General features: G+C 71.2%; 96 protein-coding genes and 3 tRNA genes (1 of these 99 running past the window's edge). 33 read left to right on the top strand and 66 right to left on the bottom strand.

What is annotated here, in order from left to right:
• Positions 1-1,715 carry the 5' portion of a bifunctional acetate--CoA ligase family protein/GNAT family N-acetyltransferase gene (locus ACRWK8_RS00495; RefSeq protein ID WP_378734979.1) on the bottom strand. Its footprint begins 1,006 nt before the window's first position, so the window shows 1,715 of its 2,721 coding nt (coding positions 1-1,715); its start codon is at positions 1,713-1,715; the stop codon falls past the left edge of the window.
• Between the two features lie 428 nt (positions 1,716-2,143).
• Here ACRWK8_RS00495 and ACRWK8_RS00490 point away from each other — a divergent pair, with 428 nt between their 5' ends.
• Positions 2,144-3,079 (top strand): carbohydrate kinase family protein, encoded by a 936-nt coding sequence (locus ACRWK8_RS00490; RefSeq protein ID WP_378735367.1) that lies wholly within the window; start codon positions 2,144-2,146, stop codon positions 3,077-3,079.
• Positions 3,080-3,273: 194 nt separating this feature from the next.
• Here ACRWK8_RS00490 and ACRWK8_RS00485 read toward each other — a convergent pair whose 3' ends face one another.
• Complete coding sequence (locus ACRWK8_RS00485) at positions 3,274-5,475, bottom strand: RecQ family ATP-dependent DNA helicase (RefSeq protein WP_431867588.1); 2,202 nt, start codon at positions 5,473-5,475, stop codon at positions 3,274-3,276.
• 603 nt (positions 5,476-6,078) lie between these two features.
• Here ACRWK8_RS00485 and ACRWK8_RS00480 point away from each other — a divergent pair.
• The 5 genes from ACRWK8_RS00480 to cds1 all read left to right on the top strand — a co-directional run bounded on the left by ACRWK8_RS00480 (position 6,079) and on the right by cds1 (position 13,947).
• Positions 6,079-8,421, top strand: a complete 2,343-nt coding sequence (locus ACRWK8_RS00480; protein ID WP_378734983.1) for a glycosyl hydrolase — start codon at positions 6,079-6,081, stop codon at positions 8,419-8,421.
• Positions 8,422-8,630: 209 nt separating this feature from the next.
• Complete coding sequence (locus ACRWK8_RS00475; RefSeq protein ID WP_431867587.1) at positions 8,631-11,126, top strand: DNA gyrase/topoisomerase IV subunit A; 2,496 nt, start codon at positions 8,631-8,633, stop codon at positions 11,124-11,126.
• Between the two features lie 84 nt (positions 11,127-11,210).
• Complete coding sequence (locus ACRWK8_RS00470) at positions 11,211-11,741, top strand: beta-class carbonic anhydrase (protein ID WP_378734987.1); 531 nt, start codon at positions 11,211-11,213, stop codon at positions 11,739-11,741.
• 208 nt (positions 11,742-11,949) lie between these two features.
• Positions 11,950-12,276, top strand: a complete 327-nt coding sequence (locus ACRWK8_RS00465; protein WP_378734990.1) for a tetratricopeptide repeat protein — start codon at positions 11,950-11,952, stop codon at positions 12,274-12,276.
• Between the two features lie 543 nt (positions 12,277-12,819).
• Positions 12,820-13,947, top strand: a complete 1,128-nt coding sequence (gene cds1 / locus ACRWK8_RS00460) for an L-cysteine desulfhydrase Cds1 (protein WP_378734992.1) — start codon at positions 12,820-12,822, stop codon at positions 13,945-13,947.
• Positions 13,948-14,028: 81 nt separating this feature from the next.
• Here the strand turns inward: cds1 and ACRWK8_RS00455 are convergent, their stop codons facing one another.
• On the bottom strand, positions 14,029-16,134 hold the full coding sequence (locus tag ACRWK8_RS00455; protein ID WP_378734994.1) for a DNA gyrase/topoisomerase IV subunit B: 2,106 nt from the start codon (positions 16,132-16,134) through the stop codon (positions 14,029-14,031).
• A gap of 492 nt (positions 16,135-16,626) precedes the next feature.
• Here ACRWK8_RS00455 and ACRWK8_RS00450 point away from each other — a divergent pair, with 492 nt between their 5' ends.
• Positions 16,627-16,851, top strand: coding sequence for a DUF7455 domain-containing protein (locus ACRWK8_RS00450; RefSeq protein ID WP_378734996.1), 225 nt, complete (start codon positions 16,627-16,629; stop codon positions 16,849-16,851).
• A gap of 287 nt (positions 16,852-17,138) precedes the next feature.
• Here ACRWK8_RS00450 and ACRWK8_RS00445 read toward each other — a convergent pair whose 3' ends face one another.
• Positions 17,139-17,831, bottom strand: coding sequence for a GNAT family N-acetyltransferase (locus ACRWK8_RS00445; protein WP_431867586.1), 693 nt, complete (start codon positions 17,829-17,831; stop codon positions 17,139-17,141).
• 102 nt (positions 17,832-17,933) lie between these two features.
• Here ACRWK8_RS00445 and yaaA point away from each other — a divergent pair, with 102 nt between their 5' ends.
• Entirely contained in the window at positions 17,934-18,728 is a 795-nt protein-coding gene (gene yaaA / locus ACRWK8_RS00440; RefSeq protein ID WP_378735000.1) for a peroxide stress protein YaaA, read from the top strand.
• A 295-nt stretch (positions 18,729-19,023) separates the two neighbouring features.
• On the opposite strand, the gene ACRWK8_RS00435 is transcribed toward yaaA, so the two are convergent.
• Both ACRWK8_RS00435 and ACRWK8_RS00430 read right to left on the bottom strand, forming a co-directional pair.
• The gene (locus tag ACRWK8_RS00435; protein ID WP_378735002.1) at positions 19,024-20,694 is read right to left on the bottom strand and encodes an RNA polymerase sigma factor; all 1,671 of its coding nucleotides are present in this window, start codon (positions 20,692-20,694) and stop codon (positions 19,024-19,026) included.
• Between the two features lie 196 nt (positions 20,695-20,890).
• Positions 20,891-22,948, bottom strand: coding sequence for a SpoIIE family protein phosphatase (locus tag ACRWK8_RS00430; protein ID WP_378735004.1), 2,058 nt, complete (start codon positions 22,946-22,948; stop codon positions 20,891-20,893).
• A 581-nt stretch (positions 22,949-23,529) separates the two neighbouring features.
• Here ACRWK8_RS00430 and ACRWK8_RS00425 point away from each other — a divergent pair.
• Both ACRWK8_RS00425 and ACRWK8_RS00420 read left to right on the top strand, forming a co-directional pair.
• Complete coding sequence (locus ACRWK8_RS00425; RefSeq protein WP_378735007.1) at positions 23,530-23,814, top strand: three-helix bundle dimerization domain-containing protein; 285 nt, start codon at positions 23,530-23,532, stop codon at positions 23,812-23,814.
• Between the two features lie 249 nt (positions 23,815-24,063).
• Complete coding sequence (locus tag ACRWK8_RS00420; protein ID WP_378735369.1) at positions 24,064-25,677, top strand: hypothetical protein; 1,614 nt, start codon at positions 24,064-24,066, stop codon at positions 25,675-25,677.
• A 69-nt stretch (positions 25,678-25,746) separates the two neighbouring features.
• Here the strand turns inward: ACRWK8_RS00420 and ACRWK8_RS00415 are convergent, their stop codons facing one another.
• The 4 genes from ACRWK8_RS00415 to rnhB all read right to left on the bottom strand — a co-directional run bounded on the left by ACRWK8_RS00415 (position 25,747) and on the right by rnhB (position 30,806).
• Entirely contained in the window at positions 25,747-26,544 is a 798-nt protein-coding gene (locus ACRWK8_RS00415) for a tyrosine-protein phosphatase (RefSeq protein ID WP_378735009.1), read from the bottom strand.
• 44 nt (positions 26,545-26,588) lie between these two features.
• Complete coding sequence (locus tag ACRWK8_RS00410) at positions 26,589-27,323, bottom strand: nucleotidyltransferase family protein (protein WP_378735011.1); 735 nt, start codon at positions 27,321-27,323, stop codon at positions 26,589-26,591.
• A 35-nt stretch (positions 27,324-27,358) separates the two neighbouring features.
• The gene (locus ACRWK8_RS00405) at positions 27,359-29,881 is read right to left on the bottom strand and encodes an AAA family ATPase (RefSeq protein ID WP_431867585.1); all 2,523 of its coding nucleotides are present in this window, start codon (positions 29,879-29,881) and stop codon (positions 27,359-27,361) included.
• Between the two features lie 205 nt (positions 29,882-30,086).
• On the bottom strand, positions 30,087-30,806 hold the full coding sequence (gene rnhB, locus ACRWK8_RS00400) for a ribonuclease HII (RefSeq protein WP_378735015.1): 720 nt from the start codon (positions 30,804-30,806) through the stop codon (positions 30,087-30,089).
• Between the two features lie 225 nt (positions 30,807-31,031).
• Here rnhB and ACRWK8_RS00395 point away from each other — a divergent pair, with 225 nt between their 5' ends.
• From ACRWK8_RS00395 to ACRWK8_RS00385, 3 genes are all read left to right on the top strand, one after another.
• On the top strand, positions 31,032-31,658 hold the full coding sequence (locus ACRWK8_RS00395) for a DoxX family protein (RefSeq protein ID WP_378735018.1): 627 nt from the start codon (positions 31,032-31,034) through the stop codon (positions 31,656-31,658).
• 75 nt (positions 31,659-31,733) lie between these two features.
• The gene (locus tag ACRWK8_RS00390; protein WP_378735019.1) at positions 31,734-32,390 is read left to right on the top strand and encodes a hypothetical protein; all 657 of its coding nucleotides are present in this window, start codon (positions 31,734-31,736) and stop codon (positions 32,388-32,390) included.
• A 141-nt stretch (positions 32,391-32,531) separates the two neighbouring features.
• Positions 32,532-32,720, top strand: coding sequence for a hypothetical protein (locus tag ACRWK8_RS00385; RefSeq protein ID WP_378735021.1), 189 nt, complete (start codon positions 32,532-32,534; stop codon positions 32,718-32,720).
• Positions 32,721-32,824: 104 nt separating this feature from the next.
• Here the strand turns inward: ACRWK8_RS00385 and ACRWK8_RS00380 are convergent, their stop codons facing one another.
• A complete protein-coding gene (locus ACRWK8_RS00380) occupies positions 32,825-34,285 on the bottom strand; it encodes an SPFH domain-containing protein (protein ID WP_378735023.1) in 1,461 nt (486 codons plus the stop codon).
• The gene (locus ACRWK8_RS00375) at positions 34,286-36,043 is read right to left on the bottom strand and encodes an SPFH domain-containing protein (RefSeq protein ID WP_378735025.1); all 1,758 of its coding nucleotides are present in this window, start codon (positions 36,041-36,043) and stop codon (positions 34,286-34,288) included. It abuts the gene before it with no gap.
• Between the two features lie 270 nt (positions 36,044-36,313).
• Between ACRWK8_RS00375 and ACRWK8_RS00370 the strand changes: the two genes are divergently transcribed.
• Entirely contained in the window at positions 36,314-36,619 is a 306-nt protein-coding gene (locus tag ACRWK8_RS00370; RefSeq protein ID WP_378735027.1) for a hypothetical protein, read from the top strand.
• On the opposite strand, the gene ACRWK8_RS00365 is transcribed toward ACRWK8_RS00370, so the two are convergent.
• The 3 genes from ACRWK8_RS00365 to nrdR all read right to left on the bottom strand — a co-directional run bounded on the left by ACRWK8_RS00365 (position 36,616) and on the right by nrdR (position 40,508).
• Positions 36,616-37,044: a CBS domain-containing protein gene (locus tag ACRWK8_RS00365; RefSeq protein WP_378735029.1), complete on the bottom strand. Its 429-nt coding sequence runs from the start codon at positions 37,042-37,044 to the stop codon at positions 36,616-36,618. The genes ACRWK8_RS00370 and ACRWK8_RS00365 overlap by 4 nt on opposite strands.
• Before the next feature lie 103 nt (positions 37,045-37,147).
• Complete coding sequence (locus ACRWK8_RS00360) at positions 37,148-39,895, bottom strand: vitamin B12-dependent ribonucleotide reductase (RefSeq protein WP_431867584.1); 2,748 nt, start codon at positions 39,893-39,895, stop codon at positions 37,148-37,150.
• Positions 39,896-40,025: 130 nt separating this feature from the next.
• Positions 40,026-40,508 (bottom strand): transcriptional regulator NrdR, encoded by a 483-nt coding sequence (gene nrdR / locus ACRWK8_RS00355; protein ID WP_378735034.1) that lies wholly within the window; start codon positions 40,506-40,508, stop codon positions 40,026-40,028.
• A 687-nt stretch (positions 40,509-41,195) separates the two neighbouring features.
• Here nrdR and lexA point away from each other — a divergent pair.
• Together lexA and ACRWK8_RS00345 are read left to right on the top strand one after the other, a co-directional pair.
• Positions 41,196-41,849, top strand: coding sequence for a transcriptional repressor LexA (gene lexA, locus ACRWK8_RS00350; protein ID WP_378735371.1), 654 nt, complete (start codon positions 41,196-41,198; stop codon positions 41,847-41,849).
• Between the two features lie 50 nt (positions 41,850-41,899).
• Positions 41,900-42,985 (top strand): alpha/beta hydrolase family protein, encoded by a 1,086-nt coding sequence (locus ACRWK8_RS00345; RefSeq protein WP_378735036.1) that lies wholly within the window; start codon positions 41,900-41,902, stop codon positions 42,983-42,985.
• A 179-nt stretch (positions 42,986-43,164) separates the two neighbouring features.
• On the opposite strand, the gene ACRWK8_RS00340 is transcribed toward ACRWK8_RS00345, so the two are convergent.
• The 3 genes from ACRWK8_RS00340 to leuS all read right to left on the bottom strand — a co-directional run bounded on the left by ACRWK8_RS00340 (position 43,165) and on the right by leuS (position 47,034).
• On the bottom strand, positions 43,165-43,842 hold the full coding sequence (locus tag ACRWK8_RS00340) for a hypothetical protein (RefSeq protein WP_378735038.1): 678 nt from the start codon (positions 43,840-43,842) through the stop codon (positions 43,165-43,167).
• Complete coding sequence (locus ACRWK8_RS00335; protein ID WP_431867583.1) at positions 43,839-44,420, bottom strand: hypothetical protein; 582 nt, start codon at positions 44,418-44,420, stop codon at positions 43,839-43,841. The genes ACRWK8_RS00340 and ACRWK8_RS00335 overlap by 4 nt, the downstream gene beginning before the upstream one ends.
• Before the next feature lie 118 nt (positions 44,421-44,538).
• Entirely contained in the window at positions 44,539-47,034 is a 2,496-nt protein-coding gene (gene leuS / locus ACRWK8_RS00330; RefSeq protein WP_431867582.1) for a leucine--tRNA ligase, read from the bottom strand.
• Between the two features lie 278 nt (positions 47,035-47,312).
• Between leuS and ACRWK8_RS00325 the strand changes: the two genes are divergently transcribed.
• Positions 47,313-48,893 (top strand): long-chain-fatty-acid--CoA ligase, encoded by a 1,581-nt coding sequence (locus ACRWK8_RS00325; RefSeq protein ID WP_431867581.1) that lies wholly within the window; start codon positions 47,313-47,315, stop codon positions 48,891-48,893.
• A 72-nt stretch (positions 48,894-48,965) separates the two neighbouring features.
• Here the strand turns inward: ACRWK8_RS00325 and ACRWK8_RS00320 are convergent, their stop codons facing one another.
• The 6 genes from ACRWK8_RS00320 to ACRWK8_RS00295 all read right to left on the bottom strand — a co-directional run bounded on the left by ACRWK8_RS00320 (position 48,966) and on the right by ACRWK8_RS00295 (position 55,805).
• Positions 48,966-49,862 (bottom strand): carbohydrate ABC transporter permease, encoded by an 897-nt coding sequence (locus ACRWK8_RS00320; protein ID WP_378735046.1) that lies wholly within the window; start codon positions 49,860-49,862, stop codon positions 48,966-48,968.
• Positions 49,863-49,891: 29 nt separating this feature from the next.
• Complete coding sequence (locus ACRWK8_RS00315; RefSeq protein ID WP_378735373.1) at positions 49,892-50,791, bottom strand: carbohydrate ABC transporter permease; 900 nt, start codon at positions 50,789-50,791, stop codon at positions 49,892-49,894.
• A 60-nt stretch (positions 50,792-50,851) separates the two neighbouring features.
• The gene (locus ACRWK8_RS00310; RefSeq protein ID WP_378735048.1) at positions 50,852-52,135 is read right to left on the bottom strand and encodes a sugar ABC transporter substrate-binding protein; all 1,284 of its coding nucleotides are present in this window, start codon (positions 52,133-52,135) and stop codon (positions 50,852-50,854) included.
• A 155-nt stretch (positions 52,136-52,290) separates the two neighbouring features.
• Complete coding sequence (locus ACRWK8_RS00305; RefSeq protein ID WP_431867580.1) at positions 52,291-52,776, bottom strand: hypothetical protein; 486 nt, start codon at positions 52,774-52,776, stop codon at positions 52,291-52,293.
• 180 nt (positions 52,777-52,956) lie between these two features.
• The gene (locus tag ACRWK8_RS00300; RefSeq protein ID WP_431867579.1) at positions 52,957-54,243 is read right to left on the bottom strand and encodes a class I SAM-dependent methyltransferase; all 1,287 of its coding nucleotides are present in this window, start codon (positions 54,241-54,243) and stop codon (positions 52,957-52,959) included.
• 77 nt (positions 54,244-54,320) lie between these two features.
• A complete protein-coding gene (locus ACRWK8_RS00295; RefSeq protein WP_431867578.1) occupies positions 54,321-55,805 on the bottom strand; it encodes an FAD-binding oxidoreductase in 1,485 nt (494 codons plus the stop codon).
• 269 nt (positions 55,806-56,074) lie between these two features.
• Here ACRWK8_RS00295 and ACRWK8_RS00290 point away from each other — a divergent pair, with 269 nt between their 5' ends.
• Positions 56,075-56,866, top strand: a complete 792-nt coding sequence (locus ACRWK8_RS00290) for a glutamate racemase (protein ID WP_378735056.1) — start codon at positions 56,075-56,077, stop codon at positions 56,864-56,866.
• 34 nt (positions 56,867-56,900) lie between these two features.
• On the opposite strand, the gene ACRWK8_RS00285 is transcribed toward ACRWK8_RS00290, so the two are convergent.
• Positions 56,901-58,649 carry a hypothetical protein gene (locus tag ACRWK8_RS00285; protein WP_378735058.1) on the bottom strand — a complete coding sequence of 583 codons (1,749 nt, stop codon included), beginning with the start codon at positions 58,647-58,649 and terminating at the stop codon, positions 56,901-56,903.
• A 186-nt stretch (positions 58,650-58,835) separates the two neighbouring features.
• On the opposite strand from ACRWK8_RS00285, the gene ACRWK8_RS00280 reads away from it, so the two are divergent.
• Entirely contained in the window at positions 58,836-59,183 is a 348-nt protein-coding gene (locus ACRWK8_RS00280) for a hypothetical protein (protein ID WP_378735060.1), read from the top strand.
• Between the two features lie 195 nt (positions 59,184-59,378).
• Entirely contained in the window at positions 59,379-59,903 is a 525-nt protein-coding gene (locus ACRWK8_RS00275) for a DUF6315 family protein (protein ID WP_378735062.1), read from the top strand.
• Between the two features lie 127 nt (positions 59,904-60,030).
• Here the strand turns inward: ACRWK8_RS00275 and ACRWK8_RS00270 are convergent, their stop codons facing one another.
• From ACRWK8_RS00270 to ACRWK8_RS00250, 5 genes are all read right to left on the bottom strand, one after another.
• A complete protein-coding gene (locus ACRWK8_RS00270; RefSeq protein WP_378735064.1) occupies positions 60,031-62,151 on the bottom strand; it encodes an ATP-dependent DNA helicase in 2,121 nt (706 codons plus the stop codon).
• 94 nt (positions 62,152-62,245) lie between these two features.
• Complete coding sequence (locus ACRWK8_RS00265; protein ID WP_431867577.1) at positions 62,246-62,719, bottom strand: SRPBCC family protein; 474 nt, start codon at positions 62,717-62,719, stop codon at positions 62,246-62,248.
• On the bottom strand, positions 62,712-63,062 hold the full coding sequence (locus tag ACRWK8_RS00260; RefSeq protein ID WP_431867576.1) for an ArsR/SmtB family transcription factor: 351 nt from the start codon (positions 63,060-63,062) through the stop codon (positions 62,712-62,714). Before ACRWK8_RS00260 ends, ACRWK8_RS00265 begins: the two co-directional genes overlap by 8 nt.
• An 86-nt stretch (positions 63,063-63,148) precedes the next feature.
• Complete coding sequence (gene glsA, locus ACRWK8_RS00255) at positions 63,149-64,369, bottom strand: glutaminase A (protein WP_378735068.1); 1,221 nt, start codon at positions 64,367-64,369, stop codon at positions 63,149-63,151.
• 342 nt (positions 64,370-64,711) lie between these two features.
• Positions 64,712-64,784 (bottom strand) — tRNA-Ala (locus ACRWK8_RS00250).
• A 210-nt stretch (positions 64,785-64,994) separates the two neighbouring features.
• On the opposite strand from ACRWK8_RS00250, the gene ACRWK8_RS00245 reads away from it, so the two are divergent.
• Together ACRWK8_RS00245 and ACRWK8_RS00240 are read left to right on the top strand one after the other, a co-directional pair.
• Positions 64,995-66,533 carry an endonuclease/exonuclease/phosphatase family protein gene (locus ACRWK8_RS00245; protein ID WP_431867575.1) on the top strand — a complete coding sequence of 513 codons (1,539 nt, stop codon included), beginning with the start codon at positions 64,995-64,997 and terminating at the stop codon, positions 66,531-66,533.
• 194 nt (positions 66,534-66,727) lie between these two features.
• Positions 66,728-66,961: a hypothetical protein gene (locus tag ACRWK8_RS00240; RefSeq protein WP_378735073.1), complete on the top strand. Its 234-nt coding sequence runs from the start codon at positions 66,728-66,730 to the stop codon at positions 66,959-66,961.
• Here ACRWK8_RS00240 and ACRWK8_RS00235 read toward each other — a convergent pair.
• Positions 66,933-67,250 carry an ArsR/SmtB family transcription factor gene (locus ACRWK8_RS00235; RefSeq protein WP_378735075.1) on the bottom strand — a complete coding sequence of 106 codons (318 nt, stop codon included), beginning with the start codon at positions 67,248-67,250 and terminating at the stop codon, positions 66,933-66,935. The two genes, ACRWK8_RS00240 and ACRWK8_RS00235, sit on opposite strands and share 29 nt — an antisense overlap.
• A gap of 6 nt (positions 67,251-67,256) precedes the next feature.
• Positions 67,257-68,114 (bottom strand): SRPBCC domain-containing protein, encoded by an 858-nt coding sequence (locus tag ACRWK8_RS00230; protein WP_378735077.1) that lies wholly within the window; start codon positions 68,112-68,114, stop codon positions 67,257-67,259.
• A 128-nt stretch (positions 68,115-68,242) separates the two neighbouring features.
• On the opposite strand from ACRWK8_RS00230, the gene ACRWK8_RS00225 reads away from it, so the two are divergent.
• Positions 68,243-68,842, top strand: a complete 600-nt coding sequence (locus tag ACRWK8_RS00225; RefSeq protein WP_431867574.1) for a DUF998 domain-containing protein — start codon at positions 68,243-68,245, stop codon at positions 68,840-68,842.
• On the opposite strand, the gene ACRWK8_RS00220 is transcribed toward ACRWK8_RS00225, so the two are convergent.
• Together ACRWK8_RS00220 and ACRWK8_RS00215 are read right to left on the bottom strand one after the other, a co-directional pair.
• Positions 68,835-69,683 (bottom strand): NAD(P)H-binding protein, encoded by an 849-nt coding sequence (locus ACRWK8_RS00220; protein ID WP_431867573.1) that lies wholly within the window; start codon positions 69,681-69,683, stop codon positions 68,835-68,837. The two genes, ACRWK8_RS00225 and ACRWK8_RS00220, sit on opposite strands and share 8 nt — an antisense overlap.
• A gap of 490 nt (positions 69,684-70,173) precedes the next feature.
• Positions 70,174-70,246, bottom strand: a tRNA-Ala gene (locus ACRWK8_RS00215).
• Between the two features lie 172 nt (positions 70,247-70,418).
• Between ACRWK8_RS00215 and ACRWK8_RS00210 the strand changes: the two genes are divergently transcribed.
• Positions 70,419-70,712, top strand: coding sequence for a GroES family chaperonin (locus ACRWK8_RS00210; RefSeq protein ID WP_017545236.1), 294 nt, complete (start codon positions 70,419-70,421; stop codon positions 70,710-70,712).
• A gap of 31 nt (positions 70,713-70,743) precedes the next feature.
• Here the strand turns inward: ACRWK8_RS00210 and ACRWK8_RS00205 are convergent, their stop codons facing one another.
• Complete coding sequence (locus tag ACRWK8_RS00205) at positions 70,744-71,331, bottom strand: TetR/AcrR family transcriptional regulator (protein ID WP_378735081.1); 588 nt, start codon at positions 71,329-71,331, stop codon at positions 70,744-70,746.
• 144 nt (positions 71,332-71,475) lie between these two features.
• On the opposite strand from ACRWK8_RS00205, the gene ACRWK8_RS00200 reads away from it, so the two are divergent.
• Both ACRWK8_RS00200 and ACRWK8_RS00195 read left to right on the top strand, forming a co-directional pair.
• Positions 71,476-73,221, top strand: coding sequence for an ABC transporter ATP-binding protein (locus tag ACRWK8_RS00200; RefSeq protein WP_431867809.1), 1,746 nt, complete (start codon positions 71,476-71,478; stop codon positions 73,219-73,221).
• A gap of 244 nt (positions 73,222-73,465) precedes the next feature.
• Positions 73,466-74,341 carry an alpha/beta fold hydrolase gene (locus tag ACRWK8_RS00195; protein WP_431867572.1) on the top strand — a complete coding sequence of 292 codons (876 nt, stop codon included), beginning with the start codon at positions 73,466-73,468 and terminating at the stop codon, positions 74,339-74,341.
• 129 nt (positions 74,342-74,470) lie between these two features.
• Here the strand turns inward: ACRWK8_RS00195 and ACRWK8_RS00190 are convergent.
• The 4 genes from ACRWK8_RS00190 to nadD all read right to left on the bottom strand — a co-directional run bounded on the left by ACRWK8_RS00190 (position 74,471) and on the right by nadD (position 76,342).
• Positions 74,471-74,543 (bottom strand) — tRNA-Ala (locus ACRWK8_RS00190).
• A 76-nt stretch (positions 74,544-74,619) separates the two neighbouring features.
• Positions 74,620-75,243 (bottom strand): histidine phosphatase family protein, encoded by a 624-nt coding sequence (locus tag ACRWK8_RS00185; protein ID WP_378735085.1) that lies wholly within the window; start codon positions 75,241-75,243, stop codon positions 74,620-74,622.
• 42 nt (positions 75,244-75,285) lie between these two features.
• On the bottom strand, positions 75,286-75,684 hold the full coding sequence (gene rsfS / locus ACRWK8_RS00180) for a ribosome silencing factor (RefSeq protein ID WP_378735087.1): 399 nt from the start codon (positions 75,682-75,684) through the stop codon (positions 75,286-75,288).
• A 49-nt stretch (positions 75,685-75,733) separates the two neighbouring features.
• Positions 75,734-76,342 (bottom strand): nicotinate-nucleotide adenylyltransferase, encoded by a 609-nt coding sequence (gene nadD / locus ACRWK8_RS00175; protein WP_304413744.1) that lies wholly within the window; start codon positions 76,340-76,342, stop codon positions 75,734-75,736.
• 256 nt (positions 76,343-76,598) lie between these two features.
• Here nadD and ACRWK8_RS00170 point away from each other — a divergent pair, with 256 nt between their 5' ends.
• The gene (locus ACRWK8_RS00170; protein ID WP_431867571.1) at positions 76,599-77,654 is read left to right on the top strand and encodes a M48 family metallopeptidase; all 1,056 of its coding nucleotides are present in this window, start codon (positions 76,599-76,601) and stop codon (positions 77,652-77,654) included.
• A gap of 70 nt (positions 77,655-77,724) precedes the next feature.
• Here the strand turns inward: ACRWK8_RS00170 and ACRWK8_RS00165 are convergent, their stop codons facing one another.
• From ACRWK8_RS00165 to ACRWK8_RS00150, 4 genes are all read right to left on the bottom strand, one after another.
• A complete protein-coding gene (locus ACRWK8_RS00165) occupies positions 77,725-78,450 on the bottom strand; it encodes an alpha/beta hydrolase family protein (RefSeq protein WP_431867570.1) in 726 nt (241 codons plus the stop codon).
• On the bottom strand, positions 78,447-80,882 hold the full coding sequence (locus tag ACRWK8_RS00160) for a bifunctional salicylyl-CoA 5-hydroxylase/oxidoreductase (protein ID WP_431867569.1): 2,436 nt from the start codon (positions 80,880-80,882) through the stop codon (positions 78,447-78,449). Before ACRWK8_RS00160 ends, ACRWK8_RS00165 begins: the two co-directional genes overlap by 4 nt.
• Positions 80,883-80,976: 94 nt before the next feature.
• Positions 80,977-82,686, bottom strand: coding sequence for an AMP-binding protein (locus ACRWK8_RS00155; protein WP_431867568.1), 1,710 nt, complete (start codon positions 82,684-82,686; stop codon positions 80,977-80,979).
• A gap of 37 nt (positions 82,687-82,723) precedes the next feature.
• Positions 82,724-83,872: an acyl-CoA dehydrogenase family protein gene (locus ACRWK8_RS00150; protein WP_431867567.1), complete on the bottom strand. Its 1,149-nt coding sequence runs from the start codon at positions 83,870-83,872 to the stop codon at positions 82,724-82,726.
• 168 nt (positions 83,873-84,040) lie between these two features.
• Between ACRWK8_RS00150 and ACRWK8_RS00145 the strand changes: the two genes are divergently transcribed.
• Positions 84,041-84,967, top strand: a complete 927-nt coding sequence (locus ACRWK8_RS00145) for a PaaX family transcriptional regulator (protein WP_431867566.1) — start codon at positions 84,041-84,043, stop codon at positions 84,965-84,967.
• Positions 84,968-84,990: 23 nt separating this feature from the next.
• On the opposite strand, the gene ACRWK8_RS00140 is transcribed toward ACRWK8_RS00145, so the two are convergent.
• The 7 genes from ACRWK8_RS00140 to ACRWK8_RS00110 form a co-directional block, all read right to left on the bottom strand.
• Complete coding sequence (locus tag ACRWK8_RS00140) at positions 84,991-85,422, bottom strand: RidA family protein (RefSeq protein ID WP_431867565.1); 432 nt, start codon at positions 85,420-85,422, stop codon at positions 84,991-84,993.
• 14 nt (positions 85,423-85,436) lie between these two features.
• Entirely contained in the window at positions 85,437-86,264 is an 828-nt protein-coding gene (locus ACRWK8_RS00135; protein ID WP_378735104.1) for an enoyl-CoA hydratase family protein, read from the bottom strand.
• Positions 86,261-87,025: an SDR family NAD(P)-dependent oxidoreductase gene (locus tag ACRWK8_RS00130; RefSeq protein WP_378735106.1), complete on the bottom strand. Its 765-nt coding sequence runs from the start codon at positions 87,023-87,025 to the stop codon at positions 86,261-86,263. Before ACRWK8_RS00130 ends, ACRWK8_RS00135 begins: the two co-directional genes overlap by 4 nt.
• A gap of 193 nt (positions 87,026-87,218) precedes the next feature.
• Complete coding sequence (locus tag ACRWK8_RS00125; protein ID WP_378735108.1) at positions 87,219-88,190, bottom strand: hypothetical protein; 972 nt, start codon at positions 88,188-88,190, stop codon at positions 87,219-87,221.
• A 295-nt stretch (positions 88,191-88,485) separates the two neighbouring features.
• A complete protein-coding gene (locus ACRWK8_RS00120; RefSeq protein WP_431867564.1) occupies positions 88,486-89,760 on the bottom strand; it encodes a glutamate-5-semialdehyde dehydrogenase in 1,275 nt (424 codons plus the stop codon).
• Positions 89,761-89,926: 166 nt separating this feature from the next.
• Complete coding sequence (locus ACRWK8_RS00115; RefSeq protein ID WP_378735112.1) at positions 89,927-90,460, bottom strand: type II toxin-antitoxin system PemK/MazF family toxin; 534 nt, start codon at positions 90,458-90,460, stop codon at positions 89,927-89,929.
• Positions 90,461-90,524: 64 nt separating this feature from the next.
• Positions 90,525-91,109, bottom strand: a complete 585-nt coding sequence (locus ACRWK8_RS00110; protein ID WP_431867563.1) for a TetR/AcrR family transcriptional regulator — start codon at positions 91,107-91,109, stop codon at positions 90,525-90,527.
• A 102-nt stretch (positions 91,110-91,211) separates the two neighbouring features.
• Between ACRWK8_RS00110 and ACRWK8_RS00105 the strand changes: the two genes are divergently transcribed.
• Together ACRWK8_RS00105 and ACRWK8_RS00100 are read left to right on the top strand one after the other, a co-directional pair.
• Positions 91,212-92,072, top strand: a complete 861-nt coding sequence (locus ACRWK8_RS00105; protein WP_378735117.1) for an SDR family NAD(P)-dependent oxidoreductase — start codon at positions 91,212-91,214, stop codon at positions 92,070-92,072.
• Positions 92,069-92,818, top strand: a complete 750-nt coding sequence (locus ACRWK8_RS00100) for an SDR family oxidoreductase (protein ID WP_431867562.1) — start codon at positions 92,069-92,071, stop codon at positions 92,816-92,818. Before ACRWK8_RS00105 ends, ACRWK8_RS00100 begins: the two co-directional genes overlap by 4 nt.
• 57 nt (positions 92,819-92,875) lie before the next feature.
• On the opposite strand, the gene ACRWK8_RS00095 is transcribed toward ACRWK8_RS00100, so the two are convergent.
• The 16 genes from ACRWK8_RS00095 to ACRWK8_RS00020 all read right to left on the bottom strand — a co-directional run bounded on the left by ACRWK8_RS00095 (position 92,876) and on the right by ACRWK8_RS00020 (position 112,627).
• A complete protein-coding gene (locus ACRWK8_RS00095) occupies positions 92,876-93,763 on the bottom strand; it encodes an alpha/beta hydrolase (RefSeq protein ID WP_378735121.1) in 888 nt (295 codons plus the stop codon).
• Between the two features lie 72 nt (positions 93,764-93,835).
• Complete coding sequence (gene proB / locus ACRWK8_RS00090) at positions 93,836-95,023, bottom strand: glutamate 5-kinase (protein WP_431867807.1); 1,188 nt, start codon at positions 95,021-95,023, stop codon at positions 93,836-93,838.
• A 99-nt stretch (positions 95,024-95,122) separates the two neighbouring features.
• The gene (gene obgE, locus ACRWK8_RS00085) at positions 95,123-96,487 is read right to left on the bottom strand and encodes a GTPase ObgE (RefSeq protein ID WP_378735123.1); all 1,365 of its coding nucleotides are present in this window, start codon (positions 96,485-96,487) and stop codon (positions 95,123-95,125) included.
• A gap of 134 nt (positions 96,488-96,621) precedes the next feature.
• Complete coding sequence (gene rpmA / locus ACRWK8_RS00080) at positions 96,622-96,882, bottom strand: 50S ribosomal protein L27 (RefSeq protein ID WP_378735125.1); 261 nt, start codon at positions 96,880-96,882, stop codon at positions 96,622-96,624.
• 13 nt (positions 96,883-96,895) lie between these two features.
• Entirely contained in the window at positions 96,896-97,207 is a 312-nt protein-coding gene (gene rplU / locus ACRWK8_RS00075; RefSeq protein ID WP_017545212.1) for a 50S ribosomal protein L21, read from the bottom strand.
• Between the two features lie 280 nt (positions 97,208-97,487).
• Positions 97,488-100,640, bottom strand: coding sequence for an Rne/Rng family ribonuclease (locus ACRWK8_RS00070; RefSeq protein ID WP_431867561.1), 3,153 nt, complete (start codon positions 100,638-100,640; stop codon positions 97,488-97,490).
• A 157-nt stretch (positions 100,641-100,797) separates the two neighbouring features.
• Positions 100,798-101,580, bottom strand: a complete 783-nt coding sequence (locus ACRWK8_RS00065) for a TIGR03936 family radical SAM-associated protein (protein ID WP_378735129.1) — start codon at positions 101,578-101,580, stop codon at positions 100,798-100,800.
• A 617-nt stretch (positions 101,581-102,197) separates the two neighbouring features.
• Positions 102,198-104,135: a TIGR03960 family B12-binding radical SAM protein gene (locus ACRWK8_RS00060; RefSeq protein WP_378735131.1), complete on the bottom strand. Its 1,938-nt coding sequence runs from the start codon at positions 104,133-104,135 to the stop codon at positions 102,198-102,200.
• Between the two features lie 110 nt (positions 104,136-104,245).
• Complete coding sequence (gene rodA, locus ACRWK8_RS00055) at positions 104,246-105,430, bottom strand: rod shape-determining protein RodA (RefSeq protein ID WP_378735133.1); 1,185 nt, start codon at positions 105,428-105,430, stop codon at positions 104,246-104,248.
• A complete protein-coding gene (gene mrdA / locus ACRWK8_RS00050) occupies positions 105,430-107,562 on the bottom strand; it encodes a penicillin-binding protein 2 (RefSeq protein ID WP_431867560.1) in 2,133 nt (710 codons plus the stop codon). The genes rodA and mrdA overlap by 1 nt, the downstream gene beginning before the upstream one ends.
• A 4-nt stretch (positions 107,563-107,566) precedes the next feature.
• Positions 107,567-108,121 carry a rod shape-determining protein MreD gene (gene mreD / locus ACRWK8_RS00045; protein WP_378735137.1) on the bottom strand — a complete coding sequence of 185 codons (555 nt, stop codon included), beginning with the start codon at positions 108,119-108,121 and terminating at the stop codon, positions 107,567-107,569.
• Entirely contained in the window at positions 108,118-109,017 is a 900-nt protein-coding gene (gene mreC / locus ACRWK8_RS00040) for a rod shape-determining protein MreC (protein ID WP_378735139.1), read from the bottom strand. Before mreC ends, mreD begins: the two co-directional genes overlap by 4 nt.
• Position 109,018: 1 nt before the next feature.
• Positions 109,019-110,053 (bottom strand): rod shape-determining protein, encoded by a 1,035-nt coding sequence (locus ACRWK8_RS00035; RefSeq protein ID WP_026129377.1) that lies wholly within the window; start codon positions 110,051-110,053, stop codon positions 109,019-109,021.
• A gap of 231 nt (positions 110,054-110,284) precedes the next feature.
• Complete coding sequence (gene ndk / locus ACRWK8_RS00030) at positions 110,285-110,689, bottom strand: nucleoside-diphosphate kinase (RefSeq protein WP_049565932.1); 405 nt, start codon at positions 110,687-110,689, stop codon at positions 110,285-110,287.
• A 202-nt stretch (positions 110,690-110,891) separates the two neighbouring features.
• The gene (locus ACRWK8_RS00025) at positions 110,892-111,227 is read right to left on the bottom strand and encodes a DUF4233 domain-containing protein (RefSeq protein WP_378735386.1); all 336 of its coding nucleotides are present in this window, start codon (positions 111,225-111,227) and stop codon (positions 110,892-110,894) included.
• A gap of 47 nt (positions 111,228-111,274) precedes the next feature.
• On the bottom strand, positions 111,275-112,627 hold the full coding sequence (locus ACRWK8_RS00020; protein ID WP_431867559.1) for a bifunctional folylpolyglutamate synthase/dihydrofolate synthase: 1,353 nt from the start codon (positions 112,625-112,627) through the stop codon (positions 111,275-111,277).
• Between the two features lie 97 nt (positions 112,628-112,724).
• Between ACRWK8_RS00020 and ACRWK8_RS00015 the strand changes: the two genes are divergently transcribed.
• From ACRWK8_RS00015 to ACRWK8_RS00005, 3 genes are all read left to right on the top strand, one after another.
• Complete coding sequence (locus ACRWK8_RS00015; RefSeq protein WP_431867558.1) at positions 112,725-113,978, top strand: folylpolyglutamate synthase/dihydrofolate synthase family protein; 1,254 nt, start codon at positions 112,725-112,727, stop codon at positions 113,976-113,978.
• Positions 113,979-114,084: 106 nt separating this feature from the next.
• Positions 114,085-114,993 (top strand): hypothetical protein, encoded by a 909-nt coding sequence (locus ACRWK8_RS00010; RefSeq protein ID WP_431867557.1) that lies wholly within the window; start codon positions 114,085-114,087, stop codon positions 114,991-114,993.
• Positions 114,994-115,079: 86 nt separating this feature from the next.
• Positions 115,080-115,343, top strand: coding sequence for a hypothetical protein (locus ACRWK8_RS00005; protein WP_431867556.1), 264 nt, complete (start codon positions 115,080-115,082; stop codon positions 115,341-115,343).

Raw genomic sequence — 115,343 nt, 5'->3', positions numbered from 1 at the left:
TTGTCCGAGTCCAGGGAGCGGGCACGCAGGACACGGGCGACGTCGTCACCGATGGGGTGCAGGGCCGGGACGAAGACCACCACGATCGAGTGGACGTCCTCGGCGGCCTGCGCGGCCCGGATCGCGGTGTCGAAGTCGTCGGCGGTGGCCTGCGGACCCAGGTTGACCGGGTCGTGCGGCTTGAGCCCCTGACGGACCGCCGCGTCCTTGACCAGCAGCTCCAGGGAGTCGGAGTTGCCGATGATGCCCACCCGCGGCCCCTCGGGCAGCGGCTGGTAGGCGAACACCTGGGCGGCGTCGAACATCTGCGTGATGTCGTCCACGCGCACCACGCCCGCCTGCTGGAACAGGGACGTGACGGCGTAGTCGGGCAGGGCCAGGCCACCGGCGGCGTGCCCGGTGGGGGTGGTCCGCGCGGATCCGCCGCTGCGCACGGCGACGACCGGCTTCTGCTTGGCCAGGCGCCGGGCGAGGCGGGTGAACTTGCGCGGGTTGCCCAGGGACTCCAGGTACTGGAGGACCACCTTGGTGGCGGGGTCCTCCTGCCAGTACTGCATGAGGTCGTTGCCGGACACGTCCGCGCGGTTGCCCGCCGAGACGAAGGTGGACAGGCCCATGCCGCGTTCGGCCACCCGCTGGAGGATGGCCCGGCCCAGGGCTCCGGACTGGGAGAAGAAGCCGATGGGGCCCTGCGGGGGCAGGTCCGGGGAGAGGGTGGCGTTGAGCGAGACCGTGGGATCGCTGTTGGCGATGCCCAGGCAGTTCGGCCCGACCACGCGCATACCGGCGGCGCGGGCGGTGCGCACCAGTTCGTCCTGGCGGGCGCGCCCCTCGGGGCCGACCTCACCGAACCCGGAGCTGACCACGATCAGCCCGTGCACGCCCTTCTCCGCGCACTGTTCGACCACGTCGACGACGGTGTCGGCGCGCACGGCCACCACGGCGAGGTCGATCTGGTCGGGGATGTCGAGGACGGAGGGGTAGGCGCGGACGCCGACGACGGCCTTGGCCTCGGGGTGGACCGGGTAGACGGGGCCCTGGAACTCGCCGCCGAGCAGGTTGCGCAGCGCGGTCTGGCCGATGGTGTGCGCCGTGCGGCTGGCCCCGATGACGGCGACGGACTCGGGGAAGAGCAGGCGGGCGATGGAGCGCGACTCGGCGCGCTGTTCGCGGGCCCGCATGACCTCGGTGGAGTCGTCCGTGGGCTGAAGGTCGAGGGTGAGGCGGATGACGCCCTCGTCGAAGGTCTGCTGCGCGGTGTACCCGGCCTCGCGGAAGACGTTGATCATGCGCCGGTTCTCGGGCAGGACGTCCGCGATGAAACGGCGCACCCCGCGTTCGCGGGCGGCGGCTCCGATGTGCTCCAGGAGCACCGAGGCCAGGCCACGCCCCTGGTGCCCGTCCTCCACGACGAAGGCCACCTCGGCCTCCTCGGGGGCGACCTTGTCATACCGCACCACGGAGACCATGGAGTCGGAGATGGTGGCGACCAGGGCCACGCGGTCCTCGTAGTCGACCGTCGTGAAGCGTTTCACGTCCCGGTCGGAGAGCTTGGGGTAGGGCGCGAAGAACCGGTAGTAGATCGTCTCCGGTGAGAGCCTGGAGTGGAACTCGCGCAGCAGGTCGGCGTCGTCAGGGGTGATGGGGCGCAGGTGCGCGGTGCCTCCGTCGGTCAGGACGACGTCGGCTTCCCAGTGGTTCGGGTAGGACTGCACGACAGCGAGACTAGACGACAATCGGTCGAATTCGGGGAAAGTCCATGCGGGATGACCGAAATCGACCCCTCAGGCGGGCCTCGCGAACGGGGGGTCGAGACCCTCGGACACGCGCGGCGACCGGTGCGTGGGCATACAGAGAGGGCCCCGAGGTTCCGGTTCCACGACACGAGCGGGACCCACGCCCTCGGAGTGTGCCCGACCGGTTCCGGTGACGGTCGGGCGTCCGAGATCACGCCGAGTGCGGATAGTCTTCCTGGGTGGGTCGAAACCCCCTCGTACGCAGGGCCTCACGATCCGCGGCGGCCCCCGCGCGACCGCGTGTCCCGGGCGCTGTCAGTTCGTTACCCGACACTGATCGTTAAGCTGTTAACGTCGTGCGGGCACAGATTCTCAAACCCTCGGTGGTGGCTGGCGAAATGACTCGAGTGGTCGTGATCGGTGATCTGATGACCGATGCCGTCGCGCGCGCGTTCCACCCGTTGGCCCGCGGCAGCGACACCCCGGCGTCGGTGATCATGTACGGCGGCGGTTCCGGGGCGAACATCGCCTCGTGGCTCGCGGTCGAGGGCACCGAGACCACGTTCGTCGGTCGTCGCGGCTCCGACATCACCGGGCGCACCCGCGAGATGGAGCTCATGGGCTACGGCCTGGACTCCCGCATGGTGATGGACCCCGAGCGCTCCACCGGCACCTGCGTGGTCATGATCACCCACCGGGGCGACCGGACGATGCTGAGCGACCCCGGCGCCAACGCCCGTCTCCAGCCCGAGGACCTGCCCCGCGACGTGTTCGGCCCCGACGGCCACCTGCACGTGTCCGGGTACACGCTGATCAACTCCGACTCCCGCCGCGCGGCCCGGGTGGCCCTGCGCATGGCGCGGGAGAGCGGCATGTCCATCTCCGTGGACGGCGGCTCGCACGCGCCGCTGGAGCGCGCGGGGGCGGAGAACTTCCTCGACTGGACGCAGGGCGCGCGGCTGTTGTTCGTCAACGTCGACCAGGCCCGGGTGCTCACCGGTCGGGACGACGCCGAGGCCGCCGCGAAGGTGCTCACCGCCTGGTTCCCCAACGTCGTGATCAAGCTCGGCGAGGAGGGTGGCCTGTGGGCCTCCAAGACCCGCGAGGACTGCGTGCGGGCCCCCGCCGAGCCGGTGGACCCCTCCCCCGGTTCGGTCGGCGCCGGTGACGCGTTCATCGCCGGGTTCCTCCCCGCGTGGCTGACCGGCCGGCACCCCAAGGAGGCACTGGGCCGGGCCAGCAGGCTGGCCGCCCGTGCCCTGCACCAGCCGGGTGCCCGCCCGGACCTGGGTGAGGGCCAGCCGGTGCGCCGGGGCGCGCCCCGGGGCCAGCGCCTGCGCTAGACCCGTCAGGTTCCTCCGACGAGACCCCGCACCCCAGGGTGGCGGGGTCTCGTCATGTCCGCCCGGCGACCCCGCCCGGCACGGTGCGTTGCCGGATTGACCCGCGCACCGCGAGGAGGCCCCGCCCAGCGGTTCCCGGCCGGGGACCGCTGGGCGGGGCAGGCGCACCGTCAGGGCCATCCCGACCCGCGTGGTCACCCTCCCGTGGTGGACAGGGTCAGCGGCAGCACCTCCGGGGCTCCCGCCTTGCGGAGCAGGGCCGCGCCCACGGTCAGGCTCCACCCCGTGTCGGTCTGGTCGTCCACCAGCAGGATCGGGCCCGGGGTGTCTCTCTGGAGCTCGGCCACGCGGTCGGCCAGCGCGGGATCCACCACCAGCGCGTTGTACACCTGCTCCAGTCGCATCGCGCTGTTGTGGCGGCGCGGGCCAGGGCCCGCCGGGGTCCGGTAGGACAGGGAGCCGAGCGGCGCGAGTCGGCCGAGTTCGGAGATACGGGCGGCCAGGTCCCCCACGAGGGTCGGGCGGGAGAGCGAGGGCATCGCGACCACCCCGACCGGTCGGTTCTCCCATCCCCACGCGGCGAGCACACGCACCACACCCTGGAGGAGTCGCTCGTCCACGGGGGTGTCCGGGGCGTCCTCGGCGAAGACGCGGCGCAGCTCGGTACCCCAGCCGATGTCGGTGAGCCGGCCCAGGGCACGCCCCTCGCCCGCCCGCAGGTTCTCGGGGATCTTGCCGGACAGGCTCACACCGAGCGTGTTCATGCCGGACGGCCACTGGCGGCGCGGCGCGAGCGGCGTGCCGGGCCGGTCCAGGTGGTCGGCGGCCGCCTGGCGGCGGCCGGTGTCGACGTCGGTGGGCCAGTACTGCCCGGTGCACACGTCGCAGCGGCCACAGGGTTCGGCGGCGGGGTCGTCGAGCTGTCGGCGGAGGAACTCCATCCGGCAGGTGTCGGTGGAGACGTAGTCGAGCATGGCGCGCTGCTCGCGTTCGCGGGCCGCGCTGACGGCGGCGTAGCGCTCCGCGTCGTAGGTCCAGGGTTCACCCGTGGCGGTCCAGCCGCCGCGCACCCGGCGCACCGCGCCGTCCACGTCCAGCACCTTGAGCATCTGCTCCAGGCGGGTGCGGCGCAGGTCCACCCTGGTCTCCAGGCTGGCGGTGGACAGGGGCCTGTCGGACTCCGCCAGAGCCCGGAGGGTCTGGCGCACGGTCTCCTCCGGGGGGAAGGACAGACCGGCGAAGTACTCCCAGATCCGGACGTCCTCGCGGCCGGGCAGGAGCACCACCTCGGCCCGTTCCACGCCACGTCCCGCACGGCCGACCTGCTGGTAGTAGGAGATCGGTGACTGCGGGGCTCCGAGGTGCACGACGAAACCCAGGTCGGGCTTGTCGAAGCCCATCCCCAGCGCGCTGGTGGCCACGAGCGCCTTCACCCGGTTGCCGAGGAGGGCGTCCTCGGCGAGCCCGCGCTCGTCGGGATCGGTCTGCCCGGTGTACGGCAGCACCTCCAGGCCCTGCTCGGTGAGGAAGCGGGCGGTCTCGGCGGCGGCGCTGACGGTGAGCGTGTAGACGATGCCCGATCCGGGGATCTTGGGCAGGTGCTCGGCCAGCCAGCTGAGCCGCGCGGTCGGGTCGGGGAGCTCGGCCACGCCCAGGCTCAGGCTCTCGCGTTCCAGGCTGCCCCGCAGGACCAGCGTGTCGGCCCGGTCGGCACCGGCCTGGAGCTGTTCAGCCACGTCATGGGTGACGCGTTCGTTGGCGGTGGCCGTGGTGGCCAGGACCGGCACCCCGTCGGGCAGGTCGTGCAGGAGGGAGCGGATGCGCCGGTAGTCGGGCCGGAAGTCGTGGCCCCAGTCGGAGACGCAGTGCGCCTCGTCGATGACGACCAGGCCCGCCCCGGCGGCGAGTTCGGGCAGGACGCGGTCCCGGAACTCCGGGTTGTTGAGCCGCTCGGGGCTGACCAGCAGGACGTCCACCAGCCCCTGGGAGACCTCGGCGTACGTGGACTCCCAGGCGGTGGTGTTGGAGCTGTTGATGGTGCGGGCGCGGATGCCCGCGCGCTCGGCCGCGGCGATCTGGTTGCGCATCAGCGCGAGCAGCGGGGAGACGATGACCGTGGGCCCCGCCCCCTCGGCCCGGCGCAGGGCGGTGGCCACGAAGTACACCGCGGACTTGCCCCAACCGGTGCGCTGCACGACCAGCGCCCGGCGGTGCTCGGCGACCAGGGCGTGGATGGCGGTCCACTGGTCCTCGCGCAGGCGGGCGGACTCGCCCGCGAGGGCGCGCAGGTGCCCCTCCGCGCGCTCGCGCAGGGCGCCTTCGGCGGCGGAGAGGGCTGGCTCGGTGGTCGTCGGCGCGTCGGGGACGGGGACGTCAGGCTGGGTGGGAGTGGCCATGACTCCTTGGTACCAGAGGCGGTGGGGGTGGAGGGGGTCGTCCACAGGCACGACGGTTCCGGGGCGCCCTCGCGGACGGGTCGGCGCGTCGGTGCCGTGGGCAAGCTCTCAGGCGGGCCCGCCCCGGGTGCCCCGGGTGCCCCGTGACGCGGCCCGCAGCGGCTCCTCCGGCGGCTCCGGCGCGCGCCCGCTCCTCCGGCGGCGTCCGGCTCCCGAACTACCGGACTACCGGATGGAGACCGGCCCCTGGTGGTGTCCGGTCGATGACCGGCGGCGCCCCGGGCCCGCTCACCGACGGTGTCCCATCCCGGGCGGTGATCGGCCCCAGGCACCCGAGCAGGGTCCACTTCCCCGGTGAGGGGGTGGTTCCTGTTCGGTGTCCGTCCCAGGCAGCCAAGCGGGACCCGGATCTCGATGGGGGCATGGTTCCCGGTGGTGTCCGGTTCCGTGGACGGGGGCCAGCGGTAACAGAATGGAAACTTTCCAGTTATGTGGCATTGCGCTCACCGAGTGTCACCTGAACACTCGACGCCAGGGCTCCGGCCCCCCAATGGGAGCGCTCCCGAACCGGTCGCCCCTTGAGAGAAGCACGAAAGGCAGACGATGGCGCAACCACGAGGCCGCCCCACCAGCGGCTTCCTCCCCCGCTTCCCCCGACACGCACAACCGCGGACGCGGACCTCCCTCGGTCTGCTCGCCGCCGCCTCCGCCCTCGTGGTCGGCGGCACGGCCCTCGCGGTCACCGGCCCCACCTCCGTCACCCCGGTCTCCGCCGAGGGCGCGGCCGAGGTCCCGGTCGGCTCCGGCAGCTACACCAGCACCCGCCCCGAGGGCGCCTCCGGCCCCTCCGACCTCAACGGCGCCCCCGTCTCGCCCAAGGTCACCGACGAGCACACGGGCCCGGCCCCCACCAACGAGTGGTGGTCCTCGCTGATCTTCCAGCGCTACCCCGACAACCCCCACGGCGAGAACCTCTTCGCGCACCCCCTGAGCTACAAGCCCCACGAGGGCGGCCTCGACATGGGCTACCCCGACTCCCACCAGATGGTCGGCGACGACCTCAAGTACGAGTACACGGCCGTCTCCGACCTCACCCTGGGGGCCGCCGGGCTCGACTCCCCCGACACCCGGACCGCCGACAGCGGCGACTGGACGGTCACCGCCCAGTGGGAGGGCGGCGGGGCCCAGCTGCGCGTCACCATCGGCCAGGGACTCCCCTTCGCCTACGCCGAGACCGAGGGCGCCGGGGCCGAGGTGACCTTCTCCGGCACCCCCGAGATCTGGCACGAGGACGGCTCCACCGTCGGCGCCACCGTCAACGGCAGGCACTACGCCCTGTTCGCGCCCTCCGACTCGCCCTGGTCCGTCTCCGGTGACACCCTCACCGCGGACACCGGCGACGACGGGTACTACTCGGTGGCCGTCCTGCCCTCACCCGAGGACCTGGACACCTTCGCCCCCTACGCCCACTCCTTCGTCACCGGCTCGGTCGTGGAGTACGACTACGACGAGGCGGCGTCCTCCCTCACCAGCACCTACCGGCTGGAGACCGAGGCCAGGGAGGGCGAGGAGACCGGAACCCTCACCGCCCTCTACCCGCACCAGTGGGCCAACGTCACGGGCGACCTCACCGACCTCGCCTACGCCTCCCCGCGCGGCGAGATGAAGGTCTCCGAGGGCGCCTCCTTCACCACCGAACTCACCACGCAGGGCATCATGCCCAGCCTGCCCACCGTCGACGCCGCCGACCACGACCGGCTGGCCGCACTGATCGACGACGTCCTCGCGGAGGAGGAGCTCTTCCCCGAGCCCGGCGACACCTACTGGGACGGCAAGGCCATGGGCCGCCTCGCGCAGCTCATCCCCATCGCGGACTCCATCGGCCACACCGAGGCCCGGGACGAACTCCTCGCCCTGGTCCAGGAGCGCCTGGAGGACTGGCTCACCGCCGGAGGCACCCGCCAGTTCCACTACGACGAGGAGTGGGGCACGATGCTCGGCTACCCCGACAGCTTCGGGGCCGCCACCGAACTCAACGACCACGACTTCCACTACGGCTACTTCGTCTCGGCCGCCGCCGTTGTCGCCCGCTACGATCGCGACTGGGCCGACGAGGACGCCTGGGGAGGCATGATCCGCCTGCTCATCCAGGACGTGGCCGGTACCGACGGGGACATGTTCCCCCGGCTGCGCTCCTTCTCCCCCTACGCCGGACACGGCTGGGCCTCCGGCCACGCCGGGTTCGCCGCCGGCAACAACCAGGAGTCCTCCTCCGAGGGCATGCACTTCGCCGCCGCCACCGCCCACTTCGGCGCGCTGACCGGCGACGAGGAGCTGCGCGACCTCGGCGTCTACCTCCACACCACCCAGGCCTCCACCATCGCCCGCTACTGGCAGAACGCGGGCGGGGACACCTTCCCCGAGGACTACCCCGAGGACGTCGTGGGCATGGTCTGGGGCGACGGCGGCGACTACCGCATCTGGTGGGACGGCGGCCACGAGGAGCACTACGGCATCAACTACCTGCCCATCACCGCGGGTTCCCTGTACCTCGGGCACGACCCCGAGCACGCCGGGGTGATCTACGAGTCACTCGTGGACAAGCTCGGCGGTGAGCCGGACATCTGGCGGGACATCCACTGGGCCCACCGCGCGCTCTCCGACGGTGACGACGCCCTCAGGATGTTCGAGGAGCAGTGGCAGACCTACGAACCCGAGGCGGGCGGCTCCAAGCCGCACACCTACCAGTGGGTCTCCACCCTCGCGGAGTTCGGCACCGTGGACGTGTCCGTGACCGCCGACACCGCCCACTACGCGGTGTTCGACAAGGGCGGGACCAGCACGTACACCGCCTTCAACCCGGGCACGGGCCCGCTCACCGTCACCTTCTCCGACGGCACCTCCCTGGAGGTCCCGGCCGGGGAGACCGCCGTGACCACCGGCTGACCGCCGCTCCTCCGCGCGCCCTCCCGTGACCGGGCGCGCGGAGGAGGGCACGCGCGCGACACGCGAGTCGTGTTCTCCGTCCCCGGGCCCTCCCGGGGACGGAAAACCGGGTCGAAGACGGTGCGAAACCCCCCAGTCGCGCGACTCACACACGCCCAACCACGCGCCCCCGTACGTTTCAGTCCCTGGCACAGGCCAGAATTACGGACATGGCCCGTACTACTTCCCGTCCCCCCGAGGATCTCGCCGAGAAGATCATCGACATCGACGTCTCCGAGGAGATGCGCGGCAGCTTCCTGGAGTACGCGTACTCGGTGATCTACCAACGCGCTCTGCCCGACGCGCGTGACGGCATGAAACCGGTCCAACGGCGCATCCTGTACCAGATGAACGAGATGGGCCTCCGGCCCGACCGCGGACACGTCAAGTGCGCCCGCGTGGTCGGGGAGGTGATGGGTCGGCTGCACCCCCACGGCGACTCCGCCATCTACGACGCCCTGGTCCGACTGAGCCAGTCCTTCGCCATGCGCGTTCCGCTGGTCGACGGCCACGGCAACTTCGGTTCCCTGGGCGGCGACGACGCCCCGGCCGCCATGCGGTACACCGAGGCCCGGCTGGACAGCGCCGCCGAGCTCCTGGTGTCCTCCATCGAGGAGGACGTCGTCGACTTCAAGCCCAACTACGACGGTCAGGAGACCGAACCCGAGGTCCTTCCCGCGGCCTTCCCCAACCTCCTGGTCAACGGCGCGTCCGGCATCGCCGTGGGCATGGCCACCAACATGGCCCCGCACAACCTGGGCGAGGTCATCGCGGCCGCGCGCCACCTGATCGCCAACCCCGAGGCCACCCTGGACGAGCTCACCGAGTTCGTCCCCGGCCCCGACCTGCCCACCGGCGGCACCATCGTCGGCCTGGACGGCGTCCGCGACGCCTACCGCAAGGGCCGCGGCACCTTCAAGACCCGCGCCACCGTCGCGATCGAGAAGGTGTCCGCGCGCCGCACCGGCCTCGTCGTCACCGAGCTGCCCTACAGCGTCGGCCCCGAGAAGGTCATCAGCCGGATCAAGGAGCTGGTGCAGTCCAAGAAGCTCCAGGGCATCTCGGACCTCAAGGACCTCACCGACCGCAACCAGGGCCTGCGCCTGGTCATCGAGCTCAAGAACGGGTTCAACCCCGAAGCGGTCCTGGAGGAGCTCTACCGGCTGACGCCGATGGAGGAGACCTTCGGCATCAACAACGTGGCCCTGGTCGACGGCCAGCCCCAGACCCTCGGCCTGCGTGAGCTGCTCGAGGTCTACGTCAACCACCGCCTCGACGTGGTCCGCCGTCGCAGCGAGCACCGGCGCAAGAAGCGCCAGGAGCGTCTGCACCTGGTCGCGGGCCTGCTCGTCGCCCTGCTCGACATCGACCGGGTCATCGCCCTCATCCGCGAGGCCGACGACACCGCCGCCGCGCGCGAGTCCCTGATGGGCGCCTACGACCTCTCCGAGATCCAGGCGCGCTACATCCTCGACACCCCGCTGCGCCGCCTCACCCGCTTCGACCGGCTGGAGCTGGAGACCGAGCGGGACAAGCTCGACCTGGAGATCGAGGAGCTCACCTCCATCCTGGAGTCGGACAAGAAGCTGCGCCGGGTGGTCTCCAAGGAGCTCAACGACGTCTCCAAGAAGTTCGCGACCCCGCGCCGCACGCAGCTGCGCGAGAGCGACGGGGTGGCCCGCGCCGCCGTCATCCCACTGGAGATGGCCGACCAGCCCTGCCACGTGCTGCTCGGGGTCGACGGCCACATCGGCCGTACCAAGGGCGCGACCCCGCCGCGCGTGTACACGGGTCTGCGCGCCAAGCACGACGCGATCGAGGTCTCCGTCCCGACCACCTCGCGCTCGGACATCGGGTTCGTCACCGACCTGGGCCGGATGATCCGGGTCCCGGTGGTGGAGCTGCCCGAGCTGCCCGCTGACGGTGACGGCGAACCCGAGCGCCCACCGTTGGCCGCGGGTCTGGACGTCGTCGAGTTCGTCCAGCTCGACGAGGGCGAGCGGGTCGTGTCGATCGTGTCCATGAACGCCTCCGGGCCCGGCTTCGTCGTGGGCACCGTCGGCGGTGTGGTCAAGCGGGTCGCCCCCGACTTCCCGCCGAACAAGGACGACTTCGAGATCATCTCGCTCAAGGACGACGACCGCGTGATCGGCGTCACCCAGCTCTCCACGGGCGAGGAGGACCTGGTCTTCGTCACCTCCGAGGCCCAGCTCCTGCGCTTCTCGGCCTCCACGGCCCGCCCGCAGGGCCGCCAGGCGGGCGGCGTGGCCGGTGTACGGCTCTCCGAGGAGGCTCGCGTACTGTGGTTCGGCGCGGTCTCCAGCCCCGAGGACTCGGTCGTGGTGACCGTGTCCGGAGGCGGCGACGCCCTGACGAGCAGCCTGCCCGGATCCGCCAAGGTCACCCCCTTCACGGCCTACCCCTCCAAGGGGCGGGCCACCGGCGGGGTGCGCTGCCACCGCTACCTGAAGGGTGAGGACACCCTGACGTTCGCGTGGGTGGGACGCGCCCCGGCACGGGCGTCGCGCGCCGACGGCAAGCCGGTCCGCCTGCCGGACCTGACCGAGCGTCGGGACGGCTCCGGGGAGGCCCTGACCAGTGCCGTCGTCACGGTCGGCAGTGGTCAGACCGACTCCGGGATCACCCCTCCCGGATCAGGAGCCTGAGTTTCACGCCAGCCGTGCGCACGGGTGTGCTTACCTGTGTGCACGGCAGTCCATGCACCCATACGACACAGGGAGTCACCACAAGTGAGCGACAGCACCAACGTCACCCCTCCCCCCGGGGCTTTCGACGACGTGTTCGGTTCCAACGCCGACTACGCCGCCGACTTCTCACTCACCGGTCTCGAACCGTTGGCCGCGCGGGGTTTGGCCCTCGTCACGTGCATGGACTCCAGGATCGAGCCGCTGGACATGCTCGGCCTCAAGCCGGGCGACGCGAAGATCCTGCGTAACGCGGGCGCCCGCGTCACGGACGACACCCTGCGTACGCTGGTGCTGGCCGTCTACCTTCTGGGCGTGGACCGTGTGCTGATCCTGCCGCACACCAAGTGCAAGATGGCGTCCGTGGAGAACGACGACGTCGTCCACGACCTCATCCTGAACGACTTCGGGGTGGACACGCGCAGCCTGGAGTTCAAGACCGACAACGACCAGCTCGGCGCGCTCCAGCACGACCTCGAACGCATCCGGCACCACCCGCTGCTGCCCAAGGGCCTGCCGGTGGCCGGGGCGATCTACGACGTGGACAACGGCAGGGTGACCCCGGTCGACCTCTAGTCCCGCTGGTTCCACGCGTCCGCCCCCGGCCCGATCGGCCGGGGGCGGACGTGTCGGAAGGTGTCACCGGGGTCCGGCGCGGGGATCACTCTGGTGGGTGGTGCGCACCACCACCCCCGGGCCCCGCACCCGCCTCCCCCATCCCCGGGAATGCCGCCACCCCCGCGGCGGTTGTGACCCGGGACGGTGGACACCTGAGAGGAGCACCGTGGAAGAGAGCACCTACGACACCTACAACCGAGCCCGCATGTTCATGGAGCTGGGCGACCCCATCTACGCCGCCCAGATCCTCGAACCCGTGGTGGAGAACGAGCCGGGCAGCCGCTCGATGCTGGAGCTGCTGGGGCGCGCCTACTTCCACTCCGCTCAGCTCAACAAGGCCGAGTCGGCCTTCCGCAGCCTGATCGAGCTGGACCCGGTGGACAACTGGGCGCACATCGCCCTGGCACGCACGCTGGAGAGGCAGAGCCGCCACGAGGAGGCGGCCACGTACCGGCGTATGTACGCGGTGATGTCCGGCGGATCCCTGGACTGAGTCCCCTTGGGCGCTCGAACGGGTAACCCCCTGCGGCTGAGGGTGACCGGCTCTGCTCAGCGGCGAGCGTGAGTCCTGGGCGCGCGTGCCCAAACCACAAGGGGGTGCCCCGTCCGGCGCCGGAGAGGGTTCTGGAGGTGCCGCAGGTGGGATCGCGAGGAACGAGCCATCACACCGAAGGTGCCGAAGGTTCCTCTGCAAAGGCGCCGGACCCCGGGCCGAAGCGAAGCGGAGGCCCAAAAAGACATGAGCGAGGCGCCGGAGAGGGTTCTGGAGGTGCCGCAGGTGGGATCGCGAGGAACGAGCCATCACACCGAAGGTGCCGAAGGTTCCTCTGCAAAGGCGCCGGACCCGGGCCGAAGCGAAGCGGAGGCCCAAAAAGACATGAGCGAGGCGCCGGAGAGGGTTCTGCAAGAGGAGTCAAGCCGCCAGCGAGGTACGAGCCAGGCGCGGACGACGATGAAGAATCCCTCTGCAAAGGCGCCGAAGCAAAGGGGCCGAAGCGAAGCGGAGGCCCAAAGAGGTACGGGTACCCTCCTCACCATGGCTCCCATTCCAGACCCTGACCTGCCCTGGGTCGACCGATGTTCCGACAGCGCCCGTTCCTGGGCGGACGAGGCGGTCCGCAGGGTGGTCGCCGACGACACGCGTTCGGCCGACACCCACCTGCACGTGTTCCCCCTGCCTCCGGAGTGGGGCATCGACCTGTACCTGAAGGACGAGTCGGTGCACCCCACCGGCAGCCTCAAGCACCGGTTGGCGCGTTCGCTGTTCCTGTACGGGCTGGCCAACGGGTGGATCACCGAGGGCACCACGATCGTGGAGGCCAGTTCGGGTTCCACGGCGGTGTCGGAGGCGTACTTCGCGCAGCTGGTGGGGCTGGACTTCATCACGGTGGTCCCGAGGCGGACCAGCCCGGAGAAGATCGCGCTGATCGAGCGGTACGGCGGGCGCTGCCACTTCGTCGACAACCCGCCGGACATGTACGGCGAGGCCGAGCGCCTGGCCGCCGAGACGGGCGGCCACTACATGGACCAGTTCACGTACGCGGAGCGGGCCACGGACTGGCGCGGCAACAACAACATCGCCGAGTCGATCTTCGAGCAGCTCGCCATGGAGCGTCACCCCGATCCGGACTGGATCGTGGTGGGCGCGGGCACGGGCGGCACCTCCGCGACCATCGGCCGCTACCTGCGGTACCGGCGCCTGCACACCCGCCTGGCCGTGGTGGACCCGGAGAACTCGGCCTTCTTCCCCGGTTGGGTGACCGGTGCCGCCGACTACTCCACGGGTATGCCCTCCCGGATCGAGGGCATCGGCCGTCCGAGGATGGAGCCGAGCTTCGTACCGTCGGTGATCGACCTGATGATGCCGGTGCCCGACGCCGCGAGCATCGCGGCGATGCGCCACCTCAACGACGTCACCGGCCGGTGCGCGGGCGGATCGACCGGCACCAACCTGTGGGGCGTGTGGCACCTGGTCTCCAGGATGCTCCGTGAGGGCCGCAAGGGCAGTGTGGTCACCCTGATCTGCGACGGCGGCGAACGGTACCAGCACAGCTACTACAACGACGCCTGGGTGTCGGAACGGGGCCTGGACCCCGGCCCGTACCGGGTGGCGATCGACCGTTTCCTCTCGGACGGGGTCTGGGAGCCTCCGAAGGCCCCCTGAGCGGAGACGTGAAGGGGCCCGCACGGGTCCGGGGTTCGAGAACCCCTGGCCCGCGCGGGCCCCTTCACGTGGGGGGGACGGTCAGGCGTCGATGCGCTCCAGGTCCAGCTCCTGGGCGCCCTCCTGGATGAACTTGCGGCGCGGCGCCACCTCGTTGCCCATGAGCAGGTTGAACACGGACGCGGCCTCCTCCGCCTGTTCCACCCGGATGCGGCGCAGGGTCCGGTAGCGCGGGTCCATGGTGGTCTCGGCCAGCTGGTCGGCGTCCATCTCACCCAGGCCCTTGTACCGCTGCACCGGCTCCTTCCAGGAGATCTTGCGCTTCTCCAGATCCAGCAGGGTGCGCCGGAGCTCGGCGTCGGAGTAGGTGTAGACGTACCGGTCCTCGGGCTTGGCCCCGCGCTTGCGCCGCACGTTGGTCAGCTCGATGCGGTGCAGCGGCGGCACGGCCGCGTACACGCGCCCGGCCTCCAGCATCGGCCGCATGTACCGGTAGATGAGGGTGAGCAGCAGGCAGCGGATGTGCGCGCCGTCCACGTCCGCGTCGGCCATGAGGATGACCCGGCCGTAGCGGGCCGCGTCGAGGTCGAAGGTGCGCCCCGACCCGGCCCCGATGACCTGGAGGATCGCCGCGCACTCGGCGTTCTTGAGCATGTCCGCGACCGAGGACTTCTGCACGTTGAGGATCTTGCCCCGGATGGGCAGCAGCGCCTGGAACTCGGAGTCGCGGGCGAGCTTGGCGGTGCCCAGAGCGGAGTCACCCTCGACGATGAACAGTTCGCTGTGCTCCAGCCCCTCGCTGCGGCAGTCCACCAGCTTCGCGGGGAGCGCGGAGCTCTCCAGGGCGTTCTTGCGGCGCTGGGTCTCGCGCTGCTGTCGGGCGGCGAGCCGGGCCTTGGCCGCGCCGACGACCTTCTCCATGACCGTGCGGGCCCTGGCCTTCTCCGCCTTCTTGGTGGAGGTGAGGAACTCGCGCAGCTCCTTGCCGACCACCTGGGAGACGATCCGTGAGGCCGCGGAGGTGCCGAGGATCTCCTTGGTCTGTCCCTCGAACTGCGGCTCGGGCAGGCGCACCGTGACGACGGCGGTCAGGCCCTCCTGGGTGTCGTCCTTGGTGACCGGGTCGTCGCTGTTCCTGAGGAGCTTGGTCGCGCGCAGCTGGTCGTTGATCACCCGGACCAGGGCGCGCTCGAAGCCGTTGATGTGGGTCCCGCCCTTGGGCGTGGAGATCACGTTGACGAAGGAGCGCACGGTGGTGTCGTAGCCGGTGCCCCAGCGCAGGGCGACGTCCACGTCCAGGCGGCGCTCGACGTCGGCGGGCACCATGTGGCCGGACTCGTCCAGGACCGGGACGGTCTCGGTGAAGTTGCCGGAGCCCTGGATGCGCAGGACGTCGCTGACCGGGTCGTCGGGGGCGAGGAAGGTGCAGAACTCGCTGATCCCGCCGTCGAAGCGGAACTCCTCGGTGTAGGGGGCCTCACCCTCGGCGCGCTCGTCGCGCACCGCGATGGTCAGTCCCGGGACGAGGAAGGCGGTCTGCCGGGCCCGGTCGAGGAGGTTCTCCCGGGTGATCTCGGCGTCCTTGAGGAAGATCTGCATGTCCGGCCAGAACCGGATGCGGGTGCCGGTGATCTTCTTGGCGACCTTGCGGATCTGCTCCAGGCCGGACACCGGGGTGAACTCGGCGTCGGGGCCCGCGCCGGCGAACCGCCCGGCGATGCCCCGGCGGAAGCTCAGGGCGTGGGTGTGGCCCTGGCGGTCGATCTCCACGTCCACGCGGGCCGAGAGGGCGTTGACGACGGAGGCGCCGACACCGTGCAGGCCGCCGGAGGCGGTGTAGGAGCCCGAACCGAACTTGCCGCCGGCGTGGAGCTTGGTCATGACCAGTTCCACACCGGAGAGTCCGGACTTGGGCTCGTTGTCCACGGGGATGCCGCGACCGTCGTCGCTGACGGCGACGGATCCGTCGCTGTGCAGCGTCACGTCGATGCGCCCGCAGTAGCCGCCCAGCGCCTCGTCGACGGAGTTGTCGATGATCTCCCACATGCAGTGGGTCAGGCCTCGGCTGTCGGTGGACCCGATGTACATGCCCGGACGCTTGCGCACCGCTTCGAGGCCCTCCAGGACCGACAGGTGCCGAGCGGAGTAATCCTCGGGATCGTGGACGGCTGCGGTCAAGGCGGTCACTCGGACATCTCCTGCGTCTTGAGGGCCATCGTGGCTGTGCGGCGCGTGCCCTTTGTACCGCGCCGCGCCGACTGTTGAGGGGGCCAGGCTACGGCGAGCCGGGGACTTTGCCGTGGCACGGCCGTGTGTGGGCGGGGTCGTGTCCCCCGGGTGCGGGTCTCCGGCGTCGACGCCGGGTCCGCCGTGGCGGGCTCCACGAACCGTGTGCGGGTCGGAGCGGACCGACGTGGGGGTCGGACGGGCCTGCCCGCGCGAGACTACCACCTCTGGTGGATGCGACCTGGATACTCCCGTTTTCCGGGGATAGTCGGGCCTCCCCCAGGGGTACAACGACAACGAGGTAGCGTGTCCGACGAATTTGCCCCACGGGGCACCAGACGGACACGAACCGGGCGGATTCCGCTGTCGGCGTACACGGGACCCGGTTGGGAACGTCTGGGTCGGGTTAGATGTTGTCAGAGGTGACTAACGCCGAGTATTGAGGATGGCGAAGTGACTGGAACCCTTGCCCCCACTCAGCCGCTGACGGCTGCTGACCGCTGCGACCGCTGTGGTGCACAGGCGTACGTCCGGGTGCTGCTGAACTCCGGCGGCGAACTCCTGTTCTGCGCGCACCACATGCGCAAGCACGACGACTCGCTCCGCAAGATCGCCTCGGACATCCAGGACGAGACGGACAAGCTCACCAAGAGCGACAAGAACGCGGAAGAGCGTTAGCCACGACGACCACGAAACGTCGACGGCGGTCCCCGGATTCCGGGGGCCGCCGTCCTCGTTCCAGGGGGGACCCTGGGACACGAGTGACGTGCTCGATCTCGTGAGGGCTGCGGCGCCCGGCCCCGAGAACAGCCGGGTCCCGGGGTCCCATGCGCTGGGACACGGTGACGTACGCGACCTGACACGGGTGACGTGCTCGCAGCCGGAGAGGCGTGTCCCGGTGCCCGTGGCCGGAGCCCGTCCTCCGGACCCGCGCCAAGAACCCTCCGTCGGGCCGGGGCGGGGCCTCAGTCGGCCAGGACCCGGTTGTGGTAGCGCGAGACCTCCTCGAACCCCGCGCGCCGGTACAGGCGCAGCGCGGCCCCGTTGTCGGCCACCACGCACAGGTAGGCCCGTCGGGCACCCCGGTCATGCGCCCAAGCGAGGAGGTCGGCGAGGATCGCCCCCGCCACACCACGGCCACGGGCCTCGCGGGCCGTGACCATCGAGCAGATCGCCACCGACTCACCGTCCAGCACCGCGCAGCCCCGGCCGATCCCCTCCTCGTGGACCCCGTAGGCCGTGGTCACCTGCCCGAGGATGCGCACCACGCCCTCGGCCCACTCCGGCGACACACCCGTCTCCGCGAAGAGCTCCGTCCAACGCGGCGTCGGAGCCGACGAGACCCGGGTCCGCCCGGGGGCCTCGGGCCGCTCCGGGAGTTCCCTGGCGAGCACCAGGGTGGGCTCCACCCGCTCGTATCCGTGCTCCGCCAGACGGGCGTCCACCGCCTCCTCCCCCGGCCACACCTGCACGCAGGGACGCAGCCCGTGCTCACGGTAGAACCGGGTGACCTCCGCCACCTCGGCTCCGGGGTCCTCCACCAGGGCACAGTTCGCCCGCTTGGTGAACCCCTCCGCGAGGCCGAACCGCCAGCCGGCGCGCGACTCGGTCCGGAAGGCGGGCCAGTCCCTGGACACCCGTTCCGCCCACGTGTGCATGTACGCCCCTCACTGTCCCGGTGTCGGAAGCGGCACATCCTATCCAGCCGTACACGCCCTACCATGGGCACGGTCCCACCTCACCCCTGACCTGGAGAGTCCATGTTCATCCTGCTCCCGCCCTCCGAGGGCAAGGCCACCTCCGGCGAGGGCCCCAAGCTCGACCCGGGCGCGCTCACCCTGCCGGAGCTGGCCGAGAGCCGGGAACGGGTCGTGACCGCGCTGACCGCGCTCTGTTCGGGCCCCGAGGACACCGCTCGCGAGGTCCTGGGCCTGTCGGTCTCCCAGACCGACGCCCTCAAGCGCAACCTGGACCTGACCACGGCCCCCACGCTGCGCGCGGCCGACCTCTACACGGGGGTGCTCTACGACCGGCTCGGGCTGCCCGACCTGCTCAGCGACCACGGGGACACGGTCCGGGACCGGGTCCTGGTGTTCTCCGGCCTGTGGGGCGTGGTGGGCCCCGCCGACCAGCTCCCGCCCTACCGCCTGTCCATGGGGGTGAAACTGCCGCCGCTGGGAGCCCTGGGAACGTACTGGCGCGGTGCCATGACCGGCCCGCTCGGTGAGCTCACGGAGGACCGCCTGCTGGTGGACTGCCGGTCCGCGGCCTACGCGGCCGCGTTCAGGCCGACCGGTGCCGCCGCCGAGCGGACCGTCGCCGTGCGGGTGCTGCGCGAGCGCGAGGTCGACGGGGTGACCAGGAGGTCCGTGGTCAGCCACATGGCCAAGGCCACCCGTGGGGACATCGCCAGGGTGCTGGTCCGGGAGAACGTCCGGGCCGACAGCCCGGAGGAGCTGGTCGCGGCGCTGCGCGACCTCGGGCACACCGTGGAACTGCCGCCCGCCGCGAAGCCGCGCACGGCACGCACGATGGACGTCGTGGTCCGCGACTGATCCCGCCCTCGCCCCAACCGCAGGTCACACGGGACGCACCGCGCGGATAACCGGACCAGACCACCTTTATGCCGCACCTACAGCACGTGGGGCAGCATGGTGCGCATCGGATGGAGATCGGACTCCGTGCGGGGACAGTGAGTGCCTGATGGCATGCGAGGGACACGCGGGCGTCGCCACACCCGTGAGCATGGCAGGGGGCACGAACACCGGGCGCGCCCTCCCGATTCATCTCGGGAGGGCGCGCCTGTTTGCTTCTCAGCCTGAAGCGTGGGTCTGCTCCTGGACCGGCTGACTAGTCCAGGTAGTCGCGGAGCACCTGGGAGCGCGACGGGTGACGGAGCTTCGACATCGTCTTGCTCTCGATCTGCCGGATGCGCTCACGGGTGACCCCGTAGACCTTGCCGATCTCGTCTAAAGTCTTCGGCTGACCGTCGGTGAGCCCGAAGCGCATGGAGACCACGCCGGCCTCGCGCTCGGACAGGGTGTCGAGCACCGAGTGCAGCTGCTCCTGGAGCAGGGTGAAGCTGACCGCCTCGCCCGGCTGGATCGCCTCGGAGTCCTCGATGAGGTCACCGAACTCGCTGTCGCCGTCCTCGCCCAGCGGGGTGTGCAGGGAGATCGGCTCGCGGCCGTACTTCTGCACCTCGACGACCTTCTCCGGGGTCATGTCGAGTTCCTTGGCCAGCTCCTCCGGGGTGGGCTCGCGGCCCAGGTCCTGGAGCATCTGGCGCTGGACGCGGGCCAGCTTGTTGATGACCTCGACCATGTGCACCGGGATACGGATGGTGCGGGCCTGGTCGGCCATCGCGCGGGTGATCGCCTGGCGGATCCACCACGTGGCGTACGTGGAGAACTTGAAGCCCTTGGTGTAGTCGAACTTCTCGACGGCGCGGATCAGACCGAGGTTGCCCTCCTGGATCAGGTCCAGGAAGAGCATCCCGCGGCCGGTGTAGCGCTTGGCCAGGGAGACGACCAGACGGAGGTTGGCCTCCAGCAGGTGCTTCTTGGCGCGGCCGCCGTCCTCGGAGATCCACTCCAGCTCGTCACGGAGCTCGAAGGTGAGGACGTCGTTCTCCTCGGAGAGCTTCTCCTCCGCGAACAGCCCGGCCTCGATGCGCTTGGCGAGCTCGACCTCCTGCTCCGCGTTGAGGAGCGGGACCTTGCCGATCTGCTTCAGGTAGTCCTTGACCGGGTCCGCCGTGGCACCGGCCGCGACCACCTGGGCGGCGGGGGCGTCGTCGTCATCGTCGTACAGGACGAAGGAGTCGTCGTCCTTGCTCGGCTTGACGGGCGCGCCGACGGTCTCGGGCTTGGCCGGCTTGGTCTCCTTCTCGGGCTCGGCCGTGTCCTCGACCAGCTCCAGCTCGGCGCCGGTGTGCTCGAGGTCGTCGTCCAGGCCCTCCTCGGCGAAGTCACCGGAGTCGGAGGCGAGTTCGAGGTCCTTCTTCGTGGACTTCTTGGTCGCCGTCGCCTTCTTGGCCGGGGCCTTGGCCGCGGGCTTCTTGGCGGCCGCGGCCTTCTTGGGGGTGGCCGCCTTCTTCGCGGTCGCCGCCTTCTTGGCCGGGGCCTTCTTCGCGGAGGAGCCTTCGGAGGAGTCGACGACGGCGGTGACCGTCTCCGGCTGGTCCTGGGCGGCCGCGGCACGGGCGGGCTTGGCGGCCCGGCTCGTGGTGGTGGTCGAGCGGGTTGTGGTGGTGCTGGACCGAGGAGCCGCCGACTTGCGCCGTGTGGTCTTGCGCCGCGAGGAGGCCGACTCGGGGACGAGTACGGTCACGCCCTCCTTGGCGAGGCTGCGGAGCACGGACTGCGCCTGCGACATCGGGATTTCGGCCTCTTCGAAGGCACGGCGCACGTCCTCGGGCTCAAGAAAGCCCTGGGACCGCCCACGCTCGATCAGCTGCTGAATGACGGGCTCTTGCAGTGACTCGGACTGCTTCGAGCGAGTCGAACTGGCAGATGACACAAACACCTCTCGAACGGACGTGTGGCGAGAATTGATCGGACCCGGTGGTCCGGATTGGCCGGGACCGGGCACTGCACCCTCTCCCACCTGCGGCCTGGGATCGTCCCCACTGGGCGGGGAAGCCGTGGTCACCTCCGCTTCGCGGGGCGCGGCGGCTTCTTCACTGTAGGCAAGGCAATGGACTTGTTCGTACGGTCTACCGCTCCGACACGGAATCGATCACCGGAAGCTGAACGGCGAGCAGAGTGACATCATCGTCCTGCTCATACCCATCGAGCATGCTCTCAACAAGGTACTCCAGCATCTGCTGTGGATCGCCCACCACCTCGGGACGGGCCCTCGACGCGACCCTGACGAGCTCGTCCAGACCGGCGTCGACGGAACGTCTGCGGTTCTCAACCAGTCCATCGGAGTAGAGGGCGACAGTGTTACCGGGTTGCACGAAGAATTTGTGATGCCCCCTCGGAGAGCTGACGCCGAGCGGTGTGTCGGGCTCGGTGTCGAGCAGTGAGGGCCCGGCGTTCCCGGCGACCACGAGCGGCGGGAGGTGCCCCGCGTTGCTGAGGTCGAGCTGTCCGGTGACCGGGTCCAGGACGAAGTAGACCAGGGTTGTCACCTGATCCATTCCCTCTGTGGCCGTGAACATGCGGTCGAGCCCGGTCAACACGTCGGCGGGTTCCGGCATGGAGAAGGCCAGGGCACGCAGAGCGTTACGAATCCGGCTCATTCCGGCGGCGGCCTGGATGCCCTTGCCCATGACGTCACCGAGGACCCCGGCGACGCGTCCGTCGGACAGCGGGAAGGCGTCGTACCAGTCGCCGCCCACCTGCACGTGCTGCGAACCCGAGCGGTAGTAGGCGGCCAGGCGCACACCCGCGACCTCGGGGAGCTCCTCGGGCAGGAGACTGCGCTGGAGTTCCTCGGCGGTGCCGTGCTCGCGTTCGTAGACGATGGCCCGGCCGATGGCCAGAGCGCACTGTCCCGCGAGTGCCTCCAGGAAGACGCGTTCCTCGTCGGTGACGTCCCGCTGGGCCCTGAACGAGAAGCGCAGGGCTCCGATCGGGCGTCCGGCGGCCATCATGGGCAGTGCCACCCAGGCGCGCTCCCTGGTGCGTTCCAGCAGGTCCTCGACCTCGGGGGCGTGATCCATGAGCTCGCGCAGGTCGGCGGGGCCAGCCACCAGGCACGGCGCGCGGGTGGCCACGGCGCGGGCCGCGACGTCCGGGTAGTCCAGGGAGAAGCCGCGTTCGGGCAGACCCGCGCAACCGTCGGCGGAGAGGATCCGCAGGCGTAGCCGGTCGCGGTCGAACAGGGCGACCGAGGTGTGGTCGGCGCCCACGCCGGAGCGGCCGATCTCGGACATGGCCTGGACGACCTCGTCGGCGGTGAGGGCCTCGGCGAGGTCGGAGGTGGCCTTCTGGAGGCGGGCGGTGCGCATGGCCGCCTCACTGAGCTGCTGGTTGAGGCGCTGGCGGAGTTCGTCGGCCTCACGCTCGTTGGTGATGTCCACCAGGGTGCCGACCCATTCGGCGGTCTCCGCGCCGTCCATGACCGGGTTGGCTCTCGCCCGGTAGTGGACGTGGCCGCCCGCTCGGGTGCGCACGCGGAACATCGCGTCGAAGGCGGTGACGTCGAGGACGGCGTCGTCCCAGGCGCGTTCGACGCCGGGGCGGTCGTCCGGGTGCACGGCGTCCAGCCAGCCGCGACCGAGGTAGGCGTCCAGGTCCTGGCCGGTGATGGCCCGCCACTGGGGGCAGTCCTCGCGGACGTCGCCGCCCGACCCGGCCGACCAGACGATCTGGTTGCCCGCCTGGAGCAGGGCGCGCAGGCGCTGTTCCTCGCGGTGGGCGACCCCGTCCTCGTGGTCGCGGGCGGCGATGAGGGCGATGTGCCGGGCGCCGTCGGCGGGGTCGTTGACGGGGAACCAGGTGAGGTCCCAGGTCTGGCCGGAGGCGGTCCGGTGGCGGCCGCGTACGGAGCGTCCGGTGTCGCGGACCCGGGCCAGGGAGGCGCGGTGGGCACTGGCTTCGGCGGGGGCACCGGCCTGCTCACCGGCCTCGTCGGGGGTGCGTCCCAGACAGCGGTCGGGGGTGCTGCCGAGGACGGAGGCCATGCGGGCGTTGATCGAGACGAAGACGTCGTCGGGGCCCAGGAGCGCGAAACCGATGGGGGCGTCGGTGAGGAGGGACTTCACCGCGTCCGGGAGTTCCGCCGCGCTGATCCTGGGAGGGGGGATGGACGTCTCGGCGCTCAACTGCTCGACACCTCCGGAACCGTCGGATTCCCCAGCCGGTTTTCGATGGGGGGCTTTCTGGACCGCGTGGTCCCCTGTCGCACCGTGCTCGCCACCCGCTCGCGGTGGCACTCCGGCGCGGGGTGCGCGGCGCCGATTCCGGCCGGGGGGCTCCGCGGCTCCCAGGAGTCACGCTCCATGACTCCTCTCGGCCGCTGTCACGGCTCAAGCATAAGACACACCCGCTGACACGCAACGGCCGTCGGTGAGGGGAAGCCGCCGTGGACACGGAAGGTAAATGTTAGGCCACGGTGTCACCCCGACACCGACGACCGGGGGTCCTGCGGGCGTGTTTTCCCATAATTCACGATGGATGGCGAGGAGGCCCGGTTTGCGAGGAAGTCCGCGAAACCGGAGTGCCATATGTCCGATTCGCCCATTTATCCACTGTGACCTGCGGCGACGAGGGCCACAGGGTAAACGGCAGCTCCCCCAGGTTTTATCAACAGCGTGCCGCGACGGGGGTTGACTGTCCGCTCAGAACAAGTGGAATAGGTGGAGGTCACCGTCCAGACCATCATCAGCCAGGAGTGTGAGCGAGAATGCTCCAGACCTTCCCGGTCCAGGATCTCAGACAGATCTCGGCACGGCTTCACGACGAGTTCAGCGGGCTGTCGCCCCGCTGCGTGGAGCGCTGTGTCAGCGACACCTGGCACTGTGCCGAACACCTGGGCATCCCGGTCACACCGCACCTCGTCGAGCGCGTCGCCCGTGAGCACCTGGAGGCCATGGTGAACTCGGTGCCGCCCTCCACGGTCCGCAAGACCGTACGTCGATCGGGAACCACCCTGCTCACCGGCCACCGCGCGGTGCCCGAACCACGCTGACGCCGGTGGCACGACAGCCGGGCACGAACCCCCAGGGGACCCGCGCCCGGCTGTCGCGCCGCCCGCCTCGGAACGGCCGTGGCCGACCGCCCTCGCAGCCGCGCGCCGCCGCCCGGGGACCAACGCCTCGCGGACCGGTTGTCCACAAGCGGGAGCGGACCCGCTTCGCGCTGGCATACGCTTCAGTTCGTGCCATCCCCTTCACCCTCACCCACAGGCCCCGACGTTCCCGCCGCCGCCTTCGAGGAGATGCTGCGCGCGGCCAGAGCCCTGCTCGCCATGCGGCACCCGCTCGACGCGGAGCTGGCCTTCAGTGCGCTCCTGGGCTCATGGTGGGGTGAACGGCTGCCCGGGGTGGACGTGGAGCGGCTGCTCGGCGAGGGGCTGATCACGCACGCCACCGCCTCCGGAAAACCGGCCGGACTGGGCGTGTTGGCCGCGATCACCGCTCTGGGCACCTCGCCCTCCCAGCGGGAACTGGCCGAACAGGGGATGATCGCCCTGCGCGAGCGGGGGCTCCAGGCCCCGGCCTGGGCCGCCCAGCTGGGCGCGGTCTCCCCCGTGGCCGCGTACGTCAACGGCGACCGGTTCGGCGACACCGACGACGTCGTGTGCGTGTTCAGCCGGGACGCGCCCGACAGTGACGGCGCGATGCCGCCCGAGCACGCGCTCATCCTCGTCCTCGACCACAACAGCGGCGGCCTGCTCCGGGACGCCTGGGTCACCACCAAGGTGGACCTGCTGCTGGAGCAGTGCCGCGAGCGCGCCGAGAACGACGACCTGGCCCGGTTCGACCGGCTGGAGCTGAGCGAGGCGCGGGCGCTGCTCTCCCGCGCGCTGGAGCGCACGGAACGGGTGGTCACGGGCGCCACGGCGGATCCCTCCGCCGGGCCGACCGTGGAGCCGGTCGGGATCTCCGCCGCCGACCTCACCGGAGGTTCGCTGGCCTCGCACTTCGCGCTGGCCGCGTCCCGGGTCCAACGCCTCCCGTTGCCTCCCGAGGGGGTCACGGCCTCACCGGTCCCCGTGTGGCGGCGCGACCGGCGCGCGGTGCTGGCGGCGCGCTTCCTCGCCTCGGACCAGGCGGCCGAGCTGTCGGACTCCTACGCGGCGAGCCGGTGCGCGGACCACATCATCGCGCACGGCTGCGACGTCGACTCGGGCCGTCCGCTGCGCGTGAGCCCCCGCAAGGTGGAGTCGTTCCTGCTGCACTGGCTGCCCGGCCGGGTGGTGCTGCTGCCCGAGGAGCAGGAGGCCATGCCGCACGTCCTCGCCGCCTGGGTGCGCTGGGCCGGTGCCCGCTCCCAGCTCCCGGAGGTCGCCGTGGCCGCCACGCTGGACGCGGTGTGGGAGACCATCTCGGCCTTCGCCGCGACCTACCGGGACCCGGCCCGGCCCCTGGGCCTGCGGCAGGAGGCGGTCCGGCGGCTGCTCCCGGACGGCGACTTCGCCTCCCTGGCCCGGCGGATGTTCGCGTTTCCCCTGTTGGCCAGCGAGATCGTCACCGGTGCTCCGGAGGAGTTCGCCCCGGACACCTCCAGGGGTCGCCGGGCCCTCCTGCGGCTGGACCACTACGGCGAGTACGAGGCCGCCACCCCGCACAGCGGCCGCCACCACTCGACCGGGCAGGACCGCTGGTACCGCCCGGTGACCGGGCGCGATCCCGACCGGGAGCGCGAACTGGACCGGCACGAACGCCTCGCCAAGCGGCTCTGGGACGGCAGACCCGCCAACCTGTGGGCGGCGGCCCGCCGCATGCTCGACCGGGGTCAGGACCGCGCGACGGTGCTGGCCACCCTCACCGAGGAGCTGTTCAGCGCCACCAGCGAGAGCGACCTCCGCCGAAGACTGGACGCGCTGTAGGAGTGCGGGCTCCGGGAGGGCGAGGAACGGGAGGACGGCGCCGCCACCCCGTCCGGCGCCCTCGGGGTGTCAGTCGAGCATCCGGGTCCTGAGGGCCTCCAGGGTCCCCTCGGAGAGCTTCAGGCCGTCGGCCACGTAGGCGTCGAAGGAGCCGTACACCTCGTCGACGTGGGTGAAGGCGGTGTCCAGGTAGGAGGCGCGGACCCGGGTCATGGGCTCCACGTCCTCCCACGGGAGCTGGCTGTCCTTGGACAACTGGCGCATCCACTGGTCGGTGTTGGCCTGACGGTCGTTGCTGACCAGGAAGTCCTCGGTGACCGTCGTGCGGTCGACGCCCAGGAGGGTGAGGAGCAGCGCCGCTCCCCAGCCGGTCCGGTCCTTGCCCGCGCTGCAGTGGAAGACGAGGGCGGTCGGGCCCTTGGCGGCGCGTTCGACCAGGTCGCGGTAACCGTCCAGGGCCTCGGTGTCGGCGACGAGGGCGCGGTAGACCTCCAGCATGAACCGCTCGGCCGCTCCGTCTCCGAACATGGCCCTGGCCCGGTCCGGGTCCGCGAGCAGGTCGACGAAGTTGGCTCCCGCCGCCTCCGCGTTCTGGACGCCCACGGCGGCGTACTCGGCCCCCTCCGGGACCACGTCGGGCAGACGGTCGCGTTCGTGGTGGGTGCGCAGGTCGATCAGCTGGCGGATGCCGAACCCCTGGTACACGGGGAGGTCGTGGTCGGCGATGGTGTGCAGGGCGTCGGAGCGGTAGAGGAGACCGCCGCGCACGGTCCGGCCTTCCCTCGTGCGGTGGCCGCCGAGGTCGCGGAAGTTGGGGGCACTGGAGAGGAGGAAACCGTCATTCGTCACGACGCAGACGATACCCACCGCCCCGGTGCCCCGTCACCCCACGATTCCGAGCGGACGGGCGCTCAGCCGTCGGTCGCGCGCAGGGCCTCGATCTCGGCGCCCGCCTCCTTGACGTCCTTCGCGGTGTCCACGCCGCGCCAGAACCCGTCGATCCGGTAGGCGGTCAGCTTCCCCTCCTTGGCCAGGTCGGGGAAGGTCGAGGACTCGTGGTCGCCCTTGGTCGGCAGGAGCGGCGTCAGGCCCGGCTCGAACAGGTAGACGCCCGCGTTGATCCAGACCGGCAGCAGCGGGCTCTGGGTGAAGCCCTCGATCCGGTCGTCACCGTCGACGTCCACGATGCCCCAGGTGGTGCGGAACCGGGCCAGGGCCAGGGTCCCGAGGCCGCCCCTGGCGCGGTGGCGCCGGGTGAGCTCGTCCAGCGGGAACCAGGTGAGCACGTCGCCGTTGAGGGCGAAGTACGGGGCCTCGGGGTCGCGGAGCCCGGTGGCGGCGTAACGCAGGGCGCCACCCCGCCCCAGGGGCTCGTCCTCGACCAGCAGGGAGATCTCGAGGCCCTCTCTCCGGTTCTCCAGGTGCTCGCGCAGGACCTCGGCCTTGTAGCCGCAGGAGACGACGACCTGCTCGACTCCGTGCGAGGCCAGCCACTCCAGCTGGTAGTCGATGATGGGCCGTCCGGCCACCTCCACCATCGCCTTGGGGCGGGTGTCGGTGTAGGGCCGCAGCCGGGTGGCCTGTCCTCCAGCGAGGATCAGCGCCTGCCTGACGGGGGACTCGGAGGATGTCGGTGCAGCGGTCATGTACTGGACAGTAGCAGGAGGGGGTCCGGGATTCCCTAGCTCTGCTGGGTCGCGTCGGAGTAGGCCCTGCGCACGTCCTCGCTGGTGACCACGGTCAGCTCGGCGGCGGTGGCCGACTCCCCCACTTCCTGGGAGACCCGCAGGTCACGGTGGGAGCAGGCCCGTTCGTAGAGCGACCTCGCGAAACGCCCGTTGCCCAGTTCGTCGATCCACCCGGTCTCACACACGTGGGTGAAGATGCTGTGCAGGTCCTCGCGGGCCGTGTCGTCGAAGGCGTCCCCGGTGCGCGCGGCCACCGTGTCCGCGATCTCGGACAGCTCGTCCGGGCTGTAGGAGGGGAACCGCACCCGCACGTTGAACCGCGAGGAGAGTCCGGCGTTGGAGGCCAGGAAGCGGTCCATCTCGTCGGTGTAGCCCGCGAGCACCACCGCCAGCCGGTCGCGGTCGTCCTCGGCCCGCTTGAGCAGGGTCTGGATGGCTTCCGCCCCGAACGCGTCACCGCCGCTGTAGCCGGGGTTGACCAGGGAGTAGGCCTCGTCGACGAACAGCACTCCGCCCAGGGCGCGGTCCACCAGGCGGTTGGTCTTGACGGCCGTCGCGCCCAGGTGCTCACCGACGAGATCGGCGCGCTGGGCCTCCACCACCTCGGAGCGGCCCAGCATGCCCAGGGCGGAGAAGACCCGGCCGAGCACGCGCGCGACCGTCGTCTTGCCGGTGCCGGGAGGGCCGGTGAAGACGAAGTGCCGCATGGGCGGCTGGTGTGGCAGCCCCTGCTCCTCGCGCAGGCGTGCCACGCGCAGCTGCGCGACCAGGGAGCGCACCTGCTCCTTGACCGGCTCCAGACCGATCATGCCGTCGAGCTCGGCCATCGCCTCCTCCAGGCCGGGGGACTCCCCGAAGCCCGGAAGACGCGAGGTGAGCTCGGAGTAGGCGGACTCGACGTCGGCCGCGTGCACGGTGACCAGGGCGTCGGCGGTGGGTCGGGGAGCCGGTTCGTCGCCGCTGGCACCGGAGGTGACCACGCGAACGTCCCGGGCCTGGGAGGCCTTCTCCACCATGGAGCGCGCGAAGCGGCCGTTGCCGAGCTCGTCGACGGCCTCGCGCTGCACGGTCTGGTCGAACCGCCGCCGCAGGGCGCGGGCGGCGTCGGGGTCGAGGAGGTCGCCGCGCTGGGCCACGAGGGCCTCCGCGATGCGGAACAGTTCGGCGGCGGAGTAGCTGGGAAAGCTGATGCGGGTGGCGAACCTGGACGCCAGGCCGGGGTTGGTGGCCAGGAAGGCGTCCATCTCCTTCTCGTATCCGGCCAGGATGACGACCAGCTGGTCGCGGTCGTCCTCGGCCCGCTTGAGCAGGGTCTGGACGGCCTCGTTGCCGAACCGGTCGGCCTGGCCGTCACCCTCGTTGACCAGGGAGTAGGCCTCGTCGACGAACAGCACTCCGCCGAGGGCGCTGTCGATGAGCTCGTTGGTCTTGATGGCGGTGGCGCCGAGGTACTCGCCCACGAGGTCGGCGCGCTGGGCCTCCACCACCCGGGAGGTGGGCAGGAGGCCGAAGGAGTGGAAGATCGTGGCGAGGGTACGGGCGACGCTGGTCTTGCCGGTGCCCGGCGGCCCGGAGAAGACCAGGTGGCGCAGGGGGCGTTCCACGGACAGTCCGGCGTCGGCGCGCAGCCGGGCGGCCTCGATGGAGGCGGCGATCCCCCGGACCTGCTGTTTGACGGGGTCGAGGCCGATCATGCCCTCCAGCTCGGCCAGCGCCACGTCCACGGGGACGGGTTCCTCCGCACCGTCGGCGCCGTCGGCGGCGGCCGCGCCCCGGCGCGGAGTGTCCGAGCCCCGGCCGCGCAGCCCCTGGCCGCCCGCCTGACCGTCGGAACCAGCGGGGGTCCCGTTCCGGCCCGGCTTCCCGGAGGTGGTCCCCCGGGGTGCCTGGGCGTCCCGTGGCCCCGGCCCGGATCTGGAGGTGCTGTTCCTCCGCTTCTCGTCGTTCTCCCGGCTCTCCTTGGCCACCTGCCCGGAGGCGACCAGCCGCCAGACCAGGCAGGCTCCGGCCGCGGCGTAGAGCGCGGCGATCCCGGCTCCGGCAGGGAAGGGTTCGACGATCATGCCGAACAGGGCCACGGAGAAGCCGACGACCAGGCCCGCGGTGAGCGACAGCAGGGCGGTGTGCCAGGCCGGGAACTCACGGGCGCGACCCGCCGCGAGGACCACCAGGAGGGGCAGCGGCACGACCAGCAGGGTGACGGGCTCCCCGGTGAGGGGGATCTGGAACAGCGGCACGGCGATGGCGAGCCAGACCACCGAGACCACGACGGTGAGCAGGGCGTCGAGGGAGCGCATCAGGGCGGAGAACGCCACCAGCACGAGCAGCGTGCCGAGCAGGACGTTGAGCACCGGCAGGCTGAGGACGAGTGCCACGACGGCGACCACCGTGAGCACGACCAGGGCCGCCACCAGGCGGCGCCCGAGCGGAACCCGGTGGTAGGCGGCGCGTAGGCGGTCCAGTCCCGATGCGCGGTCCGGCCGCGCGGCGGCGGTGGAGAGCGTCTCGCGCGTCATCCGTAGCCCCTTCCTGCGTGGGGGTCGCGTGGTTGGCCCCGGGGTGGGCCGGGGTCGGAGGGGGCCGACTCCCGCGATGCGGCCGTGGGCCGGGTCGTCTTCCTCTGGTCCCGTGCTCGGCGGGCACGGCCCAGGAACAGCCTTGCCCCAAGTGGGGCCGGATGTCCAGTGCGGGGCGGCGTGTCGCGGGCCGCCCGGGCCCGGATCAGAGCAGCGGGATCTGACCGCCGGGGGCAGGGCGCACCTGGCGCAGGTGGCTCCATCGGGGCAGGTCGTCAAGGTAGGACCAGCTCATGCGGTGCTGGGGGGTGGGTCCGTGCTCGGCCAGGGTCGTGCGGTGCGTGGGCGAGGGGTATCCCGCCGCCCGCTCGAATCCGTAACCGGGGTGGACCTCGGCCAGCTCGGCCATGAGGGCGTCGCGGCGCACCTTGGCCAGGATCGCGGCGGCGGCCACGCTCACGCAGGTGAGGTCGCCCTTGACCTGAGTGCGCACGCGCCAGGGTCGACCGATGAAGTCGTGGCGGCCGTCCAGGATCACGGCGTCGGGGCGGGGCTCCAGCGCGTCCAGGGCCCGGCGGGCGGCCCGGTGCAGGGCCTCGGTCATGCCGACCTCGTCGATCTCCGTCGCCTCGGACCAGCCGAAGGCGTGGTCGGAGACCCAGGGTTCGATCTGCGCGGCGAGCTCGCGTCGGCGTTTGGGGGTCAGGCGCTTGGAGTCGGTGAGACCGGCGGGGGGCTCGCCCTCTCCGGGGATCGCGGCGCAGACCAGGAGGGGCCCGGCCCAGGCGCCTCGGCCCACCTCGTCCACACCGGCCACCACCCGGGCTCCGGAGGCGCGGAGTTCGTCCTCGACCTCGGAGGTCGGAGCGGGGGGCGGGTCGCTCTTCGGGGAGGGGCTGTTCTTGGGGGCAGTCGTCGTCGGCACGCCACAACCCTAGGACGGTCGGGTGACCTTCCGGGCCGGTTCTCCGGCGCCCGGGGCTTCGGCCGGGACCCGGGAGACGCCTTCGGGCCGGACCGATCGGGCTCACGACGACCAATCCGGCGGGTTTTGCGCGACTCACCGAGCGTGACAACGAGTCATGCGACGTGACGTTCGGTAGTTTCCGCTTGTTGGAACCGCCGTGTCGGGCCCCCGGGAGGAATGGACATGCAGCACACGAGGCCGAGAACACGGCCCGTACCCCCACCGCGGCTCCCGGCCCGCCCGTCCCCGAAGCGCCGGACCGCGCCGCCGTTCCTGCACGGTCGGCTCTACGACGTCATCGCCGCCGCGACCCGGGTGGGGGTGGGGTGGGTGTTCGCGGGATACGGCCTGGCCCTGCGCGGTCGGGTGGACCTGGTCGCGGACCGGCTGTCCGATTCCGGGGTGCCCGCCGCCGGGGTCGTCGCCCCCGTCGTCCCGGCGCTGCTCGTCGCGCTCTCCGTCTCCTTCGCCGTGGGTCTGCTCACATGGCTGACCGGCCCACTCCTGGCCCTGTCCGCCGTGGTCGGAACACTCACCACGACGGCCGCCGACCCGTCCCCGTTCGGATCGTGGGGGGCGACGGCGCTGGTCACGGCGGTGTGCGTGCTCATGGCGGTCGGCGGGGGGCGGTGGTCGTGGGACTACCTGGTCCTCGCTCCCCGTCCCCGGGCATCCCGGCGGCTCCGGCGCCGGGCCCGCTCCATGGCGCGGCGGAAAGCTCCGGCCATTTCGCCCCGCCGCCCCGAACACGCCCCGCCTCTGCTCTATCCTGTGGAGCAGGCCGCACCGCGTCGGCCGAATCGACTGTGACGCGGCCCGTTCGCGCCCCCACGGCCGTCCATCGGGCCCGCGTCGCCGTGTCCCGGATCCGATGGAGGAATCGCCATGTCCGCCTCAGCTTCCGGCCCGAACCCTGACGGGTCCGTGGCCAAGCTGATCGAGATCGCCGAGAAGCCGACGCCGGGCCAGCGACTGATCAGCTGGGCCTCCCGTCCGCCCGGTCGCCTCTACATCCCCGCCTGCGCGGTGATCGGACTCGTCCTGCTCTTCGAGGACAGCATGCCCGCCGGGCACCTTCCCACGTTCGTCATCGGTCTCGGCGGCGGCCTCCTCCTCGCCGGGATGGGCGCGCTCCGCCTGGGCATCGCGCTGGCCGTGGCCCGGCCGATGATCCGCCACTACTGGCTGCGGTGGATCTCCGCCCCGCTCATCGCGTTCGTGGCCCTGGGCCTGGCCGTCGCGGACGTGCCCCTCCAGACACGCGTGCAGGCCTCCTCCGAACAGCTCCTCGAACTGCGCGACGCGGTGGCCGACCCCACGACCATCCCCCGCAACGGGGAGTGGACCGGCCTGTACTCCCTGCGCAGCGTGTCGGTGACCGGCGACGTCACCCACTACGAGGTGGAGAAGGCCGGGCTCCTCCAGCCCGCCGGGCTGGCGCACAGCACCGAGGAGATCCCTGTGGGGGTCTTCGTGCCCGGCCAGGGATCGCGGATCTACGAGCACGTCTCCGGTGACTGGTACGTCTGGGTCGACCACTAGAGCGGAACGGACCCCCTCTTTACTCGGCGCTGTCCCGCTCCAACCTGGCTCTCACCCTCGACGTGTAGACAGGACGCGTCCCCCGGGAGACACCCTCGCGGTGCTCCCCCACGGCAGTCTCGCCACCCGAGAAGAGGAACCATGCGCGAGTTCGCGCTCACCCTTCACCTGCGTCTGCACGACTCCCTCACCGCGCTGCGCCGAGCCCACGCCATCGGCGACGACGACCTGGCCGTCGCCCAGGCCGGAGAGGTCGAGGACCTGGTGGAGATCGCCGCCCGGCACGGGATCGACATCGCCGGGTACGCGGCCCTGACCACCGCCAGCTGAGCCCGCGCTCCGGTCACACACGCGAGGGCCCCGCCCCCACCCGTACTCCGGGTGGGGGCGGGGCCCTTCACGTTCCGCCGTTCCGTACGGTCGGTCAGCGGGGATCAGCGCTTGCCGCGACCGCCCCCGTAACCGTCACCGCGCTCGAACTGCTGGCGCATCGCGGTCTCCTGCTGGCTCTGGTACTCCTCAGCCATCTGCTGCTGGCGTCCGGCCGCGGCGGCCACCGAACCCTGCACGCCGTCGAGGACGTCCTGCGCGGACGGGGCGCCCAGCGAGCGGGAGGAACCGCCACCGCTGTTGAGCACCTGCGGCAGCAGCTGGGCGGTGAGCAGCGTCGACAGTGCCGAGCCGTCTCCGGAGCCGCCCTCGGTCTGGACCACGACCGGGCGCGGTGCACGCTCGGCCAGCGCCGCGCCCACGTCCAGGCGGCGGCGGGCCAGCTCGTACTCCAGCACCGCCCGGTTGTCCCGGTACGCGGTGGCCAGCCGGTGCTGCGCCTTGGCCTCGTTCTCGGCGGCGACCAGGTCGGCCCGGCCGCGCGTCTCGATCTCGTACCGCACCCGCTGGGCCTCGGTCTCCTGCTCCTCCAGCATCTGCGCCACGTCCTTGCGCGCCTTGTTCAGGGAGGCGTTGACCTCGACGATCTTGGCGTCGCGGGTCTTCTTGGAGCGCTCGATGTCCATGAGCAGGGTGTCGATGCGGCGCTTGCGCGTGAGCTCCCACTCCTGCTCGTAGGCGACCAGCTCCTTGGCGACCCGTTCCCGGGTGGCCAGGTGCTGCTGGTACTGGCTGGGCAGCTGCACGTCCGGGATGTTGCAGCCGGTGATGGTGACGCCGTACTTGTGCAGCTGGGTGTTGAGCAGGCTGCGCATGTCCTCGACGTTGGAGCCGCGCAGGTCGTAGGCGGACTCCGTGTTGACCATGCGGCTGCGCTGGCGGATGGCGTCCTGCACCGCGCTCGACAGCACCAGGTCGAAGTTGCTCGCGCCGATCGAGGTGACGAACCGGTACGGCTCCTCGATCCGGAACTTCAGGAAGAACTCGATCGACTTCAGCGGCACGTTCTCCCGCGTGGGGCAGGCCAGCACCGGGGCGGTGTACGGGATCTCCGTGCGGGTGTCCACCACGAAGTCAACGCGTGACCACGGGTGCCACAGGTAGTGGCGGCCCGGGCCGATGCTCTTGGCGAAGGCACCGTACTTCGTGAGGATGCCGGTGGTGCCCTCCTCGATCTCCACGATCGCGCCGCGCCACCACCAGAGACCGGCGGCGAGCACGCTGAGGACGCCGACGAACAGGGTGGGCACCGCCAGGGCGCCGTAGGCGAGGCCCGCCACGGCGCCGCCGAAGGCGACGTTCAGCGACATCATCAGTGCGGAGCAGATCGCGAACAGGCCGAACCAGACCAGGATGGTCCAGCGCAGGCCGCGGTTGTCGCGGGGGATGACCACGGGAACGATGGCTCCCTGGTCACCGCCGCGCAGCAGACCCGCGAGGTCGCTCCACGAGGCCAGGGACTCCTTGATGTTGGAGCCGCCGCCGGGATTGAAGGACTCACTCATCTACTGACCTCCCGGGTGCTGGCCCTCGGAACCGCCCTGCGACCACGGGGGCAGCGGCGGGTCCTGCGGGTTCTGGAACGGTGCGCCGGAGGGCTCCGGCGGGTCGACGGGGGCGGACTCGGAGATGCGCTCGTCGATGGCGTCGTCGCTCACCGACTGGCGGATCTCCTCCACCAGGTCCTCACCCGGGTCCTCGGCCGAGGGGCGGCGCTCGTCCGCCTCGTCCTCGACGATCGCGCTGATCTCCTGCTGGCGCTCGGTGATGCGGGCGTTGATGGCGCCCAGACGCTCGCGGATCGCGGCCATGTCCTCGTCGGAGAACAGGGCGGCGTCGGTCTGACCGATGATCTCCTGGGCGATCCGCAGGTAGTCGACACTGGCGCCGTCACCCGAACCGATCCGCAGCACCTGCGGGAGGCTGTCCGCGACCGACTCCAGCTTGTCCAGGAGGTTCTCCCGGAAGCGGTAGTTGAGGATCTCGGGGGCCTCGGCGGCGCTGACCGCGCGGATGTCCAGGGCCTGCGCCTGGAGGAGCGCGGCGTTGGCGTTGGCCTCGGACTCGGCCTCCACGAAGCGCTGTCGGGCCGTGGCGCGGGCCCGGTTGGTCTCGCGCTCCAGGGCGGTGTCCATCTGCGCCTGGTACTGGGCGATGTCGGCCTGGATCGCGGAGAGCGTCTCGTTGAGGGTGGCGAGCTCCTTGTTCAGGTCACCCTCGTTCTGCTCCTTGCGCAGCTGGAGCTCGTACTCGAAGGTGTAGGCGTCCTTGGCGACGCGGACCATCTCGGGCGCCGCCAGGTCCATCCGGTACTCCTGGCTGGAGGGCTCGGCGTGGGTGATGTTGGCGCTGGTCAGAACCACGATGCCGCCGAACTGGCGGTTCAGGGAGTCCAGCAGGGCCTGGGTGCTCTCCCCGACCATGTCGTAGATCGCCGAGGCCTCCTGCTCGTAGATGAGGCTGCGGGTGGTCTCGCTGATGGCGTTGTTGAGCTTCTCCTGGAAGCCCGGGACGCCGCCCAGCGTGTAGACGAAGTCGGTGGCGTTCTCGATCTTGAACTGCACGAAGAGGTCGACCGAGGCCTGGACGCCGCTCTTGGTGGGGGCCGAGCGGATCGGGGCGTTGAACGGGTACTCGCGCGTGGTGTTGACGATGTAGGAGACGCGCTTCCAGGGGTTGAACAGGGTGACCCTGCCCGGCTGGTAGAGGTTCTCCATCTTACCGAAGCGGGTCACGATGGCCTGGCAGCCCTCGGGAACCATGACCATGCCCTGGCGCCACCACATGAAGCCGGTGACGGCCGCGGTGATGATCCAGTAGTGGACCCCGAAGAGGGGGTTGAGCAGGGGATTGGCGCCCGTGACCATGGCCGTGGCGGCGGTGGTGGAGAAACCGACGACGCCGATGACGACCAGGGCGATCGCCGGGAGCATCGTCACGAAGGTGCGTCCGCGGGGGATGACCATCGGGCAGATGACGTGGACGGGGCCGCCCCGGCCGCGCTCGTAGTAGCTGCGGTTGAGGGCCTCGCCCGCGTTGCTGAGCGAGGTGGTCTTCTGCTCGATCCGGGTGTCCACGGAGGCACCCTGCTCGCGTGCCGCGACGAAGTCCCGGGGATCGAGGCCGCCCTCCGAACTCTGACCGGACCGCTGGCCGGTCACCTGGCCCGCGGCCTGTTGGACTGCGTCGGTCACGGCCTGACGCGGGTCGCCCCCCTGGGCGACCGCGCTGGCCGCGCCGCGCACCGTTTGCGCGAACGACATAGGCATGCACTTCCTTGAGACGGAACGTCGGGAACTATCGGCTTCGACGTCGCGTACCGCGATCTGGTTCCAGCTCGGGGCGGGTCCGTCGTAGGACAAACCGGTAGTGGTCGGGCCCTAGCTTGTCACGGTGGCCAGCCGAAACCCATGGGTCGTGTCCCGAGCGTGACGCGGTATCGGCCACACGGTGACCCACGCGCGCCGGATGGCGCGCCCCCGAGGGCGGGGCTAGCCTCGTCATGACCGAAACTCACGGAACGGGAGCCCTCGATGCCCGCAGTACCCAGTGCCGTCCTGACCACCGCCGGGCTGATCGGCGGCTACTCCGTGGCACGCGCCACCGGCAACCGGCCCCTCGGCGGCGCCGTCCTGGCCGGGTTCGGCGCCGCGGCCTTCGAGACCACGCGCCGCAGCACCGGCCTGGGCACCGCCATCGCCCTGACCGGCGTGTACGTGGCCGCCTTCGGCCTGTCGCACCCGCTCGCCAGGAAGGTGGGCTCGTGGCCCGCCGTCCTGGGGGTGACCGCCGCGACCGCCGCCGTCGCCGTGGCCTCCAGCGACCGATCCGAGGCCTAGCGTCCGTGGATGTAGGCCTCCAGCTGGGCCCGGTCGTTCTCGAGGACCCGTAGACGGCTCTTGACCAGGTCACCGATGCTGACGATCCCGGCCAGCCGCCCCTCCGAGGTCACGGGGACATGGCGGAACCGGCGCACGGTCATGCGTTCGCTGACCTCCTCGACGGAGTCGTCGGGGGTGCAGGTGACCACGTCGGCGGTCATGATGTCGGAGACGGGGGCGGAGAGGACCTCGGGTCCCCGGCGCTCCAGGTGACGCACCACGTCACGCTCGGAGACGATCCCGACGAGGGTGTCGTCCTCCGCGACGACGACGGCGCCGATGTTGTGCCGGGCGAGTTCGGTGAGCAGCCGGGCGACGGTCTCCTCCGGGGCGACGCTCACCACCTCCGGGCCCTTCGCCCGCAGGATCGCGGCTATCAGCATGGGAACCACCTTCCGCCGGGGTTTCAGGGGGTACCCGCTCCCCTCCCCCGCCAACCACAGGTGTGGACCACGCCCCGGGACCGGGGTCCCGGGGCGCCGGCGGTCAGCTGCAGCCGCTGGTGGCGCCGCAGCCCTCGCACGCGTAGCAGCTGCCGGACGGGCGCATCCTGGTCCCGCACGTGGTGCACAGGGGCGCGTCGGCCATGAACCCCTCCGAGAAGTCCTCGCTGGGGTGCTTTTCCGGCGCCGGAGCCTCGGCCGGGGCGGCCGACTGCGCGTACGACTCCACCTGCACGGCGGCCTGGACCGGGTCCTCCCCGTGCAACCGGGCCTCGCGCTCCGAGGCGGAGAGCACCCCCAGCGCGGCCCGCTCCTCGTAGGGCAGGTGGTCCAGGGCCAGGCGGCGGAAGATGTAGTCCACCACCGACTGCGCCATACGGATGTCCGGGTCGTCCGTCATGCCCGCCGGGTCGAACCGCATGTTGGTGAATTTCTCCACGTAGGTCTCCAGCGGCACCCCGTACTGGAGAGCGATGGAGACCGCGATGGAGAAGGCGTCCATCACCCCGGCCAGGGTGGAGCCCTGCTTGCCGAGCTTGAGGAACACCTCCCCGAGACCACTGTCCGGGTAGGAGCCCGCGGTGATGTAGCCCTCGGCCCCGCCCACCGAGAACGAGGTCGTCTCACTCGGCCGCTTCTTCGGCAACCGCCGCCGCACGGGCTTCGGCGCCTCCACGGTCTCCCCGGCCGCACCCGAGGTGGACAGCGGCTGACCCACCTTGCAGTTGTCGCGGTAGACCGCCAGCGCCTTGAGCCCCAGGCGCCAGCCCTCGTAGTAGATCTCCTCGAAGTCGGTGACCGTCGCGGCCTCCGGCACGTTCACCGTCTTCGAGATCGCCCCCGAGAGGAACGGCTGGGTAGCGGCCATCATGCGCACGTGCCCCATGGGCTGGATGTACCGGCGTCCCATGGCGCAGTCGAACACCTCGTAGTGCTCCCGCCGGAGTCCGGGCGCGTCCACCACGTGCCCGTGCTCCGCCACGTGGTCCACGATCGGCGCGATCTGCTCCTCCTTGTAGCCCAGGTTTCGCAGCGCCCGGGGGATCGCCTGGTTGACGATCCGCATGGACCCGCCGCCGACCAGTTTCTTGTACTTGACCAGCGAGAAGTCGGGCTCGATCCCGGTCGTGTCGCAGTCCATCATGAACCCGATGGTTCCGGTGGGGGCCAGGAGGCTGGCCTGGGCGTTGCGCCAACCGTGGCGTTCACCGGTCTCCAGGCACCGGGCCCACTCCCGGGTGGCGGCCTCGTGGACGGGTTCCTCCAGGGCCCCCACGGTGCGCAGGTCGTCGTTGGCGGCGGCGTGCTTGCGCATGACGCGTGTGTGCGCCTTCTCGTTGCGCCCGTATCCCTCGTAGGGGCCGACCACACCGGCCAGTTCGGCGCTGCGACGGTAGGCGGCGGCGGTCATCAACGAGGTGATCGAGGCCGCCACGGCCCGCCCGCCCTCGGAGTCGTAGGCGTGGCCGGTGGCCATGAGCAGGGCGCCCAGGTTCGCGTAGCCGATCCCCAACTGCCGGTACGCGCGGGTGGTCTCCCCGATCCGCTCCGTGGGGAAGTCCGCGAAGGTGATGGAGACGTCCATCGCGGTGATCACCAGTTCGACGAGGCTGGTGAACCCCTCGACGTCGAACGTGTCGTCCTCGCGCAGGAACTTCAGCAGGTTGACCGAGGCCAGGTTGCAGGACGAGTCGTCCAGACTGAGGTACTCACTGCAGGGATTGCTCGCGCTGATGCGGCCGGTCTCGGGGTTGGTGTGCCAGTCCTGGATGGTGCCGTCGTACTGGATGCCCGGGTCGGCGCACTCCCACGCCGCACGGGCCATCCGGTGGAAGAGCTCCTTGGCGTCGACGGTGGCGACGACGTCGCCCGTGGTACGGGAGGTCAGGCCGAACTCGGAACCGGTCTCCACGGCGCGCATGAAGGCGTCGGACACGCGGACGGAGTTGTTGGCGTTCTGGTACTGGACGCTGAACATGTCGTCTCCGCCCAGATCCACGTCGAAGCCCGCGTCGCGCAGGGCGCGGATCTTGTGCTCCTCACGGGACTTGGTCTCGACGAACTCCTCGATGTCGGGGTGGTCCACGTCGAGTACCACCATCTTGGCGGCCCGGCGGGTGGCGCCGCCGGACTTGATGGTCCCGGCGGAGGCGTCCGCGCCGCGCATGAAGGAGACCGGACCCGAGGCCGAGCCCCCGGAGGACAGCAGTTCCCTGCTGGATCGGATACGCGACAGGTTCACGCCCGCGCCGGAGCCGCCCTTGAAGATCAGCCCCTCCTCCTTGTACCAGTCCAGGATCGACTCCATCGTGTCGTCCACGGAGAGGATGAAACACGCGGAGACCTGGGCCCTGGACGAGGTTCCGACGTTGAACCAGACCGGCGAGTTGAAGCTGAACAGCTGGTGGGCCAGGGCGTACTTGAGTTCGTGGTCGAAGACCTCGGCGTCCTGCCCCGTGGCGAAGTAGCCGTGCTCGCGTCCGGTGCTCGTGTACACGTCGACGACCCGGTCGATGAGCTGCTTGAGGCTGGTTTCGCGTTCCGGAGTGCCGACGGCCCCGCGGAAGTACTTGCTCGCCACGATCTGGGTGGCGTTCACCGACCAGGTGGTGGGGAACTCGACGCCGCGCTGCTCGAAGTTGACGGTGCCGTCGCGCCAGTTGGTCATGACGACGTCGCGGAGTTCCCATTCGAGGGTGTCGTAGGGATGGACGCCCTCGGTGGTGTTGACCCGGCCGACGCGCAGGCCCCCGCCCTCGCGCCTGGTCGTACCGCTCGTCTTTCGCGCCATGGCGGCGCCTCCCCCGAAGGTCATGCGCGGACCCGGCGGTGACCGCGCGGACGTTCATGTGTTCGGGATGGTGCGGAGGTACGGTGTTCGCCGTGCTCCCGCCCACCTCGCGGTGGCGGTTCCGGGTTCCCTACCCGGTGGTGTCGACCGCGGGCTCCGCCTGGCCCTCGCGGTCCTCTCGCAGGCTGGCGATCTCGGCCTCGAAGTCCGCGAGGCTCTCGAACCCGCGGTAGACGCTGGCGAAGTGCAGGTAGGCGACCTCGTCCAGGTCACGCATGGGACCCAGGATGGCCAGGCCGATCTCGTGGGCGGGCACCTCGGCCACGCCGCGCCCCCGGATCTCCTCCTCGACCTGCTGGCCGAGCTTGGCCAGCGCGTCCTCGGAGACGGGGCGGCCCTGGCAGGCGCGGCGCACCCCGGCGATGATCTTGGTACGGCTGAAGGGTTCGGTGACCCCGGACCGCTTCGCCACCATGAGCAGGACCGTCTCCTGCGTGGTGAAGCGGCGTTCGCAGACGGGGCAGGTCCGACGGCGCCGGATGGCCGCGCCGTCGTCGGTGGACCTGCTGTCGATCACCCGGGTGTCCGGATGACGGCAGAACGGACAGTGCATCCCGGTTCACCTGGCTTTCCTGTACCCGACCAACAACCCTTGGAGTCTACTTAACCACAACTTATTGACCACGGCCCCCGCGTCAACACCAGATGTTGTGGTCGAACCTAGGCGCTCAGGCGGACACCCGCAACCCGGCCCACGGCGTGTCCCCAATCCGGCGGCGGAGGCCGCCAAGGAACGGGGTTCGAGGAGGTGGAAACGGGGGTGCGCGACTCCGGAAGCCGAATCCCAGGATAAGGGGGCGGGGACGCGCCGCCCGACGCCCGCCACACCGAACCGCCGACCGAATTCCCCTCCCCCCCGAGGCCGTGGAGCGACGGCGGGGCACGGCGAGACGAACCCCATACCGGATCCCGCATTCGACGGACAACGGCCACCGCACGCGTGTACACACATAAGTCCGGCCACCGGAAATCGGCGCGTGAAAACACAAAGGGAAATCCCTCCGCGACCCCGTCCACGGACTCTCGAACGCTTGTTTGATATCACCGTGTGCAACGACTAAAGTTGACCTTGATTTCACACCGGCTTCGCCGTCCGGTCCGCGTGGCCGGTGACCGGCCGCACACGCGCCCTGACCGAACCGAACACCGAGGAGGCCCGGCCGTGCCGGAGGAGAACCCCGGAGCCGTCGGCTCCGGACCCACCACCGTTCTTTCGCCCGTCGGCGAACCGGGCGCGTCCGTGCCCGACACCCCCAGGCTCACCGCGCGCCAGCAGAGTGTCCTCAACTGCATCCAGAGGTACGTCCGGGAACGGGGGTACCCGCCGTCCATCCGGGAGATCGGGGACACCGTCGGCCTGTCCAGCCCCTCCAGCGTGGCGCACCAGCTGAAGGTGCTCCAGCGCAAGGGGTACCTGCACCGGGACCAGAACCGGCCACGCGCCGTGGAGCTGCGGACCCCCGGCAGGGAGACCTCCCAGACCCTCACCCAGGAGGAGCTCACCGCCGACTCCACCAGGGCGGCCTCGGTCCCGCTGGTCGGCCGGATCGCCGCCGGTGGCCCGATCCTGGCGGAGGAGGCCGTGGAGGACGTCCTCGCGCTGCCGCGCCAGCTGGTCGGTGAGGGCCGCCTCTTCATGCTCACCGTGGTGGGCGACTCGATGATCGACGCCGCGATCACCGACGGCGACCTGGTGGTCGTCCGTCAGCAGCAGACGGCCGAGAACGGTGACATCGTCGCGGCGATGCTGGACGACGAGGCGACCGTCAAGGTGCTGCGCAGAGAGCCGGACGGGCACGTGTGGCTGATGCCGCGCAACGACGCCTACGAGCCCATCCAGGGTGACGAGGCCACCATCCTCGGCAAGGTCGTCACGGTCATGCGCAGGGTCTGAGCGCGGATCCCCGAAGCCGGGGGCGGTGGGTGGGCCGATACGCTGAGGACGTGTCGTCACCTGTCTCCGCCCCCGTGTCCCCCTCCCCGACCCGCGCCCTCCTGGCCGCGACCCTGGCCGCCGGGACGCTGCTGGTCTCCGCCTGCGCGCCCAGCGACGGCGGTGACGGGCCCGCCCTTCCCGGCGCCTCCGGGCAGGAGCGCGAGGTGTCCTTCGAGGGGGGCGGCTTCACGGTGCCCGGCACCTTCACCACCCCCGGGGGTGACGGGGGCACCGTCCCCGGGGTGCTCATCATCTCCGGTAGCGGCCCCACCGACCGGAACGGCAACGGCCCCGGGCGCCCCGAGGCCAACACCAACCTGAACCTCGCCCGTGTGCTGAGCGGGGCCGGTGCGGCGTCGCTGCGCTACGACAAGTTCGGCAGCGCCGACCCGGACGCCATGAGCGAAGCCGAGGAGGAGGCCCTCGACCAGCCGGTCGACCCCCTGGTCTTCGAGCGGCAGATGGCCGCCGCCTACGCGGAACTGGTCGCCCAGCCCGAGGTGGACCCCGAGCGCACCGTCATCCTGGGCCACAGCGAGGGCGCCCTGTTCGCCCTGCGCGCCCATGAGGTCCTCGACGCCGAACCGGCCCTGGTGCTGGCCGCCCCGCCCGGCACGCGCATGCTTGACCTGATCGACCGACAGCTGTCCGAGCAGGTCCGCACCGCCGAGGCCCAGGGCGGCGTCGGCGAGGTGACCGCCGCGACGATGCTCTCCGACCTGCGGGCGGGCCGGGCCGCGGTGCGCTCCGGCTCGGAGCTGCCCGAGACCGACTCCACCGGCCTGTTCGACGCGAACGGCGCGGACTACCTGGCGTGGATCGACTCCTTCGACCCGGTCGAGCTGGCCGAGGAGCTGCCCGGGGACACCCCGGTCCTGGTTCTGTGGGGCGACCGGGACGCCCAGGTCAACGAGGAGGAGATCGACCGGCTCATGACCGGTATGGACGGTGCCGAGCGGGTGGACCTGCCCGGCGCCGACCACATCCTGCGCGAGTACGACGACTCCCCCGGCGCCGCCGCCCTCGACGCGGACCGCGCCTTCTCACCCGACGTCACCCCGGCCCTGGAACGGTTCCTCGGCGGTCTGCGTTAGGCGGTCCCCGGACCGCGGGCCACCGGCCGGACTCGGTCGATCGCCCGGATCACCCGGGCGGGGACGCCCGCGAGGAAGTCCCGGCCGCCGGAGCGTTCCGCGACCGCGACGACGCCGGGCCGCCTCGCGCGTCGACGGCCGCTCCGCCGCCACCGGCGGGAGCATCCGCGGAACACGCCCTAGTCGTCCTGGTCGTCCCCGGAGGCGGGCAGCCGCTCGACGACGGCACGGGCGAGGACTTCGGCGTCCTCGGCCGCGACCGCCCCGTCCACGGACCCCACCGCGTCGTAGTCGGTGGCGGCGGTGTAGCAGGACTCGACGTACAGGTTGGAGACCCGCACGCCCACACAACCCACCTCGAACGCGCCCTCCTCCACCCACGTGAGGGCCTCGTCGCCCAGGCCGTCCACCGGCTGGGCGTCGTTCCCTCCCGCCGTGGAGCGCAGGGTGTCGGCGGCGGTCTCCTGGCCGCCCTCGACCGGGGCGGCGACCATGACCAGGGTGGCGGCGGAGGGCACGGACTCGCCCGCACCCTCGGGGGTGGCCCAACGGCACTGCCAACCGGTCCCGAAGGCGTCCTGGGCGGTGCCGACGGTCTCCTCGATCTCGCTCTCGTAGCCCGGCACGAGTTCCGCCAGGGCCTCGGTCTCGCCGACCCCGCACTCGGGCGCGGCCTCGAACTCGCCCTCTTCCACGCCGTTGCCCAGCAGGTACCAGGCGAGCCAGCCCGCGAGAGCCAGCACGGCCACGATCAGGACGACGAGCAGGGTGACGGCCAGGCCCCGGCTCTGCGGCGGTGCGGCACCGGGGTCCTCCGGCTGACCGAAGTGCCGGGGTTCGGGATACGGGCCGGTCACAGGGCCTCCCCCAGCTGGTCGGCGAAGGCCACGATGGTCTCCTCGGCACGGTCGAAGGCCACCGGGTCGTCCTCGTCCACGGCGGTGTAGGAGACGCGGACCAGCAGGTTGTCGGTGTGGAAGGCGAGCTCTGCGGTGCCGGGGACCTGGCCGCGCCAGACCTCGGCCTCGGCTCCCGACCCCAGAACCACGGACGCGCCGCGCGGGGGCACGAGCGCGGCCTGGGCCAGGGCGGCGGACGCGTCACCGGTCACGGTCGGCTCGGCGGAGGCGTCGGTGAAGCGCGCGGTCAGGTCCACCCTCAGGACCCCCTGCTGGTCACCCCCGAGCCCGGCCGTGGTCCACACGCACGCGGTGCTGTCACCGCCCGCCAGGGGGCCGCCGTCGTCCGACTCCAGGACCGCCCCGGGCAGCGCCTGGGCGACCGCGTGCTCGGGGACCACTCCGCACGGGGGCGCGGCGGTGTAGGCGTCACCGCCCCCGGGCTGGTCCGGGTCGCCCCCGGCGATCCAGAGGCCGCCTCCGACGGCGGCCGCGGAGACCACCACCGCGCCCGTCACCACGATCGCCGCCCGCACCCAGGGTCGTGGTCCAGCACCCGTCGCAGAGCCCACCCGGCCACCGCCTCCCAATCAGTTGTCACGCTCAAGGTAGAGGGCGGTGGTCGCCACCGCGACCACCGCCCCGCGCGACGGATCAACCGACGACGATGTTCACCAGCTTGGGCGCGCGGACGATCACCTTGCGCACGGTCTTGTCACCGATGAAGCCCTGGGCCTTCTCCGAGGCCAGCGCCAGGCGCTCCAGCTCGGCGGGGTCGATGTCGGGGGACACCGACAACTTGTCGCGAACCTTGCTCTGCACCTGCACCACGCAGATGACGGACTCCTGGACCACCAGCGCCGGGTCGGCCTCGGGCCAGTTGCCGACGGCCACCGAGCCGCTGTGGCCCAGCTTCTCCCAGCCCTCCTCCGCGATGTAGGGCGCGAACAGGGACAGGGCGACGGCCACGAACTCGGCCGCCTCGCGCACGGCCGGGTCGGCGGCGCCGGGGCCCGAGTCGATCGCCTTGCGGGCGGCCGACACCAGCTCCATGCAGCGGGCGATGGCGACGTTGAACCGCTTGTCCTCGACCAGCGCCGTGATCTGCTCGATGGAGCGGTGCGTGAAGCGGCGCAGGTCGGTGTCGCCGGTGGCCGGGTCGGCGCCGGGGACGCTGGCCGCTCCGGCCTCGCTCATCACGCGGTAGGCGCGGTTGAGGAACTTCTGCGCGGCGACCACGGACACGTCCGCCCAGTCGACGTCCTCCTCGGGCGGGGAGGCGAAGAGCATGGTCAGCCGGACCGCGTCCACACCGTAGGCGTCGATCTCCTTGCCCAGGTCGACACCGTTGCCCAGCGACTTAGACATCGCCCGGCCCTCGTTGATGACCTGGCCCTGGTTGGTGAGGCGGCGGAAGGGCTCGGTGAAGTCGAGCATGCCCATGTCGTACAGGACCTTGGTGAAGAAGCGCGCGTACATCAGGTGCAGCGTCGCGTGCTCCTTGCCGCCGATGTAGTGGTCGACGGGGCCCCACTTGTTGACCTCGTCGGTGTCGAAGGGGGCCGTGTCCAGGTGCGAGGAGACGTAGCGCAGGAAGTACCAGGACGAGTCCACGAAGGTGTCCATGGTGTCCGTGTCGCGCTCGGCCGGACCGCCGCAGGACGGGCAGTCCACGTGCAGCCACTCCTTGGCGGCGGCCAGCGGGGAGATGCCCTTGGGGGCCAGCTCGGCGCCCTGGAGGTCGGGCAGCGTGACCGGCAGCTGCTCGTCGGGGACGGCCACCTCACCGCACGAGGGGCAGTGGATGATCGGGATCGGGGTGCCCCAGTAGCGCTGGCGGGACAGCAGCCAGTCGCGCAGGCGGTAGTTGACCGTGGCGTCGCCGGTGCCGCGCTCGCGCATGATGCCGATGATGCGCTCGATGGCGTCGGTCTTCGTCAGGCCGTCCAGCGGGCCGGAGTCGCGCAGCACGCCCTCACCGGCGGTGGCCACGCCGGTCTCGGCGGGGTCGGCCTCGCCGGTCTCGACCACGACCCGCACGGGCAGGTCGAACGCGAGGGCGAAGTCCAGGTCGCGCTGGTCGTGCGCGGGGACCGCCATGATCGCGCCGTGGCCGTATCCGGCCAGCACGTAGTCGGCGGCCCAGACGGGCATGCGCTCGCCGTTGACCGGGTTGATCGCGTGGCGGCCCAGGAACACGCCGGTCTTGGGGCGCTCGGTGGTCTGGCGCTCGATGTCGGAGAGCTTGGCGACGTCCGCGCGGTAGGCCTCGAAGGCCTCGCGCTGCTCGGGCGCGCACAGGTCCTCGGCCAGGTCGGCGTCGGCCGCCACCACGAAGAAGGTGGCGCCGTACAGGGTGTCCGGGCGGGTCGTGTAGACGGTGACCGGCTCGTCGCGGCCCTCGATCTCGAAGTGCACGTCGGCGCCGCTGGAGCGGCCGATCCAGTTGCGCTGCATGGCCAGGATCTCGTCCGGCCAGCGGCCGTTGTCCAGCTGGTCCATGTCGTCCAGCAGGCGCTGGGCGTAGTCCGTGATCTTGAAGTACCACTGGTTGAGGGCGCGGCGCTCGACGTCGGCGCCGCAGCGCTCGCACCTTCCCTGTACGACCTGCTCGTTGGCGAGCACGGTCTGGTCCTGCGGACACCAGTTGACCAGGCCGTCCTTGCGGTAGGCCAGCCCCCGCTCGAAGAAGCGGGTGAACAGCCACTGGTTCCACTTGTAGTACTCGGGGTCACTGGTGTGCAGGCGGTGCGACCAGTCCAGGGCCAGGCCGTAGCGGCGCATCGAGGAGGCCTGGGTCTCGATGTTGGCGTACGTCCACTTGTAGGGGTGGTCGTTGTTCTTGATGGCCGCGTTCTCGGCGGGCAGGCCGAAGGAGTCCCAGCCGACCGGGTGCAGGACGTTGTCGCCGCGCTGGAAGCGGTAGCGGCCGATCACGTCACCGATGGCGTAGGCCTCCGCGTGGCCCATGTGCAGGTCACCGGAGGGGTAGGAGAACATGTCGACGATGTAGGAGCGGGGGCGCGTGTCGCCCGGGTCCATGGTGGCCTCGAACGGAAGCTCGGCGGCCCAGCGCGCCTGCCACTTGTCCTGGAGGGCGCGGGCGTCGTAGGTGTCGCCCGTCGTCTGGTCGCCGTCTACCGCTGTCATCGCTGAGTGTTCCTTAGCCGGTTCTGGGTGTGTTGCCTTCAGGTTAGCGGCTGCGGTACCCGGCCGAAGACCGGATTTCCGCCATCCGGGACGCACCTCGAACCTGGGCGTCCTCACGGAGGGTGATCGCGACACCGGTGGTCTTTCGGACCCTCGGCCCCTCCACACCGACCGCTCGGTTTGTTACTCTGCCGTCAAAGTGGCGCAGAACACGCGATTCAGGTCACACCCTGTCTCTCGTCTCACCGGTCCGGATTCACTTGTCTGCGGAGGCCCCCATGTTCAACCTGTCCGCTCTCCTGGAGGACGGCGCCCGTTCCGCGCCCGAGAAGGAGTGCCTGGTCTTCGGTGACACCCGGCTCAACTACGCGATCACCGACATGATCGCCAACCAGGTGGCCAACCTGCTCGTCTCCCGGGGTGTCCGTCCGGGTGACCGGGTGGCGCTGGCCAGCCCCAACCTTCCGTACTTCCCGTTCGTGTACTTCGGCGCGCTGAAGGCGGGCGCCGTGGTCGTCCCCCTGAACGTCCTGCTCACCCCACGTGAGATCGCCTACCACCTGGAGGACTCCGGCGCCAGGGCGCTCTTCGCCTTCACCGGAAGCCCCGAGCTCCCGCTGGGCCAACGCTCCTTCGAGGCGTTCAACCAGGTGGAGGGCTGCGAGATCTTCGTGGACATGCCCGCCACCGCCGGGGCCACCGAGTCCACCATCGAGGGCACCGACACGATCTGGGCGGCGTTGGCCGGACAGCCGGGCACGTTCGAGACCGTGCAGTCCGGGGCCGACGACACGGCCGTCATCATCTACACGAGCGGCACCACCGGCAAGCCCAAGGGCGCCGAACTGAGCCACCACAACCTGATGATGAACGCGGTGGTCGCGTCCAGCCTGGTCAACGCGCACCCCGACGGACGCGACGTGTCCCTGACCGTCCTTCCCCTCTTCCACATCTTCGGCCAGACCGTGATGCTGAACGCGTCGCTGTACCGCCACGGCACCATGGTCCTCATGCCGCGCTTCGACGGGGACCAGGCGCTGGAGCTCATGCAGAAGGAGGGCGTCACCGGGTTCGCCGGGGTCCCCACCATGTACTGGGGTCTGCTCAACGCCGCCCGGAACGCCGAGCTCGGCCGGTACGACCTGGAGGGCATCGCCGCGAACGTGGTCGACGCCGTCTCCGGTGGTTCGGCCCTGCCCGGTCAGCTGGCCGAGGACTTCACCAAGCTCTTCGGCGTGGGCATCAAGGAGGGCTACGGCCTGTCCGAGACCTCCCCCGTGGCCTCCTTCAACAACCCCGCCACCGGCGCCAAGACCGGCTCCATCGGCCGCCCGGTCTGGGGTGTGGAGATGAAGCTGATCGACCCCGAGTGGAACGAGGTGGTCGGGGAGGGTGACCGGGACCCGGTCGGGGAGATCGCGGTCCGGGGACACCTGGTGATGAAGGGCTATCACCACCGCCCCGAGGTGAACGCCGAGGTGATCAGGGACGGGTGGTTCCGCACCGGGGACATCGCCCGCCGCGACGGGGACGGCTTCTACTTCATCATCGACCGTTCCAAGGACATGATCATCCGTGGCGGCTTCAACGTGTACCCCCGCGAGGTCGAGGAGGTGCTGATGACCCACCCGGCGGTCAGCCTGGCCGCCGTGGTGGGCGTGCCGCACGAGAGCCACGGGGAGGAGGTCAAGGCGTTCGTGATCCTCCAGGAGGGCGCCGAGACCTCCGTCGAGGACCTGGTCGCGTTCGCCCGCGAGCGGCTGGCCGCGTACAAGTACCCGCGCCACGTCGAGTTTCGCACGGAGCTGCCGATGACCTCCACCGGCAAGATCCTCAAGCGCGAACTGCGCGACGCCTAGGAGACGGTGCCCCGGTCGTCCGACCGGGGCACCGCGCCCTCACGGGGCGACCATCCTCCGCGGTCCTCGCGGTTAGCCCTTGACGGCACCCTGGACCAGGCCGGAGACCATCCATCGCTGGACGAGGATGAAGAACACCATCACCGGAATGGTGATGATCGTCGAGGCCGCCATCACGTGGCCCCAGTCGTTGGCGTACTGGCCGAAGAACTGGCGCAGGCCCACGGCGACCGTGTAGTTCGTGCTCTGCGTCATGAAGGTGAACGCCAGCACGAACTCGTTCCAGGCGACGATGAACGAGAAGATCGCCGTGGCCACCAGCCCCGGGGCCACCAGCGGGAACAGCACCTTCCAGAACATCTGCGGCCAGGTCGCGCCGTCGATGTAGGCGGCCTCCTCCACCTCCTTGGGGACCGCCGCCACGAAGCCGCGCATCATCCACACCGCCAGGGGCAGGGACAGCGCCACGTAGACGATGCTCAGCCCGATCACCGTGTTGAGCATCTGGAGGTCGCGCACCTGGATGAACAGCGGGATGACCAGCGCCTCCAGGGGCACCATCTGCACGATCAGGATCATCACCAGCACGGCGGTGCGGAACCGGAAGCGGAAACGCGCCACCGCCACGGCCGCCAGCATCGACAGCACGCAGGCGAAGGCCACGGTGATCCCGGCGACGGTCAGCGAGTTGCGCAGGTACCGGCCGAAGTTGCCCTCGGTCATGACGTACACGAAGTTGTCGAGCGTGAACGAGGTCGGCAGCAGCGCACCGGTCCCAGAGGTCGTGCTGTCCGAGAACGCGCTCATCAGCATGAAGTAGACCGGGAACAGCGTGAAGAACAGGAGCACGCTCACCCCGGCGGCCTTGCCGACCGTGCGCCAGACCCGGAGCGTGCCGCCCCGGCGCCGGGAGGCCCGGACCCGTGCCTCCCACGCTCCGGAGGACGTGTCGGGGGTGTGCGTCTCCAAGGGACCTCCTCGTCCGGGCGGGATTCGCGTCATCTCAGCTCCTCTTCCCGGAACAGCGCGCGCAGGTAGACGACGGTGATCCCCAGCAGGAGCAGCGTGAGCAGGGCCGCGATGGCCGAACCCATGCCGAAGTCGTTCTGCCCGAAGGACCGCACGTAGGCCCACACACCCAGGTTGAGCATCTGGGAGCCGCCGACGTCACCCCCGGGCATCAGGTAGATCTGCGCGAACACCTTGAAGTCCCAGATGGTGGAGAGCACAGTCACCACCGCGAACACCGGACGCAGCGTCGGGAAGGTGACGTGCCAGAAGCGCTTCCACGCGCCGGCGCCGTCGATCCGGGCCGCCTCGTGCAGTTCCTTGGGGACGGTGAGCAGCCCGGCCAGGACCGTGACCGCCACGAACGGGAACCCGCTGTGCACGATGTTGAGCGTCACGATCGCGTAGAACCAGAAGCGGTCGGCGAACCAGTTGTAGCCGGAGGGTTCGATCAGGCCCAGGGATTTCAGGGCCTGCGCCACGACCCCCTGGTCCACGTCGAAGATCCAGATCCACACGTAGGTGCCGCTGACGGCGGGCATCGCCCAGGCCACCATCACGCAGGAGACCACGACGACCCGCGTCACGGGCTTCAGGTTGGCCAGCAGCAGGGCGACGAGCGTGCCCAGCACGACGGTCGTGACCACCGCGACCACGGCGAACACGACCGTGTTGACCAGGACGACGCGCCACAGGTACGGGTCGGTGAGCAGGCTGACGTAGTTGCCCAGCCCGACGAAGTCCGAGTCCCCCGAGACCAGGTTGCGCAGCTTGAAATCCCGGAAGGACAGCCACACGATCCGGCCGATGGGGAACAGCAGCAGTACGCCGATGACCCCGAGCGGGGGCACCAGCAGGGCCCAGGGCAGGAGGGCGCGCCGCCCCCTCATACCCAGGAGCGGCGCGCGTCGGCGGCCGTCGGGCGGCCGGACCGGTGTGGCGGGTGGCAACTAGTTTCCCTCGTTGAGGATGGTCTCGATGGACTCGGCGGCGCGGTCGGTGGCCTCCTCCACGGTCGCTTCGCCGTTGAGGATGTCCTGCTGCATGCCGACGATGATCCCCTCGGCCTCCACCTGCGACCAGGCGGGGACGGCCGGGGTGCTCTTGCCCGCTTCCAGGAGCTGGACGGCGAACGGTTCGACCAGCGGGTCACCGGACTCGGCGTAGGCCTCGATCTCCGCGACACCGGCCGGGAAGAAGCCGCTCTCCTCGCCCCAGCGGTCGAAGTACTCACCCTGGGTGAGGAGGTCGACGTACTCCCAACCGGCCTCCTCGTTGCCGGTCCCCTCGAACACCGACAGCAGGGAGCCACCGGCGAAGGAGTCCATGTAGCCCTCCTCCTGGCCGGGAAGCACGAACGCGCCGAGCTTGCCCTCCAGGTCGGGGTTGGACTCGATGATGGCCTTGGGGTTGGAGCTGTTGGAGATGGCCATGACGGCGTCCTCGTCAGCGAGGGACTCCATGACGTCGATCTCGTTCCAGTTGACCGCGCCCGTGGTGGACAGGCCGTCCTCCAGGGAGAGGTTGGTGAAGAACTCGACCCCCGCGCGACCCTCCGGGGAGTTGATCGTGGAGGTCCAGGTGCCGTCGGACTCCTGGACCGCGACCTCACCGCCGCCGCCCCACACCCACGGCATGACCGAGTACTGGGCCTGGCCGGGCACCGGGAAGCCGATCATGCCGTCCTCGGCCTCGGCGAGCTCCGTGGCGGTCTCGCGCAGCTCCTCCCAGCTGGTCGGCTCCTCGTGGCCGTGCTCCTCGAAGATGTCCTTGCGGTAGATGATCGAGCGGATCGACGCGTACCAGGGCACCCCGTACGCGGCGTCGTCCACGACGCCCATCGAGTACATCTCCTGCTGGAACCGGGAGGGGTCGTCGACGTACCCCGACAGGTCGTGCAGGGCCCCGGCGTCGGCGAACTCCGGAGTGAAGGTGGTGCCCAGCTCGACGACGTCGGGCACGGTGCCACCCGCGATGGCCGTGGAGATCTTGTTCTGGGCGTCGGCCCAGGGCACGAACTCGACCTCGACGTCGATCCCGGTCTGCTCGGTGTAGGTCTCGTTGACCGCGTCGAAGAAGGCGCTGGCGTCCGGGTTGGTTCCCTCCATGATCCACACCTGGAGGGAGTCGGTGTCCCCGCCGCCGCCACCGCCCCCGCAGGCCGTCGCCGCGAGCACCAGGGTCAGTGTGGCCGCGGGAAGGGTGACGTACTCGTGTACTCGTCTGCGGGCCATCGGCTCGCCTCCCGTTTCTTTCGAGGGTCCCCTGAGGGTTGGTAGGAAACCTACGTAAAGAACGACATCTTGTGAAGTAAACCACTGCGACTTGTGTCTGACCTGTTAGGCAGGCGGTTCCGGCCGGTGTTTCCTCCCGGTCGTGCGGGTCGCCGTCAGTCGCTGAGACCGGTCACCTGGCGCAGGGTCGAGACGAGTTCGGCGCGTTTGTAGACGGCGAGCCCGACCGCCGCGCAGAAGGCGGCGAGCATGTGGGCGAACACCATGCGGTCGCCCTGCGCGAGGCGCTCGGCCGTCTCCTCCTCACCGATCGAGTGGGCCTCCCACGCGGTGGACACGGCGAACTCCAGCTCCGGCGGGAGCATCTCCGCGACGGTGCGCGCCACCGCCTCCCGCGAGTCGGCGGGTTTCCACACGACTCCGGTCTCCTGGACGCGGCGGCCGAGGAAGGCCGCGATCACCCTGAGCTCGGACAGGACGTCCTCGACGTCGTCCGCCGCCCGGGGGATGACCCGGTCCAGCTCCTCGCGGTTGTGGTCCGCGTAGGCGCTGATCAGCGCGATCGCGGTCTCCCTGACGTGCTCCGGCAGGTCGTGGTCGGGTGTCGGGGCGCCCTGGGGCGCGTTGTCGTCGGAGGACACGGTGTGGGTCCCTTCACGGCTGCTGGATCTGACGGCTCCATGATGCCGCGTCGACGCCGTTCCATGGCGCAGGCGGAGGCTGGGTGCGGGGGTGTCCGCGCAACGCGAACGCCCCCGCCCGGGACGGCCCATGGAGCGGCGATCCCGGTGGACGGCCGTGGTGGGCCGACGTGGGCTCGGTCAGAAGTTCGGCCGCAGCGGCATGTGCGCGTCGGTGCCGTCGAGCTTGACCCCCAGGATCTGGTGGAGCTGCACGACGTTCCGCTCGAAGCCCAGGACGCACCCGGCCATGTAGAGGCGCCACACGCGGGCGGTGCCCTCCCCCACCTCGGCGACGGCCCGGTCCCAGTCGCGCTCCAGGTTGGCGCCCCAGTGGCGCAGGGTCAGCGCGTAGTGCTCGCGCAGGTTCTCCTGGTGACGGATCTCGAAGCCGGCGTCGTTCATGGCGGTCTGGATCTGCCCGGGGCCCTCCAGCTCGCCGTCGGGGAAGACGTACCTGTTGATGACGCCCTTGGTGTTCATGGGCTTGAGGTTGTTGCTGGGACGGGTGATGCAGTGGTTCAACAGCCGACCGCCGGGCACCAGCTTGGCGTTGAGCGATGCGAAGTAGGGGTCCAGGTTCCGGGCCCCGATGTGCTCGGTCAGCCCGATCGAGCTGATCCGGTCGAAGCTGCCGTCCGGGACGTCCCGGTAGTCCATGTGCCGGATCTCGGCCAGCCCGGTCAGGCCCTCCTGAGCGATCCTCTTCGCGCCCCACTCGGCCTGTTCCTTGGACAGGGTCACGCCGACCGCCCTGACCCCGTGCTCACGAGCGGCGTGGCGCACCATGCCGCCCCATCCGCAGCCGACGTCGAGCAGCCGCATGCCCTTCTCCAGGCCCAGCTTGCGCGAGACCAGGTCGTACTTGCGGAACTGCGCGCTCTCCAGGGCCCCGTCGAAGTCGCCCACCCGGTCCAGGGCGCCGTCCTCCTCGTCGAAGACCGCACAGGTGTAGGTCATCGACGGGCCGAGGACCGTCTCGTAGAACTCGTTGGAGACGTCGTAGTGGTGGTGGATGACCTCGGCGTCGCGCTTCTTGGAGTGCCGAATCCCCCGCCCGAGCAGGGTGCCCCTCCGCATCTCCTGGGGCGGCGGCGGTACCCTGTTCACGAACTTCACCCACCCCACCGAGCCCACGATGGCGAGGAGGTCCCGGGGGGTCACGTTGACGCCCTCCGCGAAGGTGAAGTCCGCCATGTGTCTCAGCGCGGTGTACATGTCGCCCTCCAGCTCCAGGTGGCCGGAGACGTAGGCACGTGTCAGCCCCACCGCGTTGGGCGACTGGGCCAGGTAGTTGACGGCCACCGGGGTCCGCACGTTCACCGTGACCTCGCTGTCCGGGTCCCCCGCCGAGCTGCCGTCGTAGGCGGTGAACCGGATGGGCGCGTCGGGTCCGACGACACGCTCGAAGATCTCTGCAAGCCGCATGCTCATGTCCTTCCCTTCCGTACGCGGCCCCTGCCCACAGGTCGCCGCCCGGTGGTGCTGTCAACTCGGCGGTGGGTTCAGCGGTTGCGTACGCACTTGGCGTACAGGTCCAGGAGACGGCCTCGCGGGTCGTAGGCCTCCTTGAGGTCCTCGTAGTCGGTGCCGTTGTAGAGGGCCCAGAAGTCCTCCTCCGAGTAGAAGGAGTCCGAGTACAGGGACTTGTGGCCGCCCAGCCGGGTGACCTCCTCCTCGACCCTGCGGTTGTGGTGGGCCCCGCCCTGGCCGGGCCGGGTGTCCACCAGCCCCCAGAAGCCGAAGTTCACGTACAGGCGGTCGTTCTCCAGGGGGTAGAGCGGCCAGACGTGCTCGTCCGCGGAGAGTCCCTCGCGGCGGGGCTCACGGAGCCGGAGCGGGCACATCCACAGGGGGGTCATGCCGATCTCCGCGTGGTAGAAGTCCAGGAACTCCGCGCCGCGCTCCACCCCCACCTCGATGTCCTGGATGAGGGGCTCCTGACGCGGGCGGCCCCGGTAGTGGTTCAGGAGACGGGAGAATCCGGTGCGCCGGTCCCAGGCCACCAGCCTGCGGTAGACGTCGGAGCGCTTGAGGGAGCGCGGCCAGAACGGGCGCAGGAACCGGTTCTGGGTGCCGAAGGCGCGGGAGCACCAGAACCAGTCGGTGTCCCAGCGCCAGAGGTAGTCGTGCACGGTGAGGTAGTCGCCGGGCCCGGTGGAGCCGTCCTCGGGGTCGGCGTAGCGCGCGATCGAGCGGTAGTAGACGTCGTTTCCGGTGTAGTCGCTAGTCCAGGGCGCGTGGTCGGTGAAGCGGGCCAGGGTCACGTACAGCTCGTCGGGGCCGAACACCACCCCGTCCACGAAGTCCACGGGCCGCCCCTCGTGGGAGCCGTCGGCGCAGATCCGGGCGAGCGCGTCCATCGCTGTCGAGGAGTCGTGGAACCGCAGGTGGCGCAGGTGCACGTAGGGGGAGACGGGGTCGAGCTCCACCCGCAGGCGCAGTGCGTACCCGAGCGTGCCGTAGGAGTTGGGGAAGCCGTGGAACAGGTCGCTGTGCTCGTTGTCCCGGGTCGCCGTGACGACCTCGCCGGAGCCGGTGAGGATCTCCATCTCCTGGACCGCCTCGTGCGGGAGGCCGTTGTGGAAGGAGGAGGACTCGATCCCCAACCCGGTGACCGCCCCGCCCACGGTGATGGTGCGCAGCTGCGGCACGACCGTGGGCATGAGGCCGTGCGGGAGGGTGGCCGCCACCAGTTCCTCGTAGGTGGTCATGCCGCCGACGTCGGCCAGGCGCTCGACGGGGTCGATGGCGATGACCCCGGAGAAGGCCGACACGTCCAGGGCCGGGGCGGAGGACCGCTCACGGAACCGGAACAGGTTGGAGGTCGGTTTGGCCAGCCGCACGGGGGCGCCCTCGGGGAGGGCCCGGTAGTCGCTCCGCAGCCGTTCGACCGCCGCGACGTGGTCCGCGAGCCCCGTACCCGCCGACGGCCCCCGTGGGGACCGGGGGCCGGGATCGGATGTCGTACCGGGCTGTTTCGGAGTCATACCGGGTTCCCCTGACTGTTGACGACGCACAGCTTGGGTCGGCCAGGACCGGTGGTGGCGTGCCGGGGCAGGCCGATCCCCTCAGTTCTACCTAGCGGTATCGGTCCACGGCCACCCCATTTCGGTACGTGTCTTACCCACTCTCGGGCGGCGAAGGGTGCGGGTGGGGGCGCGGAGGCCGGGCGGCTCGGGGGGACCGGAGGCGACGACGCCGCTGTCACCTGGGGTGATGTGAGTGTTACCGGACGGTCCGCATAGGATGCGGTTCCGTGCGCATCGCTCTCGTTGACTCCGGTATCGGCATGCTGTCCACGGCCTCGGCCCTGCACGCGGCACGGCCCGACGCCGACCTGTACCTGTCCATGGACCCGGACCACATGCCGTGGGGGCCCCGTACCCCGGAACAGGTGATCGACCGGGCCCTGGCCGGGGCCCGTGCCGCCCTGGACGCGGCCGGTTCCCTGGACGCCGTGGTGGTGCCGTGCAACACGGCGTCGGTGCACGGTCTGAACCGGCTGCGCACCGAACTGGAACCGGACGTCCCGGTGATCGGGACCGTCCCGGCCATCAAACCCGCGGCCGCCGCCGGGACCCCCATCGCGGTGTGGTCCACCGAGGCCACCACCCGCAGCGACTACCAGCAGCGGCTCGTGGTGACCTTCGCCCGGGACGTGGCGGTGACCCCGGTCGCCTGCCTGGGCCTGGCCGAGGCGGTGGAGTCCGCGGACCCCGCGCGGATCGGCGCCGCCGTGGCGTACGCCGCCTCCCTCACCCCACCGGAGGTCCGGGGGGTGGTGCTGGGCTGCACGCACTACGACCTGGTGGACGAGGAGATCTCCCGGGCCCTCTCCGGCAGGGCGGAACTGTTCACCGCGGCCCGGGCGGTGGCCGCCCAGACCCTGCGCAGGGTGGGCGCGGCCGAGGGGAGCGGTCAGGAGAACGCGACCGCCCCGGCCTCCGACCGTCCCGGCCGGGTCACCGTGCTCGCCAGTGGCCGTCCGGCCGAGCTCCCCCCAGCGGCCCTCACCTACCCGGCGGGCCGTTCACTCCTGCCCCGTTGAGCACCCCTGTCCCCGGTGGCACCAGTGGGTGCGCTCAGCCGCCGGCCCCGAACCGCACGGCCCCCGCGGCCTCCCGCGTCTCCCGCACGGTCGGGTGGTCCGGGACCGGCTGGGGCTCCACCACCTGGGGTCGCACCGGAACCCACGCTGCGTCGTCCGCACGCGGGCGGTCCTGGGCCGTCTCCGGTTCCCGCAGCTCCGTGACCGGCCTCCGGTCCCCCGCCTGAGGGCGGTCCGGAACCGGCGGTGACTCCACCCGCGACGCGTGTTCGCGTACGAGCGCCCCGGCCGCCAGAGTGCGGACGAGGTCGCGCACCCCGGCCGTGTCGTTGTCGTGCAGAAGCGTCTCCAGGAGCGACAGGGCGGCGCGCTGGTCTCCCGGCTGTTCACGGACGTGGCGCCACTGGGGTTCGGTGGCCACGTCGGAGAGCATCAGGGTGCGGCCCACCTGTCCGAGCGCGCTCAGCAGCGCGGAGTCGTGCGGGCGCTCCATGAGCGCCACGTTCACCTGCTCCGCCTGCTGCTCGGGGTTGACCTCCTCGGCCTTCTGTGCCCGGAGGAAGTCGAGGATGCCGCCGGAGGGGGCCAAGGGGTGGGCGGCCTCCAACCCCCGCACCATCGATCGCACCTCCACCAGGTCACCGGTGATCTCCTCGGCGGCACCGAGCTCCCGGATGAGGCGCTCGGCGCGCTGCGCGGAGCACTCGGCCACCCACCGTGCGCCCCGACCGCTGGCCAGCCGGGAGGCGGCCAGGGCGAGCTCGGCGCCACGGCGGGGCGCCCCCACCCGCTCGAAGTAGCGGGACCAGGTGGTCACCCGGACGCCCAGCCGCCAGTCGTTGCGGACACTGCCCTGGCAGACCAGGTTCTCCACCGACTCCACCCACGCCGAACGCAGCTTGGGGTAGGTCTCGGCCTCCTCCACGGTGGGCAGGAGGCCGATGGCCTGGCGGGCGTCGCAGAGTCCCAGGCGGGCCAGCCAGGACAGCAGCCGGGCGCGCTCGAAGCGGATCATCCGCAGCAGGGCGGCGCGGCGCGGGTTGACGGCGGAACCGTCGCCGCCCCGTCCGCCCAGCTCGAGCTCGGCCTCCATCCGGTCCAGGGCGTCCAGGGCGTCGGTGTGCTTGTCCTGGTGGCGCAGGGCCCTGACGAGGGCGAAAACACCCTCCGCGCCGAGCACGGCGGGGCCGGTGGCGGTGTGGTCGTAGCGGCGCAGCTCCGCCTCGGCGCGGTCGGCCTGCCCCTCGTCGATGAGGAGGTGGACGCGGGCCAGGGTGAAGGCGGGCCAGGCCGGGGTGGCCTCCCAGCCGGACAGCCGGCGGGCGGAGAGGAGTTCGCGGCGCTGGTCGGTGGTGCCCCTGGCGTCGATGTTGGCGTGGCAGCGGACCAGTGTCTCCAGGGCGGAGACGGCCAGCGGCCCGTACTGGTTCGGCGCGGGTTCGTCCTCCACGACGGCCCTGGCCTGTTCCAGGGCGCGCCGACCCTCCGCCAGGGATCCCACGCGCACGGCGAGCGGCCAGTGCGCCAGGAAGAACAGGGTCGGCGGGCCGAACACCCCCGGGACCGAGGCCGGAACCGCCGTGGGCGCGGGGTTGTCGGACTTCCCGGCCTCGGCGACGAGGCGGCGGGCGGTGCGCATGGCCGACCTGGCCAGCGCCTCCACCTTGACCGCGTCGCCCGCTTCGCTGAGTACGGGCAGCTCGGTGACGGCTTCGGCGAGTTCGTCCTGTCCGGCGGCGCGGAGTTGACGTCCGGTCTCCCCCACCCATGTCCACATCGTCATGGTGTCTCCCCCCAGTGGCATGTGCGAACAGAACGTAGCAGCGTGGTGACAGAGCTGTCTGGAGAACGCGTGAACCCGGTGTGGGGGAGGCACTCCGGCTCGGCCTGTGGCGGATCACGGCCGATAGACTCGGAGGTGTACAGCGGACGGCTGGTACAGGGCGGCACGAGGGAGACATGAGCGCCGATGGGATGGCGAGACCGGTTCGGACTCCGTAAGGCCAACCGCAAGGGCAAGGCCCGCTTCGACCGCGCCGCCGAGGATTCGGACATCAAGGCGCTGATCGACTTCGCCAAGAGCCGGGTGGGGGTCGAGTTCTTCGTGGAGCCCGAAACCTTCGCCACACGGGCCACGGCGGTCGCCGTCGCCACGGACGGGGAGTGGATCCGGCGGCGCTGCGGCTCCCCAGACGTGATCCGCAAGGTCGCGAGCGACCTGGCCACGCCCGCGTACGACGTGCAGATCGTGGGTTATCCGCAGCGGATGCGGGACTGGACCGCGCGCAACAAGCGCGGTCTGTCCATGGACGAGTGAACCCTCGACCGGTGCGGGCGGAGCATACCGCCCCCGCGTGAGACCGGCCACGTCCACACCCCCTCTGAGCACGTCCGAAACCCGTCACTCGGTCATTTTGGGCATTGATGACGAGTCCTTGCCGCGACTTCCTTGCCGAACGGGTTCCCTAACGGCCTCCATCCGTCGCATACTCGCCTGGGAGGGGGGACTCCGATGAAGCAGGATCTCACTGCCTTGTGTTGCGAATGCGGCATGGTTCGCGAGGTGAGCGACCACCAGAGTGTCGGTGAGGCGCAGTCCGCCTACGGACTGGCCCGCTGCGTGGTCTGGCGCAAGTGCCGCCCGTGCGGCTACCGCACCTACCACGCCTACCTGCGTGCCGACGAGGACCGTGACGAGCTGGAGGACGCGCTGCGGCTCGACGGCGCCCTGGCTGCGGAGGCCCTCGACGAGGAGGTCGAGCAGCTGCGGTTGTGCGGGGTCGAGATCGGCCACGCCACCGTCCCGGCGATCTGGGACGGCCAGTCCGTGGGCATGGTGACCCAGCGGCTCACCGACCACGCCTACGCGATCGTGCTCGACCCCGAGGCCTCGGTGGTGTCCCGGCTCAAACTCATCGACATGATGTGGAACGAGCTGCTGGTGGGCGAACACGACGACCGCTGGCAGATCCAGGAGCCGGAGGACGACTCCCCCGGGTACGCGATCCGGCTCTTCGGTTACCGCACGCGGGGCTGACCCCGCGCGACACCGGGACGACACGGGCGGCGCACGGGCGCGGGCCGTCGGCCCCCGGCTCGACAGCGACCACGGCAACGGCCGGGCACCCCAGGGGCGCCCGGCCGCCGTCGTGTCACGGACACGTTCAGGCGGCGGACTCGTCCCGCGCCGCCCCGGCCTTCTCGGCCAGACGGCGCAGGGCCGAACGCGCGACCTCGGGGTCGGCCGTCCCCCAGTAGGGCGGCAGGGAAGCCCGCAGGAACCCCCCGTACCCGGCGGTGGCCAGGCGCGGGTCCAGGACGGCGATCACGCCCCGGTCGTCGGTGGAGCGCAGCAGACGCCCCGTCCCCTGGGCGAGCAGCAGCGCCGCGTGCGTGGCCGACACCGAGAGGAAGCCGTTGCCCCCGTGCGCGGAGACCGCTCTCTGGCGGGCCGAGGCGAGCGGGTCGTCGGGGCGCGGGAAGGGGATGCGGTCGACGATCACCAGCTGGAGCGAGGGGCCCGGCACGTCCACCCCCTGCCACAGGGACAGGGTCCCGAACAGGCAGGACCGCTCCTCCTCGGAGAAACGGCGGACCAGCTGCCCGGTGGAGTCCTCCCCCTGGCACAGGATCGGCTGGTCCAGGCGCTCGCGCAGTTCCTCGGCGGCCTGCTGGGCGGCGCGCATCGAGGAGAACAGGCCCAGGGCACGGCCGTCGGAGGCCTCGATGAGCTCCGCGATCTCGTCGAGGTAGGCCTCGGAGAGCCCGTCGCGACCGGGTTTGGGCAGGTGGCGGGCGACGTAGAGGATACCGCTGCGGCCGTGGTCGAAGGGCGATCCGACGTCCAGGCCGCGCCAGCGCGGTTCTCCGGCCGCGCGGTGCGGGCCGTCCTCGTCGGTGTCCGCCCCGGTTTCGGTGTCCGGGTCCGCGGGACCGGCCGGGGCCTCCTCCACCGCTCCGGCGCCGCGGGCGGCGCGTTCCGCGGCCTCCTGGGTGACCTCCCGGCCGAGCCCCCACTGCCGGGCCAGGGCGGTGAAGTCGCCGCCCAGGGTGAGCGTGGCGGAGGTGAGCACCACGGTGCGGTCACCGAAGAGCTTCTCCCTGAGCAGGCCGCCCACGCCGAGCGGCGCGACGTTGAGTGTCGGCGGACGCGCGGGGACCTTGGTGAGCCAGACGATCTCGGTGCGGTCGCGGAGCGGCGGCTCGAAGGACTCCAGGACCCGCTCGGCCGCCTCGCGGACCTCGGAGAGCGCCGCCAGGGCCAGGCGCCGGTCGGAGGCGGTGTCCGGGTCGAGTTCGCCCGGTGAGGGGCCGATCGCGGCGATACAGGCGGCGGAGGCGTCCCGTGCCGCCGCCACGGCACCGGCGAGCCCCTCGTCGATGTGGTCGAGGCGCCCCTCGGGCACCTCGGTGAACATCAGCGCCAGTCCGTCCGCGCACTCGCTGAGGCGTTCGCTGATCCCCGGCTCGACCAGGCGGGCGGCGCGTTTGGCGGCGGTGGTCACGGTGCGCTCGGTGAGGCTTCCGGTGGCCACGGAGGTGGCACGGTCCACCAGCTCGTGCGCCTCGTCGATCATGATCGTGTTGTGCTCGGGCAGGATGTGGTAGCCCTGCGACATGTCGATGGAGAGCATGGCGTGGTTGGTGACCACCACGTCGACCCCGGTGGTGGCCTCGCGGGCGAACTCCGCGAAGCACTCCTGACCGAAGGAGCACACGCGGGCGCCCATGCACTCGTTCCCTCCCACGGACACCTGACGCCAGGCCAGGTCGCTCACGCCGGGCACGAGTTCGTCGCGGTCCCCGGTGAGGGTCTCCTCGGCCCACTCGTGCACGCGGGCGACCTGGCGGCCCAGGGAGGAGAGCTGGCGGGCGTCGAAGAGCTCGCTGCCCTCGGCCTCCTCCTCCGACGCGGTCTGCATGCGGTTGCGGCACAGGTAGTTGCGTCGCCCCTTGAGCACCGCGAAGGTGGGTTCACGGGGCAGCAGCGGCGCCAGGGCGGCGGCCAGGCGCGGCAGGTCGCGGTCGATCAGCTGGTTCTGGAGCGCGATGGTGGCGGTGGAGACGACCACCGTGGTCCGTGTCGCCATCGCGTGTCTGATCGCGGGCACGAGGTACGCCAGGGACTTACCGGTACCGGTACCGGCCTGGACCACCAGGTGTTCACGTTCTTCGACCGCCTCGGCGACGGCGCCGGCCATGGTCTGCTGACCCTCTCGGCTGCTGCCGCCCAGGGACTTGACGGCCGCGCCGAGCAGGGTGGGTACGTCGGGGAGATCTGCCACGGATCGACAGTACCCGCCGGTGACGACAGGTTCGGCGCCGTCCACAGGCCCGGTTCGCGGCCCGTCCGCAGGCCGGGCCCCGAGTGCCCGTGGTTCAGACCAGGGAGCGGACCAGTTCCTCCAGCTGGTCCATGGACTGCCCGGCGCCGGTCTCCATGCCGGAGGCGAGCATGCCGTCCCGGTCCTCCACGCTCTGGAAGACCGCAATGGAGGTGTACCTCGTACCTCCGTCGACCTCCTCCAGGCGGTGGGTCTCCATCAGGACGTGCCCGGGCATGCCCTCGAACTCGAAGGTCTGGGTGAAGCTCTCGGGTGCGCTGACATCGTGGATGACGCCGTGGAAGCCGTACTCCTGCCCGTCCGCGTCGCGCTCGACGATCCGCCAGTTGCCCTGGGAGCGGAAGTCGAACCGGTCGACGACCGTCTCGGTCTCCCTGAGCCCCCACCACTTCGGGAGGAGCGCGGGGTCGGTCATGGCACGGAAGACGACGTCTCGCGGGGCGTCGAAGGTGCGGGTCATCACGATGTCCTGACGACCCGGTTCGGCGACGACACTGAGGTCACTCATGGCTCTGCTCTCCTTCGGTGCTGCTCCGCATCCTGCGAAGTTCCTCGTCCAGGCGGGCGAAGCGCCCCTCCCAGTGGCCCCTGTAACGGTCCACCCACTCGTTGACCTGCTCCAACGGCGCGGACTCCAAACGACAGGGGCGCCACTGGGCGTCGCGTCCCCGGGTGATGAGCCCGGCCCGTTCCAGGACCTTCAGGTGCCGGGAGACCGCCTGGAGGCTGATGTCGAACGGCTCCGCCAGGGTGTTGACCGTGGCCTCGCCCTCCGCGAGCCGGGCGAGGATCGCCCGACGGGTCGGGTCCGCCAACGCGGCGAACGTCAGACTGAGCGGATCGTGCGCCATCTGCCTGTTCAACCTTTCGCTTAATCAACCAACACATTGATTATGTGCCGAGCGCGGCCTCTCGTCAAGGGCGTGCCGCCCGTCCCTCAGGCGCGGCGGACGCCCCTGGGGTCGCTGACGGTGGCCTCGACTCCGGCGTCGGCCAGCTCGGAGAGTTCGGCGGCCAGCAGCGACCGGGCCGCGTCGCTCAGCCCGGACACCCGCTCCAGGGCCACGCTCACCGAGCTCACCCGCGCGTCGTCGATCGCCTCCTCCAGCCGGGACACGATCTGCTCGGCGGCGAGGAAGTCGATCTCGCCCCGCAGCCGCACATCGAGCCGGTTCCCCTCCCTGGTCACGCTGTGCATCGGGGACGGCGGCTCCGACGGTGTCTGGAGCATGTGCAGGTCGTAGTCGTCGGAGAGTCGCTCCAGCGCCGCCACCCCGCGCACGCTGTTGCCCGCGTCGTCCAGTGGAGGGCTGAAGACGCCCACCCCGAACGCGCCGGGGGCGGCCGCGAGGATTCCGCCGCTCACCCCGCTCTTGGCGGGGATGCCCACCCGCAGCCCCCACTCCCCCGCGCGGTCGTACATGCCGCAGCTGGACATGATCGACAGGGTGTGCCGGGCGGTGCGCTGGGAGACCACCCGCTCCTCGGTCACCGGGTTGACCCCGCCGACCGCGAGGGTCGCGGCCATGACCGCCAGGTCCCGCACGGTGACGCTGAGGGAGCACTGGCGGAAGTAGTCCTGGACCGCGTCCTCGACCCGGCCCACCAGGACGCCTCCGGCCAGGCTCAGGTATCCGAGGGCGCGGTTGCGGTGTCCGGTCTCGGCCTCGGAGTGGTACACGTCCTCGTCCACGTCCAGCTCACGCCCGGCGAAGGACGACAGCACCGACCGGACGCGCTCGAAGCGCCGAGCCGGGTCCGCGCTCTCCACCAGGGAGGTGGTCACGATGGCGCCCGCGTTGATCATCGGGTTCTCGGGGCGGCCGTGCTCGTCCAGGCTGATCGCGTTGAAGGGCTCCCCGCTGGGTTCGGCGCCGACGTGTTCGTGCACCACGTCCAGGCCGAGCTGCTCCACGGCGATCGCGTACACGAAGGGCTTGGAGATCGACTGGATGGTGAAGGGGAGTTCGGACTCCCCCACGCAGTAGGAGCGGCCGTGCGCGCTGATCGCGGCGATCCCGAACAGGTCAGGGTCGACGTGCGCGAGTTCGGGGATGTAGTCGGCCACCCGGCCTCCGGTGAGCCCGGCGACCTCGGCACGGATCTTGTCCAGCACCTGGATGACGGGGCTGGTCTCGTCGGCGGGGTCGTGGTCCATCCGCCCAGTCTAGGAACGCGGGGACCCGCGACGGTCCCGGCCACGCGGCCCCCGGACGAAACGACGAAACGACCCGGCGAGGAGGACAAAGCCCCCGAACAGGGTCGTTCGAAGAGCGGACCCGCGGGGCGAAGCCCCACCGGGGGCCTGGGGGTCGCCCCCCAGAAGAAACGACGAAACGACCCGGCGAGGAGGACAAAGTCCCCCGAACAGGATCGTTCGGAGAGCGGACCCGCGGGGCGAAGCCCCACCGGGGGCCTGGGGGTCGCCCCCCAGAAGAAACGACGAAACGACCCGGCGAGGAGGACAAAGTCCCCCGAGCAGGATCGTTCCGGAGTGGAGTGGAGCTATGGGGATTCGAACCCCAGACCTCCTCCATGCCATGGAGGCGCGCTACCAACTGCGCCATAGCCCCGTGTGCCTTGCGGCGACGGTTCGATTCTAACGGATGTCGGGCGGTGCCGGGAACATCGTCCGTGTCAGGCGCCCCACACCGGGGAGCTCCGGCGCCGGTCGGAGTTCATCCGGCCTTCAGCCGAGGTCCCCCATGTTGGACATGCCCGTTTCCGGGGTACCGGATGGTGGCTTGAGTCTGGACATCCCCCGAACGAGAGGCTTCCCCCGGATGCGTGTCCGTTTCCTGATCCCGACGGTGCTCACCGCACTCCTGTTGGCGCTGGGCGCCCACCCCGTGTCCGCCGCCCCGCAGGGCACCCTGAGCCCGACCGAGGGCGAGGACCTCACCTTCGCCTACACCACCCCCGATCCGCACTCCGCCAACTGGATCGGGCTGTACCGCTCCTCCGGCGGGGGTCCCGTGGACGAGGAGTACGTGGCGCCCTCCCTCGTCTGGGAGTACGCGCCCGAGGCCGAGGGGAGCGTGCGCCTGCCCGTCGACTCCCTGGAACCGGGCACCTACACGGCCTACTTCCTGGCACGCGACGGCTACGAGTGGCTGGCCGAACCGGTCGAGGTGCGGCTGTCGGCCGACGGCCCGGTCTCCTTCCCCGTCGAGGAGGCCACACTGCACAACGCCCGCCAGGGCCAGGCCTACGAGGCGAGGCTCGGCGGCCTGGTCTCGGGCGGGGCCACCGGGTTCACCAAGGTGGGCGGTGACGGCTGGGTCGAGGTCTCCTCCGACGGGACGCTCTCGGGCACCCCGCGCGCCTCGGTTCACCGGGAGACCCCGGCGGGTGTCTCCCGCGCCGACCGTTCCTCAGCCCGCGTGACCGTGGAGGCCACCGGCGAGGACGGCTCCTCCGCGCGCCTGGACGTCATCATCCCCGTGCGCCGCCACGACCAGCCGCTGGTCGACGAGGTGGGCGTGATGAGCCTCAACACCTGGCACGGCGGTACCCGGATCAACGGGTACCACGAGAAGCAGCTGCGGTTCCTGCTGGAGAGCGGCGCCGACGTCGTCGGGCTCCAGGAGACGCAGGGCACGCACGCGGCCCGGTTGGCCGAGGCCCTCGGCTGGCACCACTGGCAGGGTTCGGGGAGCCTCGGGGTGATCAGCAGGTACCCGATCGCCGAGGAGTACGGCGAGGTCAACGCCTCCGGCGGGGTGCGGATCGCGCTCGACGGCGAGGAGTCCCAGGTCAACCTCTGGAACGTGCACCTGGGGTACACCCCCTACGGCCCCTACGACTTCTGTTTCGACGGCATGGACGTGGACCGGGTCCTGGAGCGCGAGGCGGAGTCCGGGCGCACCCCGCAGATCACCGACACCCTCGCCGCGATGTCCGACCAGGTGGAAGCGGCCGACGAAATCCCCGTGCTGCTCGTGGGTGACTTCAACGCTCCCTCGCACCTGGACTGGACGGAGGAGCTGCGGGAGAGGAACTGCGGGTACGCGGACGTGCCCTGGCCGACCTCGGTGCTGCCGACCGAGGCCGGGTTCACCGACTCCTACCGGGTGGCCCACCCGGATCCCGTGAGCGCCCCGGGGCTCACCTGGTCGCCGCTGTACCCGTTCCACGAGGGGTCCACGGGCCGCGAGGAGCCGCAGGACCGGATCGACTTCGTCTACCACGCGGGAGATCTCACGGTCCGGGACTCGCGGGACCTGGTCGTCGGGGACCCGGCCCCGGTACCGGAGCACGCCGACAACGAGTGGACCACCGACCACGCCGCGGTGCTGACCTTCTACTCGCTCCCCTCCTAGGCGGGTTCGGTCCCGCCGACGGGTGCTCGCCGGGACCCTGACGGCGCCCGGCCGGGAGTCCCGGCCGGGCGCCGTCCCGCCCGTTGCTCGGCTCTCGGGTGCGCCACCGTCGGCGGGATCCGGTTCGCCTCGCCTGGGAGCCGCCCTCGTACCCTGGAGGTGTCGGTGTCGTCACCTCCGGGGAGGAAGCTTCCGTGCACTCCGCAGAGAACCCGCAGGTCGCCGCCCTGCTCCGCTGGGAGGAGCACGGCGCTCTGTGGCGGGTGGTGGAACGCGGCGACGCCACGGTGACCGTGTCGATGCTCACCTGCGACGGCGGCACCGAGGTGGACCGCATCACCTCGGACGATCCGGCCCTCCTCTCCTTCATCGGCCAGCGCGGCGGGTCCGAGGAGCCGTTCAGCCCCTCTCCTCCGCGATCGACCTGATCCCCTCCAGCCTGCGGTCCCACGCGGCGGCGATGCCGCGCAGGTTCCGCCCGACCTCGTCCAGGCGGGCACCCTCCACCTCGTGAACGATCGAGCGACCACTGCGTCTGGTACGCACCAGCCCCACCGTGCGCAGGACCTCCAGGTGCTTCACGATCGCCTGTCGGGACACGGGCAGTTCCCGGGCCAGTTCCGACGCGGAGGCGGGCTCCCGTCCGAGCCGGACCAGGATGCTCCACCGGGTGTCGTCGCCCAGAGCGGCGAAGACGGGGGGCAGTGTGGTGTCCACGGCGCCTCATCTCCCCCGTGTGGCGGAGAGGTGGCCCGCGAGGGTGGTGAACCCGCTGTTCCACCCTTCGAGTTCGGCCGAGGCGTTGCCCGCGGCGTCACCGAAGCGCTCGGCCAGGGCATCGAACCCGACCTGTGTGACCGTGAGCAGGCTCCCCGCGCCCGAGGCCCTGACCTCGAAGGTCACCAGGGTGCTGTCGTCCGTGCCGGGGTCGGTCTCGGGCTCCATGGCGATCCGGTAGGCGAACCGGCGGGGGGCCTCCACCTCGACGACCCGGCCCCGGAACGTTCCGTGCTCGGCCCAGCGCAGTTCCATCGGCGCCCCCTCGCGCGCCTCGAAGTCAGCCCCGTCGAAGGCGTACCAGGCCGCGAAGTGCTCCGGTGTCGTCACCGCCGCCCAGACCCGTTCCGGGCTGGCGTCCACGTGCACGGTCCGCTCGACGGTGACCGGATCGAGCAGGCCGCGCGCGGCGGCGAGCTCGATCTCCCAGCCCTCGATCTGCCCGGCGACGTGGTCGCGCAGTTCGGCCTCGGCCAGGCCCAGCGTCTCGAACCCGCTCTCCACGACCGTGAGCGTCACCCCGCCCGGGCGCTCGCGCACCCAGATCTCCACCCGGGTGGACTGCTTGTCGTCCACCCTGCCGAGCCAGCTGAACACGGCGTGGTGCGGTGGGTCGAGCTTCTCCGTGCGCACCAGGAACTCACCGTGCGTGGGGTCGTGCACCAGGTGCACGCCATCCTCGACCTCGTCGATCCGGTGGTCGACCACGCGACCGTCGTTGATGAACCAGCCGGGCCGCGAGACGAGGTCCCAGACCCGCTCCGCGCTGGCGTCGATGTCGATCCGCCGTTCGATCCTGTCCACACGAGCCTCCCTTGTGCAACTCCAGCGTTGCACATGCGTGACCCGGAGCGCAACCCCCGGGTTGCATGATTCCCTCGTGCCCGACCCCGGACTAGAATCCGGCCACGGTCTAGGTTCGGAGTCCCCCCATGACCCCACTCCTGTGGTCCGGAGCCGCCGGTTCCTGGCTGTTCGTCGCCGTCTTCCTGCTGGACGGTCTCACACGACCCGGATACCACCCGGTCAGACACCCCGTGAGCGCACTCGCGCTGGGCCCGCGCGGGTGGGTCCAGACGGCCAACTTCGTCCTCTGCGGGCTGCTGGTCGCGGCGGGGGCCGTCGCCCTGCCCGGCGCCATCGGCAGCACGGTCCTGGCCCTCGGCGTGGGAGCCCTGGGGTTGGGCCTCGTGGCCTCGGGAGCGTTTCGCATGGACCCGATGCGGGGCTACCCGACCGGCACCCCCGACACCACGCCGGAGGAGTACTCCGCACGACACCAGACGCACGACTGGGCGGGCATGGTGGTGTTCCTGCTGCTGCCGGGGGTCCCGTTCATCGCGGTGTTCGGGCTCGACGACCCGGCCTGGAGGGTGGGGTCGGGGATCGTCGCCGCCGTGTCGGCGGTGGCCGCCGGCGCCTTCGGCCACCTGTGGGAGAGGGACGCGCCCCGGACGGGCCTCGTCCAGCGAGCGGCGATCGCCGTCAGCCTGGTCTGGCTCGGCTGCCTCTTCGCCTGGGCGACTACCTGAAGTCCGCCGCGTGGTCACGCGCCCACTGCCGGAAGGTGCGCGCGGGCCGCCCGATGGCGTCCATCGAGGTCGGCACCGCCTCCGCCTGGTGGACCTCCTGCCCCCCGGGGTCCGACTCGCCTCCGGAGTAGTCCTCGAAGCCCAGCAGGAAGTCAGCGTTGTCGGCGGCGAACCCGCCCTGCGCCAGGTAGTCCTCTCTCGCCGTGTGGGGGTCGACCACCTCGAAGCGCACCGGCTCTCCGATCGCCTCCGAGATCGCGGCGACCTGTTCCCTGCGGCTCACCAGAGCGGGGCCGTTCAGGGTGTACGCGCGCCCCGTGTGCCCCTCCCCCACCAGTGAGGCCACCGCGACATCCGCGATGTCCCGCTCGTGCACGGGGTACCAGGCCTCCTCCGGCAGCGGGTCCCTGACCACCCGCCGCCCCCTGATGGAAGGTCCCCACAGCCAGAGCCGGTTCAACGCGAACTCTCCCGGACGCACGTGCGTCCACTCCAATCCCGAGGCCTCCGCCGCCCTCTCCACCGGAAGGTGGAAGTCGGTGTCGAACCCGTGGGTGACGGCATCGGAGGACAGTGTCACCACTCTCGAGACACCCGCCGCACGCGCCATGTCCACCACACGCTCAGCCGTGTCCGGGACGGGAAAGAGATAGACCCGGTCCACCCCTTCGAAAACCCCTTCCAGACTCTCCGGCCGGGAGAGATCACCGACCACGCCCTCGACGCCCACGGGAAGGTCCGCACGGATCCGCCGCGAGAGCGCCCGGACCTCGACGCCCTCCAGCCCTTCCACCACCAGCCGGCCGACATGACCGCTCGCCCCGGTCACGAGAATTCTCATTCGCACACCTCCGCTTCAACCGTATCTTTGAACCATTTGTAGAGGGTTGAGCTCGCCATGGAGGATGTTCAGGGTGATAACCCTCAACAGAAGTCGAACCCCGAAAGGAAGGGGAGCGCTGCCGGAAGCACTTTCCGGGGGATCTGAAGGGACGCCGGTCCACCGACCGGGAGCAGGGCTGGCCGCGTGAGCGTCCTCCCACCCGGCGTGGCCGCGTGAGCGTCCTCCCACCCGGCGTGGCCGCGTGGGAGGACGACCAGCCTCCCTCAGCCGCGGAGGAGCGCCTCCGGCGAGCGCGAGCGGGGGCGACGGGGGTGTGCGAGTGCGCGGCGGGGCTTCGGGCGTCCTCCGGGAAACGACGCGACGAGCCGACGAGCGCCTTCACGCACCAGCCGAGTCGTTTCGGAGGTCGCGAGCTCGGGTCGTCCCCGGCAAAACAGAAGGACCCGCGGGCGGGTTGCTGGGCAACCGACCACGCGGGTCCTGCTCGTGGAGCTATGGGGATTCGAACCCCAGACCTCCTCCATGCCATGGAGGCGCGCTACCAACTGCGCCATAGCCCCTGGTAGGCCGGACGGTTTCCCCGCTCGGCACTCCTCAACTCTACAGGAAGTCAAGGGTGGGTGGGACCAGGGTCAAACCCGGGGTGGACGTCCGGTGTCCCGGTGCGCGGGGTCCGCTCACGGACGGGCCGAATACTCTGGGGAGGTGGCCGAATCAAAGCTTGAAATCCAGATGCTCCACGACCGCCTCCTCGTGAAGACGGTCCCGGACAAGAGTGAGCGGCGCAGCAGCGCGGGTCTGGTCATCCCGGACACGGTGAAGCTGGCGACCCGGCTGGCGTGGGGCGAGGTGCGCGGCGCCGGGACCGGCGCGCGCCACGTGAAGACCGGCGACCGCGTGCTCTTCGACCCCGAGGAGCAGGGTGAGGTCGAGCTGAACGGCGAGCGCTACGTCATCCTGCGGGAGCGGGACGTCCACGCGATCGCGAACGAGGCTCCGGACCGGGGCACCGGCCTCTACCTGTGACTCCACCGGCGGCCGGGCCCCGCCCGCCCGGTCAGCCCTGCCTCTCCCGCGAGACCGCCTTGACCAGCGACAGCACGCACATGTTGTGGGCCTCGAAGGCGGGGACCCTCGCCGAGCTCACGTACAGCCACCCCCCGTAGAGCGTGGACCACAGGAGCTGCTGCGCCCACAGCGGCGTGATCCGGGGGTCGATGGTGCCGTCCTCGTGCCCGCGCTCGACGACCTCGTAGAAGGCGAGGTCGCTGGGTCCGCACTCCTCCTCTTCCCGCTCCTGCGACGGGTCGTCTCCGCCGAAGGAGAGCATGGAGATCTTCTGGAGCGCGAAGTACTCGGACACGAGGCGGGAGAAGGCCTCGATGGCGGTGCCCTCCGTGGGGCGGGCGCGTTCGGTGGCCTCGTTGGCCAGTTCACTGGCGTAGTCGCCCAGGGCGGCGACGAGGTCGGCGCGTTCGGGGAAGTAGCGCTGGAGCGTGCTCCGGGCCACCCCGGCCCGCGTGGCCACGTGGGACAGCGGCGCGGCACGGTTCTCACCCAGCACGTCGACGGCGGCGTCGAGGATCGCCCGGCGGGTCCGTGCACGGGTTCTGGTCTCTTCCTCGGAGGGATCGCTCTTCACCATGCCCTCATAGTAGGGGCGTCGGTAATCTGTTGACAATAATCGGTCGCCTATGACCTAATTTCATCCATGACTGATCATCCACCGGCAGCACCGGCCCCACCCGACCCCAGACCCATGCCGGAGCCCCGCTTCGCCCAGCTGCGGGTGCTCTGGTCCTTCGTCCGCCCCCACCGGAACAAGCTCCTCCTGGGCCTGGTCCTCGCCCTGTTCGGCTCGGCCCTGGAGCTGGCCAACCCGATGGTGGTCAAGCTCGTGCTGGACACCATCTCCGACTCGGGCAGCCTCGCGATGCCCATCGCGATCCTGCTGAGCCTGTTCTGCGTCGGCCTGGTGACCGGTCTGTGGCACTGGATCGTGCTCGGCACCGTCGCGGAGAAGGTCGTCCTGGAGGCGCGCACCTCCCTCGTGCGCCGCTACTTCCGAGCCGCGCTGTTCCCGATGTCCAAGCGCCCCTCCGGCGAGCTCGTCACCCGGGCCACCTCGGACACCGTCCTTCTCAAGGAGGCCGCCTCCAGCAGCATCATCAGCCTGGTCAACGGCAGTGTCCTCATGGTGGGCACACTGATCATGATGGGCGTCCTGGACCTCGTCCTGCTGAGCGTCACGGTCGTCGCGGTGGTCGTCGTCACGGTCCTGTTCCTCACCCTGATGCCCGCCATCGCCAGGGCCCAGGAGAAGGCGCAGAACTCCCTCGGGCTCATGGGCGGGGTCCTCGACGGCTCCCTCCGCGCGATCCGCACGGTGAAGGTGAGCAGGGCCGAGGAGCGCCTGGGCTCGCAGATCCTCGAACACGCGGAAGACGCGACCCGGTACGGCATCCGTTCGGTCCGACGCGAGGCCGTGGCCTGGACCATCGCCTTCGGCGGGGTCCAGCTGGCGATCATCGCCATCCTCGGCGTGGGCGCGACGCGGGTGGCCTCCGGGGAGATCGCGGTCTCCACGCTGGTCGCGTTCCTGCTCTACGCCTTCACGCTGATGAATCCGGTCATGGAGCTCTCCCAGAGCGTGACCACCCTCCAGTCGGGCATCGCCGCCGCCAAGCGCATCCGGGAGGTGGAGGCCATCCCGCTCGAACCCACCGCCGAGGCCCCCTCCGGGAGCGCTCCGGCCGCCAGCAACGGTCACGGGAGCCCGCTGCTGGAGCTGCGCGGTGTCACCGCCCGCTACGCGCCCGGAGCCGCCGCCGCGCTGGAGCGGATCGACGTGACCATCCCCCGGCGCGGGCACACCGCGATCGTCGGCCCCTCCGGGGCGGGCAAGACCACCGTCCTGTCCCTGCTCCTGCGGTTCCTGGAGCCGGAGGAGGGCCGGATCACCGTCAACGGCACGCCGTACCGGGAACTGTCCCCCCAGCAGGTGCGCGGGCACTTCGCCTACGTCGAGCAGGACACCCCGGTGGTGCCCGGGACCATCCGCGAGAACCTGCTGTTCACCAACCCGGAGGCGTCGGAGGAGGACGTTCGGCGGGTTCTGGACGAGGTGCTGCTGACCGACAAGGTCGCCGCTCTGGAGGAGGGGTTGGACACCCCGTTGGACGCCGGTTCGATCTCCGGAGGCCAGCGCCAGCGCATCGCCCTGGCCCGCGCCCTGCTCGGGTCCCCGGACGTGCTGCTCCTCGACGAGGCCACCTCACAGGTGGACGCGATCACCGAGGCGGCCATCACCCGCAGCGTGCGCGGGCACGCCGACCGTGCCGCGGTGGTGACCATCGCGCACCGGCTGTCCACGGTGATCCATGCCGACCGCATCCTGCTGCTGGAGGACGGGGGCATCCGCGCGCAGGGCACGCACGCGCGGCTCCTGGAGGAGGACGAGCTGTACCGGGACCTCGTCTCCGCGCTGCACATCGCGGACGTGGAGGGCCGCGACGAGGAGGTGGCCTCGGCCTGATCCCGTGGGAGACCGCCCCGCCGGGCGGTCTCCCGGGAACCCCCTGAAGGCGTTGACTTCCCGACCCTCCGGCCTAGCATGACCAGACAGACGAATCTGGTCATCAAGGCTGGACGGACCATGGTCCGACCACGGCATGGGCGAACTGGTCGCGCGCGGCGGTCGCCGAGACCACCGACACCACGCCCGGCAAGGTGTGCTTCGCGCGCCCCACCGACGACCTCGAAGCCCTCTGGAGCCGACCATGACCCTCCTCCCGCACGGTGCCCGTTCCGAGTACCTCGACCTCGACGGCGGCCGGGTCCGTGTCCTCCGCGGTGGATCGGCCGACGCCCCGCCCCTCCTGCTGGTCCACGGCGGCAGCAACGACAACGCGGCGATCTCCTGGTACCGGATGTTCACGGAGTTCGGCTCCGACCACAGCCTGATCGCGCCGGATCTGCCCGGGTTCGGCGGCACCGTGGGAATCGAGCCGCTGGGCGGACCGGCGGCGCAGGCCGACTTCCTGTCCCGGCTCCTGAGCGGGCTCGGAGTGGAGAGGGCCGTGGTCGCGGGCGTCTCGATGGGAGGTGACGTGGCCCTGAACCTGGCCCGGCGTCACCCGGACCGGGTCCGGGCGCTGGTCCTGATCGCCCCGGGCGGCCTGGGGGACCGTGTCGGGAACCGGTTCACGCACAGAGCCGCCTGGTGGGCCGCACGGATGCCCGACCCGCTCCTGCTCCGGTTCTCGGCCCTGGCCAACCGGTTCGTCGGCCTGGCCCTGCGCGCGGTGGTCCACGACGTGTCGACGATGCCGCCCGAGGTCGTGGCGGAGTTCCGCCGCGAGGGGCGCCGTCCCGGCGCCTCGCTGGGATACCTCCGCTACAACCAGGCCAACCTCGGCCCCCACGGGATGCGCAACGACCTCCTGCCCGTGGTCGGGGAGATCAGCACCCCCTCGCTCTTCTTCCACGGCGAGAGGGACCCGATCGTGCCGCTCCGGGGTTCCCGGCGGGCCGCCGAGCTGATGCCGGACGCCCGGCTCGTCACGGTCCCGGAGTGCGGGCACTGGGCGCAGCTGGAGGCACACGACCGGTTCGTCGAGGAGACCCGGGCCTTCCTGGACACCGTCGGGGGCTGAGCCCCCCGAGTTCCGGGGAGGCCCGCGTCGGCGGTTCGGTGCGCGGCCACGACATGATCGGGCCCACGTGAACGACGAAGGCGGCCCTGCTCGCGCGTGATCGCGTGAGCAGGGCCGCCCTGATACGAGTGGAGCTATGGGGATTCGAACCCCAGACCTCCTCCATGCCATGGAGGCGCGCTACCAACTGCGCCATAGCCCCGTGTGGGAGTCGTGGAGGCGTGTGCCCCTCCGACTCCCTGAACCTTAGCGGAAGATGCGCGGTTCGTCTAAACGGATCAGGCGTCGTCGCTGAGCACCACGGGCTCGGGAAGGCTGGCGGCGTTGTGTTCCATGAGGCGCCAGGTGTCCCCCCGGGTCTGGAGCACGGACCAGCAGGCGTTGCTGAGCGGGCCGAGGATCTCGCGCTGCTCGTCGGGGACGCCGAGCATACGGGTGATGCCGATCCTCAGGGCCGCCCCGTGGCTGACGATGACCAGCAGCCCCCCGGGCGGGGTCCGGTCGATGCCCCGGTGGATGGCCGCGTGCATGCGGTCCCCCACGTCGGAGATGTGCTCCCCGTCGGGGATGTCCATCCGGGGGTGTTCCACGGGCCAGCGCGCGGCGAGCTCGGAGGACGTCTGCCCCTCCCAGGAACCGCCGAAGCGCTCCCGAAGCCCCTTGTCGTACTCCACGGGGAGTCCGGAGGAGCGGGAGAGGTACCCGGCGGTGTCCGCCGCGCGCCTGAGGTCGGACGCGACGATGAGGTCGGGCGTCAGTGTGGCGAGCAGCCGACCGGCCCGCTCGGCCTGTGCGTGGCCGACCGGGTCGAGGTCGATGTCGGTCTGTCCCTGGAAGCGCTTCTCGACGTTCCAGGCGGTGCGTCCGTGCCGCCAGAACAGCACACGAGGGGCGTCACTCACGTGGTGTGTCTCTCTAGTTCGACGTCTGGGCGGCCTCGGAGGTCACAGCTCGTCCAGCGGGGTGCGCTCGGCGCCCCGGGCGCTCTCCGGGAGTTCGATCTCCGGGCAGTCCTTCCAGAGGCGTTCGAGACCGTAGTAGCCGCGCTCCTCCTCGTGCTGGACGTGGACGACGATGTCGGCGTAGTCCAGGAGGACCCAGCGGCCGTCGCGCTCACCCTCGCGGCGGACCGGCTTGGCGCCGGACTGGATGCGGAGCTGGTCCTCGATCTCGTCGACGATGGCGCGGACCTGACGGTCGTTGGGCGCCGAGCACAGGACGAAGGCCTCGGTGATGACGAGCTGTTCGCTGACGTCGTAGGCGATGATCTCCTGGGCGAGCTTGTCGGAGGCGGCCTCTGCGGCGACCTTGACGAGTTCCAGGGCCCTGTCGGTGGCTGTCACGTTGTGCCTGCTGCCTTACTTGTTCGGGGTGCGGGTCCGCGTGGCGCGGTCAGGACTCCAGGTAGAGCCCGGTCTTGTGGATGTAGCGGACGATGCCGTCGGGCACGAGGTACCAGATGGGTTCGCCCTTGCGTACGCGTTCGCGGCACTCAGTGGACGAGATGGCGAGCGCGGGGACCTCCACCAGGGAGACCTTGCCCTCGGGCAGGCCGGTGTCGCTGAGGTGGTGTCCGGGCCGGTTACAGCCTACGAAATGTGCGAGGTCGAAGAGTTCGTCGACGTTGTGCCAGCTCAGAATGGCGCCCAGCGCGTCGGCCCCGGTGATGAAGAAGAGCTCCACGTCGGGGCCGTAGGCGGCGCGCATCTGGCGGAGGGTGTCGAGGGTGTAGGTGGGGCCGGAACGGTCGATCTCGACGCGGTCGACCCTGAACTGGGGGTTCTCGGCGGTCGCGATGACCGTCATGAGGTAGCGGTCCTCGGAGGGCGTGACCTTGTCGAGGTCCTTCTGCCAGGGTTGCCCGGTGGGCACGAAGACGACCTCGTCGAGGCCGAAGAGGTGGGCGACCTCACTCGCGGCGACGAGGTGCCCGTGGTGGATGGGGTCGAAGGTGCCGCCCATGATGCCGACCCGGGTCGGCGCGGAGCCGTCCCGTCTCACGGGTGGGCTCCCTCCCTGGGAGCCGCCGGTGGCCTGGTGTGTCACTGTGCGCTCCGTTCGCTGCCGTCTTGCCGGTTTCGGCCAACCGAGATTAACCGACCCCGACGGATCGCGGGCGTGAAGGTCCTGGCAACACCAGGAACAAGGAGCGGGGCGCCCTGCTTCCCTCGGGGTTCGTGAAACACTCGCGAATCACGTCATATCTCGATGGCTCCGAACCGTGGCCAACGGGCATCGTGCCGCATAGCATGCCGTTATGGCCAACTCACCAGACCGCGTACGCGTCCGGCTCACCGATATCTCCCCGCGTGCCTACGAGCACCCCGCCGACCGCGGCGCCCTGGTAGCGCTGCGTTCGCTGTCCGGCTTCGACACCCTCGTCAAGTCACTGTTCGGGCGGATCAACGAGCGCTCGCTCCGCCTGATGTTCCTCTCCAGCGCGGTGCGGGTCAGCCCCACCCAGTTCCCGGAGCTGCACGACTACCTCCGCGACGCCGCCTATGTCCTGGACCTGGACGAGGTGCCCGAGCTCTACGTGAAGATGGACCCCCAGCCCAACGCCATGGCGATCGGCCGCAAGAAGCCGTTCATCGTCATGACGACCGGTCTGTTCGACCTCTTCAACGCCGAGGAGAAGCGGTTCGTCATCGGCCACGAGGTCGGTCACGTGCTGAGCGGGCACTCCGTGTACCGCACCATCCTCCTCCTGCTGGTGTGGCTCTCCACCAAGATCATGTGGATTCCGCTGGGCGCCATCGCGATCCAGGCGATCCTCGCGGGCCTGCGGGAGTGGCAGCGCAAGTCGGAGCTCTCCAGCGACCGCGCCGGGCTTCTGACCTGCCAGAACCCCGAGGCCGCCAAGAGTGCCCTGATGAAGCTGGCCGGTGGGTCGAACCTGTCCCAGATGAACCCCGACGCGTTCATGGAGCAGGCTCGCGAGTACGAGGGCGGCGGCGACGCCGTGGACAGCGTGCTCAAGCTGATGACCACCCTTCCGCAGAGCCACCCGTTCGCGGTGGTCCGGGTGGCCGAGCTCCACCGGTGGACCGAGAGCGGTGAGTACCAGCGGATCCTGGACGGCCAGTACCCGCGCCGCGCCTCCGACAAGGACGCCAGTGTCTCCGAGGAGGCGAGCGGCGCGGCCAACTCCTACCGGGAGGGCTGGAGCCGTTCCTCCGACCCGCTGGTGAAGACCATCCGTGACGTGGCGGGCGGCGCGGGGCGCGCCGGCGGGCAGATCTTCGACACGGTGGCCGACCGCTGGCGGGGTGGCCAGAGCGGCGGCACCGAGGGCGACGGCACCAGGAACTAGCTTCCCTGACACGGGGCGGCGTCCGGTTCCGGCCGGGCGCCGCCCTCCGTCGTGCCCGGGGGTGCGGCGGTCAGCCCCAGCCGTGCGCGAGCGCGTCGCGCACCTGGCGCCAGGCGGCGCGTTCGGGGTCGATGACGGCGAAGTGGTCGATGCCCGGGACCTCCCGGTAGTCAACGGTCTCCCCGGCGGCGCGGGCCGCGGCCACGTAGTCCCGGCTGTGCTCGACCGGCACCCGCTGGTCCGCGTCGCCGTGGACCAACAGCTGCGGCACTCCGAACGGAACCCGGTGCAGGGGAGAGGACTCGGCGTAGAGCGCGGGCCCGGGGTCGGGTCCGAGGAAGGGAGCGACGGCGCCCTCCCCCAGCTCGGCCTCGGCGCAGCGGCGCAGGTCGGTGATGGGCGCGATGGGCACCACGGAGGTCACCGGCGAGTCGGCGGCCGTCATCAGGGCGAGGTGTCCCCCGGCCGAGTGGCCGATCGACACCACCCGGGAGGTGTCCAACCCCGGGTCGTGTTCCGCCGTCTCCGCGAGGAGGTCGAGGGCGCGGGCGACGTCGTCGCGGGTCTGCGGCCAGCCGCCTCCGTCCGCGCCGGTGCGCCGGTACTCGACGTTCCACACCGCCCACCCGGAGTCGGCGAGGTCGCGGGCGATCGGGTCCATCAGGTGGGCGTCGTGCAGGTCGCGCCACCAGCCGCCGTGCAGGAGCACCGCCACGGGGGCGGGACCCTCGGTGCGGCGCGGGTCCCAGCGGTGGACGATCTGGCTGGGGTGCTCACCGTAGGGCGTCGTCGTCACCGTGGTCCTCCGTCGTTCGGGGCCGGGTCCGTCCCGGGGGCGTCCGGGCGCCACCGCCGGTGCCGGGTGGTCGTTGTCTCGGAGGAACGTAGCAGGTCGAGTCGGGGGCGGGGCCCGTCGGTCCGGCCGGTGGGCGGCCTGCGGCTGCCCGCTCTGAAGGGGACGGGCCAGGTGGCCCCCGGTCCGGAGTAGCCCTGATCAGCGGCGGCGTGCAGGGTCCACTGGGGGTCGTACAGGTGGGGGCGGGCCAGGGCGCAGAGGTCGGCCCGGCCCGCGAGGACCGTGGAGTTGACGTCGTCGTGGGAGGAGAGGGCGCCGACCGCGATGACCGGCACACCGAGTTCGCGGCGGATGCGTTCGGCGAAGGGCACCTGGTAGCTGCGGCCGAAGGCGGGGCGCTCGTCCGGGGTGACCTGGCCCGTGGAGACGTCGATGGCGTCCGCGCCCGCCTCGACCAGGGCTCGGGCGATACGGACGGAGTCGTCGGCGGTGGTGCCGTCCCCGACCCAGTCGGTGGCGGAGATCCGGACGGTGAGGGCCTTGTGGTCGGGCCACGCGGCGCGGACCGCGGCCAGGACCTCCAGGGGGTAGCGGAGCCGTCCGGTCAGGTCTCCCCCGTAGTGGTCGGCGCGGTGGTTGGTGACCGGGGACAGGAAGGAGGAGAGCAGGTAGCCGTGGGCGCAGTGGAGTTCGAGGAGGTCGAACCCGGCGCGGTCGGCGGAGCGGGCGGCGGAGACGAAGTCGTCGCGGATCGCGGCCATGGCGGCGGGGTCGAGTTCCCGCGGGACCTGGTTCACCCCGTCCCGGTAGGGCAGCGGTGAGGGGGCGACCAGGGGCCAGTTCCCGGCGTGCAGGGGTTGGTCGATGCCCTCCCACATGAGGCGGGTGGAGCCCTTGCGTCCGGCGTGGCCGAGCTGCACGCCGATCCTGGCCGCGCTGTGGGTGTGCACGAACTCGGTGACGCGGCGCCAGGCGGCCTCGTGTGCGGGCGTGTACAGGCCCGCGCAGCCGGGGGTGATGCGGGCGTCGGCGGACACGCAGACCATCTCGGTCATGACCAGCCCGGCCCCGCCCAGGGCCTTGCCGCCCAGGTGAACGAGGTGGAAGTCGCAGGGAAGGCCGTCCGTGGCGGAGTACATGTCCATGGCCGAGACGACCACCCGGTTGTCCAGTTCCAGGGGCCCCAGCCGGAAGGGATGGAACATGGGCGGTCGTGGCGCGGGTTCGGCGGGGATGGTCTCCGCTGTCGCCGCGCCGCCCTCCGGAGCGCGTTCCGCCGCGACCTCACCGGCGAACCACCGGTCCACGCGCGCGACGAACCCGGGGTCGCGCAGGCGCAGGTTGTCGTAGGTGACGCGACGGCTGCGGGTGAGCAGGTCGAAGGCGAACTGGAGCGGTTCCGCGTCGACGTGCCGGGCGATGTCCTCGAACCACTCCAGGCTGGCCCGGGCGGCGCGCTGGGTACTGGCCACGACGGGACGGCGCTCGTCCTCGTAGGCACCGAGTGCCGCCTCGACGGTGGGCTGTTCCCTCAGGCACGCGGCGAGGGCGAGCGCGTCCTCCATGGCCAGTTTGGTGCCGGAACCGATGGAGAAGTGGGCGGTGTGCGCGGCGTCCCCGACAAGGACGATGTTGCCATGGCGCCAGGTGCGGTTGCGCACGGTGGTGAATCGCTGCCAGCGGGAGTGGTGGGGGCGGAGGCGGTGCCCGCGCAGCACCTCGGCGAAGAGGTCCTCGCACCGGGCGATCGCCGCGAGGTCGCTTTCCCCCGGCGCCAGGTCGCGGTCGAGGAACCCGGCCCCGCGCCACACGTCCTCGGCCATCTCGACGATGAAGGTGCTGGAGTCGGTGGAGTACGGGTAGCAGTGCAGCTGCATGAACCCGTGCGGCGTCTCCAGGACGTGGAAGTTGAAGGCGTCGAAGACGAGGTCGGTGCCGAGCCACATGAAGCGGTTGCGGTGCCGTTGGAGCTCGGTGCCGAAGGCCGTGGGGTGGGCGGACCGGGTGTGGCTGTTGACCCCGTCGGCAGCGACGACCAGGTCGTGGGTGGCTGCCAGCTCGGCGGCGGGTGGGGCCTCGGTGCGGCCGAGGACCCGGACCCCGAGCTCGGCGCAACGGGCGCGCAGGATCCCGAGGAGTCGGCGGCGGCCGATGGCGGCGAAGCCGTGCCCGCCGGAGGTGGTGACGGTGCCGCGGTGGTGGACGTCGATGTCGTCCCAGCGGGCGAACTCGGAGGCCATGGCCTCGTAGACGGCCGGGTCGGCGTGTTCGATCCCGTCGAGGGTCTCGTCGGAGAGCACCACCCCGAACCCGAAGGCGTCGTCGAGGGCGTTGCGTTCGTAGACGGTGATGTCGTGGGTGTGGTCCAACTGTCGGGCCAGGGCCGCGAAGTAGAGCCCGGCCGGGCCCGCCCCGATACACGCGATACGCATCGTCTGCCTTTCTGTTCGCCGGGCTTCCGTGTCCGTACGCCGGGGTGGGAACGCGCCCCCGGGTGCCCGGACGGCGCCCTCCCGGGGACGCGCCTCACTCCTCGTCGGCGGCGCCCTCCCGGAGCCGGAAGCGCTGGAGTTTGCCGGTGGCGGTGCGGGGCAGCGCGGTGCGGAAGACGATGGCGCGCGGGGTCTTGTAGGGCGCGATGCGTGCGCGCACGTGTTCCTTGAGCCGGTCGGCCAGGGCGGCGTCCGGGGTGCTCCCCCGGCGCGGGACCACGTGGGCGTGGACCACCAGGCCCCGGTCCGGGTCGTGGGCGCCGACCACGGCCGCCTCCTCGACCTCGGGCGAGGTCAGCAGGGCCTCCTCCACCTCGGCGGGAGCGATGTTGTACCCGGCGGAGACGATCATGTCGTCGCTCCGGGCCCGGTACCAGAAGTAGCCGTCCTCGTCCCGCACGTACGTGTCCCCCGTGTGGTTCCAGCCGTGGCGGACGTACTCGCGCTGGCGGTCGTCGGCCAGGTAGCGGCAGCCGACCGGGCCCCGGACCGCGAGGTGCCCGGGCTCCCCGTCGGGGACGGGCCGCCCCTGGTCGTCGAGGATCCGGGCCTCGAATCCGGGTACGGGGCGCCCGGTGGAGCCGGGGCGCATGTGTTCGTCCGTGGCGGAGACGAAGATGTGCAGCATCTCCGTCGCGCCGATGCCGTCGAGCATCCGGATACCGGTGGCCTCGTACCAGGCCCGCCACGTGGCGGCGGGCAGGTGTTCCCCTGCGGAGACGCACCGGCGCAGCGAGGACAGGTCACGGTCACCGATCCGCGTGAGCATGGTGCGGTAGGCGGTGGGTGCGGTGAACACGATCGTGGCGCCCCGTTCGCTGACGGCGTCCAGGAGGGCCTCGGGGCGCGGGCGTTCGAGGAGGATCGTGGCGGCCCCGGCTCGCAGCGGGAAGATCAGGAGTCCGCCGAGGCCGAAGGTGAACGCGAAGGGCGGGCTGCCGACGAAGAGGTCGTCCGGCACGGGCCGGAGGATGTGGGCGGAGTAGGTGTCCGCGACGGCGAGGACGTCCCGGTGGAAGTGGACGCAGCCCTTGGGGTCGCCGGTCGTGCCGGAGGTGTAGGCGATCATGCAGGCGTCGTCTGCGGCGGTGGGCACCGCGGTGAAATCCGCGGGCGTCCCGTCGGCCCGGGGTCCGGCGATCCGCGCGGCGAGGTCGTCGGGACCGTCGCCGCCGTACACCAGGAGGTCCGGGGCCTGGTCTCCGAGGTTCGCGGAGGCCTCGGTGAGGTCGTCGAGGAACCGGGCGTCGCAGACCGCGTGGGAGACCTCGGCGGAGCGGAGGAGAGTGGTGAGCTCCCCGGCGCGCAGGACCGGCAGGACGGTGACCACCACTCCCCCGGCCTTGAGGATCGCCAGCCAGCAGGCGGCCAGCCAGGGGGAGTTGGGCCCGCGCAGCAGGACCCGTCGCCCCGGGCGCAGGCCGTGTTCGTCGACGAGCACGTGGGCGATCCGGTCCACCCGCTCGCGGAGCTGGCCGTAGGTGAGGCTCTCGTGGTCACCGATGACGCAGGGGCGGTCCGCGCCGAGGCGCGCGATCGTGCCGTCGAGCAGTTCCGCCGCGCAGTTGAGGAGCTCGGGGTGGTCCAGCGGCCGGATCAGCGGCCACTCCTCGGGCGGGGGCAGGTGGTCCCGGGTGAAGGTGTCCTCGTGTGCCGTGGGTGTGAAGGTCACGGCCGCGTGTTTCGGGGTCGCGGAAGGGTCGTCGGAGTGGTCGGGGCGGTCGGCCGGGTTCTGGTTCGACATGCTGGACCTCCGAGGTGCGGGGGACTTCGGCCGGGCGCTACAGGTGGCGGGCGATGATCTGGCGCTGGACCTCCGACGCCCCTTCGTAGATCCGCGGGGCGCGCACCTCCCGGTAGAGGTGTTCGAGCAGGTGCCCCCGGCGCAGGGCGCGGGCTCCGTGCAGCTGCACGGCGGCGTCCACCACGTACTGGGCCGTCTCGGTGGCGAAGAGCTTGGCCATGGCGGCCCTGAGGGTGACGTCCGGGCCGCCGGTGTCGTACTCGGCGGCGGCCGTGTGGACGAGGAGCCGGGCCGCCTCGGTCCGGGTGGCCATCTCCGCGAGCGTGTGCGCGACCGTCTGGAGGGAGCCCAGCGGGCCGCCGAAGGCCTGGCGGTGCGCCGTGTGCTCCCGTGTCGCGGCGAGGGCGGCGTCGGCCATGCCGACGGCGAAGGCCCCGACGCTGGGCCGGAACAGGTCGAGGGTGCGCATGGCCACCGCGAACCCCTGGTCGGGCGGGCCAACGACGTCGTCGGGGCCCACCTCGACCCCGTCGAACACCAGGTGGCCCAGAGCGTGCGGGGAGAGCATCTCCAGCGGGGATCCGGAGAGTCCGGGCCGGTCGGCCGGGACGCAGAAGGCGGTGACCCCTCGGGAGCGGGTGCCGGGGGTGGTGCGGGCGAACACGGTGTAGAAGTCGGCGTCGGGAGCGTTGGAGATCCAGGTCTTCTCGCCGTGCAGTCGCCAACCCGTGCCCGAGGGTTCGGCCCGGAGCGCGAGCGCGGCGGCGTCGGAGCCCGCGTCGGGTTCGGTGAGGGCGAAGGCCGCGACGGCCCGGCCCGAGGCGGCCTCGGGGACCCAGCGTCGGCGCTGGTCGTCGGTGCCCGACTGGAGGAGCGGATAGGTGCCCAGCCCCTGGAGTGCGAGGGCGGTCTCGGCGTGGGTGTCGACACGGGCGAGGTGCTCCCGTAGCTGGCACAGGCGGGCGGCGGGCGCCTCCCGGAGGGGACCGCCCTCCGCCGTACCGGGGAAGAGCGCCGGGAGGAGGCCCGACTCCCCGAGGCGGAGGAGCAGGGGGCGGTCCACCCGGCCCGTGGGCGGGGAGGCGGTGGCGGTGGCGGCCGTGGACGGTCCCGGGGCGAAGTCGGCGGCGCGCTCCCGGACCCAGCGCGCGAAGTGGTGGTCGGTGTCGACGCGGGGCAGCTCCATGGGTGACCTCGGCTCTCGTCAGTACGTGATCCACCCCACACCGCAAATGTACAATAACCGTGACGATCGTCAAGAGGCCGATATGGAGTCTCTTTCACAGTGCTCCGAACCGCCGGTGACGACGGGGATCGTCCCAGGACCGCGCGCGGCGGCCGCTATCGTGTCCGCGTGACGTCCAACACCGACCGGCCAGCCGGAAGCGCCGATCCCCCTCCGGACACCCCCGTCGCCTCCGCGACGGACACGGAGCGACGGCGGCCGAGGGCCCTGATCGTCTCCTTCTTCGGCTCCTACGCCCGTGACGTGGGCGGCTGGATCGGGGTCTCCGACCTCATCGCGCTGATGTCCGGGCTCGACGTGGACGGGCCCGCCGTCCGCTCGGCCGTCTCCCGGCTCAAGCGGCGGGGACTCCTGACCTCCGAACGTCTCGGCGGGGTGGCCGGGTACCGCCTCTCCGACCAGGGACGACGCATTCTCGCGGAGGGCGACCAGCGCATCTTCGGCCATCGGGTCGCCCGTGTCCAGGACGGTTGGGTACTCGTGGTGTTCTCGGTGCCCGAGTCCGAGCGGCACCGCCGCCACGCCCTGCGCACCCAGCTCACCCGGCTCGGCTTCGGCACCACCGCGGCCGGGGTGTGGATCGCCCCGGCCCACCTGACGGAGCAGGCCCGCGCCGTGCTCCGGGACCTCGGTTTGGAGGAGCACGCGGAGCTCTTCCACGCCTCCTACCTGGACTTCCGCGATCTCACCGCGTCCGTGGCGCGCTGGTGGGACCTGCCCGAGCTCCAGGCGATGTACGAGGGGTTCCTCGATGAGCACGAACCCGTGGCGGCGGCCTGGCGCCGCCGGGGCACCCGTGCCCTCCGCTCCCCAGAGGAGCGTGCGACGGCCTTCGCGGACCACCTGCGGGCGGTGGACGCCTGGCGGCGGATGCCGTTCCTCGACCCGGGTCTGCCGCCGGAGCTGCTCCCCGACCGCTGGGCGGGCAGCCGTGCGGCACGGGTCTTCTTCGAGCTGCACGCCCTGCTCCACGGTCCGGGCCTGGAGCACGTCCGCGCCGCCGCCACCCTGGGGCCGGACGACTCGTGGCGATGACCGCCCGGCTCACCGGTCCGGCGTCAGTGGGCGGGCCCGGGGATCACGGCGAGGCCGACCAGCTCGACCAGCGCACCGGGTTCGAAGAGCTCGACCACCCCCAGCAATGCCATCGCCGGGTAGTGACGGCCCAGGTGGGAACGGTAGGCACGGCCGATGTCACGCGCGGCGGCCCGGTATCCGGGGACGTCGGTGGTGTAGATGGTCAGGCTCACGAGGTGTTCGGGCGCTCCCCCACAGGCACGGAGGGCGGTGACGACGTTGCCGAGGGCCACCCCGAACTGCTCCGGCAGGGTACGGGCCGCCAGCGCGCTGTCCGGCCCCGAGGCGATCTGCCCGGCCAGGTGGACCGTGCGTCCGGGGGCGGGCAGTACCGCGTGGGAGAAGCCCGAGGCGGGGCCGAGCTCGGGCGGGTTGACCGGTGTGTGCGGACTCGGGGGATGTCCGGGTTCCACGCGCTCCTCCTCCACTAGCGCCCCTTCCACGAGGGTTCGCGGCGGCCGGTGAAGGCCGCGTGGAACTCGGCGTAGTCGGCGCTCTTCATCAGCAGCGCCTGGGTCACGGCCTCCAGCTCGATCGCCCCGGACAGGCCCATGTCCAGTTCGCGGGAGAGCAGCGCCTTGGTCTGCGCGTAGCCGAAGGCGGGCCCCTCGGAGAGCCGGGTGGCCAGCCGGGTGACGGCCTCGTCCAGCGCGTCGTCCTCGACCAACTCGCTGACCAACCCGTAGCGGTCGGCCTCCGTGGAGTCGAGGGTGTCCCCGAGCATGAGGATCTTCGTGGCGTTGCCCAGGCCCACCATGCGCGGGAGCAGGTAGGCGGCGCCCATGTCGGCGCCGGACAGGCCCACCTTGGTGAACAGGAAGGCGAAGCGGGCGGAGCGGGTGACGACGCGGAAGTCGGCGGCCAGGGCCAGGACCGAGCCCGCACCGGCCGCGATCCCGTGCACGCCCGCGATCACGGGGACGGGGCACTCGCGCATGGCCCGGACCACCTCGCCGGTCATCCGGGTGAAGGCGAGCAGGTCGTCGGGGTCCATCTCCAGGGTCCGGCCGATGATCTCGTCGACGTCCCCGCCCGAGCAGAACCCCCGGCCGCCCCCGCGCAGCACGAGGACGCGGGTGTCACCCCGGTGCGGGAGTTCGGTGAGCAGGTCGCGCAGGTCGGCGTAGGCATCGAAGGTCAGGGCGTTGAGTCGGTCCGGCCGGTCGAGGGTCAGGGTGGCCACCCCGTCCGCCCGGTGGAGGTCGAAGTTGCGCCAGTGCTCGGTCAGGGGCGCGGACGCCCGGAAGGGGCTCATCGGTGGGTTCCTCCGCCGTCGATGGTCAGCGACTGGCCGTTGACGGCTCCGGCCAGGGGGCTCGCGAGGTAGGTGACGGCGGCCGCCACCTCGTCGGGTTCGATGAGTCGGCCGAGTGGGCCGGACGTGGCCAGGACCTCCTCGGCCTGTTCGAGGCCACGCCCCGTGCGTTCGGCTATGCGGGCCACGGAGCGCTCGGTCATGGGAGTGCGGACGAAGGAGGGGCACACGGCGTTGCTGGTGACGCCGGTGCCCACGACCTCGGCCGCCACCGCTCGCGCCAGGCCGAGCATCGCGTGTTTGGAGGCGGTGTAGGCGGCGGTGTAGCGGGAGCCGGTGTGCGCGGCGGTGGAGGCGATGAAGACGATTCGCCCCTGGTCGCGGGCGAGCATGCCCGGCAGGAGCGCCCGGGTGAGCAGGAAGGCGGAGGTGGTGTTGGTGCGCAGGTGGGTGTCCCACAGGTCGAGGTTGGTGCCGCGCAGGGGGGCGCTCCGTGCCGTGCCCGCGTTGTTGACCAGGACGGACACCTCTCCGAGGTGGTCCGCCAGGGACTCCACCGCCTGTTCGTCGGTGATGTCGCAGATCCGGGTGGTGACGTTGAGGCCGTGTGCGCGGGCCCGGCGCTCCAGGGCGGCGAGCCGACCGGAGTCGCGCCCGAGGGCGACCACCTCGTCGCCCTCACTCGCCAGGGCGAACACGATGGCCCGCCCGATCCCGCCGGAGCCACCGGAGACCACGACACGCCGTTCGGAGTCAGCCATGCCCGGAATGTATCACCGGGCCATGACCGTCGTCACTGCTACGACATAACTGTGGTGATTGTGGGACAGATGGGGGTGAAGGGGGAACCGTGGAGGGTCGGGCCGCACGAGAACAGCGCCGACGGCAGGGGCCGTCGGCGCTGCGGAGGGGTACCGGACCTGAGCGGCCGGATCGACCGGAAGGCGGGACCTCCTAGAAGGCGGGACCGGCTTCGAGGGCGTCCGCGATGGTCTGGGCGCGGAGCTCCTCCACCGTCTCCTCCAGGTCGGCCTCGTGCGCCTCGAACTCGGCGGTCACCTCGGCGGCCAGCGCCCGCAGCGCGACCTCCTGGGTGACGATGCCGCCGCGCACGCGGTTGTTGTCGCCGACCTGCGCGGTCGGGCTGTTGTCGGAGGTGGTCAGGTCGCCGCCCACGATGTTGTTGTCGACGTACACGCCACCGGAGACGCCGGTGACCGTCAGGTCGCCGTCGATGTAGTTGAGCGAGCTGGCGAAGCCCGCCTCCGCGCCGGCGCCCACGGCCACCGGGCCGTTGCCGCCGGTGTAGGTCGCGTCACCGATGACCTCGCTGTCGGCGAGGATGCCACCGGCGGCGGCGTCGGTGACGGAGAGGTCTCCGCGCACCACGCTGTCGAAGATGTCCACGTACTCCACGCCCTCGGCGGTCACGCCGCCCAGGCGGGAGTCGGTCACGTAGACCTCACCGACGCTGGCGTCGACGGAGGAGGCGGAGGAACCGACCACGAAGACGAAGCCGTCGTTGTCGGCGCCCTCGGCGGGCACGGCGCTCAGACCGGCGACCGAGGTGCCCTTCTCCAGGTAGGTCCCGTAGGAGCCCGTGTTGACGACGTCACCGGCGACCTCGGTGTCGGAGGCGTCGAAGTAGCCACCCTTGGAGACGGTCACGCCGCCGTCGATCTGGCCACCGACGACGTGCAGGTTGGCGTCGCCCTCGACGGTGACCTTGCCCTGGATGACGGTGCCGTCAAGGAAGCAGCTCGCACCGGCCGGGACCTTGAGATCAGTGGGCAGGGTGACCGCGCCACCGTGCCCCGAGCAGAGAGTGATCAGGTCCGCCTGGGCGGGGGCTGCCATAAGGGTGACGCCGCCGATGGCCAGGGCCGCGGTGGCGGTGGACGCAGCGATCTTGCTCCCGAACTTCATGCGGGGGAATTCCTTTCGTCGTGACCGGTGGGGTCCGACGCTCCTGATGAGGGTGCGGGAAGAGCGCCTGGGGACACCACAGAGAAAGTACCGACCCCGCAGCGCTTTGGGAATACTTGCAGGAGAAGATTCGCTTCTGTCCAGGTTTCGGGAAGAAGAACATACCTGGTGACGTGTGTTACCCGAGGAGCGGCGGACCAGTCCTGGTGGGCCCGCGCCTGGCCGGAACCGCGAGACGGGAATGGCCGCCCGGACGTCCGGGCGGCCATTCCCGGTCCCGTCGACGGTCACCCGACTACTTCAGGTGACCGTCCCCGGTGACCACGTACTTGGTCGAGGTCATTTCGGTGAGCCCCATCGGGCCCCTGGCATGCAGTTTCTGGGTGGAAATGCCGATCTCCGCGCCGAAGCCGAACTCCCCGCCGTCGGTGAAGCGCGTGGACGCGTTCACCATCACCGCCGCCGAGTCCACCCGGGCCACGAAGTACCGGGAGGTGCGGAGCGAGTCGGTGACGATCGCCTCGGTGTGCCGGGTGGAGTACCGCCTGATGTGCGCGATCGCCGCGTCCACGTCCGGGACCACCCGGACGGCCAGGTCCAGGGACAGGTACTCCGTGGCCCAGTCCTCCTCCGTGGCCTCGACCACCGTGGCGCCGGTCGGGTGGACGGCGGCGACGGCGAGGACGCGTTCGTCACCGTGCACGGTCACCCCGGCCTCGGCCAGGGACGAGAGCACGCGGGGCAGGAAGTCCGCCGCGACCGCCTGGTGTACCAGCAGGGTCTCGGCGGAGTTGCACACCGAGCAGCGCTGGGCCTTGGCGTTGGTCGCGATGGCCACCGCCTTGTCGAGGTCGGCGTCGGCGTCCACGTACACGTGGCACAGACCCTCGCCGGTCTCGATGACGGGGACGGTGGAGTCGCGGACCACGGCCTGGATGAGCGAGCCGCCGCCGCGCGGGATGAGCACGTCCACGAGTCCACGGGCCCGCATCAGCGCGGTGGAGGACTCCCGGGTGCGGCCGGGGACCATCTGGACCGCGTCGACCGGGACCCCCGTGCCCTCCAGGGCGTCGCGCAGCACCGTCACGATGGCGGTGTTGGAGTCGTAGGCGGAGGAGGAACCGCGCAGCAGGGCCGCGTTGCCGCTCTTGAGGCAGAGGGCGGCGGCGTCCGCGGTGACGTTGGGACGCCCCTCGTAGATGATGCCGACCACCCCGAGCGGAACCCTGATCTGACGCAGGTCGAGGCCGTTGGGCAGGACGCCGCCGCGCACGGACTCACCGACGGGGTCCGGGAGCTCGACGATCTCGCGAACCGCCTCCGCGATCGCCTCGATCCGGGCCGGGTTCAGGGTGAGGCGGTCGATCATGGCCGGGCTGGTTCCGTCCAGGCGGGCCCGCTCGACGTCCGCCGCGTTGGCGGCCGTGATCTCGTCCGCCCGCTTGACCAGGGCGTCCGCGATGGCCAGCAGGGCACGGTCCTTCACCGACCGGCTGAGCGGGGCGAGCTCGGCCGCCGCGTCCTGGGCACGTTCGGCTACCGCGTGGACCACGCGCTCGATGTCACTCATGGCAGTCATCCTTGTCGGGGCTTCCTTGCTCGGGAGGCCGCCCGGCCGGTGAACCCACCCCTTCGTAGGGCACCGGACCAGGGGGATCTCCCTCAGCGTATAGCGCCGCGCACCCGGACACACGGAGTTATCCACAGGGTGAGACGGCGGCGCGACCCGCGACCGCTCAGCTCCAGCCGTAGCGCTCCCGCAGGACCGCGGCGACCTTCCAGAACAGGTCCTCGTCCATGACGGCGGCCTCCCTGCGGATGGCCGCCTCGTCGAACTCGAAGAGGCGGTCCACCCGAACGAAGGAGTCGCGGCCCTCCCGGTCCCAGGCGCCCGCGCCGATCGGCAGCCAGTCCTGGCGTTCGTGCTCGTCGGGGACCTGCGTGGAGAGCATGAGTCCGTGCAGGTCGCGCCCCCGCCGCCCCACCACGAGCAGGGGTCGGTCCTTGCCCTGGGTGGCGTCCTCCTCGTAGGGCACCCAGGTCCAGACGATCTCGCCCGCGTCGGCGAGACCGTCCTTCTCCGGTGAGTAGACGAGTCGGGTGGCGTTGCGCCCGGTGGGGACCTCGCGGACCGCGCCCTCCTGCGGGTGGGACTCGGTGCCCTGCTGGAGTCCGCCCCGTTGCTGGGTGTCACCGTCGCGCCGGGTGCCGTCGTTACGTCGGGGGCCGCCCTGCGGCGGGTTTCCGTGCTGTGTCGTGTGTTGGCTCACGCACCGCATCCTAGGACCCGCAACGCGTCGGCGCACGGGGCGCCCGGGGCGGTCGTCCGCCCGATCAGTCCAGGTCCAGCAGTGCTCCCAGGGCCCGGACGCAGTGGTCGGCCTCCTCGACCGGGCCGGTGGTGCGCCGGTCGGCGGGGACGGCGGACCAGCGCAGGGCTCGGGCCTCCAGGTAGGCGGTCCAGGCGTCGGTGACCGGGGCCACCGTCTCGGGGGCGTCCAGCAGGGCACGCACGCGGGCACCCATGGTCTCGCGCAGGTCCTCCACGCGGGCGCCCTCCAGGGTCACCGCTCCCCCGCCGAACACCAGCGCCGCGTACGAGGCCCGGCGCCGGTCCACCTGCTCGAAGTAGCGTTCCGCGAACTGGGCCACCGCGTCCCAGCCGGAGCGGTCACCGTCGGGCGCGGTGTTGCGGAGCACGCGCCGTCCGGCGGCGGCCACCACGGCGTCGTGGAAGGCGGTCTTGTTGGGGAAGTAGTGGAAGAGCAGCCCTCGGGAGATGCCGGCCTCACGGGCCACCTCGTCCACCGCCAGCTCCTGGATGGGGCGTTCCACCAGCATGCGCAGGCCGATCCCGACCAGTTGGCGCCTGCGCTCGTCCTGGGTCATCCGCGTCCGTCGCGGGGCTGCCTCGTTCACCCTGTTGAGCATTGCTCAACAAGCCCGTAGTGTCAACGACATGGACTTCGCACCCTCCCCCCGCGTCGCCGCGCACGAACCCGCGACCCACGGGGTCCGACGATGACCGCCCCCGGGCGGGGCGCCCCTCCCGGCGGCTCCGGCCGCCGCGTCCTGGTCACCGGAGGCGCCTCCGGGCTCGGCGCCGCCCTGGTCTCCGCGTTCGCCGCGCGCGGGGACCGGGTGATCGCCACCGACCTGGCCGCGGACGCGCCCGACACCCTTCCGGACGGGGTCGGCTACCTGTGTCTGGACGTGACCTCCGACGACGACTGGGCGTCCGCCCTCGCCCACGTCGAGGAGCGGTGGCGCGGGCTCGACGTGCTGGTCAACAACGCGGGGATCGCCGCCGGCGGACGGATCGACGTCCTCACCGTCGAGGACTGGCGGCGGATCACCGAGATCAACCTGTTCGGCGTGGTTCGGGGCTGCCGCGTGTTCACCCCGCTGTTCAAGCGCCAGGGCTCGGGGCACCTCGTCAACGTCGCCTCCATGGCGGGGCTCGTGCACCCGCCGGTGATGAGCTCCTACAACGCGGTCAAGGCGGCGGTCGTCGCGCTCAGCGAGACCCTCCAGCACGAGCTCGCCCCCTACGGCGTCACCACCTCGGTGGTGTGCCCGTCGTTCTTCCGCACCAACCTGGCCTCCTCCCTCAGCGGCAGCGACCCCGAGGTGGAGGCCTCCGCCGTTCGGCTGATCGACGGGTCGCGCCTGTCCGCCGACGAGGTCGCCGCCCGGGTGCTCCGTGGGGTGGACCGGAGAAGACCCGTCATCCTCACCGACCGGGCCGGACGGACGGCGGTCCGCGCCAAACGGTGGCTGCGGCCCCTCTACGACCGCGCGATGCGCGGGGTGGCCGAGGGTGTGCGCCGCCGCGTCGATCCCACCTCCACCGCACCCGACCACACCACGGAGAAGGCATGAGCAGGGGAACCGTCGTGATCACCGGGGCCTCGGCGGGACTGGGCGCGGAGATGGCCCGCCAGTTCGCCGCCCTCGGCTACGACCTCGGACTGTGCGCCCGTCGGACCGCGCCGATGACCGCCCTCCGGGACGAGATCGCGCGGTCCCACCCCGACCGCCGCGTGGAGCTGCGGGCCCTGGACGTCACCGACGACGAGGCGGTCCACCGGGTCTTCGGGGAGTTCGCGACCGAGTTCGGCACCGTGGACCGGGTCATCGTCAACGCCGGGCTGGGCAAGGGTGCCGCGCTCGGCACCGGTCGCCACGACGCCAACCGCCAGACGGCCATGACCAACTTCGTGGGCGCCCTCGCCCAGGCGGACGCCGCCATGGAGATCTTCCGCGCGCAGGAGCGCGGTCACCTCGTGCTGGTCTCGTCCATGTCGGCCCTGCGCGGCATGCGCAGGGCCATGACCGTCTACGCCGCCACCAAGGCCGGGGTCGCCGCCATCGCGGAGGGACTGCGCTCGGAGGGCGTGCCCGGCCTGGACGTCTCGGTGATCTATCCCGGCTACATCCGCTCAGAGATGAACGAGCACGTCACCCAGCGGACCCGGTTCATGGTCGAGACCGAGGTGGGCGTCCGGGCGATGGTCGCGGCCATCGAGAGGCGCCGGGTGCGGGCGTACGTCCCCGCCTGGCCCTGGGTACCCATCGGCTTCCTGATGAGGCGGCTGCCGCTGTCCGTGGTCAGGAGGCTGACGTGAGCCGAGCGGCAGCTGGCAGGGCGGCCGTCCCGGAGGCGTCACCGCGCCCGGTCCGCCTCACAGCTCCCGGACCGTCCTCATGATCCGCTCGCGCGCGTCACCGCCCTCGGGAACCGGGACCAGGGGGTGGATGTGGAAGGCGCCCTCCTCCACGAAGAGCTCGGCCACGCCCCCGGCCTCGGTCACCCTCTCGTGCAGGCGCCGTGTGTCCGGCAGGAGCAGGTCCCGGGTGCCGATGTACAGGTCCATGGGCGGCAGCCCCGCCACCGGCCCGTACAGCGGGCTGAGCCGTGGTTCGGCCAGGTCGTCCCCGCCCGCCCACTCACCCGCGGCCTCCAGCAGACCCACCGGAGCCAGCCAGGGGTCCGCGTCCTCCACTTCCGCGATCTCCGGGTTCGACATCGTGAGGTCCGTCCACGGGGAGATCAGCACCAGCCGCGCGGGCGGCGGGAGCTCCTCCCCCGCCAGGGTCTGGGTGAGGGCCAGCGCGAGCCCGCCACCGGCGGAGTCGCCCGCGATCAGCGTGCGCGAGGGCGAGGCGTCCTCCAGCAGCTCCCGGTACACGGCGGTGACGAACGGGAAGGCCTCGCGGTAGGTGTGGTCGGGGGCAAGACCGTAGATCGGCACCTCCACCCGGCAGCCCGCGTCGGCCATCCGTGAGACCAGCACCCAGTGCCAGGCGGCGATCTCGCTGACGTAGGTACCCCCGTGCAGGTACAGCACGGCCCTCCCGGGTTCGGTGACCGCGCGGGGGCGCACCGTGTAGACGCGGAAGCCGCCGACCTCCCGGCGGGTGATCCAGTGCCGGGCGGCCAGCCAGTGCGGCGGGTCCGCGTGCTCCTTGGGCTCCCGGAGCCACTCCCGGGTGTCCTCCACCGATTCCAGGGTCGGTTTGCGCAGGACCCGGAGGGCCAGCGCGGCCAGGTGCGTCGTCAGGCTGGACACGGTGGGCGCTCCTCGGGTCGTCCTGTCACGGAGCCCTCCACGCGCGGACGACGGCGCCGGGCGGCTCTTTGGTCAGAGCACCACGAGGTCGTCGCGGTGCACGAGCTCGCGCTCGTAGGAGGGGCCCATCTCCCGGGCCAGCCACCGGGTGGACCGGCCCATCAGGTCCGGGACCTCGGTGGCGTCGTAGTTCACCAGTCCCCGCGCGACCACCGTGCCCTGCTCGTCGCGCAGGTCCACGGGGTCACCCGCGCTGAAGTCGCCCTGGACCCGGACCACCCCGGCGGGCAGCAGCGACGCCTTCTCCCGCACCACCGCGTTGACCGCTCCCGGGTCCAGGACGAGGCTGCCCCGGCCCGCGGTGGCGTGCGCCAGCCACAGCTGGCGCGCCGAGGGGCGGCGCCCGCCGGCCGCCGCGAAGAAGGTGCCCACCCGCTCACCGGACAGGGCGGCGCGGGCGTTGGCGGCCGAGGTCAACAGGGTGGGCACGCCCGCCTCGGTGGCGATGCGCGCGGAGTCCACCTTGGTGACCATCCCGCCGGTGCCCACGCCCCGCCTGCCCGAGCTCCCGATGTCGATCCCGTCCAGGTCGGCCCGACCGCGCACCAGGTGCACGACCGAGGTTCCCTCGTCGGCCGGGTTGCCGTCGTAGAGCGCGTCCACGTCGGAGAGCAGCACGAGGGCGTCCGCCCGCATCAGGTGCGCCACCAGCGCGGCGAGGCGGTCGTTGTCACCGAACCGGATCTCGTGCGTGGCCACGGTGTCGTTCTCGTTGACGATCGGCAGGGCGCCGATGTCCAGGAGACGGCGCAGGGTGCGCTGGGCGTTGCGGTGCTGCACCCGTCGCATCATGTCCTCCACCGTGAGGAGGACCTGGGCGGCGGTCAGCCCGTGTCCGGCCAGCTCGGCCGCGTAGGAGGCCACGAGCAGCCCCTGGCCCACACTGGCGGCGGCCTGCTGCGAGGCGAGGTCGTGCGGGCGGCGAGCCATGCCCAGCGGCGTCATCCCGGCCGCCACCGCGCCGGACGAGACCAGGATCACCTCCTGCCCGCGGGCCCTGCGGTCCGCGAGGACCTCGACCAGGTCCCGGATCCGACCGGAGTCGATCAGCCCGTCCGGGGTGGTCAGTGAGGAGGACCCCACCTTGACCACGACCCGGCGGGCCCCGGCGACCGCCGTCCGCCCGGCCGACTCCAGGGCGTCGACGTCACTCCGACCGGCCCGCTGGCCGGTGTGCTGCTGGGTGTCTGCGCTGTGCACCACGAGGGGCTTTCCGTCCGTGGCACGGCGCCCTGCCCGAGCGCCGTGCTCGTACCTTGTCTGGGTCAGGCTGGAGTGGAGCGGCGGTCCCCGCGCGGGTCAGCCCAGCCGGGCGTCGGATCCGCGCGGGCCGGACGGGACGGCCTCGGCGTCCATGGAGTTGTCCCAGTCGAAGACCACGGCGTCCTCGTCCGTGCCGATCTGCACCTCGGCGCCCTGGGTGGCCCCGGCCTTGGCCAGCGCCTCCTCGATGCCGAGGCGGTTGAGGCGCTCGGCCAGGTAGCCGACGGCCTCGTCGTTGGAGAAGTCGGTCTGGCGCACCCACCGGGCGGGCTTGTCGCCGCGCACCTGGAAGGAGTTGTTCCCGAGCGGCACGACGTCGAAGGGGACGTCCCCGATCATCTTCGGCCGCAGCACGATGCGGGTGGGCTCCTCCACCGGCGCTGCCTGACGGGCCGCCGTGATCTGCTCGGCCAGGGCGAAGGAGAGCTCACGCAGGCCCTCACGGGAGGCAGCGGAGACCTCCATCACCTTGTAGCCGCGCTCCTCCAGCATGGGGGTGACCATGTCGGCGAGGTCACGGGCCTCGGGCACGTCCACCTTGTTCAGGGCGACGATGCGCGGACGGTCGGACAGGTCCACCCCGGCCTGCTCGCCGTAGGCGGACAGCTCGGCCTCCAGGGCGTCGAGGTCGCTGACCGGGTCGCGGCCCGGCTCGTAGGTGGCGCAGTCCAGGACGTGCAGCAGCGTGGAGCAGCGCTCGATGTGGCGCAGGAACTCCAGGCCCAGCCCCTTGCCCGCGCTCGCGCCGGGGATCAGGCCGGGAACGTCCGCGATGACGTACTGGGTGGTACCCGCCTCCACCACGCCCAGGTTGGGGATGAGGGTGGTGAAGGGGTAGTCCGCGATCTTGGGTCGGGCCGCCGACATCGCGGCGATCAGCGACGACTTGCCGGCGCTGGGGAAGCCCACCAGGCCGACGTCCGCGATGGTCTTCATCTCCAGGCGGACGTCGAAGGCCTCGCCCTCCTCGCCCTTGAGTGCGAAGCCGGGGGCCTTGCGCTTCTTGGAGGCCAGCGCGGCGTTGCCCAGGCCGCCGTGGCCGCCCTGGGCCAGGACCAGGCGGGTGCCGTGGCCGACCAGGTCGGCGACGACCTCACCGTCGGCCTTGGTGACCACGGTGCCGTCGGGGACGGTCAGGACCAGGTCCTGCCCCTTGGCCCCGGCGCGGTGACCGCCCTGGCCGGGGGTGCCGTTCTGGGCGTTGCGGTGCGGACGGCGCTGGTAGTCCAGCAGCGTCGCGGTCTGGGCGTCGACCTCCAGGACGATGTCACCGCCCTGGCCGCCGTTGCCGCCGTCCGGGCCGCCCAGCGGCTTGAACTTCTCACGGTGCACGGAGGCACAGCCATGCCCGCCGTTCCCGGCCTTGACGTGCAAGACCGCCTCGTCGACGAAGTCAGGCATAGCTCTCCCCGTTACTCATGCGGCCCCCACCACCTGGCGGGGACCGGTACTCCTCACGCGTCACCAGTGACAACGCGAGGGGCGGGCCAGTGTTCCCTGGCCCGCCCCCGAAGAACCGCTGTTGCCGGCGCAGCCTACTCGGCGGCGACCGGAACGATGTTGACGGCCTTGCGACCGCGGTGGTTGGCGAACTTGACCTCGCCATCGACCAGCGCGAACAGCGTGTCGTCGCCGCCACGGCCAACGTTGGCACCGGGGTGGAACTTGGTGCCGCGCTGACGGATCAGGATCTCACCGGCCGAGACGGACTGACCGCCGAAGCGCTTCACGCCGAGGCGCTTGGCGTTCGAGTCACGACCGTTACGGCTGGACGAAGCGCCCTTCTTATGTGCCATTTCTCCAGGCCTCCTACTTCGCCGCGATGCCGGTGACGCGCACCTGGGTGTGCTTCTGGCGGTGACCCTGGCGCTTCTTGTAACCGGTCTTGTTCTTGTACTTCAGGATGTTGATCTTGGGGCCCTTGGTCTCGCCGAGAACCTCGGCGGTGACCGTGTAGCCGCTCAGCTTGTCGGCCTCGCTGATGACGTTGTCACCGTCGACCACAAGGATGGGCTGCCACGTAAGGGTGGCGCCGGTCTCGTCGGAGACCCTGTCGATGTTCAGGACGTCATCGACAGACACCTTCTCCTGTCGGCCGCCCGCTCGCACGATCGCGTACACCGGGTAACTCTCTTCCTGCTCGCTCAACGAATAATGCGCTCACTCATGACCGTGATGCCACGATCCACGAATCGCCTGTAGCGGGGCGCGGGGATCTGAGGGAAACAAACCCACCTTGGTGGAGAGCACTGCGGTCTCGGGGCGCGCGAACATTTGGGGCGCGCCGACGCACCGTCCATCAGATTACCACCGACCCGACACAGGCCCGCACACGTACTCCTGGTCCGGACCCGTGGGAAACCGGGTCCGGACCAGGCTGCTGTCCCGCCTCGACCGCTGGTCAGCCGGCGTCGACCGCGGTGGACTCACTGGTCTGTGAGCTCACCGCCGCCTTGGTCCGCCGGGTACGGCGGCGCTTGGGCCGCTCGCTGGCGCCCTCGGCGTCACCGTCAGAGGTGGCGGGTGTCTCGGTGGCGTCGGTGTCCGAGACCTGCTCGGTACCGCTCGCCCGCGTCTGCTCACCCTCACCGCTGTCGGCCGGGGCCGCCTTGCGGGTGGTGCGCCGACGGGTCTTCCTGGCCGGGGCCTCCTCGGCCACGGGGGCCTCCGAGGGCTCCTCAGACGGCTTGTCCTCCGACGCGGACCCCTCGGCCGACTCCGTGGGCTCGGCGGCCTTCTTCGCGCGTGAGGAGCGCTTACGCGTCTTCTTCACGGGAGCGGCCTCCTCGGCCTCGGGGGCCTCGGCCTCCGCGGGAGCGGACTCGGTCTCGGCGGCCGGGGCGGCCTCGGCCTGGTCGGTGTCGGCGGCCACCGGCTCCGCGGCCTTGCGGCCGCGCTTCCTCGTGGTCTTCTCCGCCTTCGCGGCCTTGCCGGGCTTCTCCGCCTGCTCGACCGCCTGGTCGGCGGTCTCCTCGCCGCCAGCGGGGCGGTCGTCGCCGTCCTGCTGGTCCGCCTTGTCGGAGGCGTCGGAGGACGCCTTGTCCCCGGACGACTCGGCGTCGCCCTTGCCCTTCTTCTTCTTGCGCCCGCCGGTGCCGCCACCGCCGCCGCCCTTGTTCTCCACCGGGTCGCTGGAGAGCAGCAGGCCGCGACCGTTGCAGTGGTCACAGGTGTGCGAGAAGGCCTCGAGCAGGCCCTGGCCGACCCTCTTGCGGGTCATCTGGACCAGTCCGAGCGAGGTGACCTCGGCCACCTGGTGCTTGGTCCGGTCCCGGGACAGGCACTCCAGCATCCGGCGCAGCACCAGGTCGCGGTTGGACTCCAGCACCATGTCGATGAAGTCGATGACGATGATGCCGCCGATGTCGCGCAGGCGGAGCTGGCGGACGATCTCCTCGGCCGCCTCCAGGTTGTTCTTGGTGACCGTCTCTTCGAGGTTGCCGCCCTGGCCGGTGAACTTGCCGGTGTTGACGTCGACCACGGTCATGGCCTCGGTGCGGTCGATGATGAGCGAACCGCCGCTGGGCAGCCAGACCTTGCGCTCCAGGGCCTTGTTGATCTGCTCGTCGATCCGGTACGCGGAGAAGACGTCGCGGTCCTCGCCCCAGTGCGACAGCCGCTCGGAGAGGTTGGGCGCCACGTAGTCCACGTACTCGTGGACGGTGGTCCAGGCCTCGTCGCCGGAGACGACCAGGCTGGAGAAGTCCTCGTTGAAGACGTCCCGCACCACGCGCACCGTCAGGTCCGGCTCGCTGTTGAGCAGGGACGGGGCGTTGGCCGACTTGGACTTGCGCTTGATCGAGTCCCACTGCTTGGCCAGCCGCGTGATGTCGCGCTCCAGCTCCTCCTCGCTGGCTCCCTCGGCGGCCGTGCGCACGATCACGCCGGCGCCGGAGGGCATCACCTTCTTGAGGATGGTCTTGAGACGCGCGCGCTCCTTGTCGGGGAGCTTGCGGCTGATGCCGGTCATCGAACCGCCGGGCACATACACGAGGTAGCGGCCGGGCAGGCTGATCTGGCTGGTCAGCCGGGCACCCTTGTGACCGACCGGGTCCTTGGTGACCTGCACCAGGACCGACTGGCCGGACTTGAGCACGGATTCGATGCGCTTGGGCTGGCCGTCCAGGCCGAACGAGTCCCAGTTGACCTCGCCCGCGTACAGCACGGCGTTGCGGCCCTTGCCGATGTCGACGAAGGCGGCCTCCATCGACGGCAGGACGTTCTGCACCCGGCCCAGGTACACGTTGCCCACGTAGGAGCGGTGGGTGGCGCGGTCCACGTAGTGCTCGACCAGGACGTCGTCCTCGAGGACGGCGATCTGGGTACGGTCACCCGTCCGGCGCACGACCAGGTCGCGCTTGACCGCCTCGCGGCGGGCCAGGAACTCGGACTCGGTGACGATGGGCGCGCGGCGGCGGCCCTGCTCGCGCCCCTCACGGCGGCGCTGCTTCTTGGCCTCCAGCCGGGTGGAGCCCCGGACCGCCTGGACCTCGTTCTCGATGGGCCGTTCCTGGCGCGGCTCGCGCACCTTGACCACGGTGTTCGGCGGGTCGTCGTTGGTGGAGTCGCCACCGGAGCCCGAACGCCGACGACGGCGGCGACGGCGACGGCTGCTGCCGCGCTCGCCGTCGGCGGAGTCGTCACCGGACTCGTCCTCGGAGTCGTCCTCCTCGGCGGCGGCCCGGTCGTCCCCGCGCTGGCCCTTGGCGTTGTCCTCGGACGCGCCGGCCTCACCCTGGGCGTCGTCGTGGTCGGCGTCCTCGGCGCCGCGCGAGCGGCCGCGCCCGCGTCCGCCGCGACGGCGGCGGCGACGGCTGGGGCGCTCGTCCGAGCCGGTCTCCTCGGCGGGGGCCTCGGCGGACTCGTCCTCGGTGTCGTCCTCGTCCTCGTCGGTGTCGTCCTCGACGACCGGCTCGGCCTTGGGCTTGGGCTTGGTCTGCACGGGCGCGCTGGCGACCGGGGGCTGGAAGAGCATGCCGCCGGGCGGCTGGAAGACGGCGCCGCCGGTCTCGGCGGGGGTCTCCTCAGGCTCCTCGACGACCTCCGGGGCCGGGGCCTCGGCGGTCCTGGTGGAACGGGCGCGCGTGCGGCCGCGCGTACGACCGCGACCGGTCTCCTTCTCCCCGCCCTCCTTGGCATCGCCCTCGGGCTCGGCGGGCCGGTCAGCCGAGGCCGTCTCGACGGCCTCAGGGACCGGCTCGCTCGCCTTCGCCGTGGTCGCGCGACCACGGCTCCGGCGCTGCGAGGCGGCCGGGGCGTCGTCGGGGCGGCCCGCCGCGCGCACGGTGCGCTTGCGGGAAGCGGCGGACACGGAGGTGTTGACCGTGCCGACCTCACCGGAGCCAGCCAGCTTGGTGACCGGCGCGGAGGGAGCGGAGAAGACGTCGTCCGGTTCGGGGGGTGGTCCTGCCGCGCGGCGAGCGCCCTTGGCGGGGGCGGGTGTGGTCACCCGCACCGCGCCGTCCCCCGCGGGGGGCGCCGCCGCCGTGTTCTCGGTTGTTTCAGTTGTACCCGCGGCGCCTTCGGCGCCGTTGTTGGGCTCGTTCTCGAGCATCCGGGCGGTCTCCCGTCAAAGCGCTCGGGCGCACCGCGACCTCATCGGTCGGTGGCGCGGCTCACGAGAGCTGTCGTCTGTGTCAGCGCCGACGACACTGGTGTGCCGTCGGGGCAAAGTCCTGTGGTTCGCCCATGTTTCCCCGCCTTGGGGCCCTTCATGACGAAGGTCCCGTCATGGGCGATGACGTCCGTGGTGAGCGGGTGCGTCGATCGTTCTTCTGGTCGTGCGCGGCCCCGGTGCGCCCAGTCACGGGAGCTTCGGGTCGGTCCGCGTCGAACGGATCAGCGATCACACCTGTCGCCTCGTCCAGTGGCCCCTGCGCCAGCCTGGTCATCGTCGGTGATGACGGCGGCGCGAGGTCGGCCAGTTGGCGGAGGCCGGTCAGCACGTCGTCCGGTCGTACAGCAGGTGTCGTGTGCCGTATGACCATTCGAAGTATGGCATATGTCGCGTGTCGGTCCCGTGGGACGCGCCCATGGGATCGGTGAGACACGTCGATGTCGAGGACGGCCGGTCGGGTGTCGAAGCGGCGCCGGCCCTTCTTCGTCATCCGTTCCACCTCGACGCTCTCGGCGGCCAGGTAGGTGGCCACCGCCCTGGCGGCGTCGTCGGGGTCGACGTCCGCCATCTCCACGCGCCACTGGGAGGCCTCGAGCCGGTCGGCCAGGCCCTGAGTCCGGGCCTCGACGACCTCGACCACGTCGATCCCGTCGGGCATCGCCGCGTCGATCGCGGTCCTGACCTGTTCGGGTCGGCGTGCCTCGGCCAGGGTCAGCTCAAGATACTCCGCCTCGCTGGCGACCCCGGTCGGGGCCGCGCCCGTGTAGGAGATCTTGGGGTGCGGTGAGAAGCCAGCGGAGAAGGCCACGGGAACCGAGGCCCTGCGCAGGGCTCTCTCCAGTGCCCGGGCGATGTCGCGGTGGCTCGCGAAGCGCATGCGCCCGCGTTTGGCGTAGCGGACGCGCAGCCTTTGGCCGGGGTTGGCGGTGGAGGGTGAGGTGGTGCCCTCGTGTGCGGGGGGCAGCTCAACTCCTTTCCTCAGTGCCCCCTGGGTTCCGGGCCGTCTGTGGCGGCCCTCAGGGGCTGTTCCTCGTCCTGTTCAGCGTACGGTGCGCCGAAGTGCACACGCGCCAACGGGACACGCATACCGGTACCTCCCCCAACGGCCCCCGATCGAAAAGTCCCGACCGGGTCCGAGCGGGTGCCGAACCGGCGTTCACCACGAGAACACAGGGGCCCGGAAAAAAAATCCAAAGAAATCCCGCAACCATGGCAACCCCCGGTATCCCCCGCGAGTCTTACTTCACGTACGGCCCGGCGCGAGCGGGGCGCCGGGCCGTACACCTTCCTCCCCGGACACTCCCCCGGTGCCAGTGGCACACGACGGGGTCGAGGCACACGGCGGAGAGCGCCCGGAGCGCGCATCCTACTCTCTTTCCCCCCATCGCACGCGGATCGCCCCCCCTTCCCGGGCGCGACTCCGGTGCCCACCAGAACTCCTCTGCCCCTCCCGGGGCCGGTCCCACCCCCGGCGGGACCGGCCCCGTCCTCTGTTCAGACCACGGTCAGCGGCAGCATGGGGCGGCCCCCGGCCTGGTCGTTGATCTGGATCTCGGTCCCCATCGTCGGGCACACCCCGCAGTCGTAGCAGGGGTTCCAGCGGCAGTCGTCGATCTCCAGGGACTCCTCGCCGTGCAGCGAGTCCTGCCAGTCCTGCCAGAGCCAGGAGCGGTCCAGCCCGGCGTCCAGGTGGTCCCAGGGCAGGACCTCGTCCTCGTCACGCTCGCGGGTGGTGAACCAGTCCACGTCCACCCCGGTCCCGGCCAGACCGGCCTCCGCGGCCCTCATCCAACGGTCGTAGGAGAAGTGCTCGCTCCAGCCGTCGAACCGGCCACCCGCCAGCCAGGCCTCCTCGACGATCCGGCCGACCCTGCGGTCGCCCCGGGACAGCAGGCCCTCCATGATCGAAGGGCGCCCCTCGTGGTAGCGCAGCCCGATGGATTTGCCGTACCTGCGGTCCCCGCGCAGGCGGTCGCGCAGCTTGCGCAGGCGGGCGTCCACCTCCTCGTGGGAGGTCTGGGCCGCCCACTGGAACGGGGTCTGGGGCTTGGGGACGAACCCGCCGATGGAGACCGTGCAGCGGATGTCCTTGCGCCCGGTCACCTCACGGCCGGTCCGGATCACCTCGGTGGCGAGGTCGGCGATCGCCAGAACGTCCTCGTCCTCCTCGGTGGGCAGCCCGCACATGAAGTACAGCTTCACCTGACGCCACCCGGCCGCGTAGGCGGCGGTGACGGTGCGGATGAGGTCCTCCTCGGTGACCATCTTGTTGATCACCCGGCGCATGCGTTCGCTGCCGCCCTCGGGGGCGAAGGTCAGCCCGGAACGGCGGCCGTTGCGGGTGAGCTCGTTGGCGAGGTCGATGTTGAAGGCGTCCACGCGGGTGGAGGGCAGGGACAGGCCCGTGTTGGTGCCCTCGTAGTGGTCGGCGAGGTTCTTCGCGATGTCACCGATCTCACTGTGGTCGGCGCTGGAGAGCGAGAGCAGGCCGACCTCCTGGAATCCGGAGGCCTTCACCCCCTCCTCCACCATCTTCTGGACGGTCTCCTGGTTGCGTTCGCGTACCGGCCGGGTGATCATCCCGGCCTGGCAGAACCGGCAGCCGCGGGTGCAGCCCCGGAAGATCTCCACGCTGTACCGCTCGTGCACGGACTCCGCGGTGGGGACGATGGGGCGCTTGGGGTACGGCCACCGGTCCAGGTCCATCACGGTGTGCTTCTGCACGGTGTCCGGGACGCCGGGGCGGTTGGGCAGGTACCCGCCGATCCGTCCGTCGTCGAGGTAGGCCACGTCGTAGAAGCGCGGCACGTACACGCCGCCGGTGGCGGCCAGGCGCAGCAGGAGGCCGTCCCGCCCGCCGGGCGCGCCCTCCTCCTTGAACTCGCGGATGATCTCGGTGATGGCCAGGGTGATCTCCTCGCCGTCCCCGAGCACCACGGCGTCCAGGAAGTCGGCGATGGGCTCGGGGTTGAACGCGGAGTGGCCCCCGGCCAGAACCACCGGGTCCTCCTCCGTGCGGTCGGCGGAGCGGCGCGGGATCCCGGCCAGGTCCAGCGCGGTGAGCATGTTGGTGTAGCCCATCTCGCTGGCGAAGCTCAGACCGAGCACGTCGAAGGCGCGGATCGGCCGGTGGGAGTCCACCGTGAAGTGGGGGACGCCGTGCTCACGCATCAGCCGTTCCATGTCCGGCCAGACCGCGTAGGCGCGCTCGGCCAGCACGCCCTCGCGTTCGTTGAGGACCTCGTAGAGGATCTGCACGCCCTGGTTGGGCACGCCCACCTCGTAGGCGTCCGGGTACATCAGTGCCCAGCGCACCCGCGCGGAGTCCCAGGGCTTGACCACGGAGTTGAGCTCACCGCCCACGTACTGGATCGGCTTGCTCACCTGGGGGAGCAGGGCTTCGAGGCGCGGGAAGAGGCTTGCGACGGACATGGTGTGGGCCCTCGGTCGGCGGACATCGTGTCTGGCTGGACCACCAGGTTAGCCCTCCGAAGGGCCCCGGACCGGTGTGTACACAGGACCGGTCCGGGGCGGGTCCCGGATCAGAACTCGAAGCCACGGTCCCGGGAGTTGACGCCGAGCACCAGGCCCAGGGCCAGCATGTTCGCCAGGATCGCCGTGCCTCCGTACGACACGAACGGCAGCGGAAGCCCGGTCACCGGCAGGATGCCCAGGCCCATCCCGATGTTGATGAAGGCCTGGAAGCCGAACCAGGAGGCCACACCCACGCACAGCAGGCGGGGATAGGGCTGGTCGCATCCCCGCGCGATGCGCAGGATCCGCCAGATCACCACGGCGAAGAGCACGATGATCGCCCCGGAGCCGAGGAACCCCAGCTCCTCCCCCGCCACCGTGAAGATGAAGTCCGTGTGCTGCTCGGGGACGAACCGGCCGTGGGTCTGCTCCCCCTGGAACAGCCCGGTGCCGTCGAAGCCGCCCGACCCCACGGCGATCAGCGCCTGCGCCGAGTTGTAGCCCGCGCCCTGCGGGTCGGCCGCCGGGTCCACCAGGGTGGCGATCCGGTCGAGCTGGTAGGGCTCCAGCAGCTCGAACCACCACACGGCCAGCACGGCCAGCGCACCGCAGGCGAGCATGCCCGCCACCCACATGACCGGGGCCCCGGACAGCGTGAGCATGCCGAGGAAGATCGCGCACAGGACCAGGCTGGTCCCGAGGTCGGGCTGGAGCATGACGAGCCCGAGCGGGACCGCCATCACCAGCAGGCAGAACAGCACGTCCCTCGTCATCGGGCGGGTCTCGCCGTCCCGGGGCTCGCCGAGCAGCGTCGCCAGGACCAGGATCAGTCCGACCTTGGCCAGCTCACTGGGCTGGAACTGGAACCCGCCGACCACGATCCAGCCGCGAGAACCGTTGATCACGGCGCCGAGCGGGGTCAGCACCAGGACGAGCGAGACCACACTGAACGCGTAGGCGATCGGCGCGTAGGCACGGACGGTGCGGTAGTCCACCGCCGCGACGACCAGGCACACGACCACGGCCACCCCGAGGTGGAGCAGATGGCGCACGAGGTGGTCCACGGACTCCAGCGGGTCGCCCCCGTCGCCCGGCAGCGTCGCGGACCACACCAGCAGGGACCCGAGCCCGGCGAGCACCAGCACGGCGCCGATCAGGATCCAGTCGAGGCGGCGCGCGCCACCCGCCGCCGAGCTGAGGGTCCGCCCCAGGTCACGCTGGCGCCGGGGCGGACCGCCCATGTTCGTGATCATCAGGGCTCCAGCGTCTCGATGGAACCGTCCTGGCGGACGACCGGCAGTTCGGTGTGCGGCTTGCCTCCGGGCAGCAGCGGCTTGCCCTCCTTCACGTCCTCGGTGTCACCGGTGGACGAGAAGCCGTACAGACCCTCGTAGATCTCACGGGCGATGGGCGCGGCGGTCTCACCACCGGTACCGCCCTGGGAGACCAGGACGACGATGGCGTACTGCGGGTCGTCCACCGGCGCGTAGGAGGCGAACCAGGACGACACCTGGCGGCCCTGCGCGTCGGCGCTGCCGGTCTTGCCCGCGACGGCGACCTGGTCCTGCGGGAAGTCGGAGAAGGCGCCGCCACCGGTACCGGACGTGGTCACCTCGGCCAGGGCCTCCTGGAGGTACTTGATCGTCTCGTCGCTGACCGGCACCTCGTTCTTGACCGTCGGCTCGATCTCCTGGACCTTGGAGCCGTCGGCGGCGACCATGGCCTTGGCCACGCGCGGCTCGTACAGCGTCCCGCCGTTGGCGATGGAGGCGTAGGCGCTGGCCAGCTGGAGCGGGCTGACGAGGACGTCGCCCTGGCCGATCGAGAAGTTGATCGCCTCGCTGGCCCGCCACTCGAAGCCCTCCACGCAGTGTTCGTGCGCGAGCTGCTTGAGGTAGGCGGCCTGGGACGGGTCGTTCTCCGCGATGTCCGGGTAGCCGGACTCGGCCCGCTCGCAGTTGACCTCCCGGGTCTCCTCCCAGAAGGTGCGCTTCCACTCGCGGTCCGGGATACGGCCACCGGTCTCGTACGGCAGGTCCACGCCGGTGGGCGAGCCGAACCCGTAGCCGCGGGCCATCTCGGCCATGGCCTCCTCGGGCTCGCCGTCCGGGTGGAGTCCGCCGTCCTTGGACCACATCTGGTAGCCGAAGTTGTAGAACACGGTGTTGCAGGAGGCGATGATCGCCTGCTTCAGGGTGATGCTGCCCTGACCCGCGCCCGCGTAGTTCTCGTAGTTCTGGCCGGCGAGGTTGACCGAGCCGGGGCACGCGTAGGAACTGCGCAGCGAGTACCCGTTCTCGACGGCCGCCGACAGCGACGACACCTTGAAGGTGGAGCCGGGCGGGTACGTGCCCTGGACGGCGCGGGAGAGCAGGGGCTCCCCCGCCTCCTCGCTGAGCATGGCGTCGAAGGTCTCCTGGTCGATCCCGCCGTCCCAGATGGCCGGGTCGTAGGTGGGCATGCTGGCCATGGCGACGACCCCGCCGTTGGTGACGTCCAGGACCACGGCGGCGCCGGAGTCCGCCTTGTACTTGGGCCGGGCGCCCTCCATCCCCCGGGCCAGGGCCTCCTCGGCGACCTTCTGGACGTTCATGTCCATGTGGGTGACCAGGTGCATGCCCGCCTCGGGGAGGCGTTCGGAGATGACGTCCATGATCTCGCCGTGGTTGTTCACGCCCAGGGTGCGCAGGCCCGCGACGCCGCGCAGCTCCTTGTCGTAGACGGCCTCCAGGCCGTCACGGCCCACCATGTCGATCCCGGTGAACCCGGTGCGCAGCTCCTCGCGCGCCTCCAGTTCCTCCTGGGTGACGGGCTGGAGGTAGCCGAGCGTCTGACCCGCGTGTTCGCCGTAGGGATACTCGCGCACGGCCTGGGCCTGTGCGGTGATCCCGGGGAAGTCGTCGGCGCTCTCCATGATCTGGAGCGCGACCGGGCCCTCCACGTCCTCCGCGAGGGTGACGGGCTGGTAGGGCGAACCGGGCCAGCAGGGACGCTGGACCTCGGGACCGCACAGACGCATGCGCTGCTGGAGTTCCTCCAGGGGGATGTCCAGCACGCCGGAGAGGTCGCTGAGGACCTTCTCCCCGCCGTCCTTCATTCCCTGGAGTTCGTGGTAGTCGGCCGAGACCAGGAGCTGGGTCTTGTTGTTGACCACGACGCGGCCGCTGGAGTCGAGGATCTGCCCCCGAGTGGCGGGGACGACTAGCTCCTGGTGGTGGTTGGAGACGGCCAGTTCACGGTAGTGGTCGGCCATGGGCACCTGGAGGTACCAGAGCCGGGCGACCAGCACCGCGAACAGGGCCAGGACCAGGAACTGCGCGAGGAACAGCCCGAACCAGCCGAGTCTGCGCCCCGGCAGGGACGGGTTGGTGGGTGGCTTGTGCACCGGTTCACCACCCTCGCAGGGAGGTCGGGCCCTGGATCGTGGCGAAGTCGCTCTCCGCGAGCGCGGCGCGTGTCCACAGGATCGGCAGGACGACCAGCGCCCCGATCAGGGTGGTCAGCAGGGCGCCGACGCCGACCCGGACGCTCACCGCGGCGAGGGTGACGTTGCCGTCGCCCAGCATGAAGCCGACCAGGGCGTAGCTCAGGCCCACCCCCACGGCCGTGACGGCGGTGATCCCCAGCGCGGTCCAGGGCGAGACCGTGTTGCCCACCGCGCCGCCGAGGCCGGTGTTGGCGCGCAGCAGCGAGACGAGGTAGGCGGCCACGCACAGCACCAGCGCGTAGCGGCCCATCGGGTGCTCGGCCGGGGGCAGGACGTCCATGGCCAGCCCGGCGGCGAACCCGCATCCGGCGGCGGCCGCCGGGTTGGTGGTCAGCGCCACGGCGACGACGGCCGCGAGGACGAGGTCCGGTCCCCATTCGAAGGGCAGCCGGTTGACGATGGCGGCCTGGGCGAGCACCGCGACGGTCACCATGAGCAGGGTCGCTGCGGCCCTCATTGGTCCCCCTTGGGATCGGGTTTGGGCGGGAGCACGGAGTCACGCGGGTCCTCGGCGGGACCGGAGACGACCACGCCCACCATGTCCAGGGACGCGAAGTCCACGGCCGGGGTGATGCGGGCGATCCGGCTCAGCGCCCCCGGCGCCACGTGGACCTCGTCGACGGTGCCGATCGGCACTCCCGGGACGAACGGCGCGCCGTCGTGCGAGCCGAGCGTGACGACGCGGTCGCCCTCCTCGATGGGCGCCTCCATGTCGAACAGTTCCAGGGTGAGGTCGGCCTCGGGACCGCCCGGGACGCTGCCGCCGCTGATCGCGCCGATCTTGCGCGTCTGTTCGAGCCGCGCGCCGACCGTGGAGTTGACGTCGGTGGCGAGCTTGACGGTGGCGAGCCTGGGTCCGGCCTCGATCACCCGTCCGACCAGTCCGGCGCCGCTGACCACCGTCATGTCGGGACGGATCCCGGAGTCGGTGCCCGCGTCGATGGTGACGGTGTGCGCGTATCCCTGCGCGGTGGTGCGGGTGACGGCCTGGGCCGGGACGATCTCGTAGCCGCCCCGTCCGGACAGGTGCAGGAGCTCGTCCAGCTGGTCCACGCGGCCGTCGTCGAGCCGAGCCGACTGGAGGTCCGCCTCCAGTTCGGCGTTGGCGGCCTCCAGCTCGGCGATCCGGGCGGCCGCTTTGGGTCCCTGGCTCACACCCTCGTAGAGCGTGGCGGCGGGACCGGCGATGAGGCCGACCCCGGCGGCGGCCGGGGCGAAGGCCAGTTCGCCGCCGCCTCGGGCGACCGAGGTGACGGGGTTGCCCCCCGCCCGCGTGTCCAGGACCATCAGGGCCACGGCCGCCACGACGAGCACGGCGAGGAACAGCCGGGACCGCGAGGAGTCGCGGAGCATGTCAGCGCCGCCGTTCCGGAACGAGGACCTGGTGGAGTCGCTCGTAGTTCTCCACGCAGGTGCCCGAACCCACCGCGACCGAGTCGAGCGCGTTGTCGGCCACGTGGATGGGCATGCCGGTCTCGTGCAGGAGCCGGTCGTCGAGGCCGCGCAGCAGGGCGCCGCCGCCGGTCACCGCCACGCCCCGGTCCATGATGTCGCCGGACAGCTCGGGCGGGCACTTGTCGAGGCTGGTGCGGACCGCGTCGATGATCGCGGTGACCGGTTCCTCGATGGCCTGGCGCACGTCGGACTCGGACAGGACGATGGTCTTGGGCAGGCCGCTGATGAGGTCGCGTCCGCGGACCTCGGCGTGCAGCTCCTCCGCTCCCGTGGGGTAGGCGGAGCCGATGGCGAGCTTGAGCTCCTCGGCGGTGCGCTCCCCGATCATCAGGGAGTACTCCTTCTTGATGAAGGTCATGATCGCCTGGTCGAGTTCGTCGCCGCCCACCCGGATGGACTGGGAGGTGACGATGCCGCCCATGGAGATGACGGCGACCTCGGTGGTGCCGCCGCCGATGTCGACCACCATGTTGCCGGTGGGCTCGTGGACCGGGAGCCCGGCGCCGATCGCCGCCGCCATGGGCTCCTCGATGATGTACACGCGGCGTGCCCCGGCCTGGTAGCCCGCCTCCTTGACCGCGCGGTGCTCGACCGAGGTGATGCCGCTCGGGACCGCGACGATGATGCGGGGCTTGGCGAAGTGGCGGCGGCGGTGGATCTTCTGGATGAAGTACCGCAGCATCCGCTCGGTGACCTCGAAGTCGGCGATGACGCCGTCCTTGAGGGGGCGGATGGCGGTGATGTTGGTCGGCGTGCGGCCGATCATCTGCTTGGCCTCGATGCCGACCGCCACGATCTTGCCGGTCGAGGTGTTGAGCGCGACCACCGACGGCTCGTTCAGGACGATGCCGCGTCCGCGTACGTACACGAGTGTGTTGGCGGTACCAAGGTCTACGGCCATGTCCCGGCCGAGAAATGCAAGGTTGTTGGGCATGTAACGTCCTCAGAGGCGCCGTGTCGGGCGGGGACGTGCGTCACGACCATACGTGGTCGTTCCGGCACGTTAGGTATCCAGTCCCCCGCATCGTAACGGTCAGCACTTAGTCCGTTACGCAAACACACCGATTTGTTGCCTCGTCACCGGACAAGGGTGAGAAAAGAGAGGTGCCCTGGGGCGCGTACGCACCCCAGGGCATCAAGACTAGGCCTCACGGGCCCGATTCCCCTACAGGTCGGGGAAGAACAGCTTGATCTCGCGCTCCGCCGAGTAGGTGGAGTCCGAGCCGTGGACGATGTTCTTCTGCACCTCGAGGGCGAAGTCGCCCCGGATGGTCCCGGGCGTGGCGGTCACCGGGTCGGTGGCACCGGCCAGGGCGCGGAAGGCCTCGATGGCGCGCTCGCCCTCGACCACCATGGCGACCAGAGGACCACCGGTGATGAACTCCACCAGCGAGTCGAAGAACGGACGCGAGGCGTGCTCCTCGTAGTGCGTCTTCGCGGTGTCCGCGTCGAGCGTGCGCAGCTCCATCGCGACCAGGTTCAGGCCCTTGCGCTCGATGCGCGAGATGACCTCACCGACGATGTTGCGGCGGACACCGTCGGGCTTGATGAGAACGAGAGTGCGCTCCACGTGCGTTTCAACTCCTCACTGGGGACCCCCGCGCGGCACGCGGGGGCCTGGGCCCGCGGTGGCGAGCGCACGCGGTGGGGTGAACGGATGTGTGCCCGGGGCTCGGGGACGAGACAGGGGGACGGCGGTGCCGTTCGTCTGCCCGGACGTGCGTCACACTATCGCGTTTGCCCCTGGGGCGCGGTGGGAGAGGCGGAAGGGCCTAGGCCCCGCCGACCTCGGCGCCCTCCTGCTCGGCCCGCTCCTCGTGGGCGGCGCGGATCGCGTCGACCCTGCGGCCCATGATCACGCCGACGACCCACAGGGACACGAAGACGATCGCCACCAGGGGCGCGCCCGTGACCATGAAGGAACTGAACAGGAAACCGGCCTGGAGCACCCACGCCGCGTAGTGCGCCCAGGTGTGCTTCTGGAGCCCGGACAGCAGCAGAGCGGCCAGGGCCATGCCACCCCAGAGACCGCCCGCCACGGCGGGGTCGGCGCCCTCCAGGTTGATGGCGATGGGGATCGCCAGGCCGATCACGATGGCCTCGAACACGAGGACTACGGCGCAGAGTGTGCGCACGGCGTTCTCCCTTCGTCTGGTTACTGGTCGCCGGAACCGCGCAGCAGGTGGACGGCGTCACCCGAGGTGACCACCGACCCGGTGACCAGCACACCGGTTCCGCCGAACTCGCCGCCCGACTCGGCCAGGCCCACGGCCTGGTCGATGGCGTCGTCGAGCCGTGCGGCCAGGTGCACACGGTCCTCACCGAAGATCTGCCGGGCGATGTCGGCCAGCTGCGCCGGGTCGAGGGACCGGGGCGAGGAGTTGCGGGTGACCACGATCTCGTCGAGCAGCGGTTCCAGGGGCTCCAGGACGCCCTCGACGTCCTTGTCGGCCATGATGGCGACCACGCCGACCAGCCGGGAGAAGGAGAAGGCCTCCTCCACTGCCGCCACCGTGGCGATCATCCCGGCCGGGTTGTGCGCGGCGTCCGCGATGACCGTCGGGCTGGTGCGTACGACCTCCATGCGGCCCGGGGAGTCGATCCCGGCCAGCGCCTCCCCGACGATCACGGGGTCGAGTCCGGCCGCGTCCTCGGAGGCCGAGAAGGCCTCGACGGCCGCGATGGCGACCGCGGCGTTGCTGGCCTGGTGCTCCCCGAACAGCGGCACGAAGAGGTTCTCGTAGTTGCCCGTGAGGCCCTTGACGGCGACCTGCTGGCCGCCGACGGCGACCTCGCGGGAGGTCACCCCGAACTCCAGCCCCTCCCTGGCCACCGTGGACCCGACCTCGGCGGCGTGCCGGAGCAGGACCTCGGCGGCGGGCAGCGGCTGCTGCGCCATGACGGTGACCGACCCGGGCTTGATGATCCCGGCCTTCTCCTCGGCGATGCCGTCGAGGGTGTCGGGCAGGTACTCGGTGTGGTCGATGCCGATCGGAGTGACCACGGCCACGTCCCCGTCGACGACGTTGGTGGCGTCCCAGCTGCCGCCCATGCCGACCTCCACCACGGCGACGTCCACGGGGGCGTCCGCGAACACGGCGTAGGCCATCACGGTGAGGATCTCGAAGAACGACAGCCGGACGTCGCTCATCGCGTCGGCCATCTCCAGGAAGGGACGGATGTCGTCGTAGGCCTCGACGAACCGCTCCTGAGAGATCGGCTCCCCGTCCACGACGATGCGCTCCCGCACCGTCCGCAGGTGGGGGCTGGTGTAGCGGCCGACCCGCAGGCCTCGGCCGCGCACCAGCGCGTCGATCATCCGGGCGGTGGACGTCTTGCCGTTCGTCCCGGTGACGTGGACGACCCGGAAGTTGCGGTGCGGGTCACCCAACAGGTCCAGGACCGTGCGGACGCGGTCCAGGGTGGGGTCGATGTCGGATTCGGGCGCGCGGGAGAGAATCTCCGCGGTGACCTCGGCGTAGCGCTCATGGGCGCCCGCGCCACTCACGGCGTCTCGGTGGTCGGGGTGTACACCCGCGCCAGTGTACGCGGCCCCACCTGGGCTCGGATGCGGGGTGGCGCGTACGGGGACCATACTTGGGGGCATGCCCAGCCCTGACCCGATCGTCGAACCGTTCTTCTCCGAGTGGGCGCACCGCCGTCCCGGACGGACGCGCAGCCTCGACCGTGCGGCCGCGCTCCTGGCCGCGCTGGACCCGGCACCGCTTCCCGTGCTCGGGGTGGTCGGGTCCAAGGGCAAGGGCAGCACGGCCACCTACGCGGCGGCGACGCTGTCCGCCGCCGGGCTGCGGACCGTCCTGGTGACCGGCCCGAGTTTCCGGGGGTACCGCGAACGGGTCCGGGTGGACGGCGTGTCCGTGACCGACGACGAACTCCGCGCCCTCGGCCGCACCGTGGAGACCGCCCGGCGGACCCTGCCCGAGGAGGAGGGCTACCTGGCGCCGAGCGGACTGTTCCTGATCGCCGGGTTGCTGCACGCCCAGGCGGTCGGCGCCGACGTCTGCGTCCTGGAGGCGGGGATGGGAGGGCACCGCGACGAGCTCCGCCTCCTGGGGCCGCAGGTGGTGGCGCTGGGCATGGTCTTCGCGGAGCACGTGGGGGTCCTCGGTGACACCGTGGCGGAGATCGCACGTGAGAAGACCCGCGTGGTCCACCCTGAACGCACCCGGGCCCTGGTGACGCTGCCCCAGAGCGCCGAGGTGGCCCCCGTCGTGGACCGCACCCTCACCGAGGTCACCCGAGGAAGGCTTACCCCCGAGGTGGTGGACCCCGCCGCCGCGACCGAACCGCCCGCGCACCTGCGCCCCCGGGGCCTGTCGGCCGCCAACGGCGTGCTGGGCACCGCCGCCGCGACCCGCGTGCTGGACCTGATGGAGGCGCCGCCCGCGCCGCCCGCCCGGCTCCACCGGGTCCTGGAGACCGTGAACCTGCCCGCGCGGCTCTCGCGGCACGCTGTGCCGGGCGCGACCACCGAGGTCGTGGTGGACTCCGCCATCGACCGGGTCGGTGTGGCCGCCGCGCTGTCGCACGCCCGCGACCTGTGGGGCGGTGTGGACCACGTCCTGCTGTGCCTGCCCGACCACAAGGACGTGTCCGGGGCGGTCGACGCCCTCCGGGAGGTCCCGGTCACCGCGGTGCGCCTGCCAGAGGAGCACCTGCGCTTCGAGCACGCCCTGCCCGCACACTGGGACAGCGTCCGCGCCGAGGACCTCTCCCCCGCCTCCGTGGCCGCTCTGGGCCAGCGCGTCCTGGCCTTGGGCACGGTCTACTTCACCGGCCGCGTGCTGGAGGTCCTCGACGCCCCCACCGACCGCCTCTTCGACCCGCATACCGCATAACCCCCACGCATAACCCGACATCACGGCAGCATCGTCCTTGGTCACCCCTGGTCGTCCCATGCCGTGATTCGTCACGCGCTTCGGACCCCCGACTCCGAGGAGCCCTATGCCCACACGAGAGCACGAGATCCCCCTGCGGCTCGTGCAGAACCAACCCGCGCTGGCGCCCGTACTGGTGCGGGCCCTGGGTTTCGAGATCCCCCGCCACACCGAGGTGGTCAACACCAACACGGCCCTGACCAACTGCGACCCCAGGGAGCTCAACGCCGACGGCGCGGTCCTCCTGCGTGACGGGCCCCGGAACGTCATGGCGGTGGTGGTCGAGCGCCAGAACGGCCGTGACAAGGAGAAGCGCCTGACCTGGCCCGCCTACCTGGTCAACCTCCACACGCGACTGGAGTGCCCGACGCTGCTGGTGGTGCTCTGTCCCACGGACTCCCTGGCGAGCTGGTGCGCCGCCCCGATCCGCACCGGGCACCCCGGATTCGACCTCGCCCCGCTGACCATCGGTCCGAGCAGGATGCCGGTGATCGCGCGTGACGAACAGGCTCGTGAGCTTCCGGAGCTGGCCGTCCTGTCCGCCCACGCGCACGGGAACTCGGATCCGCGCACCCTGCGTGCCGTGGTCGAGGCCCTGGATTCCACGCCCGAGCGAAATCGGGCGTTCTACTATGACTATGTGCTGTCCGGCCTCAACGAGGCCGCTCGGGAGGAGTTGGAGGGCTTGATGGCTGTGGAGACCTACGAGTGGCAGAGCGACTTCGCCCGCAAGTACGTCGGCATCGGCCGCGAGGAAGGCCGGGAAGAAGGCCGGGAGGAAGGCCGCGAGGAAGGCCGCGAGGAAGGCCGCGCGGCTGAGGCGGCGCGCAGCGTCCTCTCCGTGCTGGAGGCACGCGGCTTCGCCGTCTCGGACGAGGTCCGGCGACGCGTGGAGGGCTGCGCCGACCTGGCGACCCTGGAGAAGTGGGTCCCCGCCGCCGTCACCGTGGACCGACCGGAGGACCTCCTCGACTGAGGCGAAGCGATGGTGGGGGCCGGGAAATGCGCACTCGACCCCTGATCATCTGAGGGCCGAGCGCTCGGGAGGAGCTGGAGGGCTTGATGGCTGTGGAGACCTACGAGTGGCAGAGCGACTTCGCCCGCAAGTACGTCGGCATCGGCCGGGAAGAAGGCCGCGAGGAAGGCCGGGAGGAGGGCCGCGCGGCTGAGGCGGCGCGCAGCGTCCTCTCCGTGCTGGAGGCACGGGGGTTCACCGTCTCGGACGAGGTCCGGCGACGCGTGGAGGATTGCGCCGACCTGGCGACCCTGGAGAAGTGGGTCCCCGCCGCCGTCACCGTGGACCGACCGGAGGACCTCTTCGACTGA

Origin of the sequence: Nocardiopsis eucommiae (assembly GCF_965344335.1) — a bacterium.
Classification (GTDB): domain Bacteria; phylum Actinomycetota; class Actinomycetes; order Streptosporangiales; family Streptosporangiaceae; genus Nocardiopsis; species Nocardiopsis eucommiae.
This window is presented reverse-complemented; position numbering and strand designations above follow the sequence as displayed.

What these genes read in the sequence shown, in the direction of transcription:
- mreD (WP_378735137.1), bottom strand. Translation starts at nt 108,121, where the DNA reads ATGAGGGCCGCAGCGACCCTGCTCATGGTGACCGTCGCGGTGCTCGCC.
- ACRWK8_RS00210 (WP_017545236.1), top strand. Translation starts at nt 70,419, where the DNA reads ATGCTCCACGACCGCCTCCTCGTGAAGACGGTCCCGGACAAGAGTGAG.
- ACRWK8_RS00380 (WP_378735023.1), bottom strand. Translation starts at nt 34,285, where the DNA reads ATGAGTGAGTCCTTCAATCCCGGCGGCGGCTCCAACATCAAGGAGTCC.
- ACRWK8_RS00010 (WP_431867557.1), top strand. Translation starts at nt 114,085, where the DNA reads ATGCCCACACGAGAGCACGAGATCCCCCTGCGGCTCGTGCAGAACCAA.
- yaaA (WP_378735000.1), top strand. Translation starts at nt 17,934, where the DNA reads ATGTTCATCCTGCTCCCGCCCTCCGAGGGCAAGGCCACCTCCGGCGAG.
- ACRWK8_RS00445 (WP_431867586.1), bottom strand. Translation starts at nt 17,831, where the DNA reads ATGCACACGTGGGCGGAACGGGTGTCCAGGGACTGGCCCGCCTTCCGG.
- rpmA (WP_378735125.1), bottom strand. Translation starts at nt 96,882, where the DNA reads ATGGCACATAAGAAGGGCGCTTCGTCCAGCCGTAACGGTCGTGACTCG.
- ACRWK8_RS00105 (WP_378735117.1), top strand. Translation starts at nt 91,212, where the DNA reads ATGACCGCCCCCGGGCGGGGCGCCCCTCCCGGCGGCTCCGGCCGCCGC.
- ACRWK8_RS00035 (WP_026129377.1), bottom strand. Translation starts at nt 110,053, where the DNA reads ATGCCCAACAACCTTGCATTTCTCGGCCGGGACATGGCCGTAGACCTT.
- obgE (WP_378735123.1), bottom strand. Translation starts at nt 96,487, where the DNA reads ATGCCTGACTTCGTCGACGAGGCGGTCTTGCACGTCAAGGCCGGGAAC.
- ACRWK8_RS00325 (WP_431867581.1), top strand. Translation starts at nt 47,313, where the DNA reads ATGTTCAACCTGTCCGCTCTCCTGGAGGACGGCGCCCGTTCCGCGCCC.
- ACRWK8_RS00265 (WP_431867577.1), bottom strand. Translation starts at nt 62,719, where the DNA reads ATGAGTGACCTCAGTGTCGTCGCCGAACCGGGTCGTCAGGACATCGTG.
- ACRWK8_RS00390 (WP_378735019.1), top strand. Translation starts at nt 31,734, where the DNA reads ATGTCCGCCTCAGCTTCCGGCCCGAACCCTGACGGGTCCGTGGCCAAG.
- ACRWK8_RS00285 (WP_378735058.1), bottom strand. Translation starts at nt 58,649, where the DNA reads ATGACGATGTGGACATGGGTGGGGGAGACCGGACGTCAACTCCGCGCC.
- ACRWK8_RS00065 (WP_378735129.1), bottom strand. Translation starts at nt 101,580, where the DNA reads ATGCGCTTCGCGAGCCACCGCGACATCGCCCGGGCACTGGAGAGAGCC.
- ACRWK8_RS00220 (WP_431867573.1), bottom strand. Translation starts at nt 69,683, where the DNA reads ATGAGAATTCTCGTGACCGGGGCGAGCGGTCATGTCGGCCGGCTGGTG.
- ACRWK8_RS00015 (WP_431867558.1), top strand. Translation starts at nt 112,725, where the DNA reads ATGCCCAGCCCTGACCCGATCGTCGAACCGTTCTTCTCCGAGTGGGCG.
- ACRWK8_RS00195 (WP_431867572.1), top strand. Translation starts at nt 73,466, where the DNA reads ATGACCCTCCTCCCGCACGGTGCCCGTTCCGAGTACCTCGACCTCGAC.
- ACRWK8_RS00245 (WP_431867575.1), top strand. Translation starts at nt 64,995, where the DNA reads ATGCGTGTCCGTTTCCTGATCCCGACGGTGCTCACCGCACTCCTGTTG.
- ACRWK8_RS00135 (WP_378735104.1), bottom strand. Translation starts at nt 86,264, where the DNA reads ATGAGCCCCTTCCGGGCGTCCGCGCCCCTGACCGAGCACTGGCGCAAC.
- ACRWK8_RS00395 (WP_378735018.1), top strand. Translation starts at nt 31,032, where the DNA reads ATGCAGCACACGAGGCCGAGAACACGGCCCGTACCCCCACCGCGGCTC.
- mreC (WP_378735139.1), bottom strand. Translation starts at nt 109,017, where the DNA reads ATGCTCCGCGACTCCTCGCGGTCCCGGCTGTTCCTCGCCGTGCTCGTC.
- ACRWK8_RS00410 (WP_378735011.1), bottom strand. Translation starts at nt 27,323, where the DNA reads ATGACCGCTGCACCGACATCCTCCGAGTCCCCCGTCAGGCAGGCGCTG.
- rodA (WP_378735133.1), bottom strand. Translation starts at nt 105,430, where the DNA reads ATGATCACGAACATGGGCGGTCCGCCCCGGCGCCAGCGTGACCTGGGG.
- ACRWK8_RS00225 (WP_431867574.1), top strand. Translation starts at nt 68,243, where the DNA reads ATGACCCCACTCCTGTGGTCCGGAGCCGCCGGTTCCTGGCTGTTCGTC.
- ACRWK8_RS00150 (WP_431867567.1), bottom strand. Translation starts at nt 83,872, where the DNA reads ATGGAGCTGCCCCGCGTCGACACCGACCACCACTTCGCGCGCTGGGTC.
- ACRWK8_RS00100 (WP_431867562.1), top strand. Translation starts at nt 92,069, where the DNA reads ATGAGCAGGGGAACCGTCGTGATCACCGGGGCCTCGGCGGGACTGGGC.
- ACRWK8_RS00295 (WP_431867578.1), bottom strand. Translation starts at nt 55,805, where the DNA reads ATGACTCCGAAACAGCCCGGTACGACATCCGATCCCGGCCCCCGGTCC.
- ACRWK8_RS00300 (WP_431867579.1), bottom strand. Translation starts at nt 54,243, where the DNA reads ATGCGGCTTGCAGAGATCTTCGAGCGTGTCGTCGGACCCGACGCGCCC.
- ACRWK8_RS00120 (WP_431867564.1), bottom strand. Translation starts at nt 89,760, where the DNA reads ATGAGTGACATCGAGCGCGTGGTCCACGCGGTAGCCGAACGTGCCCAG.
- ACRWK8_RS00385 (WP_378735021.1), top strand. Translation starts at nt 32,532, where the DNA reads ATGCGCGAGTTCGCGCTCACCCTTCACCTGCGTCTGCACGACTCCCTC.
- ACRWK8_RS00405 (WP_431867585.1), bottom strand. Translation starts at nt 29,881, where the DNA reads ATGACGCGCGAGACGCTCTCCACCGCCGCCGCGCGGCCGGACCGCGCA.
- ACRWK8_RS00005 (WP_431867556.1), top strand. Translation starts at nt 115,080, where the DNA reads ATGGCTGTGGAGACCTACGAGTGGCAGAGCGACTTCGCCCGCAAGTAC.
- ACRWK8_RS00070 (WP_431867561.1), bottom strand. Translation starts at nt 100,640, where the DNA reads ATGCTCGAGAACGAGCCCAACAACGGCGCCGAAGGCGCCGCGGGTACA.
- ACRWK8_RS00160 (WP_431867569.1), bottom strand. Translation starts at nt 80,882, where the DNA reads ATGCGTATCGCGTGTATCGGGGCGGGCCCGGCCGGGCTCTACTTCGCG.
- nrdR (WP_378735034.1), bottom strand. Translation starts at nt 40,508, where the DNA reads ATGCACTGTCCGTTCTGCCGTCATCCGGACACCCGGGTGATCGACAGC.
- ACRWK8_RS00275 (WP_378735062.1), top strand. Translation starts at nt 59,379, where the DNA reads ATGAAGCAGGATCTCACTGCCTTGTGTTGCGAATGCGGCATGGTTCGC.
- ACRWK8_RS00365 (WP_378735029.1), bottom strand. Translation starts at nt 37,044, where the DNA reads ATGCTGATAGCCGCGATCCTGCGGGCGAAGGGCCCGGAGGTGGTGAGC.
- ACRWK8_RS00360 (WP_431867584.1), bottom strand. Translation starts at nt 39,895, where the DNA reads ATGGCGCGAAAGACGAGCGGTACGACCAGGCGCGAGGGCGGGGGCCTG.
- ACRWK8_RS00125 (WP_378735108.1), bottom strand. Translation starts at nt 88,190, where the DNA reads ATGAAGTTCGGGAGCAAGATCGCTGCGTCCACCGCCACCGCGGCCCTG.
- leuS (WP_431867582.1), bottom strand. Translation starts at nt 47,034, where the DNA reads ATGACAGCGGTAGACGGCGACCAGACGACGGGCGACACCTACGACGCC.
- ACRWK8_RS00315 (WP_378735373.1), bottom strand. Translation starts at nt 50,791, where the DNA reads ATGAGGGGGCGGCGCGCCCTCCTGCCCTGGGCCCTGCTGGTGCCCCCG.
- ACRWK8_RS00485 (WP_431867588.1), bottom strand. Translation starts at nt 5,475, where the DNA reads ATGGCCACTCCCACCCAGCCTGACGTCCCCGTCCCCGACGCGCCGACG.
- ACRWK8_RS00205 (WP_378735081.1), bottom strand. Translation starts at nt 71,331, where the DNA reads ATGGTGAAGAGCGATCCCTCCGAGGAAGAGACCAGAACCCGTGCACGG.
- ACRWK8_RS00060 (WP_378735131.1), bottom strand. Translation starts at nt 104,135, where the DNA reads ATGTCCGTCGCAAGCCTCTTCCCGCGCCTCGAAGCCCTGCTCCCCCAG.
- ACRWK8_RS00130 (WP_378735106.1), bottom strand. Translation starts at nt 87,025, where the DNA reads ATGGCTGACTCCGAACGGCGTGTCGTGGTCTCCGGTGGCTCCGGCGGG.
- cds1 (WP_378734992.1), top strand. Translation starts at nt 12,820, where the DNA reads ATGGCTCCCATTCCAGACCCTGACCTGCCCTGGGTCGACCGATGTTCC.
- ACRWK8_RS00280 (WP_378735060.1), top strand. Translation starts at nt 58,836, where the DNA reads ATGGGATGGCGAGACCGGTTCGGACTCCGTAAGGCCAACCGCAAGGGC.
- ACRWK8_RS00475 (WP_431867587.1), top strand. Translation starts at nt 8,631, where the DNA reads ATGGCCCGTACTACTTCCCGTCCCCCCGAGGATCTCGCCGAGAAGATC.
- ACRWK8_RS00370 (WP_378735027.1), top strand. Translation starts at nt 36,314, where the DNA reads ATGCCCGCAGTACCCAGTGCCGTCCTGACCACCGCCGGGCTGATCGGC.
- ACRWK8_RS00425 (WP_378735007.1), top strand. Translation starts at nt 23,530, where the DNA reads ATGCTCCAGACCTTCCCGGTCCAGGATCTCAGACAGATCTCGGCACGG.
- ACRWK8_RS00310 (WP_378735048.1), bottom strand. Translation starts at nt 52,135, where the DNA reads ATGGCCCGCAGACGAGTACACGAGTACGTCACCCTTCCCGCGGCCACA.
- ACRWK8_RS00480 (WP_378734983.1), top strand. Translation starts at nt 6,079, where the DNA reads ATGGCGCAACCACGAGGCCGCCCCACCAGCGGCTTCCTCCCCCGCTTC.
- ACRWK8_RS00420 (WP_378735369.1), top strand. Translation starts at nt 24,064, where the DNA reads ATGCTGCGCGCGGCCAGAGCCCTGCTCGCCATGCGGCACCCGCTCGAC.
- glsA (WP_378735068.1), bottom strand. Translation starts at nt 64,369, where the DNA reads ATGGACCACGACCCCGCCGACGAGACCAGCCCCGTCATCCAGGTGCTG.
- ACRWK8_RS00260 (WP_431867576.1), bottom strand. Translation starts at nt 63,062, where the DNA reads ATGGCGCACGATCCGCTCAGTCTGACGTTCGCCGCGTTGGCGGACCCG.
- ACRWK8_RS00375 (WP_378735025.1), bottom strand. Translation starts at nt 36,043, where the DNA reads ATGTCGTTCGCGCAAACGGTGCGCGGCGCGGCCAGCGCGGTCGCCCAG.
- ACRWK8_RS00155 (WP_431867568.1), bottom strand. Translation starts at nt 82,686, where the DNA reads ATGTCGAACCAGAACCCGGCCGACCGCCCCGACCACTCCGACGACCCT.
- ACRWK8_RS00170 (WP_431867571.1), top strand. Translation starts at nt 76,599, where the DNA reads ATGGCCAACTCACCAGACCGCGTACGCGTCCGGCTCACCGATATCTCC.